General features: G+C 62.6%; 102 protein-coding genes, 1 tRNA gene and 1 pseudogene (2 of these 104 running past the window's edge). 69 read left to right on the forward strand and 35 right to left on the reverse strand.

Annotation, left to right across the window (positions count from 1 at the left end; all coding sequences use genetic code 11):
* Positions 1–1,337 carry the 5' portion of a TonB-dependent receptor domain-containing protein gene (locus ACSMEV_RS12455; protein WP_459205418.1) on the reverse strand. It extends 886 nt beyond the left edge of the window, so 1,337 of the gene's 2,223 nt are visible here — the first part of the coding sequence; it begins with the start codon at positions 1,335–1,337; the stop codon falls past the left edge of the window.
* Between the two features lie 127 nt (positions 1,338–1,464).
* On the opposite strand from ACSMEV_RS12455, the gene ACSMEV_RS12460 reads away from it, so the two are divergent.
* Positions 1,465–2,214: a FadR/GntR family transcriptional regulator gene (locus tag ACSMEV_RS12460; protein ID WP_459205419.1), complete on the forward strand. Its 750-nt coding sequence runs from the start codon at positions 1,465–1,467 to the stop codon at positions 2,212–2,214.
* Positions 2,215–2,296: 82 nt separating this feature from the next.
* Here ACSMEV_RS12460 and ACSMEV_RS12465 read toward each other — a convergent pair whose 3' ends face one another.
* From ACSMEV_RS12465 to kdgD, 4 genes are all read right to left on the reverse strand, one after another.
* On the reverse strand, positions 2,297–3,877 hold the full coding sequence (locus tag ACSMEV_RS12465) for an aldehyde dehydrogenase (NADP(+)) (protein ID WP_459205420.1): 1,581 nt from the start codon (positions 3,875–3,877) through the stop codon (positions 2,297–2,299).
* Between the two features lie 25 nt (positions 3,878–3,902).
* Positions 3,903–5,456, reverse strand: a complete 1,554-nt coding sequence (gene garD, locus ACSMEV_RS12470; protein ID WP_459205421.1) for a galactarate dehydratase — start codon at positions 5,454–5,456, stop codon at positions 3,903–3,905.
* A gap of 77 nt (positions 5,457–5,533) precedes the next feature.
* Positions 5,534–6,898: an MFS transporter gene (locus ACSMEV_RS12475; RefSeq protein WP_459205422.1), complete on the reverse strand. Its 1,365-nt coding sequence runs from the start codon at positions 6,896–6,898 to the stop codon at positions 5,534–5,536.
* Between the two features lie 105 nt (positions 6,899–7,003).
* The gene (gene kdgD, locus ACSMEV_RS12480; RefSeq protein WP_459205423.1) at positions 7,004–7,915 is read right to left on the reverse strand and encodes a 5-dehydro-4-deoxyglucarate dehydratase; all 912 of its coding nucleotides are present in this window, start codon (positions 7,913–7,915) and stop codon (positions 7,004–7,006) included.
* Between the two features lie 376 nt (positions 7,916–8,291).
* Here kdgD and ACSMEV_RS12485 point away from each other — a divergent pair, with 376 nt between their 5' ends.
* Complete coding sequence (locus ACSMEV_RS12485; protein ID WP_459205424.1) at positions 8,292–9,563, forward strand: OprD family porin; 1,272 nt, start codon at positions 8,292–8,294, stop codon at positions 9,561–9,563.
* A gap of 198 nt (positions 9,564–9,761) precedes the next feature.
* Positions 9,762–14,096 carry an NEL-type E3 ubiquitin ligase domain-containing protein gene (locus ACSMEV_RS12490; RefSeq protein WP_459205425.1) on the forward strand — a complete coding sequence of 1,445 codons (4,335 nt, stop codon included), beginning with the start codon at positions 9,762–9,764 and terminating at the stop codon, positions 14,094–14,096.
* Positions 14,097–14,141: 45 nt separating this feature from the next.
* On the opposite strand, the gene ACSMEV_RS12495 is transcribed toward ACSMEV_RS12490, so the two are convergent.
* Positions 14,142–14,636 (reverse strand): DUF934 domain-containing protein, encoded by a 495-nt coding sequence (locus tag ACSMEV_RS12495; protein ID WP_296267626.1) that lies wholly within the window; start codon positions 14,634–14,636, stop codon positions 14,142–14,144.
* Positions 14,620–16,272 carry a nitrite/sulfite reductase gene (locus ACSMEV_RS12500; protein ID WP_459205426.1) on the reverse strand — a complete coding sequence of 551 codons (1,653 nt, stop codon included), beginning with the start codon at positions 16,270–16,272 and terminating at the stop codon, positions 14,620–14,622. Before ACSMEV_RS12500 ends, ACSMEV_RS12495 begins: the two co-directional genes overlap by 17 nt.
* Positions 16,273–16,486: 214 nt before the next feature.
* Between ACSMEV_RS12500 and ACSMEV_RS12505 the strand changes: the two genes are divergently transcribed.
* A complete protein-coding gene (locus ACSMEV_RS12505) occupies positions 16,487–17,554 on the forward strand; it encodes an ABC transporter substrate-binding protein (RefSeq protein ID WP_459205427.1) in 1,068 nt (355 codons plus the stop codon).
* Positions 17,555–17,997: 443 nt separating this feature from the next.
* Here the strand turns inward: ACSMEV_RS12505 and metH are convergent, their stop codons facing one another.
* On the reverse strand, positions 17,998–21,705 hold the full coding sequence (gene metH, locus ACSMEV_RS12510) for a methionine synthase (protein WP_459205428.1): 3,708 nt from the start codon (positions 21,703–21,705) through the stop codon (positions 17,998–18,000).
* A gap of 172 nt (positions 21,706–21,877) precedes the next feature.
* Here metH and ACSMEV_RS12515 point away from each other — a divergent pair, with 172 nt between their 5' ends.
* The 5 genes from ACSMEV_RS12515 (at position 21,878) to ACSMEV_RS12535 (ending at position 27,325) form a co-directional block, all read left to right on the forward strand.
* Positions 21,878–24,190, forward strand: a complete 2,313-nt coding sequence (locus ACSMEV_RS12515) for a fatty acid cis/trans isomerase (RefSeq protein WP_459205429.1) — start codon at positions 21,878–21,880, stop codon at positions 24,188–24,190.
* A 125-nt stretch (positions 24,191–24,315) separates the two neighbouring features.
* Entirely contained in the window at positions 24,316–25,338 is a 1,023-nt protein-coding gene (locus ACSMEV_RS12520; protein WP_459205430.1) for an acyltransferase family protein, read from the forward strand.
* 70 nt (positions 25,339–25,408) lie between these two features.
* Positions 25,409–25,993, forward strand: a complete 585-nt coding sequence (gene nfuA / locus ACSMEV_RS12525; protein WP_296267640.1) for a Fe-S biogenesis protein NfuA — start codon at positions 25,409–25,411, stop codon at positions 25,991–25,993.
* A gap of 235 nt (positions 25,994–26,228) precedes the next feature.
* Positions 26,229–26,837, forward strand: a complete 609-nt coding sequence (locus ACSMEV_RS12530) for an SCO family protein (protein WP_296267642.1) — start codon at positions 26,229–26,231, stop codon at positions 26,835–26,837.
* Positions 26,837–27,325, forward strand: a complete 489-nt coding sequence (locus ACSMEV_RS12535; RefSeq protein WP_459205431.1) for a copper chaperone PCu(A)C — start codon at positions 26,837–26,839, stop codon at positions 27,323–27,325. Before ACSMEV_RS12530 ends, ACSMEV_RS12535 begins: the two co-directional genes overlap by 1 nt.
* A 45-nt stretch (positions 27,326–27,370) precedes the next feature.
* On the opposite strand, the gene ACSMEV_RS12540 is transcribed toward ACSMEV_RS12535, so the two are convergent.
* The 7 genes from ACSMEV_RS12540 to ACSMEV_RS12570 form a co-directional block, all read right to left on the reverse strand.
* Entirely contained in the window at positions 27,371–27,598 is a 228-nt protein-coding gene (locus ACSMEV_RS12540; RefSeq protein WP_459205432.1) for a hypothetical protein, read from the reverse strand.
* 144 nt (positions 27,599–27,742) lie between these two features.
* On the reverse strand, positions 27,743–28,573 hold the full coding sequence (locus ACSMEV_RS12545; RefSeq protein ID WP_459205433.1) for an AraC family transcriptional regulator: 831 nt from the start codon (positions 28,571–28,573) through the stop codon (positions 27,743–27,745).
* Entirely contained in the window at positions 28,570–28,884 is a 315-nt protein-coding gene (locus tag ACSMEV_RS12550) for an AzlD domain-containing protein (RefSeq protein WP_459205434.1), read from the reverse strand. The genes ACSMEV_RS12545 and ACSMEV_RS12550 overlap by 4 nt, the downstream gene beginning before the upstream one ends.
* Complete coding sequence (locus ACSMEV_RS12555) at positions 28,881–29,573, reverse strand: AzlC family ABC transporter permease (RefSeq protein WP_459208337.1); 693 nt, start codon at positions 29,571–29,573, stop codon at positions 28,881–28,883. The genes ACSMEV_RS12550 and ACSMEV_RS12555 overlap by 4 nt, the downstream gene beginning before the upstream one ends.
* 88 nt (positions 29,574–29,661) lie before the next feature.
* Entirely contained in the window at positions 29,662–30,312 is a 651-nt protein-coding gene (locus tag ACSMEV_RS12560) for a sel1 repeat family protein (protein ID WP_459208338.1), read from the reverse strand.
* Positions 30,313–30,588: 276 nt separating this feature from the next.
* The gene (locus ACSMEV_RS12565) at positions 30,589–31,215 is read right to left on the reverse strand and encodes a LysE family translocator (protein ID WP_459205435.1); all 627 of its coding nucleotides are present in this window, start codon (positions 31,213–31,215) and stop codon (positions 30,589–30,591) included.
* Positions 31,212–31,994, reverse strand: a complete 783-nt coding sequence (locus ACSMEV_RS12570) for a YqcI/YcgG family protein (RefSeq protein ID WP_459205436.1) — start codon at positions 31,992–31,994, stop codon at positions 31,212–31,214. Before ACSMEV_RS12570 ends, ACSMEV_RS12565 begins: the two co-directional genes overlap by 4 nt.
* A gap of 328 nt (positions 31,995–32,322) precedes the next feature.
* Between ACSMEV_RS12570 and ACSMEV_RS12575 the strand changes: the two genes are divergently transcribed.
* Positions 32,323–33,243: a LysR substrate-binding domain-containing protein gene (locus tag ACSMEV_RS12575; RefSeq protein WP_459205437.1), complete on the forward strand. Its 921-nt coding sequence runs from the start codon at positions 32,323–32,325 to the stop codon at positions 33,241–33,243.
* A gap of 12 nt (positions 33,244–33,255) precedes the next feature.
* Here ACSMEV_RS12575 and ACSMEV_RS12580 read toward each other — a convergent pair whose 3' ends face one another.
* Positions 33,256–33,942: a GNAT family N-acetyltransferase gene (locus tag ACSMEV_RS12580; RefSeq protein ID WP_459205438.1), complete on the reverse strand. Its 687-nt coding sequence runs from the start codon at positions 33,940–33,942 to the stop codon at positions 33,256–33,258.
* Between the two features lie 87 nt (positions 33,943–34,029).
* Positions 34,030–35,187, reverse strand: coding sequence for a cysteine desulfurase family protein (locus ACSMEV_RS12585; RefSeq protein ID WP_459205439.1), 1,158 nt, complete (start codon positions 35,185–35,187; stop codon positions 34,030–34,032).
* 306 nt (positions 35,188–35,493) lie between these two features.
* Here ACSMEV_RS12585 and ACSMEV_RS12590 point away from each other — a divergent pair, with 306 nt between their 5' ends.
* Complete coding sequence (locus ACSMEV_RS12590) at positions 35,494–36,804, forward strand: MFS transporter (protein ID WP_459205440.1); 1,311 nt, start codon at positions 35,494–35,496, stop codon at positions 36,802–36,804.
* A 106-nt stretch (positions 36,805–36,910) separates the two neighbouring features.
* On the opposite strand, the gene ACSMEV_RS12595 is transcribed toward ACSMEV_RS12590, so the two are convergent.
* On the reverse strand, positions 36,911–37,999 hold the full coding sequence (locus tag ACSMEV_RS12595) for an asparaginase (RefSeq protein ID WP_459205441.1): 1,089 nt from the start codon (positions 37,997–37,999) through the stop codon (positions 36,911–36,913).
* 358 nt (positions 38,000–38,357) lie between these two features.
* The gene (locus tag ACSMEV_RS12600; protein WP_459205442.1) at positions 38,358–38,588 is read right to left on the reverse strand and encodes a hypothetical protein; all 231 of its coding nucleotides are present in this window, start codon (positions 38,586–38,588) and stop codon (positions 38,358–38,360) included.
* Positions 38,589–38,808: 220 nt separating this feature from the next.
* Between ACSMEV_RS12600 and ACSMEV_RS12605 the strand changes: the two genes are divergently transcribed.
* Positions 38,809–39,135, forward strand: a complete 327-nt coding sequence (locus tag ACSMEV_RS12605) for an I78 family peptidase inhibitor (protein WP_459205443.1) — start codon at positions 38,809–38,811, stop codon at positions 39,133–39,135.
* Positions 39,136–39,199: 64 nt separating this feature from the next.
* On the opposite strand, the gene ACSMEV_RS12610 is transcribed toward ACSMEV_RS12605, so the two are convergent.
* Together ACSMEV_RS12610 and ACSMEV_RS12615 are read right to left on the reverse strand one after the other, a co-directional pair.
* Entirely contained in the window at positions 39,200–39,412 is a 213-nt protein-coding gene (locus ACSMEV_RS12610; protein WP_012273095.1) for a cold-shock protein, read from the reverse strand.
* Between the two features lie 157 nt (positions 39,413–39,569).
* Positions 39,570–39,875 (reverse strand): hypothetical protein, encoded by a 306-nt coding sequence (locus ACSMEV_RS12615; RefSeq protein WP_459205444.1) that lies wholly within the window; start codon positions 39,873–39,875, stop codon positions 39,570–39,572.
* Positions 39,876–40,215: 340 nt separating this feature from the next.
* Between ACSMEV_RS12615 and thrS the strand changes: the two genes are divergently transcribed.
* The 12 genes from thrS (at position 40,216) to ACSMEV_RS12675 (ending at position 50,245) form a co-directional block, all read left to right on the forward strand.
* Entirely contained in the window at positions 40,216–42,138 is a 1,923-nt protein-coding gene (gene thrS, locus ACSMEV_RS12620) for a threonine--tRNA ligase (protein WP_459205445.1), read from the forward strand.
* The gene (infC, locus tag ACSMEV_RS12625; RefSeq protein WP_296267683.1) at positions 42,138–42,689 is read left to right on the forward strand and encodes a translation initiation factor IF-3; all 552 of its coding nucleotides are present in this window, start codon (positions 42,138–42,140) and stop codon (positions 42,687–42,689) included. The genes thrS and infC overlap by 1 nt, the downstream gene beginning before the upstream one ends.
* 60 nt (positions 42,690–42,749) lie before the next feature.
* A complete protein-coding gene (gene rpmI, locus ACSMEV_RS12630; protein WP_028696462.1) occupies positions 42,750–42,944 on the forward strand; it encodes a 50S ribosomal protein L35 in 195 nt (64 codons plus the stop codon).
* A 28-nt stretch (positions 42,945–42,972) separates the two neighbouring features.
* Positions 42,973–43,329, forward strand: coding sequence for a 50S ribosomal protein L20 (rplT, locus tag ACSMEV_RS12635; RefSeq protein ID WP_003250671.1), 357 nt, complete (start codon positions 42,973–42,975; stop codon positions 43,327–43,329).
* A 110-nt stretch (positions 43,330–43,439) separates the two neighbouring features.
* Entirely contained in the window at positions 43,440–44,456 is a 1,017-nt protein-coding gene (gene pheS / locus ACSMEV_RS12640) for a phenylalanine--tRNA ligase subunit alpha (protein ID WP_296267688.1), read from the forward strand.
* Positions 44,457–44,488: 32 nt separating this feature from the next.
* Positions 44,489–46,870: a phenylalanine--tRNA ligase subunit beta gene (gene pheT / locus ACSMEV_RS12645; protein WP_459205446.1), complete on the forward strand. Its 2,382-nt coding sequence runs from the start codon at positions 44,489–44,491 to the stop codon at positions 46,868–46,870.
* Positions 46,871–46,873: 3 nt separating this feature from the next.
* Complete coding sequence (gene ihfA, locus ACSMEV_RS12650; RefSeq protein WP_009394049.1) at positions 46,874–47,176, forward strand: integration host factor subunit alpha; 303 nt, start codon at positions 46,874–46,876, stop codon at positions 47,174–47,176.
* A complete protein-coding gene (locus ACSMEV_RS12655; RefSeq protein WP_151926229.1) occupies positions 47,157–47,513 on the forward strand; it encodes a MerR family transcriptional regulator in 357 nt (118 codons plus the stop codon). The genes ihfA and ACSMEV_RS12655 overlap by 20 nt, the downstream gene beginning before the upstream one ends.
* Before the next feature lie 95 nt (positions 47,514–47,608).
* Positions 47,609–47,685, forward strand: a tRNA-Pro gene (locus ACSMEV_RS12660).
* Positions 47,686–48,279: 594 nt separating this feature from the next.
* Positions 48,280–48,483 carry a Com family DNA-binding transcriptional regulator gene (locus ACSMEV_RS12665; protein WP_296267695.1) on the forward strand — a complete coding sequence of 68 codons (204 nt, stop codon included), beginning with the start codon at positions 48,280–48,282 and terminating at the stop codon, positions 48,481–48,483.
* A complete protein-coding gene (locus ACSMEV_RS12670; protein WP_459205447.1) occupies positions 48,476–49,648 on the forward strand; it encodes a cellulase family glycosylhydrolase in 1,173 nt (390 codons plus the stop codon). The genes ACSMEV_RS12665 and ACSMEV_RS12670 overlap by 8 nt, the downstream gene beginning before the upstream one ends.
* Positions 49,649–49,969: 321 nt before the next feature.
* Positions 49,970–50,245: a DUF1654 domain-containing protein gene (locus tag ACSMEV_RS12675; protein ID WP_459208339.1), complete on the forward strand. Its 276-nt coding sequence runs from the start codon at positions 49,970–49,972 to the stop codon at positions 50,243–50,245.
* A gap of 82 nt (positions 50,246–50,327) precedes the next feature.
* Here ACSMEV_RS12675 and ACSMEV_RS12680 read toward each other — a convergent pair whose 3' ends face one another.
* Positions 50,328–51,134 (reverse strand): XRE family transcriptional regulator, encoded by an 807-nt coding sequence (locus ACSMEV_RS12680; protein WP_459205448.1) that lies wholly within the window; start codon positions 51,132–51,134, stop codon positions 50,328–50,330.
* Between the two features lie 361 nt (positions 51,135–51,495).
* Between ACSMEV_RS12680 and ACSMEV_RS12685 the strand changes: the two genes are divergently transcribed.
* The 16 genes from ACSMEV_RS12685 (at position 51,496) to ACSMEV_RS12760 (ending at position 68,639) form a co-directional block, all read left to right on the forward strand.
* The gene (locus tag ACSMEV_RS12685) at positions 51,496–52,086 is read left to right on the forward strand and encodes a hypothetical protein (RefSeq protein ID WP_459205449.1); all 591 of its coding nucleotides are present in this window, start codon (positions 51,496–51,498) and stop codon (positions 52,084–52,086) included.
* A 166-nt stretch (positions 52,087–52,252) separates the two neighbouring features.
* Positions 52,253–52,579 (forward strand): MFS transporter, encoded by a 327-nt coding sequence (locus ACSMEV_RS12690; protein WP_459205450.1) that lies wholly within the window; start codon positions 52,253–52,255, stop codon positions 52,577–52,579.
* Positions 52,576–52,875 carry a hypothetical protein gene (locus tag ACSMEV_RS12695; protein WP_459205451.1) on the forward strand — a complete coding sequence of 100 codons (300 nt, stop codon included), beginning with the start codon at positions 52,576–52,578 and terminating at the stop codon, positions 52,873–52,875. Before ACSMEV_RS12690 ends, ACSMEV_RS12695 begins: the two co-directional genes overlap by 4 nt.
* A 99-nt stretch (positions 52,876–52,974) precedes the next feature.
* Positions 52,975–53,634: a phage tail protein gene (locus tag ACSMEV_RS12700; RefSeq protein WP_459205452.1), complete on the forward strand. Its 660-nt coding sequence runs from the start codon at positions 52,975–52,977 to the stop codon at positions 53,632–53,634.
* Positions 53,635–53,643: 9 nt separating this feature from the next.
* Entirely contained in the window at positions 53,644–54,027 is a 384-nt protein-coding gene (locus tag ACSMEV_RS12705; protein WP_459205453.1) for a phage tail assembly chaperone, read from the forward strand.
* Positions 54,028–54,074: 47 nt separating this feature from the next.
* Positions 54,075–54,341, forward strand: coding sequence for a DUF1799 domain-containing protein (locus ACSMEV_RS12710; RefSeq protein WP_296267709.1), 267 nt, complete (start codon positions 54,075–54,077; stop codon positions 54,339–54,341).
* 3 nt (positions 54,342–54,344) lie between these two features.
* A complete protein-coding gene (locus tag ACSMEV_RS12715) occupies positions 54,345–56,822 on the forward strand; it encodes a phage tail length tape measure family protein (RefSeq protein ID WP_459205454.1) in 2,478 nt (825 codons plus the stop codon).
* Positions 56,822–57,160 (forward strand): phage tail protein, encoded by a 339-nt coding sequence (locus ACSMEV_RS12720; RefSeq protein WP_296267713.1) that lies wholly within the window; start codon positions 56,822–56,824, stop codon positions 57,158–57,160. The genes ACSMEV_RS12715 and ACSMEV_RS12720 overlap by 1 nt, the downstream gene beginning before the upstream one ends.
* A gap of 9 nt (positions 57,161–57,169) precedes the next feature.
* Positions 57,170–57,919, forward strand: coding sequence for a phage minor tail protein L (locus ACSMEV_RS12725; protein WP_459205455.1), 750 nt, complete (start codon positions 57,170–57,172; stop codon positions 57,917–57,919).
* Positions 57,920–57,921: 2 nt separating this feature from the next.
* On the forward strand, positions 57,922–58,677 hold the full coding sequence (locus tag ACSMEV_RS12730) for a C40 family peptidase (protein WP_459205456.1): 756 nt from the start codon (positions 57,922–57,924) through the stop codon (positions 58,675–58,677).
* A gap of 585 nt (positions 58,678–59,262) precedes the next feature.
* On the forward strand, positions 59,263–59,553 hold the full coding sequence (locus ACSMEV_RS12735) for a hypothetical protein (protein ID WP_459205457.1): 291 nt from the start codon (positions 59,263–59,265) through the stop codon (positions 59,551–59,553).
* A 69-nt stretch (positions 59,554–59,622) separates the two neighbouring features.
* Positions 59,623–60,240, forward strand: coding sequence for a tail assembly protein (locus tag ACSMEV_RS12740; protein WP_459205458.1), 618 nt, complete (start codon positions 59,623–59,625; stop codon positions 60,238–60,240).
* Between the two features lie 57 nt (positions 60,241–60,297).
* The gene (gene gpJ / locus ACSMEV_RS12745) at positions 60,298–67,827 is read left to right on the forward strand and encodes a TipJ family phage tail tip protein (RefSeq protein ID WP_459205459.1); all 7,530 of its coding nucleotides are present in this window, start codon (positions 60,298–60,300) and stop codon (positions 67,825–67,827) included.
* Positions 67,824–68,201, forward strand: coding sequence for a hypothetical protein (locus tag ACSMEV_RS12750; RefSeq protein ID WP_459205460.1), 378 nt, complete (start codon positions 67,824–67,826; stop codon positions 68,199–68,201). The genes gpJ and ACSMEV_RS12750 overlap by 4 nt, the downstream gene beginning before the upstream one ends.
* Positions 68,185–68,355 (forward strand): hypothetical protein, encoded by a 171-nt coding sequence (locus ACSMEV_RS12755; protein ID WP_459205461.1) that lies wholly within the window; start codon positions 68,185–68,187, stop codon positions 68,353–68,355. The genes ACSMEV_RS12750 and ACSMEV_RS12755 overlap by 17 nt, the downstream gene beginning before the upstream one ends.
* 56 nt (positions 68,356–68,411) lie before the next feature.
* The gene (locus tag ACSMEV_RS12760; protein WP_459205462.1) at positions 68,412–68,639 is read left to right on the forward strand and encodes a hypothetical protein; all 228 of its coding nucleotides are present in this window, start codon (positions 68,412–68,414) and stop codon (positions 68,637–68,639) included.
* Between the two features lie 113 nt (positions 68,640–68,752).
* On the opposite strand, the gene ACSMEV_RS12765 is transcribed toward ACSMEV_RS12760, so the two are convergent.
* The gene (locus ACSMEV_RS12765; protein WP_459205463.1) at positions 68,753–69,181 is read right to left on the reverse strand and encodes a hypothetical protein; all 429 of its coding nucleotides are present in this window, start codon (positions 69,179–69,181) and stop codon (positions 68,753–68,755) included.
* Positions 69,182–69,489: 308 nt separating this feature from the next.
* On the opposite strand from ACSMEV_RS12765, the gene ACSMEV_RS12770 reads away from it, so the two are divergent.
* The 10 genes and pseudogenes from ACSMEV_RS12770 to ACSMEV_RS12815 all read left to right on the forward strand — a co-directional run bounded on the left by ACSMEV_RS12770 (position 69,490) and on the right by ACSMEV_RS12815 (position 82,033).
* On the forward strand, positions 69,490–69,933 hold the full coding sequence (locus ACSMEV_RS12770) for a structural protein P5 (protein ID WP_459205464.1): 444 nt from the start codon (positions 69,490–69,492) through the stop codon (positions 69,931–69,933).
* Entirely contained in the window at positions 69,930–70,424 is a 495-nt protein-coding gene (locus ACSMEV_RS12775; protein ID WP_459205465.1) for a DUF2514 domain-containing protein, read from the forward strand. Before ACSMEV_RS12770 ends, ACSMEV_RS12775 begins: the two co-directional genes overlap by 4 nt.
* A 254-nt stretch (positions 70,425–70,678) precedes the next feature.
* Positions 70,679–71,653, forward strand: a pseudogene (locus ACSMEV_RS12780) (methyl-accepting chemotaxis protein); the annotation flags it as partial.
* A complete protein-coding gene (locus tag ACSMEV_RS12785) occupies positions 71,648–72,511 on the forward strand; it encodes a methyl-accepting chemotaxis protein (protein ID WP_459208340.1) in 864 nt (287 codons plus the stop codon). The pseudogene ACSMEV_RS12780 and the gene ACSMEV_RS12785, both read left to right, overlap by 6 nt.
* Positions 72,512–72,737: 226 nt before the next feature.
* Complete coding sequence (locus tag ACSMEV_RS12790; RefSeq protein WP_459205466.1) at positions 72,738–76,334, forward strand: AAA domain-containing protein; 3,597 nt, start codon at positions 72,738–72,740, stop codon at positions 76,332–76,334.
* Positions 76,335–76,596: 262 nt separating this feature from the next.
* The gene (locus ACSMEV_RS12795) at positions 76,597–78,852 is read left to right on the forward strand and encodes a TonB-dependent receptor (RefSeq protein ID WP_459205467.1); all 2,256 of its coding nucleotides are present in this window, start codon (positions 76,597–76,599) and stop codon (positions 78,850–78,852) included.
* Between the two features lie 187 nt (positions 78,853–79,039).
* The gene (locus ACSMEV_RS12800; protein ID WP_459205468.1) at positions 79,040–80,638 is read left to right on the forward strand and encodes a histidine kinase famiy protein; all 1,599 of its coding nucleotides are present in this window, start codon (positions 79,040–79,042) and stop codon (positions 80,636–80,638) included.
* Between the two features lie 178 nt (positions 80,639–80,816).
* Positions 80,817–81,326 (forward strand): acyloxyacyl hydrolase, encoded by a 510-nt coding sequence (locus tag ACSMEV_RS12805; protein ID WP_459205469.1) that lies wholly within the window; start codon positions 80,817–80,819, stop codon positions 81,324–81,326.
* A gap of 174 nt (positions 81,327–81,500) precedes the next feature.
* On the forward strand, positions 81,501–81,848 hold the full coding sequence (locus tag ACSMEV_RS12810) for a hypothetical protein (RefSeq protein ID WP_459205470.1): 348 nt from the start codon (positions 81,501–81,503) through the stop codon (positions 81,846–81,848).
* 17 nt (positions 81,849–81,865) lie between these two features.
* Positions 81,866–82,033: a hypothetical protein gene (locus ACSMEV_RS12815; RefSeq protein WP_459205471.1), complete on the forward strand. Its 168-nt coding sequence runs from the start codon at positions 81,866–81,868 to the stop codon at positions 82,031–82,033.
* 42 nt (positions 82,034–82,075) lie between these two features.
* Here ACSMEV_RS12815 and ACSMEV_RS12820 read toward each other — a convergent pair whose 3' ends face one another.
* On the reverse strand, positions 82,076–83,017 hold the full coding sequence (locus ACSMEV_RS12820) for a 5'-nucleotidase (protein WP_459205472.1): 942 nt from the start codon (positions 83,015–83,017) through the stop codon (positions 82,076–82,078).
* A gap of 30 nt (positions 83,018–83,047) precedes the next feature.
* Positions 83,048–83,545 (reverse strand): GNAT family N-acetyltransferase, encoded by a 498-nt coding sequence (locus ACSMEV_RS12825; protein ID WP_459205473.1) that lies wholly within the window; start codon positions 83,543–83,545, stop codon positions 83,048–83,050.
* A gap of 131 nt (positions 83,546–83,676) precedes the next feature.
* Here ACSMEV_RS12825 and ACSMEV_RS12830 point away from each other — a divergent pair, with 131 nt between their 5' ends.
* From ACSMEV_RS12830 to ACSMEV_RS12845, 4 genes are all read left to right on the forward strand, one after another.
* Entirely contained in the window at positions 83,677–84,051 is a 375-nt protein-coding gene (locus ACSMEV_RS12830; RefSeq protein ID WP_459205474.1) for a hypothetical protein, read from the forward strand.
* The gene (locus tag ACSMEV_RS12835) at positions 84,048–84,239 is read left to right on the forward strand and encodes a helix-turn-helix transcriptional regulator (RefSeq protein ID WP_459205475.1); all 192 of its coding nucleotides are present in this window, start codon (positions 84,048–84,050) and stop codon (positions 84,237–84,239) included. The genes ACSMEV_RS12830 and ACSMEV_RS12835 overlap by 4 nt, the downstream gene beginning before the upstream one ends.
* Before the next feature lie 109 nt (positions 84,240–84,348).
* The gene (locus ACSMEV_RS12840) at positions 84,349–84,969 is read left to right on the forward strand and encodes a LysE family translocator (protein ID WP_459205476.1); all 621 of its coding nucleotides are present in this window, start codon (positions 84,349–84,351) and stop codon (positions 84,967–84,969) included.
* Between the two features lie 19 nt (positions 84,970–84,988).
* Complete coding sequence (locus ACSMEV_RS12845; RefSeq protein ID WP_459205477.1) at positions 84,989–85,873, forward strand: alpha/beta fold hydrolase; 885 nt, start codon at positions 84,989–84,991, stop codon at positions 85,871–85,873.
* Between the two features lie 84 nt (positions 85,874–85,957).
* Here the strand turns inward: ACSMEV_RS12845 and ACSMEV_RS12850 are convergent, their stop codons facing one another.
* Complete coding sequence (locus tag ACSMEV_RS12850) at positions 85,958–86,125, reverse strand: hypothetical protein (protein ID WP_459205478.1); 168 nt, start codon at positions 86,123–86,125, stop codon at positions 85,958–85,960.
* Between the two features lie 96 nt (positions 86,126–86,221).
* Positions 86,222–88,288, reverse strand: a complete 2,067-nt coding sequence (gene treS, locus ACSMEV_RS12855) for a maltose alpha-D-glucosyltransferase (protein WP_459205479.1) — start codon at positions 88,286–88,288, stop codon at positions 86,222–86,224.
* Positions 88,289–88,496: 208 nt separating this feature from the next.
* Between treS and ACSMEV_RS12860 the strand changes: the two genes are divergently transcribed.
* The 8 genes from ACSMEV_RS12860 (at position 88,497) to ACSMEV_RS12895 (ending at position 97,570) form a co-directional block, all read left to right on the forward strand.
* The gene (locus ACSMEV_RS12860; RefSeq protein ID WP_459205480.1) at positions 88,497–89,258 is read left to right on the forward strand and encodes a hypothetical protein; all 762 of its coding nucleotides are present in this window, start codon (positions 88,497–88,499) and stop codon (positions 89,256–89,258) included.
* A 197-nt stretch (positions 89,259–89,455) separates the two neighbouring features.
* Positions 89,456–91,786, forward strand: coding sequence for a TonB-dependent siderophore receptor (locus tag ACSMEV_RS12865; protein ID WP_459208341.1), 2,331 nt, complete (start codon positions 89,456–89,458; stop codon positions 91,784–91,786).
* A 369-nt stretch (positions 91,787–92,155) separates the two neighbouring features.
* Complete coding sequence (locus ACSMEV_RS12870; RefSeq protein WP_459205481.1) at positions 92,156–92,998, forward strand: STAS domain-containing protein; 843 nt, start codon at positions 92,156–92,158, stop codon at positions 92,996–92,998.
* Between the two features lie 3 nt (positions 92,999–93,001).
* Entirely contained in the window at positions 93,002–93,364 is a 363-nt protein-coding gene (locus tag ACSMEV_RS12875; protein ID WP_459205482.1) for an STAS domain-containing protein, read from the forward strand.
* Entirely contained in the window at positions 93,361–93,765 is a 405-nt protein-coding gene (locus ACSMEV_RS12880; protein WP_459205483.1) for an anti-sigma regulatory factor, read from the forward strand. Before ACSMEV_RS12875 ends, ACSMEV_RS12880 begins: the two co-directional genes overlap by 4 nt.
* The gene (locus tag ACSMEV_RS12885; protein ID WP_459205484.1) at positions 93,756–94,775 is read left to right on the forward strand and encodes an ATP-binding protein; all 1,020 of its coding nucleotides are present in this window, start codon (positions 93,756–93,758) and stop codon (positions 94,773–94,775) included. Before ACSMEV_RS12880 ends, ACSMEV_RS12885 begins: the two co-directional genes overlap by 10 nt.
* Positions 94,768–95,643: a sensor histidine kinase gene (locus ACSMEV_RS12890; RefSeq protein WP_459205485.1), complete on the forward strand. Its 876-nt coding sequence runs from the start codon at positions 94,768–94,770 to the stop codon at positions 95,641–95,643. The genes ACSMEV_RS12885 and ACSMEV_RS12890 overlap by 8 nt, the downstream gene beginning before the upstream one ends.
* Positions 95,633–97,570 (forward strand): response regulator, encoded by a 1,938-nt coding sequence (locus tag ACSMEV_RS12895; RefSeq protein ID WP_459205486.1) that lies wholly within the window; start codon positions 95,633–95,635, stop codon positions 97,568–97,570. The genes ACSMEV_RS12890 and ACSMEV_RS12895 overlap by 11 nt, the downstream gene beginning before the upstream one ends.
* An 88-nt stretch (positions 97,571–97,658) precedes the next feature.
* Here ACSMEV_RS12895 and ACSMEV_RS12900 read toward each other — a convergent pair whose 3' ends face one another.
* From ACSMEV_RS12900 to ACSMEV_RS12915, 4 genes are all read right to left on the reverse strand, one after another.
* Positions 97,659–99,053 (reverse strand): sensor histidine kinase, encoded by a 1,395-nt coding sequence (locus ACSMEV_RS12900; RefSeq protein ID WP_459205487.1) that lies wholly within the window; start codon positions 99,051–99,053, stop codon positions 97,659–97,661.
* Complete coding sequence (locus ACSMEV_RS12905; RefSeq protein ID WP_459205488.1) at positions 99,031–99,711, reverse strand: response regulator transcription factor; 681 nt, start codon at positions 99,709–99,711, stop codon at positions 99,031–99,033. Before ACSMEV_RS12905 ends, ACSMEV_RS12900 begins: the two co-directional genes overlap by 23 nt.
* A 161-nt stretch (positions 99,712–99,872) precedes the next feature.
* Positions 99,873–100,892 (reverse strand): branched-chain amino acid aminotransferase, encoded by a 1,020-nt coding sequence (locus ACSMEV_RS12910; RefSeq protein WP_459205489.1) that lies wholly within the window; start codon positions 100,890–100,892, stop codon positions 99,873–99,875.
* A 111-nt stretch (positions 100,893–101,003) separates the two neighbouring features.
* On the reverse strand, positions 101,004–101,615 hold the full coding sequence (locus ACSMEV_RS12915; RefSeq protein WP_459205490.1) for a nucleotidyltransferase family protein: 612 nt from the start codon (positions 101,613–101,615) through the stop codon (positions 101,004–101,006).
* 89 nt (positions 101,616–101,704) lie between these two features.
* On the opposite strand from ACSMEV_RS12915, the gene ACSMEV_RS12920 reads away from it, so the two are divergent.
* The 4 genes from ACSMEV_RS12920 to ACSMEV_RS12935 all read left to right on the forward strand — a co-directional run bounded on the left by ACSMEV_RS12920 (position 101,705) and on the right by ACSMEV_RS12935 (position 106,397).
* Complete coding sequence (locus ACSMEV_RS12920) at positions 101,705–102,223, forward strand: (2Fe-2S)-binding protein (protein WP_459205491.1); 519 nt, start codon at positions 101,705–101,707, stop codon at positions 102,221–102,223.
* The gene (locus tag ACSMEV_RS12925) at positions 102,220–103,212 is read left to right on the forward strand and encodes an FAD binding domain-containing protein (RefSeq protein WP_459205492.1); all 993 of its coding nucleotides are present in this window, start codon (positions 102,220–102,222) and stop codon (positions 103,210–103,212) included. The genes ACSMEV_RS12920 and ACSMEV_RS12925 overlap by 4 nt, the downstream gene beginning before the upstream one ends.
* The gene (locus ACSMEV_RS12930) at positions 103,209–105,416 is read left to right on the forward strand and encodes a xanthine dehydrogenase family protein molybdopterin-binding subunit (RefSeq protein ID WP_459205493.1); all 2,208 of its coding nucleotides are present in this window, start codon (positions 103,209–103,211) and stop codon (positions 105,414–105,416) included. The genes ACSMEV_RS12925 and ACSMEV_RS12930 overlap by 4 nt, the downstream gene beginning before the upstream one ends.
* A gap of 477 nt (positions 105,417–105,893) precedes the next feature.
* Positions 105,894–106,397 (forward strand): methylated-DNA--[protein]-cysteine S-methyltransferase, encoded by a 504-nt coding sequence (locus ACSMEV_RS12935; RefSeq protein WP_459205494.1) that lies wholly within the window; start codon positions 105,894–105,896, stop codon positions 106,395–106,397.
* 476 nt (positions 106,398–106,873) lie between these two features.
* On the opposite strand, the gene ACSMEV_RS12940 is transcribed toward ACSMEV_RS12935, so the two are convergent.
* A complete protein-coding gene (locus ACSMEV_RS12940; protein WP_459205495.1) occupies positions 106,874–107,491 on the reverse strand; it encodes a LysE family translocator in 618 nt (205 codons plus the stop codon).
* A 277-nt stretch (positions 107,492–107,768) separates the two neighbouring features.
* A complete protein-coding gene (locus ACSMEV_RS12945) occupies positions 107,769–108,581 on the reverse strand; it encodes an AraC family transcriptional regulator (protein WP_459205496.1) in 813 nt (270 codons plus the stop codon).
* Between the two features lie 349 nt (positions 108,582–108,930).
* Between ACSMEV_RS12945 and ACSMEV_RS12950 the strand changes: the two genes are divergently transcribed.
* Positions 108,931–109,554, forward strand: a complete 624-nt coding sequence (locus ACSMEV_RS12950; protein WP_459205497.1) for a LysE family translocator — start codon at positions 108,931–108,933, stop codon at positions 109,552–109,554.
* Between the two features lie 46 nt (positions 109,555–109,600).
* Here the strand turns inward: ACSMEV_RS12950 and ACSMEV_RS12955 are convergent, their stop codons facing one another.
* Complete coding sequence (locus tag ACSMEV_RS12955) at positions 109,601–109,876, reverse strand: peptidylprolyl isomerase (RefSeq protein WP_296267792.1); 276 nt, start codon at positions 109,874–109,876, stop codon at positions 109,601–109,603.
* Between the two features lie 196 nt (positions 109,877–110,072).
* On the opposite strand from ACSMEV_RS12955, the gene ACSMEV_RS12960 reads away from it, so the two are divergent.
* On the forward strand, positions 110,073–110,873 hold the full coding sequence (locus tag ACSMEV_RS12960) for a substrate-binding periplasmic protein (RefSeq protein ID WP_459205498.1): 801 nt from the start codon (positions 110,073–110,075) through the stop codon (positions 110,871–110,873).
* A gap of 3 nt (positions 110,874–110,876) precedes the next feature.
* Here the strand turns inward: ACSMEV_RS12960 and ACSMEV_RS12965 are convergent, their stop codons facing one another.
* Positions 110,877–111,776, reverse strand: a complete 900-nt coding sequence (locus ACSMEV_RS12965) for an AraC family transcriptional regulator (protein WP_459205499.1) — start codon at positions 111,774–111,776, stop codon at positions 110,877–110,879.
* 209 nt (positions 111,777–111,985) lie between these two features.
* On the opposite strand from ACSMEV_RS12965, the gene ACSMEV_RS12970 reads away from it, so the two are divergent.
* A protein-coding gene (locus tag ACSMEV_RS12970; protein WP_459205500.1) for an NAD(P)-dependent alcohol dehydrogenase crosses the window boundary here: on the forward strand, positions 111,986–112,673 show its 5' portion. The gene runs 365 nt beyond the window's last position; 688 of the gene's 1,053 nt are visible here — the first part of the coding sequence; the start codon lies at positions 111,986–111,988; its stop codon lies off the right edge, out of view.

The raw sequence follows: 112,673 nt of genomic DNA on the forward strand, positions 1-112,673 counted from the left end.
GAACCGGTGACGGGCTTGCCTTCAGGGTCGATGGGGATAGCGCCCAGCGTCCGCGTGTTGGTCAGCGCGTCGCGCTTCCACTGCCCACCCAGAGTCATGCGCTGCTGGAGTATCCATTCGAACGGCACGTTCAAGTGACCATCGATGATTTTCTCTTCGGCGTTGGCTTTTTCCTTGCTGATGCGGTTTTCGAACCGATTCACATAGGCATCGAGCTGGGCGGTGCCGAAACCTAGATCGCCTTGATAGGAGGCGACGTAACCGTCGCGAGTCAGATGCCCGGCACCGAACGCGCTTACCTGCGACCCAGGTACCTTCGAGCCCCATGAGCGTTCCACGCCTTGGACCACTTCCATCGACACGCTGTGCGCGTCGGTGATGCGCCAGTCCAGCAGCGCGTTCACGTGCTGGTCCTTGGCACCTCCGGCGCCATCGTTGCGAAGCGTGGCGCCTTGAGCATCCGCCCGAGGCTGCGCCTCGTCGCTGGCCCGGCGAGTGATGTTGGCGCCCAGGCGCAGGCCGATGGTTTCGGTGAGCGGTCCCGACAGATTGAAACCGGTCTGCTCGGTCTGCCCACGGTCCGAATGCTGCGGCACCGTGGTGTTGACGCTCAGCGAGCCATCCCAGGCTCGCGCGACCTTGCGCGTGATGATGTTGATCACCCCGCCCATGGCGTCCGCGCCGTACCGCGAGGACATAGGCCCGCGCGTCACTTCGATACGCTCGATCATGTTCGGGGAGATCCAGTTCAGGTCCTGGCGCGCCAGGTCGCGCCGGTACTGCGTGTCTGCCGAATTGCCGACACGTTTGCCATCGACCAGGATCACCGTGTACTGGTCGTCCAGGCCGCGCAGCTTGATTTTCGACTGTTCGCCCACCGGGCCGAAGCCGCCGGTGACGCCTGGAAGACGACGCAACAATGTGCCCAGGTCATAGACCGGTTGCCGCTCGATCTCCTCGCGGGTGATGACGCTGACACTAGCAGGCGCGTCGCGCACGTCCGTGCTGGTGCTGCTGGCAGTGACGAACGAGGTCTCCAACTCGGTGGCATTGCCTTGCGAAGGCTCTTCCACCAGCGCGGCGTGTGAGAGGGGGGCGGCAAGCAAAGCTGCCGTAAGCAGGTTCAGAGGAAGGGCAGGGTGCTTCATGGGGAAACCAGTCCTTGATCGAATCGTGAAGTCGGACTGGACATTAATGAAAATGAGAATATTTCGTATGTAGTATCGGTTTGTACTGCTCGTCAGACATTTCGTTGTAATAGGTAACCTTTCCTGATGGACGCCAGCTGCAAAGCCTTGGCCTACCGATCCCCATCTGCTGGCGCTCAGCGAATTCAACGCTGGCTGCTCCGACGATCTACCCCCTGGCCTGTGCCGAATTCGCGCGCACCGTTACGCCAGCGCATGTGATCGTACAACCGCTTGCGCTATCATGATGGCAACTTCTCCAGGTGACACACAGGGCATGACAGAGCAACAGGTACAGGCCAAGACCCGGCGCAAGCCACGCAGTCTGGCGCAGGAACTGGTCACGGTGCTGACCGAGCGCATTCGCAGTGGTCAGCTCAAGCGCGGTGACAAGCTGCCGACCGAATCGCAGATCATGGCCGAGGAGGGTGTCAGCCGCACCGTAGTGCGTGAGGCGATTTCCCGGCTACAGGCGGCCGGGCAGGTGGAAACCCGCCATGGCATCGGCACCTTCGTGCTGAACGCTGGAACGACGGCCGGTTTTCGGATCGACCCCGCGACCGTGGTGACCCTGCGCGAAGTGCTGGCCGTTCTTGAGCTGCGCATCGCCTTGGAAGTCGAATCGGCAGGGCTCGCGGCTCAGCGCCGTAGCGACGAAGCGTTGGCCGGCATGCGCGCGGCACTGGACGAGCTCAACGAAGGCGCCGCGCATGCCACCGACGCGGTATCGGCGGATTTCCAGTTCCACCTGCGCATCGCCCAGGCCAGTGGCAACCACTACTTCGCCGACATCCTCGACCACCTGGGTACCAGCATCATCCCGCGCACGCGGGTGAATTCGGCGCGATTGGCGCAGGATGACCAGGCCCATTACATGAGTCGGCTCAGGCACGAGCATGAAGCGATCTACGAAGCCATTGCCCGGCGCGACGGCGAGGGGGCCAAGATGGCCATGCGCATGCATCTGAGCAACAGCCGCGAGCGCCTGCGCCAGGCGCATGAAGAGGCTGAATCCCAGAAGGGTTGAGGGCGGTTGCGCGTGCAGTGCTTCCAAGGGACACCAATAAAGCAAAGCCCCGCATAGGCGGGGCTTTGTAGTTTCAGGACGCTTAAATCGCGTCTTCGCTCCACTGCCCGTCGACCAAGCGACGCAGCCCCAACGGGTTGCTGTCACGCAACGCCTCCGGCAGCAACGCCTGCGGGTAGTTCTGGTAGCACACCGGGCGCAGGAAGCGGTCGATGGCCAGTGTACCGACCGAGGTGCCGCGTGCATCCGAGGTGGCCGGATAAGGTCCGCCATGGACCATCGCATCGCAGACTTCCACGCCGGTCGGATAGCCGTTGACCAGGATGCGCCCGACCTTTTCCTCCAGCAGCGGCACCAGCCAGGCGAACGCCTCGAAGTCCTCGGGCTCGCCGATCAACGTTGCGGTCAGTTGGCCACGCAGGCCCAGCAGGGCGTCGCGCAACTGTGGCGGGTCCTGCACTTCGACGGCTACGGTGGTAGGGCCGAACACTTCCTCTTGCAACAGGGGGTCAGCGTCCACCAACAGCTGGGCGTCGGCCTTGAACAGCTGGGCGCGGGCCTGAGTGCCCTCCTGGGCCTGACCGGCCAGGTGTTCGATACCGGCGTGGGCATGCAGGTGTTCTACGCCGCCGACATAGCTGCGCAGGCCGCCCGCGTTGAGTAGGGTCTGTCCAGCCTGTTGCTGCAGATGCTGGCCGAGCTCGCTGAGCAACTGGGTGTACTGCGGCGATTGCAAGCCGATCAGCAACCCTGGGTTGGTGCAGAACTGACCGGCACCCAGGCAAACGGAGCCGGCCAGCTCGCGGGCGATGGTTTCGCCGCGTCTGGTCAGGGCGCCAGGCAGCACGATCACCGGGTTGATGCTCGACATCTCGGCGAACACCGGGATCGGCTGCGGCCGTTCGGCGGCCATGCGGCACAGCGCGTCGCCACCTTTGAGCGAGCCGGTGAAGCCGACGGCCTGGATGGCCGGATGCTTGACCAGCGGCTCGCCGACGCCTGCGCCGTAGACCATGTTGAACACGCCCTGCGGCATGCCGGTACGCTCGGCGGCCCGCTGGATCGCACAGCCGACCACGTCTGCCGTCGCCATGTGCCCGCTGTGCGCCTTGAACACCACCGGGCAACCGGCGGCCAGGGCCGCAGCCGTGTCACCGCCGGCGGTGGAGAAGGCGAGGGGGAAGTTGCTGGCGCCGAACACGGCCACGGGGCCAACGCCGATGCGCATCTGGCGCAGGTCCACGCGTGGCAGCGGCTGGCGCTCGGGTAGTGCCTGGTCGATGCGTGCGCCGAGGAAATCGCCGCGGCGCAGCACTTGGGCGAACAGGCGCATCTGGCCGCTGGTACGACCACGCTCACCCTGGATACGCCCAGCCGGCAAGGCGGTCTCGCGGCAGACGATGGCGACGAAGGCGTCGTCCAGTTCGTCCAGCTCGGCGGCGATGGCGTCGAGGAATTCGGCGCGCCGTGCTGGTTTCAGGTTGCGGAATTCGACGAACGCGGCGGCTGCCGCCCTGGCGGCCTGGTCGACTTCGTCGGCGGTGGCCTGGGCGAAGCTGTAGGGCAGGGCCTCGCCGGTGGTGGCGTCCAGGCTTTGCAGACGCTGTGTGCCAGCGGCGCTGCGCTGGCCGGCGATGAAGTTGTGGCCGAGTATCTCTGGCATTTGGAGCTCCTAAAGGCGTGGGTAATCAGGTGATCGGTGCCGGATTGAACAAGGTGATGTCGTTGTGCAAACGGTGCTGTTCGGCCCAGGTCTGCTTGCGGCCGCTGGCGACGTCCAGGTAATAGTGGAACAGCTCCCAGCCCAGCTCTTCGATGCTCGAGCGGCCGCTGGCGATGCGCCCGGCGTCGATGTCGATCAGGTCCGGCCAGCGCTGGGCCAGTTCGGTCCGCGTACAGACCTTGACCACTGGCGCCATGGCCAGGCCGTAGGGCGTGCCGCGCCCGGTGGTGAACACATGCAGGTTCATCCCGGCTGCCAGTTGCAGCGTGCCGCAGACGAAGTCGCTGGCAGGCGTCGCGCAGAAGATCAGGCCCTTGCGCGTGACCCGCTCGCCTGGCCCTAGCACGCCCTGGATGGCGCCGCTGCCGGACTTGACGATCGACCCAAGAGACTTCTCCACGATATTCGACAGGCCGCCTTTCTTGTTGCCCGGCGTGGTGTTGGCGCTACGGTCGGCGGCGCCTTGTTGCAAGTAACGGTCGTACCAGTCCATCTCGCGCACCAGGGCCTCGGCGACGTCCTGGTTCTCGGCGCGGGAGGTGAGCATGTAGATGGCGTCGCGCACTTCGGTGACTTCCGAGAACAGCACGGTGGCGCCGGCGCGTACCAACAGATCGGCGGCATAACCCAGCGCCGGATTGGCGGTGATGCCGGAGAAGGCGTCGCTGCCGCCGCACTGCATGCCCAGAATGAGTTCGCTGGCCGGCACGGTTTCGCGGCGGCGCTGGTCGAGCTTCTTCAGGCGGGTTTCGGCCAGCGCCATGATCTGCTCGATCATTTCCACGAAGCCCAGGCTGGCGTCCTGTAGGCGATAGAGCCATGGCTCGCTGAGGTCCACGGACGGGTCGTCGTCGTGCATGACCTGGCCGGCCTGGAGTTTCTCGCAGCCCAGGCTGATCACCAGCGCTTCGCCGCCCAGGTTGGGGTTGCGCGCCAGATTGCGCACGGTGCGGATCGGGATGTAGGCGTCGCGGGCGTTGATCGCCACGCCGCAACCGTAACTGTGGGTGAGGGCGACCACGTCATCGACGTGGGGGTATTTGGGCAGCAGTTCGCTGCGGATGCGCTTGACCGCATGTTCCAGCACACCGGTCACGCACTGCACCGTGGTGGTGATGCCGAGGATGTTGCGCGTGCCGACGGTGCCGTCGGCGTTGCGGTAGCCTTCGAAGGTGAAGCCCTCCAGCGGCGGCAACGGTTGTGGCACGGCATCGCAGCGCGGCAGGCTGTCCAACTCGGGCGCGGCTGGCATGGCGAGCTGGCTTTCCTGTACCCAGCTGCCTTGGCGCAGGTCTTCCAGTGCATGTCCGATGATTTGCCCATAACGGCGTACCGGTTCGCCCTTGGCGATGGCGACGGTGGCGACCTTATGGCTCTGTGGCACGCTTTCGACCAGGGTCAGACCGTCGGCGAAGCGGGCACCTTCGCCCAGACCGCCGTCGTTGACGACGACCACGACATTGTCGTCCTCGTGCAGGCGGACGTAGTGGGGCGAGTCGGAATGTTCGATCAGCTGCATATCGGGCCTACTTGTCAGGTTCTCAGGCTTTTTTGTACATCCGCCCGCGCCGGATCGACCGGCACGGGCGTGTTCGCTCAGGGACGCGAGCTGGCCAATTCACCGTTGGCGGCAGGCTCGGGCGGTGACTTCGGTGCATCGTCACGCAGTTCGATGCGCTTGATCGGGCCGACGATCACCAAGTAGCTGAACACCGCCACCAGCGCGTTGGCGCCGACGTACACCAATGCCCACTTGAACGAGCCGGTGGCACTGATGATGTAGCCGATGACGATCGGCGTGGTGATCGAGGCGATGTTGCCGAAGGTGTTGAACAGCCCGCCCGAGAGCCCGGCGATCTGCTTCGGCGAGGTGTCGGCCACAACCGCCCAGCCCAGCGCGCCGATGCCTTTGCCGAAGAAGGCCAAGGTCATGAAGCCGACCACCATCCACTCGGCGTCGACGTAGTTGCAGAACACCATGGTGGTCGACAGCAGCAGGCCGCAGACGATCGGCAGTTTGCGCGAGAAGGTCAGCGAGTTGCCGCGACGCAGCAGCCAGTCCGAGATCACCCCACCAAGCACGCCACCGATGAAGCCGCAGATCGCCGGTAAGGAGGCGATGAAGCCGGCCTTGAGGATGGTCATGCCGCGTTCCTGCACCAGGTACACCGGGAACCAGGTCAGGAAGAAGTAGGTGATGGCGTTGATGCAGTACTGGCCCAGGTACACGCCCAGGAGCATGCGGCTGGTTAGTAGTTGCTTGACGTAGCCCCATTTCGGCCCGTCGTTGCCACGTTTCTGGTCCATGTCCACCAGGCCGCCGTTCTGCTCGATGTGTTCGAGCTCGGCTTGGCTGATGCGCGGGTGCTGCTTGGGGTTGTAGATGGTTTTCAGCCACACCAGGGAAAACACGATGCCCAACGCGCCCATGACCACGAACACGTGCTCCCAGCCGAAGCTGAACACGATCCAGCCCATGATCGGGGCGAACAGCGCGGTGGCGAAATACTGTGCGGAGTTGAAGATGGCCGAGGCGGTACCGCGCTCCTGGGTCGGGAACCAGGCCGCGACGATGCGCGCATTGCCGGGGAAGGAAGGCGCTTCGGCAAAGCCCACCAGAAAGCGTAGGGTGAACAGGGTCACCACTGCCCAGGCCACCGGCATGCCGCCGACGAAGCCTTGCAGCAATGTGAACAGCGACCAGGTGAAGATGCTGACGGCATAGACGTTCTTGGAACCGAAACGGTCGAGCAGCCAGCCGCCGGGAATTTGCCCGGCGACGTAGGCCCAGCCGAATGCGGAGAAGATGTAGCCAAGGGTCACGGCATCGATGCCGAGGTCTTTTTGCAGGCTCGAGCCTGCGATGGCGATGGTGGCGCGATCGGCGTAGTTGATCGTGGTCACGAGGAACAGCATGAACAGGATCAGGTAGCGCACATGCGTCTTTTTGCTCGCTTGCATGCTGGTCGTACTCCCACTAGTTATTTTTGTGCGGGCTCATGAGTTGTGGCCGAAGTGGGGCGAACCCACTCCGGCGTGCGGCTTTTGGCAGGCCGCAGGCTGTGCTTACTGCGGACCCATTTTGTCCATCAGTGCGGCGAGCATTTCGTATTCATCGGCAGTAAGGTCGGTGAGCGGCGTGCGCACTGGGCCTGCGTCATAGCCGGCGATCTTGGCACCGGCCTTGACGATGCTCACGGCGTAGCCGGCTTTGCGGTTGCGAATGTCCAGATACGGCAGGAAGAAATCATCGATCAGCTTGCCGACGGTGGCATGGTCGTCACGGGCGATGGCGTTGTAGAAGTCCATGGCCGTTTTCGGCACGAAGTTGAAGACGGCCGAGGAATAGACCGGTACGCCCAGCGCTTTGTAGGCAGCGGCATAGACTTCGGCGGTCGGCAGACCGCCCAGGTAGCTGAAACGATCTCCAAGGCGGCGGCGAATCGACACCATCAGCTCGATGTCACCCAGGCCGTCCTTGTAACCGATCAGGTTGGGGCAGCGCTCGGCCAGCCGCTCCAGCAGATCGGCATTGAGGCGGCAGACGTTGCGGTTGTACACCACCACACCGATCTTCACCGATTTGCACACGGCCTCGACGTGGGCGGCCACACCGTCCTGGCTGGCTTCGGTCAGGTAATGGGGCAACAGCAGCAGGCCCTTAGCACCCAGGCGCTCGGCTTCCTGCGCGTACTCGATGGCCTGGCGCGTGGCGCCGCCGACGCCGGCGAGGATCGGCACCGACGTGGCGCAGGTGTCGACTGCGGTCTTGATCACCTGGCTGTATTCGCTGGCGGCCAGGGAGAAGAACTCACCGGTGCCGCCTGCGGCGAACAGGGCGCTGGCACCGTAGGGGGCCAGCCATTCCAGGCGCTTGATGTAGCCCGCCTGGTGGAAGTCGCCTTGGGCGTCGAAGTCGGTGACCGGGAAAGACAGCAGGCCGTGAGAGAGGATGGATTTCAGTTCTTGTGGATTCATTGTTGTAAGCATCCTGTGGCGCTTGGGGTGAAGGTTGTCGCTGCGATCTGAAGGTAAGTTATCGTACAACCTTTGAGGTGGCTAGGATTTTTTTGCGGTTTTTTGGAAATAATGGCCGCTAAAAATCAAATATATAGAGAGGTCGTACGATGACTTTAACCTTTCGCTCCGTCTGCGCCCCTCGATACGTCGTCTGTGATCCGGTGACTGGGCCCTGGGCGAGCGAGGACTCGCCCGTACTCCCTGCGACCTGACGATCGATTGCCTGGCGCAGGCTAGACACGTTCCGTAAGCTAGCCGGCCAACTTTTCCATCTGTTTTGTTGCAGATACACCATTATCGAGAGTCGAGCATGTTGATTACCGCAAGGAGCCTGATGGCGCTGGCCACTGTAGCCGCCGCCCCGTTGGCCATGGCCCAGGATTCGCAGGAGCAGGGTTTCATCGAAGGCAGTCACTTGAAGGGGCTGACCCGTAATCTCTACTGGGACCACGACACCAAAGGCAAGGGCGGCGATCAACGCGAGTGGGGGCAGGGCTTGCGCTTCGACTACACTTCCGGTTTCACCACAGGAACCGTGGGACTGGGTCTGGACGTCAGTGGTTATTCGGCGTTCAAGCTCGACGGCGGTCGCGGGCGTGCCGGGGCGGGGGTGTTGGTACCGGACGGCGATGGCGCCAAAGACGCTGCCGGCTCGGGCGGCGGGGCCGTCAAGCTGCGGGTGTCTGCCACCGAACTGCGCTATGGCAACAACCTGCGCCCGTACAACCCGGTATTCGCCCCGGCCGATACCCGTCTGCTGCCCGCGACCGCCACAGGTTTCTGGCTGACCAGCGCCGAGTTGGAGGGCCTGAACCTGGAAGCGGCGCACCTGACCGCCGCCAAGGACTTCAACAGCACCAACAGCGACGACGATTTCTACGCCGCTTACGCAGGCGTGGGTACCGGCACCGTCGACTTCCTGGGCGGTACCTACGCGGTCAACGATCGCCTGAGCCTGAGCCTGTACACCTCGCGCTACGAAGACATCTGGCGCCAGACCTACGTGAATTCGCTGTACGCGCTGCTGCTGAGCGATACCCAGAGCCTGAGCTTCGATTTCAACCTGTATCGCACTGATGACGAAGGGCGCCAACTGGCGGGCAAGATCGATGTCACCGCCTGGTCGATGGCAGTGGCCTACACACAAGGCGCGCATACGTTCAAGCTGACCCACCAGCGCATCGACGGCGATCAACCGTTCGACTATCTGGGCATGGGGCCGGGCACCTACCATGACTCGATCTACCTGGCCAACTCCTCGCAACTGGTCGACTTCAACGGCCCTAACGAGCGTTCCTGGGGCGCGTTCTACGACCTCGACATGTCGTTGTATGGCGTACCGGGCTTGACGTTCCAGGCTCGCTACATCCGCGGCACGGGTGTCGATGGCAGCAAGGTCGCCGCCGGCAGCGTCTATGACTACTACGCCGACAGCGAGGACCACTGGGAGCGTGACCTGACGGTGCGCTACGTGGTGCAGAGCGGGCCGGCCAAGGACCTGTCGCTCAAGGTGCGACAGGCCACCCACCGCATCGGCAACGGCAAGTCCAGTGGGTCGGCGGATCAGGTTCGGGTGATCGTCGAATACCCGATCGACGTGTTCTGAAAAAAGGTGCTGCGCCTGAGTGGCGCAGCCCGATTCACTCGCGATGGGATAGCTCCTGGTAACGGTCGTACCTGCACGTTTCGCCAGTTCCCCCAGCGGTAGCCACAGGCAGGTACGTGACTCCCTAGACATAGCTACCGAGTGTGCGAGAAACACGTCGCTCAGACTTGGCTTTTCCCCCACACGAGAGGCCTCGCCATGTCCGACCATCTTGCCCCGACCACCAGCATCGACATGCTGATTGCGCATCGATTGCCCGTTTGGTTTCGAACGGCCTCGCCCGAGCAGCGTGCCGCCCTGCGCAGGCACCTGCTCGAGCAGCAGCATGCCCATGCCCAAGCCCAGCGCGTGCTCGATACCATTCCCGCATTGCCCTTGTTTGGCGAGGCCTTGCTGTCTCCCGTATTGGAGCGTGAACTCGCGTGCCGGCTGGATGTGCGTACCAGCCAACTGGACCTGGTGACGCATCTGCCAGAAGCCAGTGCCAGCCTGGGTATAGCGCAGACCTACAGGCGCCACACCAGTCGACAGAGTCTGTTGGCGGCGGCCCTGCATAACTTCGATCCCAGCGAGACGCAGGCGGCTGCTTTCTCGGCCGCGACGCAAATCGTCGACGCCGCCCACACGCCCATTGCCTTGGCGCCCGAGCGCTTCGCCCAGCTATGTCGAACACTGGACATCGGTGGGCAGTACCAGCGTCGGATCAAGGCGGTGCTAAGACCCGAGGACGGCACGCGCGACACCGTCGAGCATACGCTGCAGGAAGCCTTTCGCACGACGCTCGCCGCAGACGCCTGCCTGGCTCGCCTGCGCGGCGGTCTGGACCAGGACAACTACCGCCGTCTGGCGGCGCTTGCCGCGCCCGAGCACGTGGTACCACCCGATGCGCATGTGTTGAAGGCCCACGAGGTACGCGTATTGGGCAAGCGGGTCAATGGTGTGCTGGCTATCGAAGTACGGGTCGACGCTTCGCCGGATGCCAACCTCGAAACCATCATCTTCTGGATTCCCGGCGATCCGGTCGCCAGGGTCTCCATGCACGCTTCTTGGCGCGCGCTTTCGATCGCCTTGGCCGGGCGTTTCGCGGTGCCTGGGTATGCGGCGTTCTTCACGCAACTGCTGGCCAGGGCCGATCAACTGGCGTTCAGCCAAGCACTGGCGCGCAACTTGAGCGAGGGAAGTGCCAGTACCCCTATAGAAATCGATGGTCGACACACGCCGATCGATGGCGACGTGTTCGCTCATTTGCGCCTGCGCCAAGTCGAAGGTCTCTTGGCTGACGCCAAGGTGTTGGCAGTGCCGACCGACGAGGAAAACCGCAAGGTCCGTGCCGCTCGACTGGAAGGCTATGTCAACGCCGGGCTCGATCTGTTCGGACTGGTCAGCTTTTTCGTACCTGGACTGGGCGTGGCGATGCTGGGCATCGCCGCCCTGCAATTGGCTCAAGAAGTGTATGAGGGTTACGAAGATTGGCAGCTGGGAGACCGTGAAATGGCACTCGCACACCTGTTCAACGTGGCCGAGGACATCGCGGGCAATGCTCTGGTGGCAGGCGCGCCTGTGGCTGTGCTGGGTCTGGCCCAGCGTACGTTGTTCGTGGACGGTCTTGCGCCGGTCGTGGGTTCGTCCGGTACGTTGCGCCTGCTCGACCCGACACTGACGGGCTATACCAGCCGAGCAGGTGCAGAGGAGGCGTCATCGCCCACTGTTCGTCATGTCGACACTCAGGCCGGCAGGCTGCGCCTTGAGCGCGCCCACGAACACGCTCACTGGCGGGTCGTTCATCCAGCGCGCCAAGGGGCCTATGCGCCCATTGTCGAGAGCAACGAAACGGGCGGATGGTGGCATGCGCTGGAGCAACCTCAGTACTGGAACGATGTCGGTGAACTAGTGCGCCGGCTCGACAGCGAAGCCGCCCAGGCCAGCGACGAGGCAGCGCACTTTGCGTTTTGCGCCACTGGCATGACCGAAGACCAACTGCGTGGCCTGCACCTGGAAGTCGCGTCTGCGCCGGCGCGATTGCGTGATGCCCTGCAACGCTACGACGTACACGTTCGATTTCCCGACCTACGAGGCGAGGCGTTCGAGGCACAGGTCGCTACGCTTCAGCCTTCCGTACAGCCTGCTGCGCAGGTGCTCAGGCGCGATTTCCCAGGTCTGACCCCGCTGTGTGCCAACGAACTGGTCGAACGCGCCACCCAGGCCCAGGTGCAACGCATGATTGACGAGCAGCGCGTGCCATTGGCGCTGGCCCAGCAAGCGCGCTGGGTCCTGCACGATGCGCGCCTGGACCGTGCGTGCGCGGGATTGATGCGTGACCAATTGGCCGGGCGCGATACGGAAAAGTTGGCTTTGGGTCTCATCGAAGCGGTGGCGCCTTGGCCGGATAACGTGCGGATAGAGATTCGTCAGGACACCCCGCAGGGCCCTCTGCTGGCCCACTCGACCGCAGCGACGGACGCCGAGGCTAGAGTGATCGTCAACCACCAAGGTAGGTATCGTTGCGTGGACGCCTCAGGTGCCCTCGTGTCAGGCAGTCGTCTGGAGGACACGCTGACCGAAGCGCTCTTGCTCAGACTGGATGGTTTGCAAAAAACATTGCTTGGTCAGGCAGATCTGAGCGCCACGGCGCTGGGCGAGCGTCTCGTCCAGCAGGCGAATCGATCGCGTGGCGACGCGGCACGTATCCTGGGCATGGCGACCGAGCGCCAGGGGTTCAGACCGCCGTCGCGACTCGGTGATGGCCGCGTGGGGTATCCGCTGAGTGGGCGGGGCGAAAGCAGCCAGCAGGCGTTCAGCCGTGGCCTGCTCCAGCTTTATCCGACCTACTCTGCATCGGACATCGAAGCCTTGCTCAGCGACCTGCGCGCGCGCGGCATCGACCCCTGGAACTACCTGCACGAACTGCACCAGCAACTGGCAACCTTGAGGTCCGCTCTCGAAGCCTGGCAGGCGGAGCCAGGCACGCTGCTTCAATCACTTCGACGGCGTGAAGTGGCTTCACGTATTCGGCGCTGCTGGCGCCGCAAGCGTGGAGGCCCCGACAGTGCGCGACTGGTCATCGCAGGCGAACGTATTGGCCAACTGCCTTCGCTGCCGGAAAGTGTCGACTTCGGTCATGTGCAGGAGCTGGTATTGCGCGACATGGCCCTGACCCAGCTACCGGCTTCGTTCCTGAGTCGTTTCCCCAACCTGCGGCTGCTCGATGTGCGCCATAACCAGTTGACGCGCCTGCCCGAGAGCATCGAAACGTTGGTGCACCTGAGACGGCTGCGTCTGGGACACAACCGAATCGTCTGGGATGCCCAGAGCGATCAGCGTCTTGCGGCGCTGGCCCATCTCGACCGGCTCGAACTGGACGGCAATCCGCTGCAGGCCGTGCCCAACCTTGCCGCGTTGCGCGACCTGCGCGACGTGTCACTGCGCGATACCTCGACTGCGCAGGTGCCGGACTGGGTGCGGCAGCGGCCCTTCGTCGAGAGCGTCGATTTGCGAGACAACGCCATCAGGCGGGTGCAACCTTCGTGGTCTGAGTTTTTTCTAAGACGTCTGTTCGTGCACGACAATCCACTCGAAAGCACCAGCGTTGATCAAATCAATCAGGCCACGCAGGCGGAGGAGGCCGCTTCCCAAGCGCGGGACATTACCCACGCCCATATGCGGGTAGACACCGTGGCGCGCGATCATTGGCTGGGCGAACTGAGCGGCGGGGAGCGTGCCGAGCACCAAGCTATCTGGGACAGGTTGGAGGCTGAGCCAGGTAGCGGTGATCTGCTGCGTTTTTTTGCCGATCTGACTCACTCCAACGAGTACCTGCAGCGTCCGAAGCGGTTCCGCGCGCGCATCTGGAGAATCCTGCGCGCCTGCGAGCGCGACAGTCAGGTCAGAGAAGCGTTGTTCCAACAAGCGGCCGGCCCGCGCACCTGTTCTGATCGCGAGTTGCTTGTGCTCAGCCAGCTCGAGGTGGGTGTCTTGGTCGCCGAATGCACCCAGGGTTATACAGGTGCGATGGCCACACGGAGGTTGCTGAAGCTGGGGCGCTCGCTTTATCGACTCGACGAGGTGGACCGATTGGCCGCGGGTCATATCGAAGTCCTCCGCAGTAGGCCCGCGGCGCCTCCGGTGGACGACATCGAAGTCATCATGTCCTATCGCGTTTACTTGTCCGGGCCGCTTGGGCTGCCTGAGCAGCCAGATTACATGTACTTCGGCTCATACAGCCCGGTCACCGCCGCTGATATAAACCTTGCACGCACGACCATTCTGGCTGCCGAAACCCATCAGGCGATCGCGCAATCGCTGGTACAGCGTGATTTCTGGGTAGACCATCTGCGCCAGCGTTTCGGGCATCTGATAGAAGAGATGAACGCACCGTTTCATGTGCGGCTCGAAGGTCTCGAAGGCTGGAACACGCTGTTCGGCGAGCAGGCTTACCTGGACAAGGTCGAGCAACTGGCGGCCGAGCGCCAGCGGGCAGAGCAGGCGCTGCTGTCGAGATTGACGCTCCAAGAGGTTAAGTCGGCACCCTACTGAGTTACAGGCAGGCGTCCTGGGGCCTTTGGCGGCCCCAGGGCGGCATCAACGACGGCGGAACAACGGTAGCGGCTCGTCGGTTGCGGCCTGATAGGTGACCGAGAAGTCCTTCAAGCCCGCGAGGGCGTCCTCTGGATCCTTGTCGGCACGGACCGCGAATGCATCGAAACCACAACGCGCCATATAGAACAGTTGGTCGCGCAGCACATCGCCAATGGCACGCAGCTCGCCCTTGAACTGATAGCGATCGCGCAGCAGGCGCGCGTTGGAATAGTTACGCCCGTCGGTGAACGCCGGGAAATTCAGGGCGATGACCTGGAACTGCGCGACGTCTTCGCCGATTTCCTCGGCTTCTTCGTCGGCATCCAGCCATACGCCCAGACCACCATCGCGGGCCTTGAGGGCATGGCCATGATCGCGCCACATCTGCAGCGGCACGATGTAGTCGTCGCAGTTGGTCAGTTCGTCGAACGAAGTGTCCTTGGGCAGCAGGTGCCAGGTCTCGTCGATGATCTGGCCGTTCTTAATGATTCGCTGCATAGACGCGCTCCTTGAATGGGTCGATGCCGATCCGCTGGTAGGTATCGATGAAGCGCTCGTCTTCGGTGCGTTTTTCCACGTACACGTCGATCAGCTTGCCGATCACTTCCGCCATCTGCTCCTGGGCGAAGGAGGGGCCGAGGATCTTGCCCAGGCTGGCGTCGCGCGAAGCGCTGCCGCCGAGCGAGACCTGATAGAACTCCTCGCCCTTCTTGTCCACGCCGAGAATGCCGATGTGGCCGACGTGGTGGTGACCGCAGGCGTTCATGCAGCCGGAGATGTTCAGATCGAGCTCGCCGATGTCGAACAGGTAGTCCAGGTCGTCGAAGCGGCGCTGGATCGATTCGGCGATCGGGATCGACTTGGCGTTGGCCAGCGAGCAGTAGTCGCCGCCCGGGCAGCAGATGATGTCGGTGAGCAGGCCGATGTTCGGCGTGGCGAAGCCGCCCTCGCGCAGTTCCTGCCACAGCGTGTGCAACTGGCGCTGCTCGACGTCGGCCAGAATGATGTTCTGTTCGTGGGACGTGCGCAGGAAACCGAAGCTGTAGCGCTCGGCCAGGTCCGCCACGGCGTCGAGCTGCTTGTCGGTCAGGTCGCCTGGGGCGACCCCGGTGGGTTTGAGCGAGAGCGTCACCGCGACATAGCCGGGGCGCTTGTGCGCGCGGGTATTGCGCGCGCGCCAGCGGGCGAAACCTGGGAAGTCCTGTTCGAGGCCAGTGAAGTCGACGTTCTCCAGCGCCTTGTAGTCCGGATCGACGAAGTGGCGCGATACGCGTTCGACTTCGGCTTCGGTCAAGGTGCTGCTGCCACCGCGCAGGTGAGCCATTTCCGCCTCGACCTTTTCGGCGAACACCTCTGGGGTCAGGGCTTTGACCAGGATCTTGATCCGCGCCTTGTACTTGTTGTCACGGCGACCGTAACGGTTGTACACGCGCAGGATGGCGTCGAGGTAGCTAATCAGGTCTTGCCAGGGCAGGAATTCGTTGATGAACGAGCCGACCACTGGCGTACGGCCCAAACCGCCGCCGACCAGCACGCGGAAGCCCAGCTCGCCGGCCTCGTTGCGCACCGGCTCCAGGCCGATGTCGTGCACTTCGATGGCGGCGCGGTCGTCCTTCGAGCCATTGATGGCGATCTTGAACTTGCGCGGCAGGTAGGCGAATTCGGGGTGGAACGTGGTCCACTGGCGGACGATTTCACACCAGGGCCGGGGATCGACGAGTTCGTCGGCCGCGACGCCCGCGAATTGGTCGGTGGTGGTGTTGCGCAGGCAGTTGCCGCTGGTCTGGATCGCATGCATCTGCACGGTGGCCAGCTCGGCCAGGATGTCGGGGATGTCTTCGAGCGCCGGCCAGTTGTATTGCACGTTCTGCCGGGTGCTGATGTGGGCGTAGCCCTTGTCGTAGTCTCGCGCGATCTTGGCCAGGGTGCGGACCTGGGTGGCGTTCAGCTGGCCATAGGGCACAGCGACACGCAGCATCGGCGCAAAACGTTGGATGTACAGGCCATTCTGCAAACGCAGAGGGCGGAATTCTTCTTCGCTCAGCTCACCGGCCAGATAACGGCGGGTTTGATCACGGAACTGCTTGACGCGGTCCTCGATGATTCGCTGATCGTACTCGTCATATACGTACATATAAGTCCTGTCTCAGGCTGCAGGCAGCTATTCGCGCGCACGGCCGCGCACTCCGTCTCGGAGCCGGGGGAAGATAGCAGGTTGCGTTTATGCGCTAAAGTGATGTTTTTGCATATGCAAATAACCGCTTGGCCTAATAGCCAAGCCGTGTTCGTTTATGTGCGACATATACCTGTTTATACTCCGACGTTTGCTCCAGCAGGAACCCGTCCCGATGTTCAAGGCCCTTGGCCTGTGGCTTGGCTTGTCGCTATCGTTCGCCGCGCAGGCCACCTCTGTGGTGTTTCTCAACCCAGGCTATCGCCAGGAAGACTTCTGGTCCCGTTATTCCTCGTTCATGCATGCCGCAGCCGACGACCTCGGCATGCAGCTGCGCATCGAATACGGTCAGAGCCAACCCGCGCTCATTCTGGATCAGGCGCGACGAGCGCTGAATGCGTCCGACAAGCCCGATTACCTGGTCATGGTCAACGAACAGTACGTGGCCCCGCAGATCCTGCGCCTGGCCCAGGGCAGTGGGGTCAAGGTGTTCATCGTCAACAACGCCCTCACCCCTGCGCAGACGCACAGTGTCGATACGCAGCCCGAGACCTATGCGCCGGTGCTCGGTACCTTGAGCGTCAACGATGAGCAGACCGGTTTCGAAATGCTGCATGGGTTGCTCGAGCAGTTGCCCAATGAAGACGGCCCGATCGATCTGGTGGCCTTCGCCGCAGTGAAGAACACGCCCGCTTCGCAACTGCGCGAGGAAGGCATGCGTAGAGCCCTGGCGGACTTTCCCCAAGTGAGGCTGCGCCAGGTGGTGTATGGCGGATGGAGCCGTCAGCGCGCTTACGAACAGGCTCAGGTGCTGGTGCAGCGTTACCCAAGACTGCGTCTGGTGTGGTGCGCCAACGAAGAGATGGCCTTCGGCGCGATGCGCGCCTTCCAAGAGGCCGGGCGCGTGCCGGGGCGCGATGTACTGTTCAGCGCCGTCAATGCCTCGCCCGAAGCCTTGCGCGCGCGCGTCGACGGGCGCTTGAGCGTGTTGGCGGGCGGTCACTTTACGGTGGGTGGCTGGGCGATGGTGATGCTGCACGACGACGCCCAAGGTGTTCCCATTGACCGCGACGGGTTGCGCGAACACAAGGTGTCGGTGCTGCACTTGATCGATCGCACCGAGGCGCAGCAGTGGCTACTGAGCCTGCGCCGCAAAGACCTTGGCCTGGACCTGCGGCATTTGAGCGCCAAGGGGCGCCCGGCGGATTACCGCTATCCCTTCCTGCAAGTGCGCTCGCCATAGCCTAGCGTGCCGATGTAGCGCTCGATCACTCGCGTACCCTGGTTTCACCACCCGTGGCGGCTGTTTCGGATACCCGGCGAAAAACCCTGCTTGAGAGAAGGGCTTTGCTGGTCTTTACTCTGAGGACCACGGACATCCCCGTGTGCTAACAAGAGGCCATGCAATGGGTAATCCAACCAAGGTCCGCAAGTCCCACGGCAGTGTCGACACCTGGGCGATCCTGTGTCTGATCGTGCTGGTCGTCATCACGGCGGCGTACTGGGCCAACCACAGCTGATCTACCGTCAACGCCGTCGGTCGAACGCAAACAGCCTGGGCGCGCCAACGTCCAGGCTGTTTGCGTTCGACCGACGAGCATGGAGCGCGCCGCTCGCTTTTGGTATCACCCAACCTGCACAGGGGCGCTTCTGGAGCGTCCCTGTGCACGCGCTGGCTGACCGTTCTCAGTGGTCGTAACCCAGGTTGGGCGCCAGCCAGCGTTCGCTCAGGCTCACGTCCTGACCTTTGCGCGCGCTGTAGCTGTCGATCTGGTCCTTGTCGACCTTGCCCACGGCGAAATACTGCGCCTGCGGGTGGGCGAAGTACCAGCCGCTGACCGCTGCGGCCGGGAACATGGCGAAGTGCTCGGTGAGGAACACCCCGCTCGGACCGGTTTCGCCCAAGGCGGTGCCGTCGAGCAGGCGGAACAGGGTCTCCTTCTCGGTGTGGTCCGGACAGGCGGGGTAGCCCGGGGCAGGGCGGATGCCGCGGTACTGCTCCTTGATCAGCGCCTCGTTGTCCAGGTGCTCGTCGCGGGCATACCCCCAGTGCTCCTTGCGCACCTGCTCGTGCAGCCACTCGGCGCACGCCTCGGCCAGGCGGTCGGCCAGGGCCTTGACCATGATCGAGTTGTAGTCGTCGCCTTTGTCCTGATAGGCCTTCGCCACTTCCTCGGCGCCAATGCCGGCAGTGGTGATGAAACCGCCCACGTAGTCAGTGACGCCGCTACCCTTGGGCGCGACGAAGTCGGCCAGCGACCAGTTTGGCTTACCGTCAGGCTTGATGGTCTGCTGGCGCAGGTGGTGCAGGGTGGCCAGCGGTGCGCCATCGTCGCCGTAGACTTCGATGTCGTCGTCGCGCACCTGGTTGGCCGGCCAGAAGCCGAACACCGCACGCGCGCTGATCAAGCGTTCGTCGATCAGTTTGTCGAGCATTTCGCGGGCATCCTGGTACAGCGCGGTGGCCGCTTCGCCGACCACTTCGTCGGTGAGGATGCGCGGGAACTTGCCGGCCAAGTCCCAGGAAATGAAGAACGGCGTCCAGTCGATGTAGTCGGCCAGGGTGCGCAGATCGATGTCGTCGAGCACTTTCACGCCGGTGAACGACGGCACCGTCGGCTGATAGCCGGCCCAATCGTAGTTAGGCTTGGCAGCGATGGCCTTGGCATAGCTCAGGCGCTCGGTGCGGGCGCTACGGTTGGCCGTGCGCTCGCGGACCTCAACGTACTCCTGGCGGGTCTTGTCGACGAAGGCGGGCTTGAGCTCCTTGGACAGCAGCTGCGTAGCCACGCCTACCGCACGCGAGGCGTCGGTGACGTAGATCACCGCGTCGTTGCTGTACTTGGGCTCGATCTTCACCGCCGTGTGGGCCTTGGACGTGGTCGCACCGCCGATCATCAGCGGCAATTCGAAGCCCTGGCGCTGCATCTCGCGCGCCACGTGGACCATTTCGTCCAGCGACGGCGTAATCAGGCCGGACAGGCCAATGATGTCGCAGCGCTCGTCGCGGGCGGTCTGCAGAATCTTCTCGGCCGGCACCATGACGCCCAGGTCGACGATGTCGTAGCCGTTGCACCCCAGCACCACGCCGACGATGTTCTTGCCGATGTCGTGCACGTCGCCCTTGACCGTGGCCATGAGGATCTTGCCCTTGGCCTCGGGCTTGTCGCCTTTCTCCGCTTCGATGAACGGAATCAGGTGCGCCACCGCCTGTTTCATCACCCGCGCCGACTTGACCACCTGGGGCAGGAACATCTTACCCGCGCCGAACAAGTCGCCGACCACGTTCATGCCGCTCATCAGCGGGCCTTCGATGACCTCGATGGGGCGCGCGCATTGCTGGCGGCACTCCTCGGTGTCTTCGACGATGAACGCGGTGATGCCCTTTACCAGCGCATGCTCGAGGCGCTGATCGACCGGCAGCGAGCGCCAGGCCTCGTTCTCCACTTCCTTGACCGCGCCACCGCCCTTGTAGTCGTCGGCGATCGCCAGCAGGGCGTCGGTGCCTTCCGGAGTGCGGTTGAGCACCACGTCTTCGACTTTCTCGCGCAACTCGGCCGGGATCTCGTCATAGATTTCCAACTGCCCGGCGTTGACGATGCCCATGGTCAGGCCGTTCTGGATGGCGTGGAACAGGAACACTGAGTGGATCGCTTCGCGCACCGGGTTGTTGCCGCGGAAGGAGAACGACACGTTGGACACACCGCCCGAGGTCAACGCATAGGGCAGGTGGTCGCGGATGTATGCGCAGGCTTCGATGAAGTCCACGGCATAGTTGTTGTGCTCTTCGATGCCAGTGGCGACGGCGAAGATGTTCGGGTCGAAGATGATGTCTTCAGGCGGGAAGCCCACCTCATCGACCAGGATGTCGTAGCTGCGCTGGCAGATCTCGCGCTTGCGCGCTGCGGTGTCGGCCTGGCCGACCTCGTCGAAAGCCATCACCACCACGGCCGCGCCATAGCGTTTGCACAGGCGGGCATGGTGTTTGAACTGCTCGACGCCTTCCTTCATGGAGATCGAGTTGACGATGCCCTTGCCCTGGATGCACTTCAGGCCGGCTTCGATCACTTCCCACTTCGAGGAGTCGATCATGATCGGGACGCGGGAAATGTCCGGCTCGCCGGCGATCAGGTTGAGGAAACGGACCATGGCGGCCTGGGAGTCGAGCATCCCTTCGTCCATGTTGATGTCGATCACCTGGGCGCCGGCCTCGACCTGCTGCAGGGCCACTTCCAGCGCTTCGGTGTAGTTCTCTTCGCGGATCAGGCGGGCGAACTTGGCCGAACCCGTGATGTTGGTGCGCTCGCCGACGTTGACGAACAGCGAGCTGCGATCGATGGTGAACGGCTCCAGGCCCGACAGGCGGCAAGCCTTGGGAATTTCTGGAATGGCCCGCGGCGCGTACTTGGCCACGGCCTCGGCGATGGCCTGGATGTGCCCGGGCGTGGTGCCGCAGCAGCCGCCGATGATGTTGAGAAAACCGCTGGCGGCGAACTCTTCAACCACTGCGGCCATTTCCGCCGGGCTTTCGTCGTACTCGCCGAAGGCGTTGGGCAGGCCGGCGTTGGGGTGCGCGGAGACGAAGGTGTCGGCCTTGGTCGACAGCTCTTCCAGATACGGGCGCAGTTCCTTGGCCCCCAGGGCGCAGTTCAGGCCCACCGAGATCGGCTTGGCATGGCGCACCGAGTTCCAGAAGGCCTCGGTGGTCTGACCCGACAGGGTACGGCCGGACGCGTCGGTGATGGTGCCGGAAATCATGATCGGCAGTTCGATGCCGTCGTCCTCGAACACCTGCTGCACGGCGAAGATCGCCGCCTTGGCGTTCAGGGTGTCGAAGATGGTTTCGATCAGGATCAGGTCGGCGCCGCCTTCGATCAGGCCACGGGTCGCTTCCACATAGTTCTCGACCAGTTCGTCGAAGGTGACGTTGCGGTAGCCGGGGTCGTTGACGTCGGGCGAGATCGAGCAGGTGCGGCTGGTCGGGCCGAGCACGCCGGCGACGAAGCGCGGGCGGTTCGGCGTTTCCAGGGTCTTGGCGTCGGCCACCTGGCGGGCGATGCGCGCGCCTTCGACGTTCAGCTCGAAGGCCAGGCGTTGCATACCGTAGTCGGCCTGGGAAATCTGTGTGGCGTTGAAGGTGTTGGTTTCGAGGATGTCGGCACCGGCGTCGAGGTAGGCTTTCTCGATGGCGGCGATGACCTCGGGCTGGCTCAGCAGCAGCAAGTCGTTGTTGCCTTTGACATCGCTTGGCCAATCGGCGAAGCGCGTGCCACGATAGTCGGCTTCCTCCAGACGGTAGCTCTGGATCATGGTGCCCATGCCGCCGTCGAGAATCAGGATGCGCTCTTTGAGTGCCTGCTGAAGAGCGTGAAGACGAGCGATGCGGTCGGACATGGCAAACTACCTGGTCGGGCGATATCAGAAGGTGCGCGATGATAGCAAAGTTGCATGGTTTTTAGACGCCATGCCCTTTTGCATGAATAACACTCATGTTGACGCACCCGAGCCATTTACCTTTTGCAACTGTCCATACCTGATGGCCATTTAGAACCAGGACTTCCCCTACATGATCCACCGTTCATTAGCCGCCTTCGTCGCCTGCGCCGTCGTTGCGCTGTGCGGCACGCCGGCGTTGGCCCAGGGCCTTGCGAGCAGCCCTTCGATTTCCTATACGCGCGACGTCCAGCCGATCTTCACCGAGAAGTGCGTGGCCTGCCACGCCTGCAACGATGCCGCCTGCCAGCTCAACCTCGGCAGTGTCGAGGGTGCCCTGCGCGGCGGCTCGAAGATGCCGGTGTATCAAGGCGAGCGACGTACCGCTGCACCGACCACGCGGCTGTTCTATGACGCCGTCGACGAGGATGGCTGGCGCAAGAAGGGCTTCTATTCGGTGCTCGACAATCAGGGCAGTCAAGCGGCCTTGATGGCGCGCATGCTCGAACTCGGCCATAAAGCGCCGTTGACGCCCAACGCGAAGATCCCTGAGGGCATCGTCCTGGGCCTGAACCGCACCAACATGTGCCCGGCGCCGCAGGAGTTCGAAGCCTATGCCGGTGCGCACCCCAAAGAGGGCATGCCGCTGGCCGTCACGGGCCTCACCGATCAGCAATACCAGACGTTGCAGCGCTGGCTGGCGGCCGGCGCGCCGGTCGATTCCACGGCGCTCGAACCCACCGCCGTCGAGGCACGGCAGATCGCCGACTGGGAGACCTTGCTCAACCGTCCAGGCGCCAGTGAAGCGTTGGCCGGACGCTGGTTGTACGAGCACTTGTTCCTGGCCCATGTGTACTTCGAGGGCGGCAAGGCAGGGCACTTCTTCCAGTGGGTACGCTCACGCACGCCATCGGGCAAGGCAGTGGACATCATCGCCAGCCGTCGTCCGAACGACCCACCGGGCGGCGACTTCTATTACCGCCTGGTCCCGGTCAAGGGCGTGATCGTGCACAAGACCCACATCACCTACCCGCTGAACCCAGCCAAGCTGGCACGGGTCAAGCAGCTGTTCTACGCCGGCGACTGGCAGGTGACGGCGCTGCCCGGCTACGGGCCGCAACGCCGCGCCAACCCGTTCGAAACCTTCGAGGCCATTCCAGCCCGCGCGCGCTATCAATTCATGCTCGACAACGCCGAATACTTCGTGCGCACGTTCATTCGCGGGCCGGTCTGCCGCGGGCAAATCGCCACGGACGTGATCCGCGACCACTTCTGGGCGCTGTTCCAGGACCCCGACCAAGACCTGTACATCACCGATGCCCGCTACCGGGGCGAAGCCACGCCGCTGCTGGCCATGCCCGGACAGATCGATGACGTGGGCAGCGTGCTGAGCCTGTGGCGCGCCTACCGCGACAAGCGCAACGCCTACGAAGGCCTGCGCCGCGACGCGTACGCCGCAGCGCCAGCACCGACCTGGGCCACGCTGTGGACGGGCAACGACAACGCGCTGCTGAGCATCTTCCGCCATTTCGACAGCGCCACGGTGAACAAGGGCCTGATCGGCGATGTGCCGCAGACCACTTGGTTGTTCGACTACCCGCTGCTGGAACGCACCTATTACCAGTTGGCGGTCAACTTCGACGTGTTCGGCAACCTGTCGCACCAGTTGCAGACCCGGTTGTACTTCGACCTGATCCGCAACGGCGCCGAAGTCAACTTCCTGCGCCTGATGCCTGCTGACAAGCGTGGCGCGATCCTGGGCGACTGGTATCAGGACAGCGGCAAGATCAAGATCTGGCTCGACTACGAAGACATCGACACCGATACCCGCAGCGGCCTGGCCTTGAGCGAGCACCACGCTGTGCGCGACTTCGGCCAACAGTTGTTGCAGCGTACCCAGGGCCTGAACGTCGCGCCCGATCCGATCAACCGCTGCACGGGCGCCTACTGCTCGCGGCCAGACCAGGCCGAAGCCTTCCGCAACGCGGAGCAGTCGCTCAGCCGATTGGTCTCGCGCCCGGCTGCGGGGCTGAAGGTCATCGACCAGTTGCCCGAAGCGACCCTGTTGCGAATTCAGGCGCCGGACGGCAAGCGCCAGGTCTACAGCCTGTTGCGCAACCGCGCCCACAGCAACGTCGCTTTCCTGCTTGGCGAGGCCTACCGCTACCAGCCAGGGCTCGATACGTTGACGCTTTATCCGGGTGTGCTCACCAGCTACCCGAACTTCATGTTCAACGTGCCTGCCAGTGAAGTGCCGGCCTTCGTCGATGCCTTGCAGTCTGCAGGCGACGACCAGGCGCAATTCGAGCGCATCGTGCAGCGTTGGGGTATACGCCGTTCCCATCCGCAATTCTGGGACTACTTCCACGATATGAGCCGTTTCATCGAAGAAACCGAGCCTGTGGAGGCCGGCGTGCTCGATATGAATCGCTACGAAAACCTGTGAGAGGGTGGCGGGGAGGGCACTGACCTTTCCCGGTGTACTGCGGTCGTAGGCATGTGGTCGTCTTGCCGGGTCAGCTTTTCCAGCGCTCGGCAGGGCAGTAATGCACTAACGACGTAGGAACACGCATGCTGTATTCCCTCCAAGCACTGCGGGCGTTCGCCGCCTGGGTGGTGGTCTGCCACCACTTCATGCAAATCTTCTTCGACTTCCATGCCTCCAGCCCGCTGGGCCGTTTGTTCACCGAGCGCGGTGCGGTAGGGGTCGATATCTTTTTCGTCATCAGCGGATTGGTGATCTACCTGTCGACCCGCGACAAGGCCATCGCCCCGCGCCAGTTCATGCTCCAGCGCCTACTGCGGATTGTGCCGGCCTACTGGTTCTACACCGGGCTGATGGCCTTGCTGCTGTTTTGCGCCAGCCGCTGGATGCCGCATCAGACGTTCGAATGGCAGCACCTGCTGCTGTCGCTGCTGTTCATCCCTGCGGAAAACCCGGGAGGCTTCGGTTTGTACCCAACCCTCAACGTGGGGTGGACACTGAATTTCGAGATGTTCTTCTATGGCCTGTTCGCCTTGGCCTTCTTCGTGCGCCAGCGCCATCAGCTGATAGTGGTCGCAGTGGCGTTGCTGCTGGCCAGTGAAGTGTTGGGACGCCTGGGCGTGGTGAGCCGTTTCTACAACAACAGCATCATCTACGAATTCCTGCTCGGCATCGGCATTGGCGTGGTCTACCGCCGCGGTCTGTTGCGCGAGGGGCTGTGGCTGCCGCTGGCCGTGCTGGCCGTCGCCGGTTACGCCATCTACCGGTTGGACGCGTCTGACCGCCTGCTGCATTGGGGTTTGCCGAGCGCGCTGGTGGTGATGGCCTTCATCGCGCTGGAACCTTATTTCCGGGGTAATCAGATGCTGAAGACGCTGGGCGACTGCTCCTATTCGGTATACCTGATTCATGTGTTGGTACTGTGGGCCGGTTGGCTGTTGAGCCAGCGCCTGCGACTCGATCCTTACCTGGTCTTCGCTTTGTGCGTGCCGCTCATCGCCCTGGCTTCGTGGGTCAGCTACCAGTGGCTGGAGCGCGGACTGTACCGGCGTGGTCGGGCCTGGCTCGAGGCGCGCAGCCAATCAAAGCAGGCGCCGGCGCTTTCCTGAGTCAAATGCTAGGACTTTGTCCGCCGCACCGGTTTGGCGTACACTGCCGGCAAGTCTGTGAGGAACCTACATGAGCGCTATAACCATTACCGACGCCGCCCATGACTACCTGGCCGATCTGCTGAGCAAGCAGAACACGCCCGGCATTGGCATTCGCGTGTTCATCACCCAGCCAGGCACTCAGTACGCCGAGACGTGCATTGCCTACTGCAAGCCGGGTGAAGAAAAACCTGAAGACACCGCCCTCGGGCTGAAAAGCTTCACGGCCTACATCGACGCCGTCAGCGAGCCGTTCCTCGAGGACGCCTTGGTCGACTACGCCACCGACCGCATGGGCGGCCAGCTCACCATCAAGGCGCCCAACGCCAAAGTGCCGATGGTCAACGACGACAGCCCGCTCAACGAGCGCATCAACTATTACCTGCAGACCGAGATCAATCCGGGTCTGGCCAGCCATGGCGGCCAAGTCAGCCTGATCGAAGTGGTCGAAGACGGCATCGCCGTGCTGCAGTTCGGTGGCGGTTGCCAGGGCTGTGGTCAAGCCGATGTGACCCTCAAGGACGGTATCGAGCGCACGCTGCTCGAGCGCGTGCCTGAGCTCAAAGGTGTACGCGACGTCACCGACCATAGCCAGAAAGAAAACGCCTACTACTGAAAGCAGGCGAGCGCCGGAGCGGAGTAGCCTCCCTCCGGCTTCTTTTTGCCTGCGCTTAGCAACAAACTGTTACTGATTCAAGGGCTGCGACAACGGGTCGCGGCCCGGATCATGGGCCTTTCGGCTTGCTTCTAGCCTTACGGCTGGCCGTGTCCAAGGTGTCGTGCAAGAATGCCCGCGGTTTTCCGGCCGGCCTGCTCGACAGGTCGGCACCTTCCCTGTAAAGGATGGTTCCATGACTGATCTGTTGACCCGGCGCGCCGTGGTGACCGGGATGAGCATCCTGGGTCTGGGCTTGCTGGCAGGCTGCAACCCGGCACGCGGGCTCGATTTCAAGTACGGCAAGAACATGAGCAATGAGATCCTGGGGCGCAAGTTCAGCCTCAAGGATACTCAGGGCAATGTGCGTACGCTGTCGAGCTTCTATGGCAGCATGCCGATGATCTTCTTCGGCTTCACCCAGTGCCCGGCCATCTGCCCGACCACCCTGGCGCGCGCGGCGCAGATCCGCAGCCTGCTGCGCGGCCGCGACCGCGACCTGTTCCAGGTGGTGTTCATTACCCTGGATCCCGAGCGCGATACTCCGCAAGTGCTCGATGCCTACGTCAAAGCCTTCGACCCGTCGTTCGTCGCGCTCACGGGCACCCCGGAAGAAATCGATCAAGTAGCCAGGGAGTTCCGGGTGTTCTACGAGAAGGTCCCGACCGGCGATACTTACACCATCTCTCATTCGTCCACCAGCTACGTCTATGACACACGTGGCACTCTGCGCCTGAGCCTGGGCCACTCCTTGAACGCCAAGGAATGCGCCGAGGACCTGGCCACCCTGATGGAGATTTGCTAATGGCTGTTTCCCTGCAACCGATCAAGCGCGGCCTGGCCGCCGTTGCACTGTTGAGTCTCGCCTTGCCGGCTTTTGCGCAGACCACTGTGAGCGACGCCTGGGTACGCGCCAGCGTGCCGCAGCAGCAGTCGACCGGCGCGTTCATGACCTTGACCGCCGATGCCGACAGCAAACTGGTGGACGTGGCGTCGCCTGTGGCCAAGACCGTGCAGGTGCACGAGATGACCATGAACGGCGATGTCATGGGCATGCGCCAAGTAGAAGCCGTCCCGTTGCCGGCTGGCAAGGCTGTCAGCCTGGATCCGAACGGTTACCACGTGATGCTGATGGGCCTGAACGGGCAGGTGAAGGAGGGCGAATCCGTACCGCTGACCCTGACCATCGAGGATGCCAAGGGCGCCAAGGAAACTGTCCAAGTGCAGGCCGAGGTTCGTCCGCTGGCCGCCGAGGCGGGTGCCGGACACGACCACATGCACATGAAGCACTGAATCGATAAGGGCCGCATCAGCGGCCCTTATTGGTTGCACGCGTGTTCAGCTGCGAAAGCGCGGTAGGGGCCTGTCCAGGCTCAGCGAAGTCAATGCCTTGCGCACCTGCGCTTCGTCGGCCTCCAAGGCCTTGAGGCTGGCGCGGATCTTTCCGGCCGCAGGTACATCGCCTTGCTGGTCGATCCAGTTGGCGATCTCTTTGCAGGCACTACTCAAACAAGCCTGGCGCTGGTTCATCAGCGATAGAAGCGTGGTGATCTGTTTTTCGGACATGGCGAAATCCTCCGATTAGCCCATGAAGTGTAGTAGAGAATTTCCACGGTAATCGCGCACAGAGGATGACGCGCACGGTATTGTCGGCATCTGCCGCTCTGGCAGCGCCGTTACGTCATTGACGTTCTCGCCCATGTCTGCTGCCTACAGGGTGCAGGCTTCGCGGTAAGTCCCAGGTGTAACGCCATACGCCTGCTTGAATTGCCGAGTCAGATGGCTTTGGTCGGCATAGCCCAATGCGAAGGCCACTTCCGAGGCCGACAGTCCACCTTTGAGCAATGCTCGTGCCCGATTCAGGCGCCGTTGCTTGAGCCAGGCGTGGGGCGGCAGACCGGTAGCTTGACGGAACACTCGGGCGAAATGGAACGGCGAAAGGTTGACCGCAGCGGCCAGCGCTTCCAGTGAAGGGGGGTCTGCCAGATGGTTTTCCAGCAGTTCGCGGGCGCGCGCCACGGCAAGCGGCTCACGGCCAGGCGGCGCCAGGTCGGCGCTGTGACCGTGGCGTTGCACCAGTGCCAAGACCGCCTGACGCCAAGCGGTCTGTTGTTGCAACGCGCTGGCGCCTGCTTCGCACAATCGATGCAAGTCGCCGAATGCTTGGGACAATGCCGGGTCCTGGATCACGCTTTGCTTGAACAGCGGCAGGCCATGACGGGTCAGCTCCAGCTCGTCCAGCACCCCGGTGACACGCGCATGGTCTGGGTAGAATCCCCGATAGCGCCAGCCGCTCTCGTGGGCCGTGGCTCCGGTGTGCAGTTCATCGGGGTTGATCAGCACCATGCTGCCCGCGGGCGCCAAGTGCTCGCTGCCACGGTGCCAAAAGCGTTGAGCGCCCGATTCGATCACGGTGAACACGTAGCCCTCGTGTACATGCGGGGCGAAACGCTGCTGAAAATAGCGTGCGTGCAGCATCTCGACATCGCCCAGCGCCGGTGCCTGCCACAAGTGGGTCTGTTCGCGGCCAGGGGTGTTCATGGCAACCAACTGCGCAACGCGAAGAACACCAACATGCTGGCGAGCACGCTCAGTAGAACGCTGCGGGTCACAAGCACCAGCACGACGGCCACCCCCGCTCCCAGCAGGTACGGGTTGAGTAAGCTCATGGACAACCGATGCCCTGGCAGAAATATGATTGGTCCGCAGATCGCAGTGAGCATGCCGGGTACTGCAAAGCCCAGGAACTGTCGGGCGTTGGCGCTCAGGCGCAGTGGTAGGCGCGGTTCCAGAAAGGCGTAGCGGTTGAGGAACACCGCAGCGCCCATGGCGAAGATCAGTAGCCAGATCATGTGCGCTCTCCAGACAGTTTTTGCCAAGTGAAACCTGCGGCCATGCCTAGCAAGCCGGCCGCGACCAGGGCGGTTTCCCAGTGCCAGTGGCTGAACAGCACCGAGCAGAACAGTGAAACGATCACACACACCAAATTCGCTGAGCAGCGTACCCGCGGCGCGATCAACGCGACGAAGGTGGCGACGATGGAGAAATCCAGGCCTAACCGGTCGAGGTGCGGGATATTTTTCCCCAGCACGATACCGGCCAGGGTGAACAGGTTCCAGGCCACATAGAACGTCAGCCCTACGCCCAGCGCGTGCCAGCGGTCGAACTGCTGTCGGTCATGATGGCTGGTGAGCGCGAAGAGTTCGTCGGTGAGTAGAAAGCCCAGGCCTAGACGCCAGCGTAGGGGTTGATCGGACAGCAGCGGGCGCATCGACAAACTGTAGAGCAGATGTTGCGAAGTCAGCAGCAGTGTCGTGAGCAAGATCGACAGCAGGCCTGCGCCGCTCTTGAGCATGCCGATCGCGACCAGTTGCGCCGCTCCGGCGAAGACGATGGCCGATAGGCCCTGTGCCTGCCACCCACTGAGCTCCGCTTCGATCGCCATGGAGCCGGCCAGCAGACCCCAAGGCGCTACCGCGAGCGATAGCGGCAAAATGGCAACGCTGCCTCCAAGGAATGCGGTGCGGGCGCGGGCGGGGATAGGCATGAATGCGGCTCGTCGACAAAGAGATTCAGCATGCGCCTACAAGACCGCCCCTGGCTTGAACGATCTTGCTCATATCGCCCGCTCAACGGTAACTGGTCAGGCGTTGCTGGGCAGTCGCGCAACCATTGATTTCGACGGCTTTCTGCCAGAGCGCCTGGCGGCGGATAGGGTCTAGGTCGCCGAGCAGGCGATAGATCTCGGCCTGGAAGTCGCGTTGTCCGCCCCAGAGCATGGCCAGCCCCTGTGGCTGCTTGCGGCTGCATGCCAGCACGGCGGCCGGTTGCGGGTAGTAGGCGGCATACAGGGTCGCCATGCCGGGCAGAGCATAGAGCGCTTCGCGGTAGGCTGGGCTGCCGTTATAAGGCGGGCACCACGTGGCGATGGCCGAGGCCGGCGGTGCAAAACCCTGGCTCAGGCTTTCTTCGAGTAGCGGGCAAGCCGCATCGGGGATTTCGGCGGCCGGCAGGTAGGTCATGTAGTACAGGGCCAGGCGGTACTTGGCCACAGGGTGGCCCAAGGCCACCGATTTCTTCAGCAATGCCACGGCAGTGGGAAGCGTATGGGCCATGGCCTGACCCTGGCGGCTCAATTCCGGGTCTTGTGCAGCGGTCGGCATTAGCGTGCTGTTGTCGCTCTGCGCATCGGCCTGCTCCAGCAGCGGCAGTGCCTGCCGGTAGAGCAGGTCGGCATGGGCATCGATCTTGACCTCAAGCGCTTGCGCGGCCATCGGCATGCACAGCGCCAACAACCAGGGCAGGGCCAGGCAGCGGGTCACTGGACGGCCTCGGGCAGGCACGGTTGGCCTGAGGTCAATGGAGCGTCGGCGGTAGGAAGGTTCATGAATGACAAGCGTGTGCCTCGGGCCGGACTGAACTGCCGCGTATTCTAGCCACGCTTTGCGTCTCCCCGAAAGATGGGAGCGGTGGAATCGGACGAGCTCAACGGGATGACAGGGTGCGTGGTACGGCCTGCCATTTCCTGATCCTGTCTTGAAGCCTGAGGGCCGCGATCAGGCTAAAAGGGTGCGCAGGTTGTAAACCATTCCGACGAGGGCGATCAGCAACAACATGACGCCTGAGACCAGCGTGATCATGCGGTTGCTACGCGCCGAGGCAATCTTGCCGATGGCGAATATGTACAGACTGAGCACGGCGAAATCGATGGCGATCCACAATAAGGACAGTACCATCATGCTTTTCCCGAACGATTCGGTGATCTGGATGAACTGCGGAAAGAAGGCGATGAAGAAGATGATGTCCTTCGGATTGGAGATGCCCACCATGAAGCCCTGCCAGAGCCCGCCGCGAGCGCTGCGTGGCGGGGCTGGCGCATCGTCGGCCGAGGGCGTATGCAGGGCCTCCTTGAGGGTGCCGTAAGCGATATAGCCGATGAACAGGCAGCCCACCAGGCTCATGGCGCTGAGCCAGGCCGGATCGACGGCGGCGCTGCTCAGGATCACCCAGGCCGCCACCGCGATCAGTATCAGCGACGCCCAGTTGGTACCCAGCGCCGTACACAGCGCCCGGCGCCACCCAGAAGTGGCAGCGGTGTTGACGACCAGAGCCACCACGGGGCCGGGGGTCGCGATCAGCAGTAAAACGGTGAGGGCGTAGGTGGCGGTTAGCGCGGTATTCACGATTCGTTCTCGGTGTCGGGATGTGGGGCAGGAATGGCCCGGAAGGGACAGCGCTGCGGTTCCAAAGCGCCAGGCTCGTGGAGTTGGTACTGCTGCCATTCGAAGTTGTCGGGTTGGCCGAAGAAACCCAGGGTCTGCGGCATTACGCCCTCGTTGTAGTGCGTTACCCGCTGACGGATCTTGGCACGAATGCGCTGGCCACTCGACGTGGTCGCGCTGGCGACTTCGTCGAAGCTTTCCCGTGGGTTGATGACGAACACGATGTGTGGCCCCAGGTGGCGGCTTTTCATCAAGCGATGGCCCGGAAAGCTCATGTTGACGAACAAAGGCATGCCGTTGAAGCAAAAGGCCCACTGCGGATCATGCGGGTCGCGCGCCAGGGAAGCGGGCCAGGGGCGCGGGTCGAGAGCGTGCATACCCTGCAATATCGACCACGCCCAGGCCTGTTGGGCGGCCAGGGTGCTGTGCTCGTCTGTCTCGACGAACGCCAGCAGTGGGCTGCCGATACGCGCTTTAGGGGGGAGGGGGCGTAGCAGATCGATGTACTGCGCCACGCCTCTGGCGATGTCCGCCGTTGCAGTGTACGCACGCGCGAAAAGCACATGGCACGTGCGAGCCGCCATGGCCTTGCGCCCGAACAGGCAGGGAAATTCGGGATCGAGCACTGTGTGGCGGCAGTGCTCGACAGCGTTGCAGGTCCAATGCGTGGGGTCGTCGGCATGGGCGGTAGCCAGTTCCGGTGCATCCAGGCGGTAGCAGATTCCGTAGCCGGTAAACATGAAGTCCCCAGGTGAGGCTTATCGGACGGTTTGGGGCGTGGTCACGCGACCTGCGAACGCAGTGTCTGGGTGGCCCCATCCTTGGTGGCCAAAGCTTGATCGAAACGACAGAGGCCGTATTCGTCAGTGTGTTTCCGAACGCTCGAGGATGCCGAAGCGCCAGTGATCGGCGACCCTTGGCTTTCGTGCCGAGTTGTTCGTTTCCTGTTGGAAGAGTTACACAGGGCTGCACTCAGCAGCCGAAGCATTCTCGGCAAAGCGGGTGAAGTTGTAAAACGCGTGCTACTGTGAGCTACTATTAGTCTCACTCATACTAAAGGCGGTTGCGATGTCTGAGCGGATTCAAGCGCTGCACGCTTTACGCGCGTTCGAAGTGGCTTCGCGCTATGGATCGTTCACCCGTGCAGCGAAAGAGCTGGCGCTCACCCAAGGCGCCGTCAGCCACCATGTCAAAACCCTCGAAGACCTGTTCGGCTGCAGCCTGTTCGATCGCCGCGGCCCGAAGCTGCATCTGACCGAACAAGGCCGCTCCTTGGCGCAGGAGCTCAAGGTCGGCTTCAAAATCATCGAAAACGCCTGCGCCTTGCTCCGCCACGACCGTTACGCGCTACGTCTCAAGGCGCCGTCCACGTTGACCGTGCGTTGGCTGCTCAGGGCGTTGGATGGTTTCAAAAAGGTCGATGACACCTGCGCCGTGCAACTGTCCAGCGTATGGATGGACATCGACTCGGTGGACTTCTACTCAGAACCTTTCGATTGCGCCATCCTGCTGAGCGACGGCCGATTTCCCACCGAGGTCGAAAGCCTCAAGCTCTTCGACGAATGGCTCATTCCGGTGTGCCATCCCGATTATCTGGATCAAGCCAAGCCCGACCTGAGCGTGCTTGCGCGCTGCGAACTGCTGCACCCCTCACCCGATCGGCGCGATTGGCGACGCTGGTTAGCGCGCCTCGATGCCCTGCACGTGAGTATCGACCAGGGGCAAGTGTTCGACACCCTCGATCAGGGCATTTCCGCAGCGCAACAGGGGCTAGGGATTTCGGTGGTCGACCTGGTGTTGGCAAGCGCCGACTTGAAAGCGGAGCGCTTGGTCACCCCGTTCAAACAGGCCGTAGCTACCGGCGACGGCTATTACATGACCTGGCTCAAGAGCAGCCCCAAGGCCTGGCAGATGCAGAAACTGCGCGACTACCTGCTGAGCCAGGTGCCTGCGGCCATGCAGCGCGGTATCCAGTACCTGTACGAATGATCACCAGGACACTCAATGCAAGCGGCGGCGTGCTCGCATGCAGGCTCTGGCCTGCTCGGCAAGGTCATCCATGCGCTCGTCGCGCTGTGCTTCGGCCGCAACCATGGCCTGGTCGCCATGCTGGTTGACCAGGTAGGCATGGATTTGCCCCACTTCGAGTGTCTTGTAGATCGGATCGACTTCCAGCCGCTCGACCAATGCGCTTTTTGGATCGCCGGTCGTGTTCATCAGCACCTGTGGGCCGCAGGCCGCAACCGCTTGCAGCCCCATGGCTTCGAACCAGGCCACCTGATGGGGAAGGGCATGCAGTTCGACGCGTGGAAACTGCTTGCGTACATCGTCCAGCAATCCTGTGCACACGCCTTGGCGACGATGGGTGGACGCTACCGCCAAAAAAGCCAGGGCGCAGGCCTCAAGGTCGTCGACGGCCGGCAAGAACAGCGCGAATCCGAGCACACGCTCCGGCGCTTCGGCGTCCAAAGCCAGGGTAAGTCTGACCTGAAACGGGTCGGCACCGTTCAGCGACTGCAGGTACTGGTGCACTTCCAGTCCCACGCCGTACTGATACAACGGGTACAGCGGATTGTCGGACGACAGGCCCAGGCTGTTCAGCTCGCTCACGTTCTCGATCACCAATTGGCGAATCTGGTCTTGAAAGGATTCGGGAGGCACACCGTCCATACGGCTGAGAATGAACATCGAGGGAAGGCTCCGGATGGGCTGTTGCGGGCCGGCGAGTCTACCCGTTTTCGGCCGGCCACGCAGTTCGCGAGGAGCTGTAGCGGCCTACCACAAGGCCGCGCTGGCTGCGCCCAGCACCCGTGTGAACACGGCCACTGCCGCGTCCACTTGGGTTTCGGAGCTGTAGCGACCCAGGCTGATGCGTACGCTGTTGCGTGCCGCCTGCGGCGCCAGGCCAAGTGCCAGCAACACGTGGGAAGGCGCCTGGCTGGCCGAGTTGCATGCCGAGGTGGAGGAGACCGCCAGTTCACCCGCTAGGGCCGCAGCGTTGAAGCCGGGGACGTCGATGGTCAGGTTCAACGTATGCGGTACGCGTTGCGTAGGGCAGCCATTGAGGCGCACGCCAGGTAGCGCCAGCAGGCCGTCATGCAGCCGCTGGCTGAGTTGCTGGATGCGCAGATACTCGGCGTCGCCCGGTTGTCCGGCCAAGGCGAAGGCCGAACCCATGCCGACGATCTGATGGCTGGGCAGCGTGCCCGAGCGCAGGCCGCGTTCGTGCCCGCCGCCGTGCATCTGCGCGCGCAGCACCGGCAGTGCCCGCTCGCCTACGTACAGCGCGCCGATGCCTTTGGGGCCGTAGGCTTTGTGTGCGGAAAACGACATCAGGTCGACGGCCTGAGTGCGCATGTCCAGTTGCAGCTTGCCGACTGCCTGGGCCCCGTCCACGTGCAGCAATGCCCCCTGCGCGCGCACATGTTCACCGATGGCGGCGAAATCGGTGACGGTGCCCAGCTCGTTGTTGACGGCCATCAACGACACCAGACGCGTTTCCGGCCGCAGCGCAGCGGCCACCTGCGCAGGCGTGATCAACCCGTCACGTTCGGGACGCAGACGGGTCACGTCCCAACCCAGATGCTGCAGTTGATCGGCCGTATCCAATACGGCCTTGTGCTCGATGGCGCTGGTGATCAAGTGACCCGGCTGCGCCCATCCTTGGGCGATGCCTTTGAGCGCCAAGTTGTTCGACTCGGTCGCACCCGACGTCCAGACGATCTGCTCTGCCTGCGCACCGACACGCTGCGCCACCTGCTGGCGGGCCGTTTCGACGGCGTTGCGAGCGGCCTGGCCGAAAGCGTGGCCGCTGGAAGCAGGGTTGCCGAAGTGACTGTCGCGACCCAGGCAGGTCAGCATCATTTCGATGACGCGTTCGTCGACCGGGGTGGTGGCAGCGTAATCGAAGTACAGCGGGGCAGGGCGGGACATGGTGGCGATGGGCTCCGTGCGCGAGGGCGGGTCTGCAAAAGAGAACATGCTAAAGGCTGACATTTGTACAGATTTTTCGTTATCTGACTGGTTTTGCAGAAAATAGAGAAAGCTATTCCAAGAGAACCGATCTGATTAGAAAAAAATGCTATGCCTGATCCGGGATGGGTTGCAAATGGATAACCCAGTGTCGCTTCCACCACAGTTCGGCCAGTTCGAGGGCGCTCTACTGTAGGCACAACAACCATAACGCTGCCCGTTCGCAGCACACCCTCAGGCTGCCTATGGAAATCGGAGAGCATGTGCATGTCCACACCCCATGAGGTATCCCCCGCCACCCTGCGTCGGGTGATCGCAGCGTCGGCCGTTGGCAACTTCGTCGAATGGTTCGACTTCGCGGTCTACGGTTTTCTCGCCACGCTGATCGCTAGCCAGTTTTTCGCCAGTTCCGACCCCGGAGTCGGCCTGCTCAAGACCTTCGCCGTGTTCGCGGTCGCCTTTGCCCTGCGCCCACTGGGCGGGGTGTTCTTTGGCGCGCTGGGCGACCGTTTGGGGCGCAAGCGGGTGCTGTCGATGACGATCTTGCTGATGGCAGGCTCCACGACCCTGATCGGGCTGTTGCCGACCTACGCCAGCATCGGCCTGATGGCCCCGATACTGCTGACCATGGCGCGCTGCGTACAGGGCTTTTCCGCTGGCGGCGAGTATGCCGGGGCCTGTGCCTACCTGATGGAGCATGCGCCCCGCGATAAACGCGCCTTCTATGGCAGCTTCGTACCTGTTTCGACGTTCTCGGCCTTTGCTTGTGCAGCGGTGCTGGCCTATGGGTTGGAGGCGAGTCTATCGGCCGAGGCCATGGGCAGCTGGGGCTGGCGCATTCCATTCCTGATCGCCGCGCCCTTGGGCTTGGTAGGGCTCTATCTGCGCTGGCGCATGGAGGAAACGCCGGCTTTCCAGGCCGCTATGGCCGAAGGCCGCGAACATGCGCATTCGCCGCTCAAGGACACGCTGCGCAACCACGGCCGGTCGATCCTGAGCCTGGGGGCCTTCATTTCGTTAACGGCGCTGTCGTTCTACATGTTCACTACTTACTTCGCCACTTACCTGCAACTGGTCGGCAACCTGTCGCGTGCCGAGTCGTTGCTGGTGACCACCGTGGCACTGCTGTTCGCGGCATTGGGCTGTCCAGTGGCGGGCGCCATGTCCGACCGCATCGGTCGTCGTCGTACGGTGATGTTCACCTGTGGATGGGTGATCGTCTGTGTATTTCCGGCTTATTGGCTGGCCAGTTCCGGCTCTTTGCCCTACGCGTTGATAGGCGTGATCCTGCTAGCGGTCGGCGCTTTGACCAGTGGGGTGGTCACTGCGGCGCTGCTCTCGGAAAGCTTCCCGACGCGCAGCCGCTATACCGCATCGGCCATCACCTATAACGTGGCCTATACCCTGTTCGGCGGTACCGCGCCTTTGGTCGCCACGTGGTTGATCGCTCAGAGTGGCAGCAGCCTGGCGCCTGCATTCTACTTGGTTGTGATCGCCGTGCTGGCGCTGGTGGGGGGCTTGGGATTGGCGGAGACGTCACGCATCTCGTTGCACGATGAGCCGCCGCATGCGGCGTGATCTGCAAGGTTTTGCGTGATGAAGGCACTTAGCACTCGGCCGGCATTGCGCCGGCCGAGTGGTCGATGAGCCTTGCGATTATCTCAGGAGGGCCACTTGCGACCGATCAATATTCCCAGAAGATCCGCTGCAACTCTTTGCTGTCCTGGGTCTTGGTCATGGCGACCATGGCCAGAATCCGCGCTTTCTGCGGGTTCAGGTCGTGAGCCACGACCCAGTCGTTCTTGTCGTCGGGCTGTTCGGCGTTGCGCAGTACGAAACCGCCCTGATTGACGTGGGACGAGCGAATGATCTGCACGCCGTTCTTGCGTAGCTCTTGCAGGGCCGGAACCACGCGCGCGGAAACCGAACCGTTGCCAGTGCCGGCATGGATCAGGGCTTTTGCACCGTTCTGCGCGAGGGCCTTGTAGGCGGTGTCGGAGACGTTGCCATAGCTGTAGGCGATGTCCACGGCCGGCAGGGTGGTGATCTGCTTGATGTCGAACTCGGAGTTGATGGTGTGGCGCTTGGCCGGCAAGCGGAACCAGTACGATTTGCCTTCCACGACCATGCCCATCGGGCCCCAGGCGCTCTTGAACGCTTCGGTCTTGATGTTGACCGATTTGCTGACGTCGCGACCCGATTGGATCTCGTCGTTCATGGTCACCAGTACGCCTTTGCCGCGGGACTGCTGATCACCCGCGACGGCCACGGCGTTGTACAGGTTGAGCATGCCGTCGGCCGACATGGCGGTGCCAGGGCGCATGGAACCGACGACTACGATTGGCTTCTCGGTTTTCTCGACCAGGTTCAGGAAATAAGCGGTTTCTTCCAGCGTATCGGTGCCGTGGGTGATTACGATGCCGTCGACGTCCGCGCTATCGGCCAATTCGGAGACGCGCTTGGCCAGCTTGAGCAGGTCTTCGTTGGTGATGCTTTCCGAAGCGATCTGCATGACCTGCTCGCCGCGTACATTGGCCACGTCGGCCAACTCCGGCACCCCGGCGATGAGTTTGTCGACGCCTACTTTGGCTGCCTGGTAGGTCGCGCTGTTGGCCGCGCTGGCGCCTGCGCCGGCGATGGTGCCGCCCGTGGCCAGGATCACCACATTGGCGAGTTTTTTCTGGGTCTTCGCTTCTTCGGCCGACACGCTGGCCGGAAGAATGAGGAACAGCGCCAGAGCACTGGGAACGAACGTCTTGAGTGCAGCATTCATTATTGTTGTCTCTCTTTTCCGTTGAGAAGCTGTTGGCTGTAACGCGCCGAGGATAAGGCAGGTTTCGTACCATCTCTTGGTAGAAGGAGACTTTTCCTATGGCGCCGGAGTGCAGAGAGTGGATCGCGGCGTCGTTTTCCCAAAACGAGCGGTTTTTGCGGACGGTAATCCGAACGGTGTCATTGAATTTGTTCGGATTGCCGAATGATTTGTCTTGGCCGAGCTCGCGCGTTGACTCTTGCAAAATTCGCAGGTGGGTACCGAAAGGCCGGATGAACTGGTCAGCAGGGGCGAGCGGCCACGAACCTGCTTCGGCTGCCCTGTCCGGACCGAGATCGGCCGGTCTCGTAAGGCTTGCTCAGCTGGGTGTCAGACTGACAACCTGGGATGTGACTGGGGCGGTGCTTACTAAGGGCGCATGCCGTTCCAGCACTTGACCCATGAAGGTGCGCGCGGCTTCGCCGCCCAACTCGCGAACCAGAAGGTCGACCGCGATCAACATGAGCTCCTCTGGCGAAGCGGGACTGTAAGCGCGATGGCCGCCTGCCATCTTGACCTTGATATCGGCGTCCAGGGTGATGTTGCTCATGGTGGAGTCTCGTTGCAGGCCTGAAAGAGGGTTCGTCTGCATCCAAGGGCTTCATTGCGATGGACGAACCGAGACCGAATTTAGCATGCCGTGCAAAATTCAGTCACGATTAGGTTCACTTACCAAAGGCCCTAATCAGGCAGACTCAGGCGTTTTTGCAACGAATCGGCCAAGACCATGGTCGCATTAGGCAGATTCTGTCATTTGATTAGGAGGATTCATGATCCGCACTCGCGCTTCCTTGGCATCGTTGCTGATGATCGCCGCTTTAGCAGGCTGCAGCACTGATGGCCAATCAGACGCGGCGCAAGCGCCCGCAGCTGCCGCCACCCACAGCGACAATGGCCGTTGCCAAGCCAACGGCGCCGACTTCGCCATGGGCAAGCAAGCCACGCCGGCGTTGTTGGAGCAGGCACGTACCGCAAGCGGCTCTCAAATCGCGCGTATCCTCAAGCCGCATGACATGGTCACGCTGGAATATCGTTCCGAGCGTCTCAACTTGAACGTGAACGAGCAGGGGATAGTCAATCGCGTCAGCTGCGGTTGAGGATTGCCTGATTTACAGGAACAAAAAACCCGCCGTGAGGCGGGTTTTTTGTAGAACGGCCGAATTACTCCGGACGTACCTGAGCAGCCTGCATGCCCTTCTGGCCGCGCTCGGCTACGAAGGAAACAGTTTGGCCTTCTTTCAGGCTCTTGAAGCCGTCGGATTCGATGGCTTTGAAGTGAACGAACAGGTCGTCGCCGCCGCCTTGTGGGGTGATGAAGCCGAAGCCTTTTTCATCATTGAACCATTTGACGGTGCCGGTTTGGCGATTGGACATGGGTGGATCTCCAGACATTTAATTTTCGGTGGTGCAATGTTGCCAAGGCGACGCAGCACGGGGACATCATAGTGCATTTCCAGCCGTCTAGCGCCAATTACCTTCGATTAATGTTGATTCAGCTCAACAAAGCCAATGGCAATGGTGCTTTCGCGCCTCAGCTTTTGCCTGCGCAGGCCTGTGTCACCGCCGTACGGGCGCGTTCGGCCAGCTTCGGGTCGACGCCGTTCTTGCTGTCCAGCGCCTCGATTTCAGCGGTGCTGAAATTTTTCTGAATGGCTTGCGCACCGCATTGGCAGTGCGCCTTGGCGGCTTGGGCGTTCAAGCCCTGTCCGGTCGCTACTTGCTCGCACTGGCTCATGTACGCCTCGTGCTTGCCAGCGGGCCACTCGCCAGCAGTGGCGGAGAAGGGCAGTGAAAGCGCGCCGAGCGCCGCGAACGCCAACAGAGACTGAAGTCGCATAACCTGACACTCCTTGAGTTAGGTCTGATCAAGAATAGGATGCTTCACAGGGTCTGATTGGCACCCCTGCGAAGAGTTCAGTGATCACCCAGGCAGTCCAAATATTTCTGCACTGCCCGCAAACCCGCGTGCTAGCATGCTCGGCTCGCAATACGCCCAGCGGGGCATTGCGAATTCTTCTTTATTACCTTCCAGTCACTCTGGTTCGTTTCTGATCAAGCCGAAAGGCTTCTGCCGCCGTGAGGCAGGCTTCACATCGTGAAGGCAGACCGGATCTTGTACTGGCTCATCCCAACCCACGTGACCTTTGGTAGGGGTCACCACTAGGAGAGGAGGCGCCATGCCCACCATTACTCTTCCCGATGGCAGTCAACGTTCGTTCGACAATGCCGTAACCGTTGCCGACGTCGCCGCCTCGATCGGCGCAGGCTTGGCCAAGGCCACCCTGGCCGGCAAGGTCGACGGCAAGCTGGTCGATGCCTGCGAGCTCATCGAGCGCGATGCCACGTTGCAGATCATCACCCCTAAAGACGAAGAGGGACTGGAGATCATCCGCCACTCGTGCGCCCACCTGATCGGCCACGCAGTGAAGCAGCTGTATCCGACCGCGCGCATGGTCATCGGCCCGGTGATCGACGAGGGCTTCTATTACGACATCGCCTACGAGCGGCCTTTCACGCCAGACGATCTGGCGGCGATCGAAAAGCGCATGCAGCAGTTGATCGAAAAGGACTACGACGTCGTCAAGAAGATGACCCCGCGTGCCGAAGTCATCGACGTGTTCACCGCGCGTGGCGAGGAATACAAGCTGCGTTTGGTCGAAGACATGCCTGACGAACAGGCCATGGGTCTGTACTACCACGAAGAATACGTCGACATGTGCCGTGGTCCGCATGTGCCGAATACCCGCTTCCTCAAGGCTTTCAAGTTGACCAAGCTGTCCGGCGCCTACTGGCGCGGCGATGCCAAGAACGAGCAGTTACAGCGCGTGTATGGCACCGCCTGGGCTGACAAGAAGCAGTTGGCAGCTTACATCCAGCGCATCGAAGAAGCCGAAAAGCGCGACCACCGCAAGATCGGCAAGCAGCTCGACCTGTTCCATTTGCAGGAAGAAGCGCCGGGCATGGTGTTCTGGCACCCGGACGGTTGGACTATCTACCAAGTGCTCGAGCAGTACATGCGTACCGTCCAGCGCATCAACGGCTACCTCGAAATCAAGACGCCGCAAGTGGTGGACCGAATTTTGTGGGAGCGTTCCGGGCACTGGTCCAACTACGCGGAAAACATGTTCACCACCTCGTCGGAAAGTCGCGACTACGCGGTCAAGCCGATGAACTGCCCGTGCCACGTGCAGGTGTTCAATCAGGGGCTCAAATCTTACCGCGACCTGCCGCTGCGTCTGGCCGAGTTCGGTGCGTGCCACCGCAACGAGCCTTCCGGTGCGCTGCACGGCATCATGCGGGTGCGTGGCTTCACGCAGGATGACGCGCACATCTTCTGCACCGAAGATCAGGTCAAGAAAGAGGCGGCTGATTTCATTCGTCTGACGTTGGATGTCTACAAGGACTTCGGCTTCACGGACATCGCCATGAAGCTGTCCACGCGCCCCGCCAAGCGTGTGGGTTCTGAGGAGCTGTGGGACCGTGCCGAATCCGCTTTGGCCGATGCGCTCGACGAATCGGGCCTGGAGTGGGAATACCAACCGGGCGAAGGCGCCTTCTATGGGCCGAAGATCGAGTTCACCTTGCGCGATTGCCTGGGCCGTAACTGGCAATGCGGCACGCTGCAATACGATCCGAACCTGCCGGAGCGGCTGGACGCCAGCTACATCGCCGAGGACAACGCCCGCAAGCGTCCGGTGATGCTGCACCGGGCCATTCTGGGTTCCTTCGAGCGCTTCATCGGCATGCTCATCGAGCATTACGCTGGCGTGTTCCCGGCCTGGCTGGCGCCGACCCAGGCAGTGATCATGAATATCACCGACAAACAGGCCGAATTCGCCCTGGATGTGGAAAAAATGTTGGCTTCTGGCGGAATTCGTGCCAAGTCCGACTTGAGAAATGAGAAGATCGGCTTTAAAATCCGCGAGCATACTTTGCTCAAGGTCCCGTACCTTTTGGTTATAGGGGACCGCGAAGTCGAAACGCAAACCGTTGCCGTACGCACCCGCGAAGGCGCTGACCTGGGCTCGATGCCCGTCGCGCAATTTGCCGAGCTACTCTCGCAAGCGGTTTCCCGGCGTGGTCGCCAAGAATCGGAGTAATGACTATTAAGCGTGAAATGAGAAACGATAAACGTGCTGCACCGAAGGCCCCGATCAACGAGAATATCTCGGCTCAAGAGGTTCGGTTAATCGGTGCTGACGGTGAACAGCTGGGCATCGTCTCGATCCACGAAGCACTTCGTATCGCTGAAGAAGCGAAGCTGGATCTGGTAGAAATTTCTGCTGACGCTGTACCGCCTGTGTGCAAAGTCTTGGACTACGGCAAAAGCCTGTTCGAGAAGAAAAAGCAGCAGGCTGCGGCGAAGAAGAACCAGAAGATCATCCAGATCAAAGAAATCAAGTTTCGTCCAGGGACGGAGGATGGAGATTACCAGGTAAAACTACGCAACCTGGTACGTTTCCTTGAAGATGGGGACAAGGCCAAGATCTCGTTGAGATTCCGTGGTCGTGAGATGGCCCACCAGGAGCTGGGCATGGCGCTGTTGAAGCGGGTCGAAGCTGACCTCGCCGAATACGGCACCGTTGAGCAGCATCCTAAGATGGAAGGACGCCAACTTATGATGGTCATCGCCCCCAAGAAAAAGAAATAACCTCCCGGGCACGGCAGGCCTGATGGTTATGTGTAATTTTATCGAATGCGGAGTTCCAACATGCCAAAAATGAAAACCAAGAGCGGTGCTGCGAAGCGTTTCCTGAAAACGGCGACCGGCTTCAAGCACAAGCACGCTTTCAAGAGCCACATCCTGACCAAAATGTCGACCAAGCGTAAGCGTCAATTGCGTGGTAGCAGCATGCTGCACCCGTCCGACGTCGCAAAAGTCGCGCGCATGCTGCGCGTTCGTTAATTCTGGTCAAAGATAGAGGAAGTTACTCATGGCTCGTGTAAAGCGCGGCGTCATCGCTCGCAAGCGTCACAAAAAAATCCTGAAACTGGCTAAAGGCTACTACGGTGCACGTTCGCGCGTATTCCGTGTTGCCAAGCAGGCTGTCATCAAGGCGGGTCAATACGCCTACCGTGACCGCCGCCAGAAGAAGCGTCAGTTCCGCGCACTGTGGATTGCTCGTATCAACGCCGGTGCACGCACCAACGGTCTGTCGTACAGCCGTCTGATTGCTGGCCTGAAAAAAGCGTCGATCGAAATCGACCGCAAAGTTCTGGCTGACCTGGCAGTGAACGAAAAAGCGGCGTTTGCTGCAATTGTCGAGAAAGCTAAAGCCGTTCTGGCTTAAGTACCCACGACAATCATCCGCAGGCGCTTAGCGTCTGCGGGTGTAAAACGTCATCGATAGGGGAAGAGCCTTCAAAGCTCTTCCCCTATTTTTGTATCTGGAGTCTGTACATGGAAAACCTGGATGCGCTGGTCTCCCAAGCCCTTGAGGCCGTGGAGCGCGCTGAAGACATCAATGCCCTGGAACAGATCCGGGTCCAATTTCTTGGCAAGAAGGGCGAATTGACTCAGGTGATGAAGACCCTGGGCAATCTGCCGGCTGATGAGCGGCCCAAGGTCGGCGCGCTGATCAACGATGCCAAGGAACGTGTCACCGTCGTCCTCAACACCCGCAAAGCGGCATTCGAAGAAGCTGAACTCAACGCCCGTCTGGCGGCCGAGTGCATCGACGTTACCTTGCCAGGCCGCGGTCAGACTACCGGTGGGCTGCACCCCGTTACCCGTACCCTCGAGCGCATCGAGCAATTCTTCACCCACATCGGCTACGGCATCGCCGAAGGTCCTGAGGTCGAAGACGACTATCACAACTTCGAAGCGCTCAATATTCCCGGTCATCACCCTGCGCGGGCGATGCACGATACGTTCTACTTCAACGCCAACATGCTGCTGCGCACGCACACTTCGCCGGTACAAGTGCGCACCATGGAGTCGAGCCAGCCGCCGATTCGCATCGTCTGTCCGGGCCGTGTATATCGCTGCGATTCGGATATCACCCACTCGCCGATGTTCCATCAGGTCGAGGGTTTGCTGGTCGATCGCGACATCAACTTCGCCGACCTCAAGGGCACGATCGAAGAATTCCTGCGGGTATTCTTCGAAAAGGAACTGGCCGTACGCTTCCGCCCGTCCTTCTTCCCGTTCACCGAACCGTCCGCAGAAGTCGACATTCAATGCGTGATGTGTTCCGGCAAAGGCTGCCGCGTCTGCAAGCAGACCGGCTGGCTGGAAGTCATGGGTTGCGGCATGGTGCATCCCAATGTGTTGCGCATGTCCGGCATCGATCCCGAAACCTATCAGGGCTTCGCCTTCGGCATGGGTGCCGAGCGGTTGGCGATGTTGCGTTATGGCGTCAACGATTTGCGTCTGTTCTTCGACAACGACTTGCGGTTCCTCGCGCAGTTCCGCTAGCCCGTACTTGACGCATATCTCAGGAGAACAGCATGAAATTCAGTGAACAGTGGCTGCGCGGTTGGGTAAACCCGCACGTCTCTCGCGACGAATTGGTCGCCCGTCTGTCCATGGCCGGTCTGGAGGTGGATAGCGTGACGCCCGCCGCAGGCCAGTTCAGCGGTATCGTGGTAGGCGAAGTGGTCGCCACCGAACAACACCCGGATGCGGACAAGCTCCGCGTTTGCCAGGTCAGCAACGGTCAAGAAACGTTCCAGGTCGTCTGCGGCGCACCCAATGTGCGCCCTGGCCTGAAGATTCCGTTCGCCATGATCGGTGCCGAGCTGCCGGGCGATTTCAAGATCAAGAAGGCCAAGCTGCGCGGTGTCGAATCGTTCGGCATGCTGTGCTCGGCTGCAGAGCTGCAGATCAGTGAAGAGAACGACGGTCTGCTCGAGCTGGCCGCTGACGCTCCCGTCGGCGAAGACATTCGCGCCTATCTCAATCTTAACGATGCCAGCATCGAAGTGGACCTGACCCCAAACCGGGGCGACTGCCTGTCACTGGCAGGTCTGGCCCGCGAAGTAGGCGCACTGTACGGCGTACCCGTCAGCCGCCCGCACGTGCCAGCGATTGCCGCTGTGCATGAAGAGCAGCGCCCGGTGCAGGTGTTGGCGCCGGCGGCATGTCCGCGCTACCTGGGCCGGGTCATCCGCAATGTGGACTTGAGCAAGCCCACGCCGCTGTGGATGGTCGAACGCCTGCGGCGCAGCGACGTGCGCAGCATCGATGCGGCTGTCGACATCACCAACTACGTGATGCTCGAACTGGGTCAGCCGATGCATGCGTTCGACTTGGCCGAGATCAACGGCGGTATCCAAGTGCGCATGGCCGAAGAGGGCGAGAAGTTGGTGTTGCTGGACGGTCAGGAAGTTGCCCTGCGTGGCGACACCCTGGTGATTGCCGACCACGCCCGGGCATTGGCCATCGCAGGCGTCATGGGTGGCGAGCACAGCGGCGTCGACACTCAGAAGACCCGTGATCTGTTCCTGGAAAGCGCATTCTTCGAGCCCATTTCCGTGGCGGGCAAGGCGCGTTCATACGGCTTGCACACCGACGCTTCGCACCGTTTCGAGCGGGGCGTCGATTCCGATCTGGCCCGCGAGGCGATGGAGCGCGCGACGGGTCTGCTGTTGGATATCGTTGGCGGCGAAGCCGGCCCGATCATCGAGTGCGTGAGTGAGCAGCACCTGCCGCACATCGCGCCGATCACGCTGCGCGCCGAGCGTGTCAGCCAGATGCTTGGGATGGAAATGGATGCCGCTCAGATCGAGCGACTGCTCGACGGCCTGGGCTTGGGCGTACAGCCCGCAGGGGCAGGGCAGTGGACTGTAAGTGTGCCATCGCATCGTTTCGATATCAGCCTTGAAGTCGACCTGATCGAAGAGCTGGCGCGTCTGTACGGTTACAACAACCTGCCGGTTCGCTATCCGCAGGCGCGCCTGGCGCCTCAGGCACGTCAGGAAGCACGCAGTGAACTGCCAACCCTGCGTCGTTTGTTGGTCGCCCGTGGTTATCAAGAGGCAATCACCTACAGTTTCATCGATCCAAAACTGTTCGAGCTGTTCAGTCCAGGTATCGAGCCTCTACAACTGGCCAATCCCATCTCTAACGACATGGCGGCCATGCGTGCTTCGCTGTGGCCGGGTCTGGTCAAGGCGCTCCAGCACAACCTCAATCGCCAGCAGGATCGGGTTCGCTTGTTCGAAAGTGGCCTGCGCTTCGTCGGCCAGTTGGGCGATCTCAAGCAAGAGCCCATGCTCGCTGGTGTCGTCACTGGCAGCCGCGTGCCCGAGGGTTGGGCCAATGGCCGCGACGGTATCGACTTCTTCGACGTCAAGGCGGATGTGGAAGCCGTGCTCGGTTATGCGGGCAGCCTGAACAGCTTCACGTTCAAGGCAGCGCAACATCCCGCTTTGCATCCTGGGCAAACCGCTCGTATCGAGCGCGACGGCAAGGAAGTGGGTTTCGTAGGCGCCATCCATCCCGAACTCGCGCGCGCGCTGGATCTGGATCGGCCGGTATTTGTTTTCGAATTGTTATTGAGTGAAGTCGTTGAAGGGTGTCTGCCTGCCTTCAAGGAGCTGTCCAAGTTCCCTGAAACGCGTCGAGATTTGGCGCTGATCGCAGGCCGCGATGTAGCAGCCAGCGACGTTCTGAGCATTATTCGAGACCATGCAGGCGAGTGGTTGACCGACCTCAAGCTGTTTGACGTCTACCAAGGTAAAGGTATTGATCCTGATAGAAAAAGCCTGGCCGTCGGCTTGACCTGGCAGCATCCATCGCGCACTCTTAATGACGATGAGGTGAACGCCACCCTGCAAACTATTCTCACCTCGCTCGAACAGAAGTTGAACACCACGTTAAGGAAATAGCGTATGGGTGCTCTGACGAAAGCTGAGATGGCCGAGAGGCTGTACGAGGAGCTGGGGCTTAACAAGCGCGAGGCCAAAGAGCTGGTCGAGTTGTTTTTCGAAGAAATACGACATGCACTTGAAGACAACGAGCAGGTCAAGTTGTCAGGTTTTGGCAACTTTGATCTTCGCGACAAACGTCAGCGTCCGGGCCGCAACCCCAAAACAGGGGAAGAGATCCCGATCACTGCACGCCGAGTCGTCACCTTTCGTCCAGGGCAGAAACTGAAAGCCCGGGTTGAGGCCTATGCTGGAACCAAGCCATAACGACGAGCTGCCCCCCATTCCGGGCAAACGTTACTTCACCATTGGTGAGGTCAGTGAGCTTTGCGCGGTAAAGCCGCACGTATTGCGGTACTGGGAGCAAGAGTTCCCGCAGCTCAACCCGGTCAAACGACGTGGTAACCGGCGGTATTACCAGCGACAGGATGTGCTGATGATCCGTCAGATTCGGGCGTTGTTGTACGACCAAGGCTTTACCATCGGTGGCGCGCGGTTACGCCTGTCCAGTGATGAAGCGAAGGACGATACGACCCAGTACAAGCAACTGATTCGGCAGATGATTACCGAGCTGGAAGATGTGCTGGTCGTATTGAAGAAGTGAACCAAGGCTAGCTTGGATTTTTTTGAAAAAAAGCTTCCAATTATCAAATGCTTAGGTTACATTTCTTTCCGTTCTCAGCGGTACCGAGAACGTGTCGGGGCGTAGCGCAGCCCGGTAGCGCACTTGCATGGGGTGCAAGGGGTCGAGTGTTCGAATCACTCCGTCCCGACCAAAATACCTCAATGATCTAGGCCATTTCCGTAAGGAGTGGCCTTTTTCATTTGCGTGAATTTTGCGTGGCCTCTCCGTTTCAAGCCCGCCTCCCATCAAGATTGTCGGTCCCGGCCCGCGCGAGCCCTCCGTGGATACCATATTTCCCGAGAATTTGTTCTTTTCTTAACTCCATCTTTCCCTACGGCTTCGACAGCCGTTACGGCCGACCTCTGGCCCACCCCCGGCGGCCAAACCTATCCATATCGTCGCGTGCCGTTCCCGCACACGAAGCGCCCCAAGCTCAACGTTCGCACAAAGCATGCAAAAGGCTGTTGCATTCCCGAACGGGTAGTGGCAAAGTTTCCCCACTCTTGAAGTCATGCCTTGGGCAGCTTCGAAAAAAACCGGCCCAAGCGCCGGTTTTTTTGTGCCCGCAAAAACCTGAAAGCCCCGACACGTTCGGGGCTTTGTCGTTTCTATGGCGGACCAAACACTGAGCGGAGGCAGCGCACGCGCCTCCCTGTCCCCATGGCATACAAGCCAGCCGCCAACCAGGCAAGCCAGCGCTCAACGTCCCTGCAAAAGGGGTGGCAAACACCAAAAGGCCTCGCACATGATGACCGACTGCCGCTGTGGCAAATGCAATCGACTGCTCGCTCGCACAGGCGAATACACCGAGCTTCAGATCAAATGTTCCCGTTGCGGAACGATGAATCACCTTAGGGCCTCGAGCCCAGCGCTAACGCCTCAGAGCGTGGACAGAGCAGCCCGACTGCCCTCAAACCCTACTCAACACGAGGCATCAAACCATGGCTAACTCAAGCACTGGCATCAATACGCTGACCGATATCCCGCTTCTGGGGATCAACCTCGGTTCCCATGCCAACGCTCGTCAGATCGTCCCAGGCGAGGCCGGTACGCATTATTTCTGGCCGTCGCGCGATACGATCACCCTGTGGGTCAAACAGCGCGGCGTCCGGTTGATCCGTTTTCCTTTCGAGGTACAACGCGCGATCGGCCTTACCAACGAAGGGCTGCCAGGGCAGGGCGCAAGCCTCGACGCGACGTTCGTCAGCAAATGGAAGGAAATGCTGGGCTGGATACGAGAGGACTCCAATGGCCAAGCCAAGATCATTCCCGATCCGCACCACTACATGCGCCTGATGCGCTACGAAACGTCGAACGGCAAAATGACCGGTCGGCTGCTGCCCGCCAATCAGGCCGGCAATCAAGGCAACAAATGGAGAGCCACCGAGCCGGTGTTGATCAATGACAACAACAGCATCAGCGGTGCGGCTTGGACTGCCATCCACCTGGCCAACTTCCACCAGAAACTCGTTCAGGCCTGCGACGATCCAATGGTGTTGGGTTGGGGGTTGGGCAACGAACCTTATGAGCAGACCGACAATACGAGCGCGACCGATTACATCACGGAAGAGGGCATGAAAACGCTGTACATCAACACCATGAACACGGTGCTGAAGTACCTACGCAACAGTTCCAGGAAGCCGGTGTTCATCTGCGGGTTGCACTATGCGAGCGCGAGAAGCTGGGAGCGGTACTCGAGCGATCTGCAATCGCGCATCGTCGACCCTGCGAACTCGATCGTGTGGGAAGTGCACGGCTATGGCGACTACAACGGCAGTTCGAGCGGCGCCTACGTGAGCGATAACGATAAAATTGCCGCCAACGTATTCACCGATACGGTGTTCGGCCCGATGTTCACCTATGCGGCCCACAACAAGATGGCCACCTATATCGGTGAAGTGGGTATTCCCAGTACCGATGCAGCGCGCACGGCGCTGAAGAACTTGCTGGATCGCCTGGTGACCGAGAAGGTACCTGCCACCTTGTGGATCACTGGACCGGGTTCGGACGGCGAGAAGATGAGCCTCGACCGAGCCGATCAAGCGGCGACCGTTTCGCTGGTGACGCCGTATTTCGCCAAGCGTTTGAGCCATTGGAACTACTCGGCCTCTTGATCCGGTAATACCTTTCAGCCCTTCAACCCCGGGCTAAGGCCCGGGCTTTTTATCGGTTCTCCCGGCTCATCCGCCACAGGATGAGCGTTTATATTGCAGATTTGCAGGGCTCAAGCAGACGTCGAAAGATGCTCATGGCCTTTTCCAGATCTCCCTAGGATGCCAGCCCATTCTTTAACCTGGTTAGCGAATCAGCTTACAAACCTGGTTCACGTTTCCCACGGCTTAATGTATGCTCGCCAAAACACTGGACGTACATACAGTTATAGGAGATTGGCAGTGACTACCGACGGATCCTCCACGCCCGCTTACCCTGAACGGATGAACGGGTTGGAGCGCTTGAATCTCAGAGCCTCTGCGATGATCAACCACCCGGTCGCGCAGATGCAGCGCTGGGTGACCATCCATCGCCTGCACAGCGATGGCGAAACGGAATGGGCGTCGATGCTGGAAGCCTTGGGCCAAACGCCGGAGCTGGCGCTGACATTCAATGACGATGACAGTGTGACCGTTCGCTGGGGGCGCCGGCCGTCGTCGGAGCAAGATGACTGCATTGCGCAGGTGCGCAACGCCGAGCATGAAGACCCACCATTTTGACCCCACCGTCACCGACGGCCGTGCAAGGACCGTTTGGCGGTGATGCGGAAGAGGCGCGCAACATGTCCCTCGCACAGCGCCGCTACACCAAATGGGCGTTCCACACCAACAACACCCGGGCTTGGATATAGGTTTCATCGACCCTTATATCCTCGGCAGGATGATTGGTGTTGTCGGAAATCATCTTGTAGTGCTGGCGTCCTTTCTTCTGCAAACGTTTGATGTAGAGCATGTCGTCGTGGGAGAAGAGGTAGATGCCGTCACCTACGAACTCGCGAATGCTCACATCGACCAGTAGAGGATCGCGGTGCTTGATGGTCGGCGCCATCGATTGGCCCCAGCCGGTCACCAACTTGAGATGGTGGTGCTCGGTGAAGGTCACGCCCATTTCCCGCAAGCGCTTGGGGCTGACCCGCACGTCCTGGAGCATCTCCGGATAATCGTGGGGGATCTGTCCGCCGCCCATGGCGGCGCGAATATCGTAATGCGCCACCCAGACTTCATCACCAGCAAGGTTTGGGCGAGTGTCCTCGACAATGTGGACTGGCGGCTCGGTCGGTTCTTCGGCGGCGGCCAGCAACCGCTCGCGGGCTTCGGTGGAAAGTGCTGTGCCTTTTTTGGCCAGCATTTCACGGACCATGTCAGCGGCAGACATTGAAGCTGTCGCCGAAGGTGATGACGAGGGTGTGTCTAGCAACAACTCTGCCGAGTCCACACCAAGCGCCGTGGCCATTGCACCGATGTCCGCCAGGGTCGGTTCACGCGTGCCGGCTTCATAATTGCCGACCCGCGATTGCGATTTCCACCCGCAGGCCTCGGCCAGTTGCGCTTGCGACAGGCCGGAGGCTTTACGGAGGCGCTTGATGCGCTGATGGAGGGGTTCGTTCATAGGCGCTATTTCATCACGAAATGAAATGATCGACATACACTTATCGTGTTTACATTAACCACTATTCGTGTTTATCTGTGTCCGTTCGTTGTCGGAGCATGCCTGATCCGCCTTCGACTGTCACGGGTGAGCAAGTGTGGCGATCCAGTCGCTTCCTTCAGCCCTGCGACGCGCTACTCCAGGCTCACTGATGCCGGGACCGTGCCCCGGTGATGCTCCCGAGGCCGATTATGCGTTCATCCATCACACTCAAAGGCTACACATCAACCATCGTCCATACAGGACCACTTCCAGCCCTTTACCGGCAGCGCCGACGCTGCGCCCCCGGCTTCTGCCCGGCGACAAGCGAGGAGGGCATGGCATGCGTCTGAATACCGCCCGCCAAGCTTGGCATGATTGCACCTATAGTTCGACCAGCAGCCAGAGCGTGTTCGCCTCATCGGTCGCGCAGCTAGGCACCAAAGTGCAGACCACTCAGGGCCAGCGCCGTGCCAGCCAGGCTGTACATCAAACCCTGGCCGGCAGCGTGCAGGCGGCCATCGCCGGGCTCAGCCGGCCATTACGCGCGTTCGGCAACTACATGTATGCGCCACGGTTGGATGCCTGCGAGCAGGAGGATGCCGAAGAGACGGTCTTCCTCATGGTCCAACAGCGTGCCGCGCGCATGACGGCCGCCAAACGCGAAAAGCTCCAATACCTGGTCAAAGGCGTGATGGCGCGCTACCGCTACATGCACCAGGGCGGGCAATCGGCCAATGCCGACCCGCTGGCTGCGCCCGAGGCCTTTCGTGCCTGGTTGGATGCGCACTACGGCATTCGCCTGGCGTCGGCGAGTTGGGAGCGTGAATGGGGCGGTCATGTGCGCTCGGCGTTCGAGTGTTGTGAAGACCTGGATCAGCGCGCCTTGGCCGCCGTCGCAGGTAGAATCCATGAAATGAAAAAAATTGCTTAACACGTATTGTGTTCCTGCTCGGTTGGTGGCACTATTTACCCATCGTCACAGCTGTAAACAAATACCGCCTTCCAGGAAACCCGGCCACCGCGCCGGGTTTTTTATTGCCTGCGTTTCGGCTCGCATCGGAAGGCGCTTTCAAGAACCCGCCTCTGGAGCCGAGCGCATGGATTTCTTACACCGGCTGCTCGACAAGTTCGACCTGGCCTTCGCTGGCTTGATGGGCGCCCTGATCGCGACCCGTTGGCACAAGGACGACCTCACCGATCGCAAGGCCTGGTCGCTGTTTCTGCTTACTGGCATGGCCTGCGCGCATTACCTGACCGGCATGGTCAGCAGCTATTTCGCCATTACCGAGCCACGCAGCGTGGCTGGCGTGGGCTTTCTGCTGGGCACTTTCGGCGGCTCGTTGATCGCCGCCATCCTGCGAGCCATCAAAGCGGCCGACCTGTGGGCCATCATCAAGTCGAAGTTCGGAGGGCCCAGCGCATGATCCTCGAGTACTTGAACGCGACCGCGGCAGGAGGCATCGCTTTCTGGGCCAGCTGGGCAGTGCTCAGCGCCAAGGTACGCGACGGTGTGTTCGGCAAACTGCTGTACGCCGTGATCGCCCTGAGCGGCTACGCCTTGCTGGCAGCCGGCGATCACCTGTTCTTCAACCCCAGCACTGCGGCGGTGACCCTGCATGTGGCCTTGGCCCTGGCCGGTATCCGACACATGCTGGTCCTCACCTATTGGCTGCGCTGCAAGCGTTGGCTGATGCGCCAGGCTTGCAAACGAATCGATTGAACCTGATCGGCGCGCTTCGCCGAGCAGACCCCTCGATGTACCGCAACACCCCAACCCGCCTCGGCGGGTTTTTTCATACCTACCTCCAAGGAAAACATCATGACCGAACGCTTCCCACTCCCTAACGGCGCCGTACTGGAAATCGCCGGCACCCTGGGCAAAGCCGTGGCCTTCACCGCGCTGACCAATGCCACCGCGCCTTCGGCCGCTGCGGCCGGCCATAACTTGAAGAACGGCGATACCGTACTGGTCAACTCCGGCTGGTCGCTGATCAACGACCGTGCCGCACGGGTCACCGGCGTCACCGCCGACGCCTTCCGCCTGGACGGCATGGACACCTCCAACCTCAACAAATACACCGCCGGCAGCGGTGTCGGCAGTGTGCTGCCGGCCAGCAACTGGACGCAGATCTCCAAGGTCACCGCCTTCACCGCTACCGGCGGCGAACAGCAGTACCTCACGGTCGGTTACCTGGAAGACGACGACGACCGCCAACTGCCCACCAACCGCAACCCGATCACCCTGGCGATCACCGTCGAAGACCAGCCCGAAGCCGCCTATGTGTCCTTGATCGAAGCCTATGGCGACGCCAAGGACCTGGCCGTGGTGCGTCTGAAGCTGCCTGGCGGCGACCAGATTCTCTACACCGGTTACGTCACCATCTCCAGCTCGCCGACCATGGAGCGCAACAGCCTGATGACCCGTACCGTGAACATCGCCTTGTCCAACCGTCCGCTGCGCTACCTGGCAGCGGTTTAAGGAGGCTACATGGCGAAGATCACCCTTGCCCACAACCCGACCTTCAGCGCCAGCGTGGCGCTGCCGCGGGTCGGCCATGCGCCGCTGGAGGTGCAGTTCGAGTTCCGCTACCTCGACCGCCTGGCCCTGGCCGAGCTGTTCGACGAGTGGGGCGAAGCGCGTGACGCGCTGATCGCCCGCGCCAAGGAGGAGGGCGTCAGCTGGGCAACGATGACTGCCGAGGAGATCCGCTTCCAGGCCGAGCAACTCAAGGCGATCGTACTCGGCTGGGATCTGGACGACCCGTTCGATGACGCTGCCCTGCACACCCTGGTGCAGACTTGCACCGGGGCGCCCCAGGCCGTCATCGACGCCTACCAGAGCGCCTATGCCCCGGCCCGCCTGGGAAACTGAAGGCCGCGGCCAGAGCGCTCTATGCGCCTGGCCCGCGGGCTGAACAGTTGGCCGCGTTCGGGCTGACGGCCGCAGACCTTGCCGAAGACGACCTGCAGGTCTGGCCCGATCTGTGGCCGGCCCTGCGCGTGTTCGAGGCACTGGGCACGCAATGGCGCATCGCGCCGGGCGGGCCGTACGGTTTGGACTATACCGCGCTTCCAGTCGTGGCCTCGATGCTTGGCATCGGGCGCCGCGCCTTGGGGGCGCTTTTCCCCGACCTGCGCGCCATGGAAGCCGAAGCACTGGCCGTCATGGCGCAATCCAGGGAGTAAACCATGGCAACACTTGCCGAATTGAGGGTACGGGTTGACTCCACACAGGCTGCCCAGGCAGCCAGCAACCTCGACAAACTCACCCTCGCTACCCAGCGTAGCGAGCAGGCCGCGACCAAGGCAGACAAGGCTTGGTCGGCCACCTTGACCAACGTGCAGCGCACTACGCAGCAAATTTTGAGTGAGCTACAGGCGCTTAGCGATCTACAGGCCGAAATCGCTCGTCAGCAGGCAGATCTGAGCCGCATGCCGGCCGCGAATATCGGCAAGGACGCCGAGCCCGCCGCTAGCAGTGGCCTGGGCGGTGCGCTTGAGGGCTTCAATACTGCGGTCGATACCGTTGGCAATGCCAAAACCGTGGTCGATGCCATAGACACCCTCATGCCAGGACTGATCAGGGGGGCAGGTGCCCTGACCGTGGGCGCTGGCGCCGCTGCGGCGGCCGTTGGCGCGGTAGTGTATGGCTATGCCGAGGGTAGCAAGGAGGCCGACGCCTACAATCGGGCTTTGATCCTCAGCGGGCAGTACGCTGGCGTCGCAGCCGATGCCTTGGGCGACATGGCGGCGCGTGTCGGGGCTGGCAATGGCACCATCGGGGAGGCTGCCGCGGCACTGGCCGAGCTTGCGAGCAACGGTTCGATCGCTACAGGCAGCTTCGAAACCATCGCCAGCGCCGCTTTGGCCATGGAGGACGCCACCGGCAAATCGGTCTCTACAACCATTTCCGAGTTCGCCCGCATTGCCGAAGATCCTGTCACGGCAGCGAAGGCGCTGAACGATCAGTACCACTTTTTGACTGCGTCTACCTACAGTCAGATCGAAGCACTACAGGCACAGGGCGACCAGACGGCTGCGGCCCAGGTGCTCACTGACGCCTACGCCGAGACCCTAGCCACCCGTGCCCAGCAGATCGACGACAACCTGGGCATCGTCGAGCGTGGCTGGCGAGGCATTCAGAACGCCGCTGCCCATGCGCTCGATGCAATGAAGAACATCGGTCGGGAAACGACGCTGACTCAGCAGATAGCCGAGCTCGAAACCAGGATAAAAACGCCCAGCAACTATGATCGGTATCCCACTGTGTTCGATGAAAACCCGAACATGATGACGGTGGGACGCACCCAGGCGCAGGATGAAGAGGCATTGGCTAAGCTCAAGCTTCAGCTTGAGCAACAGCAGACGGCGACCAAGTTGGCGGCTGTAAGGCAGCGCAGTGAAGAGGCTGCCATCTCGGCTGCAAAGCAGATCGGCCGAGAAGCGAACGCGGCGATGACACAGCTCGAACGCTTGCAGCTTCGAATGGATGATTTGCGGGCGGCCAAAGCTGATGCCCTTGGCGCGCAGGGCGGCTTCGGTCCGGAGCTGGAAGCGAAATACGCACGTGCCGAAAAAGCTTTGCAAGAACAGATAACGGCGCTGCAAACGCCGCACAAGCCTCCAGCCGCACTGATCGCTCCACATGCTCCTGTACGTGCGCGGCAAACGCCCCATGCAAAACAAGCGTCGGTCACCGGTATCGTCCCTTTACCCGCCCAGGGTGTGGAGGCGATGCCGTATCCCACGCCGGCGTTCGAGAAAGATTCGCCAGTCAGCTCAAGGCTTTTGACGACCCCGCTCTTTCCCGTCAAGACCGAGCTCGATAGCGTATCCAGCTTGTTTCCCGAAGACAGCAAATCGGAGAAAGACGAAAAGCCTAAAACAGGTTTTGCGCTCTTTGGCGACGAGGCCAAAGAAGGTGGCATCAAGGCGTTGAAGGGTTATCAGGAGACTGCTACTACGGTCGCCAAGCAGACCGAGGCGCTTTTCACCGATACCTTCAAATCCATGGAAGACTCGGTCGTCAATTTCGCGCTCACCGGCAAGTTTTCCTTTTCCGACTTCACGCGATCGGTGCTGGCCGACATGGCCAGATTGGCGGCGCGTCAGGCGGCATCGAGTCTGTTGTCGAGCCTGGCTGGCGCGGCGATCAGCGCGCTGGGCGGAGCCGCCTCGTCAAGCGCCGCTTCCTCGGGTTCCTCAAGCGCCCTGTCGTTTACACCTGACCTGAGCCAAGCGGCAGCAGGCTTGAAGTACAACGTCGGATTCTCCGACGGCGGCTACACCGGCAACGGCGGCAAATACGAACCCGCCGGCGTCGTGCATGGCGGTGAGTTCGTGCTGCGCCGAGAAATCGTCAGCAAGCCGGGCATGCGCGACTACCTGGAAAACCTCAACACAGGTACTGCCATCGACAGCGGTTCGTCCAGCCCCAGGTCCGGCGCTTTCCAGGCGGCGAGCGGCGGCGGTACGGCGATCCAGGTCAGCACCGTGGTCAACGTCAACGCCAACGCCCAGGAGCGCAGCGGCGAGGGCGGCCAGCTCGACCCGCAGCTATTGCAGCAACGCATGGAGCAACAAATGAAAACCGCCGCCGAGCGCGCCGTGGCCGAGTCCTGGCGGCCGGGCGGCATGAGCTACCGCAGCAGCCAGGGGAGACGCTGATGGCTATCGAAACCTTTCGCTGGAACATCGAGCGCGGCGAAGCCGGCGAGATCCAGTACCGCACCCGCGCCGCACGCTTCGGCAACGGCTACCGCCAGGTGGTCGGCGACGGGCCGAACAACCGTGAGGACCGCTACCCGATCAGCGTCACCGGCTCGCACGAGCAAGCGCGGCGCATCCTGGTCTTTCTCGACCGGCATGCCGGCGCCAAAGCTTTTCTCTGGACGCCACCGTTGGGCGAACTGGGCCTCTACACCTGCGCCGACGTGCGGTCCACGCCGCTCGGTGGCGGCTTGTACCGGCTCAGCGCCACCTTCGAGCGCGCCTTCCATCCCTGAGGCATCGCCATGTCATTGATCAAACAACTGCAGACCTTGGAGCCGGGCAGCGAAGTGCTGCTGTTCGAGCTCGACGGGTCGGACTTCGGCGCCGACACCTTGCGTTTCCACAGCCACGCCATCCCTCACTCGGCGCAAGAGCTGGCCGCCGCGGGCGATGCGGCCAACACCTTGCCGGCCAAGTCGATCTGGTGGCAGGGGCAGGAGTACGGTGCCTGGCCCCTGCAACTGGACGGCATCGCCGCCAACGCCGACGGCACGTCGGTACGGCCGACCCTGACCGTGGGCAACGTCGAAGGGCGCATCACCGCCCTGTGCCTGGCCTTCGACGACCTGCTCGAATTCAAGCTGACCCTGCGCCATACCCTGGCGCGCTACCTGGACGCGAACAACTTCCCGGACGGCAACCCCGAAGCGGACCCGACCGAGGAAGCGATCGAGGTCTGGTATCTAGACCAGAAAATGGCGGAAAACGGCACCACGGTGGCCTGGGAGCTGGCCAGCCCGGGCGACGTCGGTGGCGAAACCATCGGCCGGCAAATGACCCAGCTCTGCCACTGGGCAATGATCGCCGGCTACCGCGGCGCCAACTGCGGCTATACCGGTCCCTACCACGACCTGGACGGCAAACCCACCGACGACCCGGCCAAGGACCAATGCAACGGCTGCCTGGATTCGGGCTGCACCGTGCGCTTTGGCCAAGGCAACCCGTTGCCGTTCGGAGGCTTTCCGGCCGTTTCACTGATCGCACGGAGTTGACCATGCATCCAGACATCCTCAGCGCTGTGCAGGCGCACGCCGCCGCCGAGTACCCGCGGGAGAGCTGCGGCTTGATCGTGGCCGCCGGCCCGGCCCAGTGCTACATCCCTTGTACCAACACCGCGACTGAGCCTGCCGAAGAATTTCGCATCTCGCCCGCGCAATACGCCGCCGCCGAAGACCAGGGCGAGGTCATCGGCATCGTCCACTCGCACCCCGACGCGACCAGTCGGCCTTCGCCACGGGATCTGGCCATGTGCGAGGCCACCGGTCTGCCCTGGCACATCCTGTCGTGGCCCGAAGGCGACTTGCGCAGCATCACGCCCACCGGCCACACTCCTTTGCTCGGACGGCCTTTCGTGCATGGCGCCTGGGATTGCTGGCAGGTGTGCGCGGACTGGTACCGCCGCGCGTGGGGGCTGGAGTTTCCGGCCTATGCACGGGAGGAGGGCTGGTGGGAGCGGGCGGACGGGCCGAGTTTGTACGAACAGGCCTATGAGGCGGCAGGGTTCTACCCGGTGGGCGAGCCGCAGCGCGGCGATATGATCGTCATGGCCGTGGGCCGTACGGCGCATCCGAACCATGCGGGGATTTACCTCGGCAGCGATGCGCAACTGCCGGGTGAGCATGTCGAGGTGTTCGGGCCTGGTCCGTTCATGTTGCACCACCTACTTGGCAGGCCATCGGAGGTCATCGTGTATGGCGGGCCATGGCTTGATCGGACACGCCTTGTATTGCGTCACCTGAACGCCAAGTAATGCGGTGGGGCCGCTGGTAGAGGTGTGCAACTGGAAAGCTGGCATTAGCTTAGACACAACACGTGTCTTGGCTGCACGCTTGTGAAATCCGAACAGTTCAACGTTGCTGTTAGTTAGGCCGGAAGCCGCACAGCCAAGCAAATTATTTGTCCATCATGAGTTATTCACCGTCGTGGGCGATCGGAGATAACGAGTCGACACGCTTTCTGGCCAGATCCGCATTAACTGGATTACCGGTTGGAGCGGGATTGATCAAACTCTGGAAGACCGGTACTCCTGTGCTGTCATAAAGGGTGGTGGTTTGGTCCGCGCGGCCCCAGTAGATTGTTCGGCCTGAGATTGCTTCGTGGATGCTGACCCGATCGCGGCACTGGTAAGTGAGCTTTCCAGCAACGCCCTCAGTCGCGATTCGTTGCGCGTCACAATGCTCCCATCGGGGCTAGTCGGGCCGTTAGCGGCCTTTCACTTGATCTAGATGCTGCCTAGCCAGGCTGCTACAGTCGCCGTTTTCTGGGAGGAAGCAACGTGCGAATTATGATAGCTGGATTGGTGCTGCCATTGCTTGCAGGGTGCATTGCCCCAACCATGAACGAAGCCCGCCAAAAAGGCCCGTACAAGGTATTTCACTCAACAAAATCCGATGAGATCTTGGGCAAGTGCGTGCAATATGAGTGGGAAAATCAGCCTATTTTCGGTGGCACTCCGGGCGCGACCCTTCAAGCGGGTCACTCATCCGGCTACACGGTTCATACAGTGGGGTCGGAATATTTCGCCGATATCAAGCCTCAAGGAACGGGCTCGGAAGTTAAGTATTACGTTGTGTTGGAAAACTGGATTGCCAAGAAACGCCTGTCAGCTCTACAAGGTTGTCTGTAGACAAAAAACAGTGCAAACCTATAGTTGAAGCCGCTTTCGAGCGGCTTTTTTGATTGCCTGGATTCGTGCATGTCAACTACAAATCATTATCATCCAATGACGATCATCAAGTTATCGCGCTCGCTGGCGAAGAAGTTCGGGCGGCTGCATTTTCGAATCCTCGACAGCGGAAGCGTTTACGAGGCTTTCCGGGCACTGAAAGCGACCGTCCCAGGTTTTGAGGAAGAGGTAAAACGTCTACAGCGTTTGGGTATGCGCTTTGCCATTTTCCGCAATGGTATAAATGTGGGCCAGGAAGCGTTATCCCGGGGCGGATGCACGGAGGTTCGAATTGTGCCGGTCGTCGAAGGAAGCAAGCGCGCAGGCCTGCTTCAAACTGTCGTAGGGGCGGTAATAGTCGTTGCAGGTCTGCTTATTACTGGTTTTTCATTTGGGGCCGCCTCACCCTTCGGTTCAGCAATGATCATGATGGGAGCCTCCATGATGGTCGGAGGCGTCATCCAAATGCTCAGCCCTCAAGCCAAAGGCCTGTCCATGAGCGGCGCGCCCGAAAATCTGCCGTCCTACGCCTTCGGCTCCGCCCGCAACACCACCGCCAGCGGCAACCCCGTCCCCATCTGCATCGGCGAGCGCCGCTGGGGTGGGTCGATCATTTCGGCGTCCATCGAAGCGCAAGACAAGGCCTGACGGCCCATCAGCACACGCAACCGCCTCCGGGCGGTTTTTTTATGTTCGGAGGAAAACATGGGTGTGATCAATCACCTGGACATCACCGGTGCCAAGGGCGGCGAAAGCAAGCCCAAGGCCCCGGTCGAGGCACCCGACAGCCTGCAATCGACCAACATCGCCAAAATCCTGCTGGCCGTGGGCGAGGGCGAGTTCGACGGCGTGCCGACCGACCGCGACATCTACCTCGACAACACGCCGATCACCGACGCCAACGGTAACGTCAACTTTCCGGGCGTGAAGTGGGAGTGGCGCCGCGGCAGCATCGAGCAGGACTACATCCAGGGCATCCCCGCCGTGGAGAGCGAAACCTCGGTCGGCGTCGAGCTGCGCAGCGACGCCCCCTTCACCCGCGCCTTGCACGACCCCCAGCTCTCGGCGGTGCGCGTACGCCTGGCCTGGCCGCGCTTGCTCAGGCAGGACGCCAGCGGCAACACCAACGGCTACCGCATCGAGTACGCCATCGACATCGCCAGCGACGGCGGTGCCTATGTCGAAGCTCACCGCGGCGCGGTGGAAGGCAAGACCAGCAACGGTTACCAGCGCTCGGTGCGGCTCAACCTGCCCAAGGCCACTTCGGGCTGGATGCTGCGCGTGCGGCGCCTGACCGCCAATGCCAACACCGGCACCGTCGCCGACACCATGAGCGTGGCCGGCTACACCGAAATCATCGACCAGAAGCTGCGCTACCCCAACACCGCCTTGCTCTATGTGGAGTTCGACGCCCAGCAGTTCCAGAACATCCCGGCCGTGTCGGTCAGGTGCAAGGCCAAGCGCTGGCCGGTGCCGAGCAACTACGACCCGCTGACCCGCACCTACGAGGGCGTCTGGGACGGCGCCTTCAAGCAGGCCTGGACCAACAACCCGGCACTGGTCACCTATGGCCTGTGCGTCGAGGACCGCTTCGGCTTGGGCAAGCGCATCAAGCCGTGGATGGTCGACAAATGGGAGATGTACCGCATCGCCCAGTACTGCGACCAACCGGTACCCGATGGCATCGGCGGGCAGGAGCCGCGTTTCCTCTGCGACCTCAACCTGCAAGGCCGCGCCGATGCCTGGACCTTGCTGCGCGACCTCTCGGCCATCTACCGCGGTATGGTCTATTGGGCCCACGGTGCGCTGTTCATGCAGGCCGACATGCCCCGTGCGCAGGATGTGGACTATGTGTTCACCCGCGCCAACGTCATCGACGGCGACTTCGTCTATGGCGGCGCCGAGCGCAGCAGCCACTACAGCCGTGCGCTTGTCAGCTACGACAACCCGGCCAACAACTACGACACCGATGTGATTCCGGTCACCGACCTGGCGTTGCAGCGCCGCTACCGCGACCGCCCCATCGAAATCTCGGCCATCGGCTGCACCCGCGCCTCCGAAGCCCAGCGCCGTGGCAAATGGGCCCTGTTGAGCAACCACCAGGACCGCACCGTCACCTTCAAGACCGGCATGGAAGGCCGCATCCCCTTGCCAGGCTACGTGATTCCCGTGGCGGACGAACTGGTGGCGGGGCGTCCCAACGGCGGCCGGATCGCGGCGGCCGCCGGTCGTGCGATCACCCTGGACCGCGACACCGAAATCCAGGCCGGCGACCGACTGATCGTCAACCTGCCCAACGGCACTGCCCAAGCGCGCACGGTGCAGGCGGTGCAGGGCCGCGAGGTGACCGTCACCACCGCCTACGACGTCGCTCCAGAGCCGCAACTGCAATGGGCGATCGACCACCAGGACTTGGCCATCCAGCTGTTCCGCGTGCTCAAGACCTCGCGTACCCAGGAAGGGCATTACGAGATCACCGCGCTGGAGTTCAACCCGAGCAAGTTCGCCGCCATCGACACCGGCGCCAAGCTCGACGAGCGCCCGATCAGCGTCATTCCGGTGACCACGGTCCAGGCGCCGGCGAATGTAGTGTTGTCGTCCTCGCACATGGTCGACCAGGGCATCGCGGTCAACACCATGACCATCGCCTGGGACGCCGTTCAAGGCGCAGTGGGGTACGACGCCGAGTGGCGCAAGGACAACGGCAACTGGGTCAGGCTGCAACGCACCGGCACCACCTCCGTGGACGTCATCGGCATCTATGCCGGCGCCTACCTGGCACGCGTGCGTGCCGTGAGTGCGTTCGACGCTTCGTCCGCCTGGAAAAGCTCCGCGCTGACCCCGCTCAACGGCAAGGCGGGCAATCCTCCGGCGATCACCAGCCTGACCACCGAAAGCCTGCTGTTCGGCATCGGCTTGGAATGGACGTTCCCGGCCGGCGCTGAGGATACCCAGCACACCGAGCTGTGGTACGGCGAAGGCACGGACTTGACCAAGGCCACGAAGCTGGCCGATCTGGCGTACCCGCAAGACAAGCACACCCTGCAGGGCTTGCGCGCCGGGCAGCGGTTCTACTTCTGGGCGCGCCTGGTCGATCGTTCCGGCAACCTCGGGCCGTGGTACCCGGTGGACGCTGCGCTGGTCAGCGGCCAGGCCAGCGCCGATGCCGGCCCCATCCTCGAGCAGATCGCCCAACAGATCGGCGAGAGCGAGCTGGGCAAGGAGCTCACCAGCAAGATCGAGAAGATCGCGCTCGTCGATGGCAACGGCCCAGGGTCGGTCAACGAGCGGGTCGGTAGCGCCAAGACCGAGCTGGCCAAGCAGATCGGCGATGTGAACAACGCGCTGTCGGGGGTCAAGAGCACGCTCGATGGGCAGCTCGCGACCGTCAGCAAGAGCGTGACCGACGCTAAGACCGACCTGCAACAGCAGATCGCCAATGTTTCGACCCTGGCCGGTTCGCTGCCGTACCGCAAGGACAAGGCCTACAGCATCAACCAGAACGCCTTGGGTGCCGACGGCAAGCTGTACCAGGCCACCAAGGCCGTGGCGCTGAACACGCCGCCGCCGAATGTCGACTACTGGACCGATGTGGGCCAGTCCATCGTCACGGCGGCCGGTACCGCTACGCGCGTCTCGAAGTTGGAAACCGACGTCTCGACCCTGGACGGCAAGAGCACGGCGCAGGCCTCGCAGCTGAGCGGCCTGCAAACGAGCCTGATCGCTACCAATGGCAACGTCACCGCGGCGCAGACCGCTGCCGACGCAGCCAACGCCTTGGCGGGCGGAAAGGGCAAGGTGCTCATCCAGGCGGCAGCGCCGGCCGCTGCCGATCGACTGGCACAGAATCTGTGGATCGATACCACTGGCAACGCCAATACACCCAAGCGTTGGACGGGTAGCGCCTGGGCGGCGGTGACCGACAAGGCGGCGACCGATGCGGCTGCGGCGGCGGCTGGCGCTTTGGCGCTGGCGCAGACCAAGGCCGATGCTTCGGTGGTTAGCAGTCTGACCACCCGTGTCAGCGATGCCGAGGGCAAGCTGACGTCCCAGGCCACGCGCCTGGACGGCATGCAGACAAGCATTGACGGCAAGGCCAGCTCGCAGGCGCTGCAGCAGGTTTCCAGTCGGGTGACGGCGAGCGAGGACAAGGACAAGGCTCAAGACCAGCTGATCAGTTCGCAAAGCCAGGCGCTGACCTCGCTGACCGACAGCGTGAGCAAGAAGGCCGACGCCTCGGCGGTGCAGTCACTGGGTAACCGGGTGGACAGCGCCGAGGGCGTTTTGACCAGCCAGAGCAGCAGCATCACCGAACTGAAAAACAGCGTCGCCGCCTCCCAGCCATTCGTGGCGGGCAAGGCTTGGGAGTTCACTGGTTCCACGCGAGTGTGGGCGGCCACAGCCTCCGGCTCTACGTTCACCGCCGGGCCACTGTTCGCGACCATGGCCAAGTCGCAGAGCCTACAGTGCAGCTTCACTCCTACGCTGCCTGGCGCGGAAAACCCTTACCTGCGTCTGCGCTTGCGTCGCCGAAACACCACGCGCACCGCGGCCCGGATGTACTGGGCCAACGAAGACGGTGGACTGGCGGAGGCGCGCCGCCTGGACTGGACTCTCAGCGTTACCACCACGGACTGGCAGGACATCGAGTTGGACCTGTCCGGTCACGCTGGATGGAACGGCAAGAGCATGTACGCCATCCGTCTGGACATGATGAACGCCAGCGATACCAGCGGCGAGGTCGATATCGCTTATATCGCTGTGGGCAGGCGCTCGGCGGCCGCTTCGGCAGAGGCTGTTTCCAGCCTGAGCAACACCGTCGCTGAAGCAGAAGGAAAGCTGTCCACCCAGGGCCAGTCGATCGTCAGTCTGCAGGGCGGTCTCACTGCCACCAACAGCAACGTCACCACTGCGCAGCAAGCCGCGCAAGCGGCGGCAACGGCGGCCGGCGCCAAGGGCGAGGTCGTTTACGGGTCTGCTGCGCCGGCGACTGACAAGCGCCAGGCGCAAAACCTCTGGATCGACACCACCAACGGCGCCAACACGCCGAAGCGGTGGAACGGAAGCGCGTGGACGGCGGTGACCGACAAGGTCGCCACCGATGCGGCGGCAGCGGCTGCCAACGCTCTGAGCAAGGTTGAAACCAAAGCCGATGCCTCGACGGTGCAGGCCTTGACCAACACCGTGGAACAGCAAGGGACCGCGATCACTGCCAACGGCCGCGCCCTGACCAGTATCAACGCGAGCATGAGCAACCTGGGCGCCAGCGGCGTCAACTTGGTACCGGCGGAATTCTGCGCTTTCACGAAAGACTTGCCCGCCATGTACTCCAACGGTGGCGTCAACATTGGTACCGTGGCCGATCTTCAGGCCCTCAAGGGTTACGCGCTGAGGGCTGATAGTCGTGCCGTCGACTCGCACACTTTTGGCCTGGCCACGGCGCTCAATGCGTCTGGATGCAACATGGGCTTCAAGCCGGGCAAGTACCTGGTGTCGTTCTATGCCAAGGCTGAAACGGACGGCCACATAGTGGGGGCTTACGCGCGCGTGCTCTTGGCTGACGGTTCGTCGTTCAAGACCTCGAACTCGCCTACGTTCGCCCTTACTACCTCGTGGGCCAGGTATGTAGGCGTCATCAATTTGACCGACCCGTCCTATAACGGCACACAGATGCAACTGGCCATCCAGAGCAACCGCTCCGGGATCGCTAATAGGGTCACCTACTACGACCGCTTCATGTTCGAGGCGGCGGTCAATGATCAGGTCGAGCCGTCTGCCTTCAACATTGGCAACAGCTTCGATCAATCTCAGACCTCCGCCCTGGCCACTACGGCCCTGACGGGCCGGGTCGACAAAGCCGAGAGTGGGGTTACCAGCGTTTCCGGTCAGCTGACCGAGCTGAACAATAGCCTGGGCGATCTCGGCGGCGAAAACCTGCTGTACAACCCAGGCATGACGAAATATGCATCCGTGAAAGGGCCGGCCGATGGTTGGGAGGTGGAGGGGCCCGCGACGTCGACCGAAAGCCTTGTGCAGTCCTGGCTCAATGCAGGCGAAAAAGCCCACCGCATGACTGTGACGGCTGGAATGACAACGTCCTCGGGCTACAAGTCACTCCGCCCGACTGCCACCGGTGATACCCGCAGGCCGAAGGTCGGGCCGAGCCAGACGCTGACGGCTTCGATCTACATCCGGGGGACCAGCGGGTTTTCGATTCGGATTTTCATGCAATGGGTTGACGGGTCAGGGACCGTGATCAATGCACCGGCCTCGCCATTGGTGCCGATCGGGCCAGACAGCCAGCGGATTCAGTTCGCCGCCGTCTCACCGTCGGATGCGGCCGGGTGCAACTTGTACTACCGCGTCTACAGCACCACGGGCGCGGTCACGGCCGGCTATGCAGAGCTTGCTCGACCTCAGTACGAGGTCGGGGCCAAGGCTACGGGCTGGAGGGACAGTGCGCAGGTCAACACCAACGCCATCGGCGCCATGTCTACTGCCGTCGACGGCCTGACCTCAAGCGTCAGCCAGCAGGGCAAGGACATCACCTCGGTGTCGAGCAGAACGACCAGCCTGGAGAACAGCGTCAACAACGGCTCGACTGGCCTGGCCAGTAAGGCATCTTCAGCTGCCTTGACCACCGTGGCCAACCGCGTTACAGCCACCGAGAGCGGGCTTACGGCGCAATCCAGCAGCATCACCAACCTGGAGGCCAAAATCGGCAATGCACTGCCATTCGTGGCGGGGCAGGTCTGGGAATTCACCAACTCGACCGAGGGGTGGAAGGCCAACACCTCTGGAGCTACCCTCACCGCAGGCCCGCAATACGCAACTGTTGCCAAATCCACCAACATCCAAGTGACCAATACTTTTCCGGTCATCGAAGGTGCCGAGAACCCACTGATCCGCATCAGGCTGCGCCGGCGCAACACCGGCCGTACCAATGCGGCGATGTACTGGGCCAACGAAGAGGGCGGGCTTGCCGAGGTTCGGCGGTTCAATTGGCCTATCAACACCTCGAATGGCGATTGGCAGGACATCGAGTTCGATCTGTCGGGGCACGCCGGCTGGAACGGCAAGAAGATCTGGGCCATCCGCCTCGACATGTACAACTCGGGCGATGCCAACGGCGAGGTGGACATCGCCTACATCGCGGCTGGCCGGAGATCGGTCGCAGCGTCGGGCAGAGCGTTCGATTCGCTGAGCGTCAATGTCACCCAGCAAGGCGACAAGCTGGCGGCGGAGACGCAGCGGATTAATGGGCTGCTGACATCGGTGGGCAACGCCAATGCGGCGATTCAGAGTGAGGCGTCTACCCGCTCCACTGGCGATACAGCGCTGGGTCGGAGGATCGACACGGTACAAAGCAGCGTGGGCAGCGCCAACGCTTCGATCCAGAGCGAAGCGCAAGCTCGGGCCAGTGCGGACGCGGCTCTAGGCCAGCGCGTCGACACGGTGCAGAGCAACCTGGGAGACGCCCGCGCCTCGGTACAGCAAGTCGCAACCGCCCAGACGGGCATGAAAAACATGCTTAACGCGCAATACACCATGCGTGTGCAGATCAACAATCAATACGGCGTGCACCACTGGGGCGGGTTTGGCATCGGCATTAACGAGCAGGGCGGTGTTGTCCAGTCGGCTTTCGTCATCTATGCGGACCAGTTCGCACTGCTTAATTCGAACGGTGCAGGACTATCTTCGCCGTTTTCCGTGGTGGGCGGGCAGACATTCATCGCCGATGCCTACATCCGCGATGCGAGTATCGGTGCAGCAAAGATCCAGGATGCAGCTGTCAATAACGCCAAGATCGCAAACGGAGCTATAACCGCAGCCAAGATTGGGACGGCCGAGGTGGACACCCTCCGCATCCGAGGAAACGCGGTAACAGTGCCTACCGTGGCCAACAATCCTAGTCATGCAGCGGGTGCAGGGGTAAATGCCTGGATAGACTTGATCGCGGTTGCCATACAGATGGATGACCCCGGTTACATCATGGCTCAGTTCGGTTGTTACCAAGGCTTTGGCTCAGGAATTCGCCGCTACATGTTTCAGATGCTGATCAACGACAGCGTGGTTGCAGAAGGCGGCGGGGACTGGGCGGACGGCTTCCCTTCCTTGCTCAGCTCGATGTATGCAGGGCCAGGTGCTTATGTAATCAAGGTGCGCTGGTGGGGTGAGAACACTGGTGTCGGCGTGCGCAACATGAACCTTTTTGCCATGGGGTGTAAACGATGAGTTCCAATCATATGCTGGCCTATGACCAGCAGGGGCGCATTGTCTTGGTGGCTAGTGGGCCAGTGGCCTCGGTTGAACAGACAATGCGGCTCAATACCAACTTGCCCTTGCTACAGATACCCGAGCCTGCGAACGCGGCCCTCAGCTATGTCGACAAAGGGCGGCTTTTGGCTCGCCCAATCGGTAGCGCTGCACTGGCAGGAGGCCTCCTTACTGGCGTTACGGCCGGCGCGGTAGTGGCGATTGAAGATGTTGAATACATCGCAGATGGTTCGGATATAGAGCTGGAGTTTTCGCAGCCAGGCGCCTATTCCATCAAGGTAAGTGCTTGGCCCTGCCAAGATCAGGAGTTCATCTTTGAAAATCCAGCATAAATACGATCACGGCGCACGGCGCGCCGCCGAATACCCACCGCTCGAAGAACAGCTCGACATGCTCTGGCATGCCATGGACCAAGGAGCGATACCCAAAGCCGAACCGTTCTATTCCACCCTCCAACGAGTCAAGCAGCAGTACCCCAAGACCTGAAGGTCAAACATCCCAAGCCCGCCCCGCGCGGGTATTTTTTTGCCTGGAGAAAACCCATGCCCTATGTAGCCATCAACCTGACCAACGACTACGACGTCGCCAATAAAACCCGCTACGCCACCCAGGAAGAAGCGATCGCCCGCGCCCGCGAAATCCTGACTCAGTTCCCCGGCGCCCAGGTCTACACCGCACAGGTGCTCAAGGAATACACAGCTGAAGTCTCGATCACGGCCAAGGACCCAGTCGAGCCAACGCCAAGAGATGCATCAGACAATGCCGCCTGAGTGCGTAGAGGCCTCGACAAGGCTAGCGCGAGCGCACCAAGTCCACGCTTAACGACAAGTTAGCCAATAGCCTGTTCCCAAACGAAAAGCCCGCATCGCTGCGGGCTTCGCCTTCAAAGGCTGGAGTACTTTTCGTCGACCTTGCGCTTTTCCAGCGTGTATTTCTCCAGGTCGATCTGTTTACTCGCCAGTCGGGTATCCAGTGCATCCATGTCATGCCGTTTCAGGCTGGCGACACGGGCCCTGGTCGCCTGGTAGTTGATGGACTCTGCCGCGTTGTAACCGCTGACTGGGTCCCACAGTATCGAGAGGGGCCACAGCAGCAGATTGACCACACCATAGCCATAGGAACGGCCATAGAACGAACCACCTCCTGGCAAGATGCCCAGGCCTGCAGCGGCACCCGGGCTTTTTTCCTGAACGGCCATATCGGTGGCCCGGTATTTGGCCAGTTCGGATTCTTGAGCGGAATCAAGTCCTGTGGCGCAGCCCGTCATCATGACGACCATCACAGCTGCGACCGTATTGCGAAGCACGTACATCCCTGACCCCTTGCTGATTTTTCAATTGTGCACTCGCCGAATCGGCGAGGGCGGCGATGGTATCTGAAATAGTGGCAATGTGCTTTCATCTTTTGCTGGCGCGCCCGTGTCCTCTCATGAGGAGAGTTTGGGTAGATGCACAATCCATTCTCCGTAGGCACCGGGCTGAACGCTATTTGGATAAAAAGAGGTCATTGCATCGAACGTTATTCGTATTTCCAGCGACCCATGTATCAAGCGATATCCGTTACCCAACGCATTTTTCCCCAGCCGTCCAAAAGGCGGCCTCTTTTGCATGGAGCATCCCCATGACCCCTCGCGGCATCCGCAACAACAACCCCGGCAATATCGACTACAACGCCCGCAACGCCTGGGTCGGCCAGCTTGGCTTGGAGGAGGGCGTGGCCAACCCGCGCTTCGCCCGTTTCGACTCGCCCGAGAACGGCATCCGCGCCCTGGGCAAGCTGCTCATCAACTACCGCAACAAAGCCGGTCTGCCGGGCGTCGGCGGTAAAGGCATCGACACCGTGCTGGAAATCGTCAACCGCTGGGCGCCGAGCAACGAAAACGACACTCAGGCCTATGCCCAGGCGGTGGCTGAGCGTCTGGGTGTGCAGACCACCGACAGCATCGACATCAAGGACCCGACGCGACTGCGCGGCATCGTGCTCGCCATCATCGCGCACGAGAACGGTGCCAACCCTTATCGGTCGGCGGTGATCGACGAGGGCGTCCGACGGGCGCTGGCATGATAGGGCCGGTGCGGCTGGGGCTGTTGGCTCTGGTGCTGGCGTCCTACTGGGGCGCCTACGAGCACGGTCGTTCGGTGGAGCGTAGTCAGGCCCAGGCTGCATCGGCGCAGCGCGACAGCGCCGATCGGCTGGCCGAAGTCCTGGCCCAGCGCGGTGCCCGCCACGAAGAACAACGACGCGCCCAAGCGCAGGAGGAGGTGAAAGCCCATGCGTACGCACAAACCCAGGTGGCCGCTGCTGACGCTGCTGGCGCCGATGCTGCTGGCGAGCGGTTGCGCCATACCGCCGGCCAGTTCGCGGCCGGCGTCGGTTGCCCCGGCACGGATCCCGCCGCTGTCGCCCGAGGCCAGGCAGCCACCCGCGCCGCCATGGTGCTCTCCGACCTGCTCGCACGGGCTGATGCGCGAGCGGGAGAGCTGGCGAAAGCCTATGACCGCGCCCGAGTGGCCGGCCTTGCCTGCGAGGCCTCCTACAGCGCCTTGACGCCGTGAGTGCGGGAACTTCGAGCACAGGCTCTGCAACGGCGACTGAATACACCAAAGCGATGAAAACGTTCTTCGCGCGGTGAAAAAGATATTCCCCCGCTCAAGCATCAAGCATTGTTCTTTCACGCCGATGAGGACGAGGCGCCAGTAATTTCTCGCGCGTTTAGTCAACCCTCTCACTGGTGTTTCCAATGCGGCAATCATTCAACAACCTGGGTGTGCGTACAAAACTGTCGTTGGGCTTTTCGCTGCTCGTCGCCATGATCCTGCTGGTTGCCTTCACCGGCTGGCGGGCGACCCTTTCCCTGGCGGACCGAGGCGACCGCATGCGCGACATCGCCACCTTCAGTTCGATGGCCCGGGACATGCGCATCGAGCGATTGGTGTACTTCGTCAGCGCCACCGACGAGCAGGCCGGTAAATGGCTGGCTGCGCTGGACAAGACCGAGACCCAGCTGCGTACCGTTTCGCCTAATTTCAAGTCGCCGCAAAACCAAGCGTTCCTGCGCGAAGCCGGTACGTTGTTGCAGCAATACCGCGGCTTCCAGCAACAGGCCGTGACGGCTACGCGCGAACGTGAGGCCGCGCGTGCCACGGCCTTGGCCTCGGCAGAAGCACTCACCCAGTCGCTCCAGCGGCTGTGGGGCGTCGCCAATGCCGACGGGGGGCGTAGCGAAGACCGGCAAACGCTGGTGGCCTTGTCGATGGGCGTACAGCGGATGCACACGGGTTTTCGCAGCTACGTCGCGGCGCCGAGCAAAACCAGCGAAGCCGCTGCGATCAAGGCCGTAGAAGAGGTGCAAAGCAGCCTGGCGGCGCTGAAGGTCAGTGCGTTGCCGTCAGCGATGGTGCAGCAGCTGGCGACCGAGCTTGATGCCTATCGCAGCCACGTGCAGCAAGTGGTCCAGGCGCAAGCCGGCGCCGATGCTGGGCAGACGGGTATCAGCCAAACGATCAACAGTTTGCTCGTGCTAGCCGACAAATTGACGGCACGGCAGGCCGAATTGCAAAGTTCGGACGTCAGCGAGGCGCTCCAGGCGCTGCTGATCTGGCTGCTGCTGGCGATTGCACTTAGCGTCGCGGCCGCCTGGCTCATCACCCGCTCCATCGTGGGCCCGCTCAAGGAAACGGTCGACCTTGCCGAGACCGTCGCGCGCGGCGACTTCACCCAGCGGCAGACCGTGACCCGTACCGACGAGATCGGCGCATTGCAGGCCAGCATGCAGCGCATGACGCTCAACCTGCACGGCCTGGTCAGCCAGCTCAAGGATGGCGTGGTGCAGGTCGCCAGTGCCGCCGAAGAGCTGTCGGCCATCACCGAGCAGACCAGCACGGGCGTGCAGTTGCAAAAAGTGGAAACCGATCAGATCGCCACGGCCATGCAGGAAATGACCGCCACCACCCATGAGGTGGCGCGAAACGCGGGTCAAGCGGCCGCTTCCGCTCGGGGCGCCAGTCGTCAGGCGGTGCAGGGCGACCGAGCCGTGGTCAAGGCGGTTGAGCAGATCGAGCTGCTGGCCCAGGAGATGGCCTCGGCCAAGTCGGTGATGGCGACCCTGCGCGGTCACGCCGACAGCATCGGTGGCGTGCTCGACGTGATCAAGTCGGTGTCCGAGCAGACCAACCTGCTGGCGTTGAACGCGGCCATCGAGGCGGCGCGTGCCGGAGAGGCGGGCCGGGGCTTCGCGGTGGTGGCCGATGAGGTGCGCAACCTGGCCAAGCGCACCCGCACATCCACGGACGAGATCATCGAGCTGATCGCCGGCTTGAACCAGAGCACTGGTCACATGGCCGCCGTGCTGGAGCAGAACGTGCAGTTGACCGGCAACAGCGTCGAGCTGTCGCGCGAAGTGGGACAGATGCTCAAACAGATCGCCCACTCGATCAAGGACATCGAATCGATGAACGATCAGATCGCCTGCGCCGCCGAACAGCAAAGCGCGGCCGGCGAGCAGATCAGCCGCAGCGTGACCAATGTGCGCGACATTTCCGATCAAACCGCAGCCTCCAGCGAGGAAACGGCGAACGCCAGTACGGAGTTGGCGCGCATCAGCGTGCAACTTCAGGACATGTCGGGCCGATTCCGGGTCTGACCTCCTGGGCGTGCCGGACACCGGGTTCGGTACCGCCCGACGTCCCTCGGCCAAACCTCAGCGGCGGCCTGGCTGAACCACCCCGTGTGCCGTCGCGTGCAAGGCGCCTGTCGCACGACCCTAGCGTCGGCTTCGCGGGCGATGTACAGCAGAGGCCAAGGTTAGGCTACTGCTCGCGCATTCCCGTAGAATCGCCCCCACGTTCGCGCAGACTTGGGTCGTTTCAATGCAAGACAGGCAGCAGTACACGGAAGTTTTGCAGGGTTGGCGCGCCTTCGTGGAGGCGGCCGGCATCGCCAAGAGCCGTATCAAGTCCGGGGATGTGCACGAGCACCAGCACATCAGGCTGAGCAGGAACGGCCTGGAGGAAAGCGACCAAGGCTTCAGCTTCGCGCTGTCTCAAGCCCAAGCGGCTACCTTGAGCAGCCGCTTCACCCACGTGGACGAACACGGCAAGCGCCAGCCCGAACCGCTGCAACTGGGCTTTCCTCTGTTGCGTGTCATCGAAGGCCAGAAAGCCTTCTTCGTTCCATTGTTCCGCTATTCGTTGCCCGATACGTGGTGCGGCGCCACGACGCCGTCGTTCATCGTGCCCGTGAAACAGGGAAACGAAGTGGCGCCGAACCTGGAAGCCTTCAGGCAATACTTGAACGTCGATATTCAAGAGCTGGGCGCCGAGCGCCACATGATGAGCATCGCGGCCGCTTGCATGGAGCAGGCCCAGGCGGATTTCGCTGCCCTGTTCGAAGCTTTTCTGCGGTGGATCAAGCAGCGTCTGAACGAGGTGAGCGAAAGCGCCGGCAAGCCGGTGGGCGCTTCACTGGAAACGGCGTTCACAGGCATCGTCTGCCCTCAGGTGAATGCCGATTTCAGTAGCCGCGAGCAGTTGAAGGACTACAGCGAACTCTTGAAAGCCGGCGAACGGCCGGTTTCGGCATTGCTCGAGCGCTACATTTCTTACCGCTGCGACGATCGGGCGTCCAGCCCGACGTCGTCGAGGCGAACGCCTTACGGGCTGTTCGAACGCAAGTATCCGCTGGGCCGCGGGCAGACCTTGGCCTTGGCGCAGATCGCCGGCGGTGCGGCGTTGTCCGCTGTGCAGGGCGCGCCGGGCACGGGCAAGACCACACTGTTCAAGTCGCTGATCGCCAGCCAGCTGGTCGAACGGGCCTTGTGCTGTATCGAGGGCGAGGACCGCAACCTGGGCCTGGTCGTGACCTCGACCGCCAAGAAGGCCGTGGAAAACGTCATCGACGACCTGCGTGGCGATCCCGCCTTGCAAGGGCTCAACTGGCTGTACTTCCAGGGCGGAGACAACGCGCAGGTCACGCAAGAGCTGCAACGTGTCGGGGCCTTGCTGGAGCAGCTCGACAGCCAGGCGCATGATCCGGACAAGCAGGACGCGTTGGCCGCCACGATCGTCGCGACCCGCCGCGCCATCGACACCGAACTCGGTCGCTTCCATGCGCTGCACGCGCAGTACCAGGCAGCCGCCGCGACCTTGGATGGTGTGTCGGCCGAAACCTACGAGTCGCGGTTGAAGGCGCTCGGTCGTGAGGTGAGCGAGCAGTGCGCTGCGCTGGATATCAGCGTCGAGCGCGGTGCGGACATCGCACGACAATGCAGCGACGCACGCGAGCGACTCGCTGCGCGTAGAACCCGGCACAGCCAAGCCGGGCAGTGGCTGGCTACAGGCTATGGCCAACTGCCAAGCGCGCCTTTCTCCCTTGCGCTGTATGCCCGATGGTTGAGCTGCCCGCTGAGCGCAAACGTTCAGCACCATTTCGTTGAGTACCCGATCCGCGGGTTGGCGCGATTGCTGGCCATCTGGTTCGGCGGCCGATACCGCGCCGCCCGAGAGCACCTGCGCCAAGCCCATGCCGAAGACTTCCGGCAGTTCGACCTGGACGCGTCGCAGCCCGCGCAGCTTGCGGTACTGGCGCGTAACCGTCGGGGGATGATGGCGACCGCAGGGGCCGAGCAGTGGCTGGATGCCGCCGCCGACATCGAAACCGATGCCGACAGGGACAGGGCAAAGGCGTTGCAGCGGCTCGCGGCCGACGTGGCGCACCTCACCGCCGGCGTGGACCACCTGCGGCGCTATAAAACCGCCAAGCACGCGCTTGTGCAGGCCTTCCCCGAAGGCGACTGGCTCGACGTCCTGCGTTTGCGCTTCATCGCCGAGCAACGCAGGCTATTCGACTGTGCGATCGACTACCTATGGCAGGAACTGCTCAGGCAGAAAGCCCCGGTAAGCCAGGCGCTTTCACTGTGGACCAGCCTGCTCAGCGGCAAGCAGGACAGCGGTTTCTACCGCTGGAAGGACAAACTCGACGAGTTCTATCGGCTCATCACCCTGGCCTATCCGCTGATGGCGTCGACCTTGGTGTCGATCCACAAGCTGGCGGGCTACAAGCTGGCTGACCTCGATGGCTTCGCCCCTTACCACCTGAGCCTTGTGGACGAAGCCGGAATGATCTCGGTGGAAGCGCTGGTGCCATTACTGGCACGCAGTCAGAGGGCGGTCGTGGTGGGCGACCCCTTGCAGATCGAACCCATCCGCTCGCTGGATAACGCGTCGGCGGAAAGACTCAAGGCCCGCCACTTCCACGACAACACGCGGTACGAAGCGGTCTCGCCGATGCTGGTCACCGCCTATCACCGTGCAGCGGGCACGGCCACCGGCAGCGTCGACGAAGTGGGCGACGGCATCGTCCTGGACGAGCACCGCCGTTGCCAACCGGCCATCGCCGAGCTGTTCATGCGCATCGCCGAGTACCGCGGGGTGCACGTATGCACCGCAGCCCCCGACGCCAGGATCGCCGCCGCTTGTGCCGGCATGGGAGGGTTCAACCTCATGTTCTATGGCGTGCCGGGGCGGCGTGGCACGCTGCCCAATACCAACGAGGACGAAGTGGACGCCATCGGCCTGCTACTGGACAAGCTGGAGGCAGCCGGTTACGACCTGACCCAGGACGTGGGCATCATCACGCCCTATGCCAATCAGAAGAACCTGTTGATCAAGCGCTATGGCGAGCGGCTCAAGCACCGCCAGGCCTTGAAGATCGGCTCGGTCCATCAGTTCCAGGGCGTCGGCTTCGAGGTGATCGTCTATTCGCCGGTCATCTTCCAGCGCACCGACCGCGACGCGTTCCAGAACGGCAAGCCGAACCTGCTCAACGTGGCCGTATCGCGGGCCAAGCAGCAGTTCATTGTGGTGGGCAACCAACAGCGCCTGCTTGCGGCCGGCAAGTCCCTGGCGCGCATGGCCGAGCGATGCGCCGCTTCGTTCTTCGTCGAGATGGAGCATCAGAGCCCTTCCTTCGAAGGGGCCGACAGGCATGGGGTCAAGCACTATTTCGACTGTGACCATATTCCGGCCTTCGAAGCGCTCGCGGCCTCCAGCCAACGCTCGTTCACCGTGGTCGTGCCGTGGATTCGACAAGGCTCGAGCCCCAACCATCCACCGTTGAAGATCCTGCGCGCCACCCAGCAGCGGGGGGTCGCGGTCACGGTCTATTACGGCCATGATCGCGTCGACAAGGCCGACGCGGACGACGGCGACGCCGGGCTGATCGAGGCTTACCGTCGCTACCTGGGGGAGGCCAACGTGGTGCGGATGCCGGAGGGCACCCATGAAAAGATTCTTCTGGTCGACGACTGCGCGGCGACCGTGGGCAGCTGGAACTGGCTGTCCCACGGTTATTACCGCTACTGCGAGTCGCCCGAGTGGCAAAGCTTGGCGTTGCGCCGAGAGACGAGCGTGGAGTTGCGCGATCCCGACTTCATCGCCCGCTTGAAAGAGCGTCTCATGGCAGGGTGAGACGCGTTTTGCGCAGCTGCTGGGGCGTTACTGCGCCCAGCAACGCCAGGGGCGTTGTCACTCTAAGGTCCTGGATACGTTAGATACTGGTTGGGGATCGGTATGTAGAAGAAGCGCTGTATCGCGTTGATGCGAATCAAATACGCACGGTATTAGTAAACAATACACAACAAAGAATCATTCTTGTTTGTTATATTCCGGCCGCTTGTTCATCTGCCTTCTGGCTATTCGTATTTGGCCGTCCCGCTCAACAGGTCCGCTCATGCCCACTCCACACTTTCCCCGCAAGAACGCGTTGACTTCCCTCTGGCTGCCTATGGGTTTGCTCGTCGGTTTCGCCTCACCCCAGGTAGTGGCGCAGACCGCATTGGAACTGCCCGCAGTCGACGGGCCGGCTGCCCGGGCCACTGATGCCCAGGCGCCCGTGCTGGAGCTGGAGGAAACCGCCGTATCGGCCAGCGCCGACGCCTCGCGCGAAGGGCTGGTGCCCGAATACGAAGGCGGGCAAGTGGCCCGCGGAGGGCGGGTCGGTATCTTGGGCAACAAGGACTACATGGAGACGCCGTTCACCTCCACGTCCTACACCAACCAGCTGATCCAGGACCAGCAAGCGCACAGCGTCGCCGACATTCTGCAGAACGATCCTTCGGTGCGCATCGCCCGGGGTTTCGGCAACTTCCAGGAGCTTTACATGGTACGCGGCTTTCCGCTGTACTCCGATGACATCGCCTACAACGGCCTGTACGGGCTGCTGCCCCGGCAGTACGTGGCGTCGGAGTTCATCGAGCGGGTCGAGGTGTTCCGCGGGGCCAGCGCGTTTCTCAACGGAGCGGCGCCGGGTGGTACGGGTATCGGCGGTGCGATCAACATCCTGCCCAAACGTGCGCCGAACGCGCCGCTGACGCGTCTTACCGCCGGTGTCGAAGACCGGGGATTCGGTACGGTGGCGGCCGATGTGGCGCGGCGCTTTGGCGAGGGCGATCAGTTCGGGGTACGGGTGAACGTCGCCAAGCGGGCGGGGGAGACGGCGGTCGAGGACCAAGACCGTAGCTTGAACATGTTCGCTTTGGGGCTGGATTACCAGGGGGAGCGGCTGCGGTTGTCGTCGGATATTGGGCATCAGTATCACTTCATCGACAACCCGTTGCCGAGCGTGAGGTTTGGTAACGAGGTGCCCAGCCCACCGAGCGCAGACAAGAACTTCGGTCAGCCGTGGACCTATGCGAAAGAGAAACAGACGTTTGGTACGTTCCGCGCCGAATATGACCTGACCGATGCCGTGACTACTTGGGCAGCTGTCGGCATGCGTAAAGGCGAGGAAAAGAACGTGTTGGCCAACCCGATCTATAGAGGGGCAGGCGTTATCTCGGCCAGTCGCTTCGACAACTATCGCGAAGAGACTGTCACCACCGGCGAAGTAGGTGCGCGGCTGAATGTGCAGACAGGGCCAGTGTCGCATCAGTGGGTCATATCGGGGGCGATGTTCGATACCAAGGATCGCAATGCGTTTGCCACAGGTGGGGCCTTGAGCAGCGGTCTGTACGACCCTGTCGACGTCGCGAGGCCGGAAGGTCCGAAAGTTACAGGCTCCATGTCCAGTCCGCACATCACAGCGCGCACTCACACGCAAAGCCTGGCAATCGCCGATACGCTGGGGTTCTTCGATGATCAACTACAAGTCATGCTCGGCGCTCGTCGCCAAGGGTTGGACGTCACGGGCTACGACTACACAACCGGCGACAAGACCTCGAAATACAATCGATATGAAACGACGCCCGTTGCTGGGGTGGTGTATCAGCTCAACGAGCAATTTTCGGTATACGCCAACTACATTGAAGGTTTGACCAAAGGCGACACCGCTGGCGCGACTACGACCTTGCCGGATGGGTCGTCTGCGCCGATCATCAATGTCGGCGAATCGTTGGCTCCGTACGTGGCTAAGCAAACCGAACTGGGCGTGAAATACGACGGCGGTGGCCTGGGAGGGAGCGTCGCCATCTTCGAAACACGCAAGCCGGTCGGCATCGTCGAGAACCAGGTCTTCAAGGACGGCGGCGAACAGCGCAATAGAGGCATTGAACTGTCCATGTTCGGCGAGCCCATGCAGGGCGTTCGGCTACTGGGGGGCGTGACACTGCTGGATGCCGAGCTCAGCAAAACCCAAAACGGTACGGACGATGGCAATGACGCCATCGGCGTGCCTAAAACCCAGGCCAACATTGGCGGCGAATGGGATGTGCCCGGGTTGCAGGGCGTCACGCTCACCAGCCGGGTCACCTATACCAGTCGCCAATACGTCAATACGGCCAACACGATGGAAATTCCCTCCTGGACCCGCCTCGACCTCGGCGCCCGCTATGGCTTCAAAGTCGACGACAAGGACGTCACGCTTCGCGCTCGTCTCGACAACGTCGCGGGCCGCGACTATTGGGCATCGACCGGCGGCTATCCCGGCTCGAACTACCTGGTGCTGGGCGCCCCGCGCACCTTCTCGGTTAGCGCTTCGATCGATTTCTGAACCCCCTCCCAAACCTGATCCCGCCAATGGGCTGGCTCAGGTTTGGCCCGGCGACACCGTGCCCGCTTGTACATCTTCTCCAACGATGTACAACGCTCGCGGAACGATTACCCCCGCCGCCACTCCGAACTCTATCTGCGGAGCGATACCGCCACTGCAACGCAGTGAATCAACAGGAGTTTGGGCAGTGTCCAACAGTGATCTTCGTGTCGACAACCGCTTCACTGCCGACGTGCTGGGGCACCCGAAAGACATCTTCTTCGCCGCCGTGGAAAGTACGCGGATGCCGATGATCGTCACCGACCCGAACCGGCCCGACAACCCGATCATTTTTGCCAACCATGCCTTCCTGGAAATGACCGGCTATGACGCTGCGGAAATCATCGGGCGCAATTGCCGTTTTTTACAGGGTGAGGACACCGATCCCGAAGTGATCACGTCGATCCGCCAAGCCGTGGAGCAACGCCACGACTTTTCCACCGAAGTGCTGAACTACAAAAAAGACGGCAGCTCGTTCTGGAATGCGCTGTTCATCTCGCCGATCTACAACGAAGCCGGCAAGCTGACCTACTTCTTCGCCTCGCAATTGGACGTCAGCCGTCGTCGCGACGCGGAAGAGGCCTTGCGCCAATCGCAGAAGATGGAAGCGCTGGGGCAATTGACCGGTGGCATCGCTCATGACTTCAACAACCTGTTGCAGGTCATCGGCGGCTACATCTCCTTGTCCAAAGCCGTGGCCGGCAAGTCGTCACCGGATCTGGCGAAGATCCTTGGCAACCTTACCTATGCCAACGATGCGGTGGAAAAGGCCAATACCCTGACCAAACAACTCCTGGCGTTCTCGCGCAAGCAGAAACTCCAGGGGCGGGTCATCAGCCTCAATCAGTTGGTCAAGGACGCTCAAGTGCTGATGAATCGCACCTTGGGCGAAGGCATCGAGATCAAGCTCGATCTCGATCCGCACCTGGCCAACTGCCGCATCGATCCGGCGCAGGCGGAAATCGCTCTGCTGAACGTTGTGATCAATGCCCGCGATGCCATGGTCGGCAGCGTCCGCCAGGAACTGCACATCGAAACCCGCAATGTGGTCATCACCGAAGAAGTGCGGGCGGCCTATGAAGGTTTACTTCCAGGCACCTACGCTTGCGTGGCGATCACCGACACCGGCGAAGGCATGTCCGAACACGTGTTGGCGCGTGCCATGGACCCGTTCTTCACCACCAAAGAAGAAGGCAAAGGTACTGGCCTGGGATTGTCGATGGTCTACGGCTTCGCCAAACAGTCCCGGGGCAGTGCACGTATCTATTCCGAGCACGGTGTCGGTACCACATTGCGTTTGTATTTCCCGTCCGATGAAAGCGACGTGCAGGCCGTCGACAAACGTCATGCGCATTTGCCCAAGTCTGGCGATGAGCGCGTGCTGGTCGTGGAGGACCGCGACGATGTTGCGCAACTGGCCTGCACCATTCTTGAAGAGTACGGCTATGTCACGACGGTCGCGGCGGATGCCCGACAAGCGCTGGCGCTGATCGATAACGGGCATGAATTCGATTTGCTGTTCACGGATTTGATCATGCCCGGCGGCATGAACGGCGTCACGCTCGCGCGCAAGGTGCAGGCGCTCAAGTCCGAGACCAAAGTGTTACTGACGACAGGCTATGCGGAAAACTCCATCGAGCGTACCGATGTAGGCGGCTCGGAGTTCGACGTCATTTCCAAACCCTACCTGCCCCATGATCTGGCGCGCAAAGTGCGCCAAGTGCTGGACTCGCCAGGCGGTGTTTAATGCCGACGCTTTCACATTCCATACGGCTAAAGCCCGTTTGGACTGGAAAATGGCCGGATAGCCGTTAACCTGATCACGAATTTTACGCGCCTTCGAGCATCTACTTGCATTGACCGACCAGTGTGATATCACTGTGCTCAGATAGCTTGCTAAGTAATAACTCAGGAAAACCGTGATCATGAAAACAGTCATCGCTGCTGCGGTGCTTTCGCTCTTTGCCGTCTCCGCTCAGGCGACCGAATTGTCAGGCGCCATCGGCGCTACCAGCCAGGGCGGCCTGACCGCGCGCGTCGGTGTGGGCTTCGCTTGGGACAAGTCGTGGCTGGAGTCCGACGTGGGTCGTCTGACCGGCTATTGGGACGCAGGCTACACCTACTGGGAAGCCGGTAAAGCCGCAGGCGGTGCGCATTCGCTATCGTTCGCGCCCGTATTCGTCTATGAATTCGGCAATGGCGACATCAAGCCCTTCATCGAGGCCGGTATCGGTGTTGCGGTGTTCTCGGGTACTTCGGCCGGCGACCAGGAGTTCGGTAGCGCCTTCAACTTCGAAGACCGTATTGGCGCGGGTCTGAAGTTCGGCGACAACCAGCGCGTGGGCATCCGCGCCACGCACTATTCCAACGCCAGCATCAAACAACCCAACGACGGCATCGAATCCTACGCGCTGTTCTACAGCCATCCGATTTGATCGAGTCATATGAAACGAGCCCGCGCATGCGGGCTTTTTTATGGTGGGCACCAGAACAGGACGGCCGCATTTCGAACGCCGTGTCACTACTCGCTTGTACTGGCGGGGGGCGCTCGGGATAAAATGCTGCCTTTTCCCACGTTCGAGATGGATCTTATGCGGCAAGTTCTTGCGATGACTTTTGGTGGTCTGACCCCCAGCTACTATGCACGGCAGCTGTTCTTTGGCGTATTGTTCGCCGCGTTCTTCATCTACATGAAGGCCAATGCGCCTAGCGGAATCGGCGTAGGCAGCATCGTCATGGCCATCGCTTGTGCCTTGCTCTATCCCTACTCGCGTTTCGTCTATGAGCGCATCATCGGTTTCATCATGGGCAACAATGTGTTCTTCGTGAACGCGTTGCTGATGTTGTTCGTGAAGCTCATGACCATGTTGATGTGTTGGTTCCTGGCGATTTTCATCGCGCCGTTGGGCTTGGCCTACCTGTATTGGTACAACAGTCGGCAGCTGACCGGTCGGTAATCACTACGCCCGTTGCAATGCATGGGTTACGCCGTTCGAGCCCCGGTCATTCACCTGCCGGGGCTTCGATCTTTTCGGTATCTGGACTGTGGCTGGTTGACGCAGGTTCGCCTTCGCTGGACGCTGCCGAGCACTTCGACACCTTGGCACAGCTGGCCGCCGCCGTCGCCCGCGAACACGACTGAACGGCGCGGCGCTCAACGCGTCTTCCCCTAGAAGGCGCCCTCCTAGGTAGACGGCAAGGCTCGGTTGGCTATACCAAAGGGCACATGCACCATGGGCAGGTCCCTGGCGGCCGAGTCCAAGTGGCTGCGCTGGTCGTCGAAGAACATGTGCGGCTTAAGGATCGACAAGACCCGCCGTTTTTCCATCCCCCCGAGAAAGAACGATTCGTCTGGCGACACGCCCCAGTCCTTCAGCGTGGTCACCACCCGCTCGTGGGACGGCGCATTGCGCGCCGTGACGATGGCGATGCGCAGGATGCGTTGGTAGTCCGGGCACTCGGCCAGCCTCTGATCTTCCAAGGTGCGAATCGACGACAGTTTGCGAAACAGATCGGCCAGCGGCCCAGGCCGGTGCGGGATCGCCTTGCGGTTCGATTCGTAGGCCTGGAAGGCATTGAGGTCCAGCGCCTGCTTGTAGACGCTTTCGGCTTCGTCGTCGGCGATCACGCCGTCGAAGTCGAAGGCCACGCGCAGTTCGTTGTCGATCTCGTCGTCGTAGACCTTGCTTGGCAGCACCAACCCGGCTGGGTAGTTGGCGTCGATGGCCCGCTGCACGTCGCTTTCGTTGGCGCTGAGAAACAGGGAAGCGTTGAAGGCCGGGATGTACTCATACGGCGAGCGACCCGACATGAAGGCGGCGCGGCTGATGTCCAGCCCGTAGTGCTCGATGGAGCGAAACACCCGCAGGCCGGTTTCCGGCGAATTGCGCGACAGCAGCACCACTTCCACCGGCAGTTGCTCGGGAAAGGCCTGGTTGATGCGCAGGAAACGCCGGATGAAGGGAAAAGCCACGCCGCGGGCGAAGGGCTGGTCGATGTTGCGCTCGTGATGCGAGCGGTAGGCCTCGACGCCTTCGCTTTCGTAGATATGGTCCGACTCGGTGAGGTCGAACAGCGCACTGGAGGCAACGCCCACTACCAGCTTGTCATCGATGGGGAAGGGCATGGCCTGCCTCCTGAGCAACGAATGGGGGGATCAGCGGGCCTGAGTCACACGGCCTTCGGCGAAGTGTTGCAGCCGCTCGCCTTCGAGCCGGTACTTGATCCACTCGTCCTGGGCCTGGGCGCCCACTGCTTCGTAGAAGCCGATGGCCGGGGTGTTCCAGTCCAGCACGCTCCACTCCAGACGACCGCAGCCGGTACGCACCGCCTCGCGGGCAATGTGTTGCAGCAACGCCCGACCGGCCCCGCCGCCGCGCTGCTCGGGGGTGATGTACAGGTCTTCGAGGTAGATGCCGTGCCGGCCCAGCCAGGTGGAATAGCTGGTGAAGTACACGGCAAAGCCGATGGCCACCCCGTCGCGCTCGCAGATCAGGCTGCTGACGCTGCCGGGTGCGTCGAACAGGCTGCGTTCGATGTCGACGATGCAGGCGATGACTTCATGCCGGGCGCGCTCGTACTCGGCCAGTTCGGTGATGAAGGCGAGGATCTGTGGTGCGTCGCTGCGCTGGGCGGGACGGATGGAAAGGGACATGGCAGGGCTTCCTTGATGGCGGGGTGCGTATTCTAGCCGCAGGCTCACCCCTCAAGGCAATGTAAAGCCTGCTTGACATCAGCGAGGCGGTGCGGGCAATGTAAAGCCTCCTTTACATGGGGGTCACAGATATGTCGTTCACCCGTTTTGCCCCAGCATTCGCGCTGACCATGGTGCTGTACGCCCTGGCCGTGCTGGTCAGCAGCCATTACCTGCCGCTGTTGTCGACGCCTTTGATCAAAGCTGCGGTGGCCCTGGCACCGGTTCCGGCGCTGGTCGCCATGGCCTGGGTCGTGATCCGCCAACTGCGCAGCCTCGACGAATTGCACCGGCGCATCCAGCTCGAAGCCTTGGGCATGGCGTTCGTGGCCACGGTACTGATCACGTTCAGTTATGGATTCCTGGAAACCGCAGGCTTGCCGCGATTGTCGATGTTCATGGTCTGGCCGTTGATGGGCGCACTGTGGGCGCTAGGTACGGTGTTCGGTGTCAGGCGTTATCGATGAACAACCGTGTGCGCGAGCTACGCGCCGAAAGGGGGTGGTCGCAAGCGGAGCTGGCGACGCGCTTGGGCGTGTCGCGGCAAACCGTCAATGCCATCGAGACCGGACGTTACGACCCCAGCCTGCCCCTGGCATTCAACTTGGCACGCCTGTTCGAGCAGCCGATCGAGGCGATCTTTCAACCAGATTGAGCGTTACAGTCAGGTGTATTGGTTAAATATAACGTAACTGTACATGTCTGCCACAGCCGGCCTTTCGCTACCTTAGATCGGCCTTGCCACCTCATTCGGACACCAGACCATGCTCGGTTCCTACGATCTGCTCACCGCCTTCGTACTGTTCGCTTTCGTCTCCTCCATCACCCCAGGCCCCAACAACACCATGCTGCTCGCCTCGGGCGTGAATTTCGGCGTGCGCCGCAGCCTGCCCCATGCGCTGGGCGTGAGCATCGGCTTCATGGTGATGGTGATCGCAGTCGGGCTGGGGCTGGGCAAGGTGTTCGAAACCTGGCCGATGCTCTACACCTTGCTGCGTTACGCCGGCGCTGCGTACTTGCTGTACCTGGCCTGGAAGATCGCCACTTCAGGCCCGATGGCCGAAGGCACCGACGGCGAGCGCAAGCCGCTGACCTTTCTGGGTGCGGCGGCGTTCCAGTGGGTCAACCCCAAGGCCTGGGTCATGGCGGTGGGGGCGATCACCACCTACGCCCCGGCCCAGGGCTATCTGTACAACGTCCTGGTGATCGGCCTGGTCTTCGCGCTGGTGAACCTGCCCAGTGTCGGGATCTGGATCATGTTCGGCAGCGCCCTGCGCAACCTGTTGCGCAATCCGCGCTGGTTGATGCTGTTCAATGTCCTGATGGCCCTGCTTTTGGTGATTTCCCTGTACCCGCTGCTGTTCGTAGAATCGGCGTTCTCCTGACGGCGGTAGCGAGTCGACGATGCACCTGATCCCATGGTCTTACCCCACTGTCGAAGGTTTCACCTTACGGGGCTGGCGCTCGCCGCCCAGCGGCAAGCCACTGTTGCATGTGCTGCATGGCAACGGTTTTTGCGCCTTGGTCTATCGGCCCATGCTGCTCATATTGAGCGAGCGCTTCGATCTATGGCTCAGCGATGTGCAGGGGCATGGCGAGAGTGACCACGGTGGGGTGTTCCGCGGCTGGAACCGCAGCGCGGAACTGGCGCTCGAGGCTTTCGAGGCCGGTCGTACCGTCTATGGCCAGGTGCCGCGCTATGCAGTCGGGCACAGCTTCGGCGGGGTGCTCACGGCCCTGATCCTGGCACAGCGCCCTGCGCTGTTCGAACGCGCGGTGCTGCTCGACCCGGTTCTGTTCAGTCCGCGCATGATCGCAACGTTCTGGGTGGCGCGCCGGCTGGGCCTGCACACGCGCCATGGCCTGGCGCGCAAGGCGGCGGGCCGGCGCAGCCAGTGGCCGGATCGTCAAAGCGCCCAGGCGGCTCTGCAGGGAAGAGGGATTTTCAAGGGATGGACGCCGCAGGCGCTGGAGGCTTATTTGAAGCATGCGTTGATGGCATGTCCCGAAGGGATTCAGCTAAGGTGTCGACCTGCGCGCGAGGCCGAAATATTCAGTTCGATGCCTCGGAGTCTGTGGCCGAGCCTGAAGCGGATCAGGGTGCCGACGCTGATCTTGCATGGGGATGGCAGCTACCCATTCGTAGGGCCGTCGGCGCGGCGGGCGGCGGGAGTCAATCGAGCGATCGCGCAAGAACAGGTATCGGGCGGCCACTGTTTCATGCAGGAGAAACCTGACATGGCGGCAGAACGGGTGATCGCCTATCTTGGCGCAGCCCCGGTGGGCTGACAGCGTGGCGCAATGGCCTGAAGAGGCGGGCGGACGCATTCATCGACAGCGGTCCCGGCACTCCAGGCCATGCCGTGGCCGCCTTCAGGCAGCCACATTGCTCAATACCAGCTTATGGTGACGCATCGGTTTGGGCCGTACGCTCGCTTCCCCATGGTGACGACGCGCAACGCGCAGCACCCCCCACAAGAACGCCAACGCCACCACTGCCCAAGCACTCATCAAGCTAAAAAGGGTCATCGCCAGGTTCATAGAAAGCTCCTTTGCTTTGCGGTCCTCTCTAGATAAATGACTGCCTGGATAGCGGGTCATTCCAATGGATCGGTCAAAGCCCCCGACCAACGGCCATCACATATGGCTGCTGCTGTTGACGATACGCAGGCAGAGCGCCTCGTAGGGGTCGAGGTTGATCGTCAGGCGGCCGTCTTCGGTCAGATCGCCCTCCACTGTTTCGTTGATCATGTCCACCACGGTGCCTGGAGTGAAGCCGGTCAATTGCAGCTCCTCGGCGATCACCGTCTGGCCGAAGTTCAGCGCGCTGATCTGGATGCCGCGTCCGGCCGGCAACTCATGCACCATCACCAACAGTCCAGGGCTGGTCACATCGGGCACCAGGATCTGGCGGGCGGTGGCGATGCCATAGGCCTGGCGTACGGCCAGCAGCTTCTTCACCTTGCAGGCGAACGAGTCGCCGCGTTCCAGTTGGGCATCGAGGCTGCCATACAGGGCGCGTGCGCGTGGCATGCCGCGTACCGACGTCTCGTTATTGGGTGCCAGCCCGGCCAGATCGTAGCCGCCGCGGTGGATCCAGCGCGTGTCGCCATCGAGCATGCGCTCGGCCACCGCTTCGGCCGGCAGCGGCAGGGCGCCCACCATGTCCCAACCCGAAAGCGCCACCACGCCCGGTTGCATGGCGTTGTACATGACCAGCAGCAGGTGCACCTTCTGGATCTGCTCGATGTCGGCTTCGCTGATCTCGGCCAGATCGCGGATGCCCAGCGCTGCGGTGATCAGACTGGCCGTGGTGCAGGAGATGCCGTTGGTGACGAAGCGCAGGTTGTACGGCGCATGCTCGCCCGACAGACGCTCGTAGATCTCTTCGCGAATGTGCTCGCGCAGGATGTTGCCGGGCAACGTCTGACCCTTGTAGTGGTACATGTCGTGGGCGTGCAGGGTCCAGAAATGCACCAGCTCCACCGTCAGTTCGTCGTGGTTCTGCAGCGCATGGATGAGCGAGGCAGGGTCGATCTCGAAGGCCTGCATCTCTTTGAACATCAAGCGCAGGAACTCGGTGTCGCCGGTCAACAGCGCATGCTGGTAGGCCGGACGGGTGATGAAGTCGTAGGACAGGTCAGCGCCGCCCTTGGACATCCCGGCGATGTCGTCCAGGGTCAGGTTCAGCTCTTGGAAGCTGAAACCGCCGGCCTTGCGGATCATGCCGCCGATGATCTGGTTGCCCACCAGCGATAGCGGGTGGCTTTCCGACCAGGCGGTGCCTTCGGCGCGGGTTTCCACGCCGAGGAAGCCGTTGGCGTCCAGGCGCAGGCCACGCGCGCCCAGGCAGTCGAGCGCGTGCAGGGCGTCGCCGATGATCATCTGCTGGGCGGTGAAACTCGGGTCGAGCCAGTTCAGCGACGGCTGGCCTTCCTTGAAGTAGTGCAGGTAGACCCAGCGGCGGGTCACGCCATCCACGCCAGTGATGGGCGGGGTAGCGCTCCAGTCGGTTTCCTTGACGCCGGGCTCGAAGAAGATCACCCGCTGCAACTGGCCGACGATGTAGTGACGCGCCTTGAGCTCGTCGCACTGCGCCGGCAGCAGGTTCACCGCGTCGCGGCCTGCCGGTACGTCAGGCAGCAGGTTCCAGTCCTCTTCGCGGATCTCGACCATGTGGTAGAGCCCTGGATAGGCGCCGTGGCCCATCTCGGCCAGACGGAAGTCGGCGCCTTTACCAGTGTGGGAGGGGATCAGGTCGTCGATGGTCACCGCATTGTGCGCCGCGGCCAGGCGGCTCATCTGCACCAGTTCCTGCTCGGTGCCGTACAGCGGGTCGATGTCGAAGCTGATGCGGTCGAAGTTGCCGTCCACGCTAGGCGTGAAATCGCGCTCGCGCACGCCACCGGATCGCTTGATCGGGCCGGTGTGGATGCCCTGCACGCCCATGTCGGACAGGCGTTTCCATAGGGCCTCATGGCCCAGCGCGCCCAGTACCGAGCACCCCTCTGGAGCGATGATGGCGTCGGGGTAGACCGTCAGCCACACCGAAGCGATCTGCGTGGCGCGACGCGGCTGGGCTTCGGCGAAGGGGTTGAGCCACAGGCGCGATTGGCCGGAATAGAGCCGTGCCCGGTCCTGGGAGGCTTTGAGCATCGACTGGTCTTCGAGCCATTTCACATACGACGGGTCGGGGTGCGACATCGGGCGTCCTCTTTGTGCGCAGTTCCTGGGTATGTGTGTATGACGATGCCGCGCGCGGTACGTTCGTCCGGGATCGCCAGTCGGCCGATCGCGCACGTGCGTGTTGCACCGGCCCACCGAAGTTGGCACGCTTGCTCGCGCTTTGGCACGCAAGCGGGTGTGCCATCGACCATGCCACATCCATGCTAAGACACAAGGAACCACCAGGTTGAACTGGGAAAAAGTCGGTAAGTCCCTTGCGGGCGTCTTGGTTGCGCTGGTCTGCGTGGCTGCGCTGTACCTGGCGTTCAGGCACGATCCGCGGCTCGAGGCCGAGCTGACCTACCAGTCTTTGACCTATCCCAGCCAGTTCAGCGAGCGCATCAGCCAGACCAACGATGCGCTCAAGTACGAGCAGTTGTACGACCATGCCCGCAGCATAGCTGGCACGGCGCTCAGCCACGATCAGCTCGACAAGTTCGTCGACCTGGCCCAGGCGCCGTATCGCACATTGTTCGCCAAGCCTTTCGAGGCCGGCTTGGTGGACCACCGCACAGGCCTGTTCATCACCTTGCGCAACACCGGCGAAACGCCGATCCGCAACGTGCGCATTCGCCTGCCGGTCAAGGGGCTGGTGCAGGTGCGCGACGAGGCGGGCAACGACAACCTGCTGGAAACCGCGACCAGCACGGTGGAAATTCCGGCCATCGGTGCCGACGCGCAGGCCCGGGTGTGGATCTATTTCGACGGCGACTACTCGCAGATCGCCCAGGCCGGGGTGCGCATCAACCACGATGGCGGCGAAGCGCGGGTCAGGGTGTTCGAATCGTTCGCCGGCATTCAGGCCAGCGTGGCGCGCTATGCCACCGAGCTGGTCGTGGCGCTGGCCTGGTTGCTGCTGACTTTGCTGGGCTTGGGCTATATCTGCCTGCTGCAACACCGTGCGTTGGCGGTCAAGGCCAAGCCTGGGCATGGATCGACCGACCGCTGAGCATCGCTCGGCCAGCCAAGCGTCTGGCCTAGTGAAAAATAGTCGCGGCGGCCTGTCCCCTTTTTTCGCCTGGGCTGTCATCTAGGGCAAATGAGCCCTACGAGAGCCGTACCATGCCCGCATTTCCACGCCAACGCCCGCGCCTGGCGTCTTCCATATCGGCGCCCACCCTGTGTCTGGTCCTGGGGTGGGGCGCCATGCCCGCGCAGGCTTTAGCCGAGACCGCGCCACGCAGCTTCCAGATTCCGGCGGGTAGCCTGGGCGCCGCATTGACTCGTTTCGCCGGGCAGGCCGGCGTCAGCCTGGCGCTGGAGCCGGCCCTGGTGGCTGGCCGGCAAAGCCCGGCGCTGTCAGGACGCTACAGTGTGCAGGAGGGCTTTGCCCGCCTATTGCAAGGCAGCGGCCTGCAACTGCAAGCGGTGGGCACCGACAGCTACACCCTGGTGCCCAGCCCTGGCTCGGCCGACGTGCTGGAAATTGCCCCGACGACCATTCAAGGCGCGCAGAACAGCGGTGCGGTGGATGCCGAGCGCTACGCCGGCGGTCAGGTCACCCGCCGCGGTTCCCAGGGCCTGCTGGGCGCACGCGACTTCATGGACACGCCCTTCAGCATGACCACCTACAGCAGCGAAGGCATTCAGGCCCAGCAAGCGCGCACCTTGGGCGACATGGTCGCCAGCGACCCCTCGGTGCGGGTCACCAATCCGGCAGGCGGGCGCTTCGAGCAGTTCACCGTGCGCGGCCTGAGCCTGTTCAACAGCGACGTGTCCTACGGCGGCTTGTACGGGATCTTGCCGACCTACAGCATCGACATGGAAATGGCCGACCGCGTCGACATCATCAAAGGCCCCAGCCAGCTGATCAACGGCATTTCCCCGCGCGGCAGCGTCGGCGGCGGCATCAACGTCGTGCCCAAGCATGCCGGTGACGACCCGCTGACCGCGTTCACCGCCAGCTACGCCTCCGACAGCCAACTGGGCGGCGCGGTGGACGTGGCGCGGCGTTTCGGCGAAGGCGATCAGTTCGGTGTGCGCTTCAACGGCGTCAAGCAATCGGGCGATACGCCTTGGGACCACCAGAGCGTCGATCGGCAAATGGCCGTGCTCGGCCTGGACTTTCGTGGCGAACGCCTGCGCTTGTCGGCCGACATGGGCCACACCGAACGCGATACCGATGCACCGCAGGAACGGGTGATCGTCGGCGCGCGGGCCAAGGTGCCCGATGCCGACAAGGTCCGCGACAACTACGCGCAACCTTGGAGCAAGGCCCGCACCAACGACACCTTCGGCATGTTCAACGCCGAATACGACATCAGCGACTCGCTGCTGGCCTATGGCGCGGTCGGGGCGCGCAAAAGCGACCACGACTTCCTGCGCCACAACGTGCCGGTGTCCAACGATGCCGGCGACTTCAGCGTGCAGCCGCGCGATTTCACCCGTGACGAGAACGTGCGCACGGGCCTGGCCGGCTTGCGCAACTGGTTCCACTCCGGCCCGGTCAGCCATGAGCTGAACCTGGCGGCCAGCTATTTCTACATGGACTTCGAAAACGGCGGCGGGCGCTACGCCGCCGCACCCAGCAACCTCTACGACCCGGTACCGACGCCCACGCCAGGCCGGCCTACGCGCCTGGACGACAAGGTCTACACGGAAAACCGTTTCACCGGCGTCGCACTGTCCGACACCCTGGGCTTTTTCGAGGACCGCCTGTTGCTGACCCTGGGCGCCCGCTGGCAACGCGTGCAGGTCGACGACTGGAGCAACGGCATCAAGGGCGACACGGCCTACGACGAAGAAAAGCTCTCGCCTTCGGCCGGTGTGGTGTTCAAGGCCACCGAGCAGTTGTCGCTGTATGCCAACTACATGGAAGGCCTGAGCCAGGGCAAGATCGCCCCCAGCACGTCGATCAACGAAGACGAGATCTTCCCGCCGTTCATCAGTCGCCAGGTAGAGGTCGGCGCCAAGTACGATTTCGGCCGTTACGCCGTCACCGCCAGTGCCTTCCGCATCAAGCAGCCGGCCTATGAAACCAACGCCGGCACCCGCGTGTTCGGCCCCAACGGCAAACGCGAGAACACGGGGCTTGAGGTGAACCTGTTCGGTGAGCCGCTGGAGGGCGTGCGCCTGCTGGGAGGAGTGATGTACATCCACAGCGAGCTGCGCGACACCCTCGATGGGCAGTTCGATGGCAACCGTGCGCCGGCGACGCCGCGCTACAACGTCAACCTGGGGGCCGAGTGGGACGTGCCACATCTGAGCGGGCTGACCCTGACCGCCCGTGGCATCCATTCCAGTTCGCAGTACCTGGACCAGTCCAACAGCAAGCAGATCGACGGCTGGGAACGCTTCGACCTGGGCGCGCGCTACGCCTTCAAGGTCGAAGGGCGCGACGTAACCCTGCGCGCCAATGTCGAGAACGTGCTGAACGACCGCTACTGGGCTTCGGCAGGGGCCTCGGACGACAGTGAAGCCGGCTTGACGCTGTCTTCGCCACGCACCTGGCTGCTGTCCACGACCGTAGCGTTCTAAGGCGAACGCCGGCCTGGATTGGCCGATCCAGACCGGGGTCCCTTCACCCCCAAGCATCGCTATCGGGCCATCCTTCGCCAACTTTCCGGCGCCGTGTTCATGGCGCCCATGGGCCTATGGCCCTCTACTTTGCCGTACGCGCCGACCTCCTCTTGGCAGGCGCGCCGGAACGCTGCACACTCCGCGCGCGCCACGGCCGGTCTGGCCTCAAGCCCAGGCAGCGACCTGCCGATACGTTTGAGTCGCCAGTTTGGCGCGATAGCACAATGCGATCTTCTCACGCACCCGACACAAACTATTCAGGCCCGCCACGGTCAGTCACAGCAGGCCGGCCATTTCGGCTTTCTTCCCTTTTGGAGCACACGGCACATGGCAGCATTGCAGGGCAGTACGTTGGACGCGATCAACAGCAACCAGAGCCAACTACTGGATGGCTGGATCGCCAGCCTCGAAGCCAATGGCGCCACGCGCAACCTCAAGGAGCAGGAGCTGCGCCAACAGACCAGCGGCTTCCTCGACCTGCTGCTGGCGAGCTTGAAAGAAGGCGCCGTCTCCGGCGCGGGCTCCGACGAACTGCGTCGTTTCCTGGAAAGACTGTCCGCATCCCGCGCACAGCTCGGCCACGATTCGCACCAGACCGCGTTCTTCATCTTTGCCCTCAAAGGCCCGCTGTTCCAGCTGCTGCAACAGCACTACCACGACCAGCCCGCGGTGCTGGCCGAACAACTGCTGGTGGTCTCCGAGCTGCTCGACGGCCTGGGCATGCACACCGTACGCGCGTACCAGACCACCCGTGAAGCGGTGATCCGTCGCCAGCAGGACGAACTGCTCGAACTGTCCACCCCGGTGGTCAAGCTGTGGGACGGTGTCCTGGCGCTGCCGCTGATCGGCACCCTCGATTCGCAACGCAGCCAGACCGTGATGGAATCGCTGCTGCAACGCATCGTCGACACCGGTTCTGAAATCGCCATCATCGACATCACCGGCGTGCCCACCGTCGACACCCTGGTCGCCCAGCACCTGCTCAAGACCGTCACCGCCATCCGCCTGATGGGCGCCGACTGCATCATCAGCGGCATTCGCCCGCAGATCGCCCAGACCATCGTCCACCTGGGCCTGGACCTGAGCACCATCACCACCAAGGCCAACCTGGCCGATGCGCTGAAGCTGGCGATCAAGCGCCTGGACACCGGCGCAGACCAGCGGGGTTGAGGCATGGAGCGTATTCCGATCCTGCAGATGGGCGAATTTCTGTTGGTCACCATTCAGGTGGACATGCATGACCGACTCGCACTGAACCTGCAGGAAGACCTCACCGAGCGCATCAGTTGCACATCGGCACGCGGCGTGCTGATCGACATCTCGGCACTGGACATGGTCGACTCCTTCATTGGCCGCATGATCGCCAGCATTTCCGGCCTGTCGCGGATCATGGACGCGCAGACCATGCTGGTCGGCATGCAGCCGGCCGTGGCCATCACCTTGGTCGAGTTGGGCCTGACCCTACCGGGTGTGAGCACTGCGCTCAACGTCGAGCGCGGCATGCAGATCCTGCGGCAACGGGTGGCGCAGCGATGAACGTCCTGCAAAGCGGTAGCCTGTCGGTACGCATCGAACAGGACGTGGTGCTGGCGCGACAGTTCGTGCGCAAGCTGGCCGCCGACCATGGCATGCGGCTGGTCGACCTGACGAAGCTGGTCACGGCCGTCAGCGAGCTGGCGCGCAACACCGTGGTCTATGGCGGCGGCGGCGACATGGACTGGTCGGTGCTCGACCGCATGGGCCGCGTGGGGTTGAGCATGCTGTTCCGCGACGAAGGTCCCGGCATCGCCGACACACGCCTGGCCCTCACCGACGGCTGGACCTCCGGCAGCGGCATGGGCCTGGGGCTGACCGGCGCACGCCGCCTGGTCGACGAGTTCGAGCTGGACACCGCTCCTGGGGAAGGCACACGGATCACGATCACACGATGGATATGACGCTTACCGCCAGCCTCACCACGGTACTGGCCATCGACGATCCCAGCCAGGTCGGCCATGCCCGGCGCACGGCGCAGAAACTGGCGCAGACGCTGGGTTTCGATGAAAACGACACGGGCCGTGTGGCCCTGGTGGCCACGGAACTGGCGAGCAACCTGCTCAAGCATGCGGGGCAGGGCGTGCTGCACCTGCGCCGCTTGGTGAGCGCGCAGGGCAGGGCGGGCGTGGAGCTGCTCAGCATCGACCATGGCCAAGGGTTCGATCCCGTGCACTGCATGACCGACGGCTTCTCCTCGAGCGGCACCCAAGGTATCGGGCTGGGCAGCGTAGTGCGCGGTGCCCAGGTGTTCGACGTGCACACCGACAGCCATGGCTCGGTGGTGCTTGCGCGTTTGTATGCGGGAGACGGTGTCGACGATGACTTGCGCATTGGCGTCAGCCAGCATTCCTTGCACGACGATCCGGCCTGTGGCGACACCTGGCAAGTGGCTCTGCGCGAAGGCGATTTGAGCGCGCTGGTGATCGACGGCCTCGGCCATGGCGAGGAAGCCGAGCGCGCCGCCAAGGCCGGCGCGCAGGCGTTCGGCCAAGTGCCGTTCGAAGCGCCGCTGCACGTCCTGGAACGGATGCACGTGGCCATGTACGGCAGCCGCGGTGGCGCAGTGGGCATGGCCCAGTACGACGCCGGCGCACGCACGTTGCGTTATCTGGGCGTCGGCAACATCGGCGCTACCTTGGTCAAAGGCGACGGCAGCCGTGGCCTGGCGTCGCTGTCCGGCATCGTCGGTGGGCAGTACCGCAAGGCGCAGGTGTTCGAACAGTCCGCTATCGACGGTCACCTGCTGATCCTCTTCAGCGACGGCTTGCAGTCGCGCTGGAGCCTGAACAACTACCCTGGCCTGGTCTATCGTCATCCGGCAGTGATCGCTGCCGTGCTGCACCGCGACTTCTGCCGCGGCCGCGACGACGTAACGGTGCTGGTCATCGATCTGGAACTGAGCCATGCCTGATTCGACCTCCCTTGACGCTGCCCAGCAGGCAGCGCTGATTACCCGTTTGCAGGCCGAGACCCTGGCCTTGCGCGCCGAGCTGGACGAGACCAACCAGGGCGTGCTTGCGCTGTATGCCGAGCTTGACAACCAAGCTGAGCAACTGCGCCAGGCCTCGGAGCTCAAGAGCCGCTTTCTGGCCTACATGAGCCACGAGTTCCGCACGCCTTTGGGGTCGATTCTCAGCATCACGGGGCTGCTGGCCGACGAACTGGACGGCCCGCTGTCGAGCGAACAGCACAAGCAGGTGGCCTTCGTCAGCGCCGCCACCCGCGAGCTGTCGGACATGGTCGACGACCTGCTGGACCTGGCCAAGATCGAGGCCGGGCGCATCACCATCTCGCCGGGCTGGTTCGACATGTTCGATCTGTTCTCGGCCTTGCGCGGCATGTTCCGCCCCATCGTCGACAGCAGCTCCGTGGACCTGATCTTCGAAGAGTCCCAGGGTTTGCCACGGCTCTACACCGACGACAAGAAACTCACGCAGATCCTGCGCAACTTCATCTCCAACGCCTTGAAGTTCACCACCCGTGGCGAAGTGCGGGTGTCGGCGCAGCTGCTGGGCGACGACCGCGTGCGCTTCGCCGTCAGCGATACGGGTATCGGCATCGCGCCGGAACTGCTCGGTGCCTTGTTCGAAGACTTCAGCCAGGTCGACTCGCCGCTGCAAAAGCGCCTGCGCGGTACCGGCTTGGGCCTGTCGCTGTGCAAGCGCTTCGCCGAGCTGCTGGGCGGTGAGGTCGGTGTGCTCAGCGAGCCGAGCCAGGGCTCGACGTTCTACGTGGTGATTCCCCTGGCGCTGACCCGGGAGCGTGCCGATGCGCAATGACGAACGCCTGCTGATCGTCGATGACAACCTGGTGACCCGCTACGCTCTGCGGCGGCGCCTGGCCATGCACGGCTTCGAAGTGCTCGAGGCCGGCACCGGCGGCGAAGGCCTGGCCCTGCTGGGCGAGACGACGGTCGATGCGTTGATCCTCGACGTCAACCTGCCGGACATGAGCGGCTTCGACGTGGTGCGGCGGCTTCGCCAGGACAGCCGCACCGCGCTGTTGCCGATCATCCATGTGTCGGCGGCGGCGATCCAGACCGGTGACATCATCACCGGCCTGGACAACGGCGCCGACGCTTACCTGATCCACCCGGTCGATCCGGACGTGCTGCTGGCGACCCTGCGCACCTTGCTGCGGGTGCGCGACACCGAACGTGCCCTGCGCGAAAGCGAGGCACGCTTCCGCGAAATCTTCAACAACGTTTCGGCGCCGATCGCCGTGCTCGATGCCGAGCTCAAGGTGCACGAATGCAACCATGCCTTCGCCACCCTGATGCAGGACAACCGTACCCCTGGCTACCTGTGCGAGTGCTTCGCCGAAGGCCAGGACGCGGTGCTGCAAGCACTGCGTCTGCACTTGGCAGAGGGTACGCGCTGGCGTGGCATGCTGGGCATGAACCAGCACGGCCAGTTGCGCGAAACCGAATGGCAGTTGTCGCCGTACCGCTCGCCCGGCTTGTGCCTGGTGTTCGTCGAAGACGTCACCGAGCACCGCCATCGCGAGCGTTCGCACCTGGCGCGCCTGGACGATGCCAACAGCCAGCTCGCCATAGAAGTGGCCGAACGCGCGCGTACCGAGGCGCAGCTGCTGCAGATGCAGAAGATGGACGGCCTGGGCCGCCTGACCGGGGGCATCGCCCACGATTTCAACAACCTGCTGACCGGCATCATCACCAGCCTGGAGCTGATGCGTAAGCGCATCGGCGAGGGCCGTCTGGAGCGCATCCCGACCTATGCCGACGCCGCGTTGAGCTCGGCCATGAGCGCCGCCTCGCTGACCCATCGCCTGCTTGCGTTCGCGCGTCAGCAGCCGCTGGACACGCGCCCGGTGGATGTGAACCGCAACGTGCTGTCGCTGCAAGACTTGCTCACCCGCACCATCGGCGAGCGCATCCGTCTGGTGCTGTCGCTGTCGAACCGCCCGGCCATCGCGTCGGTGGACCCGGTGCAGCTGGAAAGCGCCGTGCTCAACCTGATCATCAATGCCCGGGACGCCTTGCCCAAAGGCGGCACCATCGAAGTCACCACCTCGCCGGTATGGTCCAGTGGTGATCCCAACCTCAAGGATGGGCCGTACGTCTCGCTGACGGTACGCGACGACGGCGCCGGCATCGAGCCAGCCGTGCTGGACAAGGTTTTCGACCCGTTCTTCACCACCAAGCCTCTGGGGCAGGGCACGGGGCTGGGCCTGTCGACCATCTATGGTTTCGCCCGCCAGTCCGGCGGCAACGTGCTGCTGCGCAGTGGCGTGGGGCATGGCACCGAAGTGACGCTGATGCTGCCTGCCAGTGGCGAGGCCGCGGACATCGCCACGCCACCGCCGCGGCTGGAACAGCCGGGCAAGGGCGAGCACGTGTTGGTGGTCGAGGATATGGCGTCAGTGCGTACGTCGGTGGTCGAAGTGTTGCTCGACGCTGGCTACCGCTGCAGCCAGGCCGATTCTGTGGAACAGGCCCTCGACTGCATTCGTCACGACGCCAGCGTCGATCTGCTGCTCAGCGATGTCGGCCTGCCGGCGATGAGCGGGCGTGAACTGGTGGACATGGCGCGCACCTACCGCCCCGGCCTACCGGCGCTGCTCATGACCGGCTATGCCGAGACGGCCTTGGACAAACAGGCGTTTCTGGGGGAAGACATGGACATGCTGACCAAGCCGTTCCATATCGCGGACTTGCTGGAAAAAGTGCGTCAGGCCTTGGGTTGAGGAACGGCTAGGGTGCTGTGGGAGCGGCCGGTTCGGCGCCCCGATCCTCTGCGATGACCGGCATCCCAGCTTGGATCTCTGCAGGGCTTCAAGCCGAGCGCGCGCCCTGAGCAGGACACTTCAACACCAACTTGGCACCGCCCAGATCGCTTTCCCCTATCTCCAGCTCATAACCATGCAGGTCGACGATGGCCGCCACGATCGACAGCCCCAACCCAAACCCCGCATGGCGATGGCCTTCCTCGCTGCGGTAGAAGCGCTTGAGCACGGCCTGGCGCTCATCGATGGGGATGCCTGGCCCGCTGTCCTCCACCGCCACCCGCAGCGCCTTGTCGTCGACGCTGGCGACGATGCGTACCTGGCCGCCTTCGGGGGTGAACTTGATGGCATTGCCCACCAGATTGGCCAGCGCTTCGAACAGCAGCTCGCGGTCGCCATTGAGAGGGGGCAGCTGCGGTGGCTGCTGCAGGCTCAAGCGAATGGTGCCGTCTTCGGCCAGGGGTAGGTAAAAATCGTGCAATTCCAGCAACAAGCCATGGGGGTCGAGTTCGAGAAAGCCAGCACGGCGATGGCGGTCTTCCAGTTCGCTGATGCGCAGCAGCCCGCGGAAGCGCGCCATCAGCGTATCGGTTTCGCCGATGGCTTGGTCCAGGGCCTCGGCCAGCGGATCGTGCTCGGCGCTTTGCTGGCGGATGCGGTACAGCTGGGCGCGCAGCCGGGTCAGTGGCGTGCGCAGGTCGTGGGCGATGTTGTCGCACACGCCCTTGACCTCATGCATCAGCCGCTCGATGCGGTCGAGCATGGCGTTGACGATGGCCGCCAGCATGTCCAGTTCGTCGCGCCGCGACGACAGCGGCAAACGATGGGTCAGATCGCCCGCCACGATCAGCTCGGCGCTGGCCTGCACCGCACGGATACGCTTGAGCGGGCGCCGGCGCAACCAATACCAGCCGGCGAAACCTGGAATCAGGGTCAGGGAAATACCCCAGAGCAAAGCATCGAGAATGATCCGCGTGACCACGAACAACGAGCCGTTGTCGCGCAGCAGCACCAGCCAGCGGCCATCCTTGATCTGGATGGCGACGGCATCGCAGCTGTCCTGCGGCAAATGCGGATTGCCCACGTCCAGGCACTGCTTGAGCTCGTGAATGGTGCCGTCGAGCGCCAAACCTGGCGGGAACGCGCGAACACGCCCACCCAGGGGGTTGAGCTTGGCGTCGAACAGCCCGTAGGCATCGAAGGCACGCTGCTCGAAGGCTTCACTCGCGACCAGGGCATCGTCGAGCTGCTTGCCGCTCATGTGCGCGAACAGGTGCTGGCGTTGCAGCATGGAATGGCGGGTGAGCTTGTTCAGATAGCTCGACACCTCGAAGTACAGCACCCCCATGAGGATGCTGCTCCAGGCGACGAACAGAAAGCTGTACAGCGCCAGCAGACGGCTGGTGGACGAACTCCAGCCCTTAGACGGGTTCGGCAATGGCATAGCCCGAGCCCCGTACCGTCCGGATCAGTGGCGCTTGGCCGGGCGAGTCGATCTTCTTGCGCAGGCGGCCAATGTGCACGTCGATCAGGTTGGTGCCTGGGTCGAAGTGATAGCCCCACACTTCCTCGAAGATCATCATCCGCGTGATCACCTGGCCGGCGTGGCGCATCAGGTATTCGAGCAGCTTGTACTCGGTGGGCAGCAGGTTGAGGGTGTGCTCGCCGCGCCGGGCCTCGTGGCTGATCAGGTCGAGCTCCAGGTCGCAGACCTGCAGGCGGGTCTGGGTCACCGGCACGCTGTTGCGGCGCAGCAGCACTTCCACGCGCGCGGCCATTTCGTCGGAGGCGAATGGCTTGGTCAGATAGTCGTCGCCTCCGGCGCGCAAGCCACGGACACGTTCGTCGACGTCCGACAGCGCGCTGATCATCAGGATCGGCGTGGCGATCTTGAGGTTGCGCAGGGTGGTGACGATGGTCAGGCCGTCGACCTCGGGCAGCATGCGATCGAGGGTGATCAGGTCGTAGCCGCCGCCGATGGCCTTGGACAACCCCTCGCGACCATTGTCCGCCCAGTCCACCTCGAGGCCATGGCTGGTCAGCTCGGCGACGATTTCCTGGGCGGTGACGGCGTCATCTTCGATGGTCAGTACGCGGGGCATGCTTATACCTGGGCAGCGGGTTGAGTCCGGATTGTGCCAAAGAATAGCCGTTGGCCGATTTAAGAAAAATTCATCTGCCGCAAATGCGCGCGGGGTGCGCCCGCCGACGCCTACGTCGGGTAGGTCGCCGCGGGCGCACCCCGCGTTGCAAGCCGGAAAAGTCAGTCGACCTTGACGATCCAGCCGGCCGGCGCTTCGACGTCACCGCTCTGGATGCCGGTCAGTTCGGCATAGAGCTTCTGGGTGACCGGGCCGACTTTTTCCAGGTCGTGGAAGACGTGCAGCTTGCCGTTGTATTCGATGCCGCCAATGGGCGTGATCACCGCAGCGGTACCGCAGGCGCCGGCTTCGATGAAGCGGTCCAGCGCGTTGATCTCGACATCGCCCTCGACCACTTTCAAGCCCAGACGCGAGGCGGCCAGTTCCATCAGCGAGAGGCGGGTGATGCCCGGAAGCACCGAGGCCGACTTGGGCGTGACGAATTCGTCGTTGGCGGTGATGCCGAAGAAGTTCGCCGAGCCGACTTCCTCGATCTTGGTGTGGGTCAGCGGGTCGAGGTAGATGGCGTCGGCGAAGTTGGCCTTCTTCGCTTCGGCGCCCGGCTGCAGGCTGGCGGCGTAGTTGCCGCCGACCTTGGCCGCGCCGGTGCCTTGCGGGGCGGCGCGGTCGAAGCTGGAGATCTGGAAGTTGTGCGGCTTCATGCCACCTTTGAAGTACGAACCTACCGGAATGGCGAAGACCGAGAAGATGAACTCCGGCGCGGTGCGCACGCCGATGTTGTCACCGGTGCCGATCACGAAGGGGCGCAGGTACAGTGCACCTTTGCCGTGCGGCGGCACGAATTTTTCGTTGGCCTTGACCACTTGCTTGCAGGCGTCGATGAAGACCTCGGCCGGCACCTGCGGCATCAACAGGCGGGCGCAGCTGCGGGCCATGCGCGCGGCGTTCTGGTCGGGGCGGAACAGGTTGATCGAGCCGTCCTTGCAACGGTACGCCTTGAGGCCTTCGAAGCACTGCTGGCCGTAGTGCAGGGCGGTGGAGCCTTCGCTGATGTGCAGGACGTTGTCGTCGGTCAGGGTGCCGTTGTCCCACTCGCCGTCGCGCCACACGGACAGGTAGCGCTTGTCGGTCTTGATGTAGTCAAAGCCCAGCTTGTCCCAGTTAATGCTTTCGTTGCTCATGACACCCTCGATTGTCTTGTCCGTGCTGTTGATGCGCACACGCCACGATAATACAAACCGCGTCGGTTCGGAAACGCTCACCCGGCAAATGCGCGCTGGTCGAGGTGCCGCCTAGCGGCCTGCCAAGTCGCCAGGGGTGTCGATGTCGAGCCAGATACCGGGGTCGGCCACCTCGACGTCGAGACAGGCCTGGGGATGGTCTTGCAACACGGCGCGGCCGCCTTGATCGCCACCGACCTGTTCCAGCTCGGGCCAGAATCGCCGGCCGAACAGGACCGGATGGCCGCGGCGGCCATCGCGGCAGGGCAGGACGATGCAGTCGGCCGTCGCCGCTTCGCGCAAGCGCAGTGGGGTGTCGTCCGCCAGCCAAGGCATGTCGCCCAACAACACCGCAAGCACGCAGGCCTGGCTCTCCCGCATCGCCACGACGCCTGCCGCCAGGCTCGCGCCCATGCCTTGGTCGGCGTTCTGCGCGCGCACTATCCGCACGTTTTCGGGCAACCCCAGTGCCTGCGCGTCGTCGTGCCCGGCGATGACCACCCAGACCTCGTCGAATTGCACCTGTGCGCGGCGCACGATGGTCGCCAGCACGGTCTGCCCGTCGGCCAGCCGCGCCAGGCGCTTGTCGCTGCCGAAACGGCGCCCGCGGCCCGCCGCCAGCACCAAGGCGGCGCAGGGCGCAGCGCCTTCCGGGCGGACGGTACTCAGTTGCTTTGAACGCATGCCAGTGGCTCCCGGTCGGACTTTGATAAGCAGAATAAGCAGCCTGCGGCTGCACATAACGACAGCATACCGACCGTGAGGCTTGAGAGATGAGCGATTCCGACTGTATTACGGCCAGCCAGCCGCTTGAGCTGACCATCAACGGCAAGCGCCAGACCCTGCAGGTGCAGCCCTGGCTGACCCTGCTCGACCTGCTGCGCGAGCGCCTGGACCTGACCGGCAGCAAGAAAGGCTGCGACCACGGCCAGTGCGGCGCCTGCACCGTGCTGCGCAACGGCCAGCGGGTCAACGCCTGCCTGACCCTGGCGATCATGTGCCAGGGCGACAGCATCACCACCATCGAAGGCCTGGCCGAAGACGGCCGCCTGCACCCCTTGCAGGAAGCCTTCATCCGCCACGACGCCTTCCAGTGCGGCTACTGCACGCCAGGGCAGATCTGCTCGGCCGTGGCCCTGGCCAGCGAAGGCAAGGCCCTGAGTCGCGCCGAGATCCAGGAAGGCATGAGCGGCAACCTGTGCCGCTGCGGTGCCTACGGCAACATCGTCGCAGCCGTGGAAGAAGCGCTGCCGCAGATGATCGCCAGCGACCAGGGAGGGGCACGGCCATGATCCCGTTCGCCTACAGCAAGCCCAGCGACATCGCCAGCGCTGTGCGCCTGGCCGGCCCCAATGCGCGCTTCATCGCCGGCGGCACCAACCTGCTCGACCTGATGAAGGAGAACGTCGCCCAGCCCGAACAACTGATCGACATCACCGGTCTGCCATTGCGCGAGGTCAGCGCCAGCGCCACCGGCGGCCTGCTCATCGGTGCCCTGGTGGGCAATGCCGAGCTGGCCCGGCACCCCCGTGTGCAAGCCGACTACCCGCTGCTCGCCGAGGCCATCCTCGCCGGCGCTTCGCCGCAGCTGCGCAACATGGCCAGCACCGGTGGCAACCTGCTGCAACGCACCCGCTGCCCGTATTTCTACGATACCGGCACGCCGTGCAACAAACGCGAGCCCGGCAGCGGCTGTCCGGCACGCACCGGGCTCAACCGCAACCACGCGATCCTGGGCGCCAGCGATCAGTGCGTCGCCACCCATCCCTCGGACATGTGCGTGGCACTGGCAGCGCTGGAAGCCACCGTGCATGTACAGGGCAAGCAGGGCACCCGGCAGATTCCATTCGCCGAGTTCCATCGCCTGCCGGGCGACCAGCCCCAGCACGACAACTGCCTGGCCGAGGACGAGCTGATCACCGCCGTCGAGCTGCCGGCCCCGCGCTTCGCCGAGCACGCGCGCTACCTGAAGATCCGTGACCGTGCGTCCTACGCCTTCGCCCTGGTATCGGTGGCTGCGGCGCTGACTCTGGACGGCGACCGCATCGGTGAGTTGCGCCTGGCCCTGGGCGGCGTGGCGCACAAACCCTGGCGCGACGCCGAACTTGAGGCGCGCTTCAAGGGCCAGCCGGCCACCGCCGCGACCTACGGTGAAATTGCCAAAGCCATGCTGCAAGGCGCGCAACCTCTGGAGCACAACGCCTTCAAGGTCACGCTCGCGCACAACGCCATCATCCGTGCCCTGGGCCAGGCCCAGCAGCGCCAAGGAGCCACCTCATGAATGCGCATGTAAAGCCCGTCAGTGGGCAGCCGCTGGACCGCACCGACGGTCCGGCCAAGGTTACGGGCGAGGCTCGCTACGCCGGTGAGTACCCGGACGAAGGCTTGCTGTACGGCAGCGTGGTCTGCGGCAACGTCGCCAAGGGGCGCATCCGTTCCATCGATTGCAGCGCAGCCTTGGCGCTGGAAGGCGTGGTCGAGGTCATCCACCACCAGAACCGCCCACCCATGGCGGGCGACGACGAGCCGTACCAGGATGACGATGCCGCCGATGGCCATCCGTTCCGGCCGTTGTTCAACGAGCGCGTGCTGTACAGCGGTCAACCCTTGGCACTGGTGATCGCCGAAAACCTGGAGCTGGCGCGCTACGCCGGCAGCCTGGTGCGCTTCGAGTTCGACACCGAAACCTACGAGACCGACCTGCGCGCCGCGCTCGATGAGGCTTACGACGCCCCGGCCGAACTGCCCAAGCCCCGTGGCGACTTCGCCAAGGCGTATGCGGCCGCACCCTTTACGATCGACGCCGAATACAGCACGCCCAACGAACACCACAACCCCATGGAGCCGCATGCCTCCACGGCGATCTACCAGGACGACGGCAGCCTGCTGATCCATGACAAGACCCAAGGCACGCAGAACAGCCAGGACTACGTGACCAGTGTGTTCGAGCTGCCCAAGGAAAAGGTACGCATCTGCGCCGCGTTCGTCGGTGGGGCCTTCGGCTCGGGCCTGCGTCCGCAGTACCAGTTGGCCTTGGCGGTCATGGGCGCGCTCAAGCTCAAGCGCTCGGTGCGCGTCACCCTGACCCGGCAGCAGATGTTCACCTTCGGTTACCGTCCGCGCACGTTGCAGAAACTGGAGCTGGGCGCCGACAGTGAAGGGCGCCTGTTGGCCATCCACCACACCGCGACCGGCCAGACCTCGCGCTTCGAAGACTTCAGCGAGCACGTGGTGGAATGGAGCGGCATGCTCTACCGCTGCGACAACGTCGCCATGACCTACAAACTGGCGGCCTTGGACGTGTACACCCCGCTGGACATGCGCGCGCCCGGCGCGGCGCTCGGCCTGATCGGCCTGGAGTGCGCCATGGACGAGCTGGCGGAAAAAGTCGGTATCGACCCCGTGGCCCTGCGCCGCATCAATTTCGCCGACAGCAACGGTAACGAAGGCAAGCCTTATTCGAGCAAGGCCCTGCTGGCCTGTTACGAAGAGGGCGCCCGCCGCTTCGGCTGGGAGCAGCGCAACCCTGCGCCGCGCAGCCAGCAAGAGGGCGACGAGCTGATCGGCTGGGGCATGGCCGGTGGCGTTTGGGAATCGATGCAGATGAAAGCCAGCGCCAAGGCACGCCTCGATGCCGACGGCAAACTGTGGGTCAGCAGCGCCACCACCGACATCGGTACCGGCACCTATACCGTCATGACCCAGATCGCAGCCGACGCCGCCGGTATGGCCATGCAGGATGTGACCTTCCAGCTCGGCGACAGCTCGTTGCCCACAGCGCCTCTGCAAGGCGGCTCATTCACCGTGTCGTCTGTGGGCTCGGCCGTGCGCCAGGCCTGTCAGTTGCTGCGCGGCAAACTGGTGGAACTTGCCAAATCGCGCTTCCCCGAGCTGGCCAAGGCGGCGGCGGAGGACTTCCAGGTGCATGGAGGTCGGCTGCACGTGGGCGAGCAGGCGTTCGATCTCGACGCGCTGCTCCAAGGCGCTGACGACGACGCTCTGGAAGTGCAGATCACCGCCGAACCTGGCTCCAAGCGTCAGGGCTTCGCCTGCGCCACTCACTCGGCGGTGTTCGTCGAGGTGCGTGTCGACGAGGCGCTGGGCACCGTGCGCGTGAGCCGAGTGGTCAGCGCCGTGGCGGCAGGCCGGGTCATCAACCCAAAGACCGCGCGCAGCCAGATTCTTGGTGGCGTGGTGTGGGGCGTGGGCATGGCGCTGCATGAGCAGGCCGAGGTCGACCACAATTTGGGCCGCACCATGAACCACAACCTGGCCGAGTATCACATTCCGGTGAACGCCGACATGGGCGAGGTGGAGGTGATCTTCGTCGACGAGCCGGACGACATCGTCAACGAACTCGGCTCCAAAGGCGTGGGCGAGATCGGTGTGGTGGGGGTGGCGGCCGCTGTCTCCAATGCGCTGTATCACGCGACCGGGCGCCGGATTCGTGATTATCCGCTGACTGTGGACAAGGTGCTGGGTTAAGCGATTGGGGCCTTGCGCTGCACTGGCGAGGGCCGCACTGCGGCCCTCGTTCGAACGCTTGATTGAAACTTCGATGGGCCGCAGCGCGGCCCTCGCTTACACCCTAGAGCGTAACTGCAACAGTCATACTACGGCTTTTGTTCTAACGCTTGATCGAGCTACGCGCCTCGTTTGAACCTTCGTTGGCAACTGCAAATGGACCGTACTGCAGCCTTGGCCCTCAAGGCTTGATCGACACCACGTTGGTTGCATTCGGCCTCTCCTAGGTGCTTGGCAAGTGAACGGAAGCGCCGCGCCGGTTAGCCCTTTTTGCATACGTCTCCAGTTAGGTCGGGGTGGCTCCAGAACGCGCAAGCGCTCGCTGCCCGTTAGTCGCAAACCTCACGCCGACCTGATAGCTTGGTGCACCCTTCGAGAAACGGGCCGCCTGCAGCGGCTGCCTTTGCTCTGGTATGTGTCCAACTGGCGGAGTCTCCCATGTCCTGCATCTACACCCTGATGGCCTCGCCCGTAGGCGTGCTCACGCTAGTGGCGCGCAACGAACACCTCGCTGCCGTGCTCTGGGAGAACGAGCGTGAGAACCGCGTGCGTCTGGGCGCCCTGCAGCGCGACGACGAGCACCCGCTGTTGCAGGAAACGGCCCGCCAGCTGGGTGAATATTTCGCAGGCTCGCGCCAGCGTTTCGACCTGCCGCTGGACTTCACCGGCACCGACTTCCAGCGCGAGGTCTGGTCGGCTTTGCTGACCATCCCGTTCGGCGAAACCCGCAGCTACGGCGAAATCGCCCGCCAGATCGGCAAACCCCAAGCCGTGCGCGCCGTCGGTGCCGCCAACGGTCGAAACCCCATTTCCATCGTCGCGCCGTGCCACCGCGTGATCGGTGCTTCCGGGCGCCTGACCGGCTTCGCCGGCGGCCTGCCGGCCAAGCAGTTGCTGCTCAAGCTCGAAGGCGGCCAAGCTGGGCAGAGCGGGGCGCTCTGATCCAGTCGGAAACTGCGGACGGTACCCGTAATGCCCATGACACAAGCACTGCAGTCGACATTTGCAGGCATGTAGGCGCCAGCTGTCCTGCAGCCATCGTCTACCAGCGGGTCCTCTTCAGGCGATGCGTTGATGCCAGGTCGATGGTGTCATGGCCGTTGGGCCGGCGGCGCCGGCCATCGCGGCTGAAGCCGCTCCCACAGGAGCTCGGTGCCATGTTGCAGCGGCCTCAGCCGCAGGAGTTTGGTGCCATGTGGGAGCGGCTTCAGCCGCAGGAGATCGGTGCCATATGGGAGCGGTCTCAGCCGCAGGAGGTCTGTGCCATGTGGGAGCGGCTTCAGCCGCGATGGGCGGCATCGCCGCCCTAGTCCATGCGCCGCGCAGGACCCAGCAAACACGCTTACAGGCTTAGAGCCGCTTTGCGGCCCACCGCGGCTGATCGGAGCGCCCAACCAACAGCCCCCGCACATTTGCGCTCAAGCCGCAATCACATGTGCCAGTACCCCCAGCGCTAGCGCGATCAGCATCGCCCCTGACACCCGTTGCAAGGTCGGCAAAGCGCGGTCGAAACGTCTGCGTACCGCGTCACGGCCAAACGCCGCCGCCACCAGCAAATCCCACAGCAGCACGATGCTGAACATCCATCCCGCATAGACCAGCTTCCAACCCATACTGCTGGCGCTGACCATGCTCGCCAGGCTGGCATAGAACAACGCATTCTTCGGATTGAGGATGGCGCAGACGAAGCCCGCTCCCAGATTGCGCCACCAGCCGCGCCGCGTGCCTGTCGTCGTGTCGGCTGCCAACAGCGATTGCTTGCCGGCGTGGCGCAGGAACAGGCCACCGATGTACAGCAGATAGGCGCAGCCGACCAGTTGCAGGGCGACGAACAACGCGCTGCCCTCACGCAGCAGCGACAGCCCGGCGAAGGCCATGCCGATGAACACGCCATTGGCCAGGGCGATCCCCAAACAAGCGCCGCTGGCGACGCGCCAGCCGGACGTTGCGGCGTTGCGCACCACCAGGAAGAAATCCGGGCCGGGGGACAGCAGGGCGAGGAAGTGGGCGAGGGCGATGAGCAGGAACTGTTCCATAGGGCGGACTCGTGAACGGGTGAGGCCGCAGGGTGGCGCAGGGCGGGAGGGGTTGTATTGAACAATTGTGCGAGCGGGATGACCCCCGGATGGCGCAGCCCAACCCGAAGCGCAAGCTAGCAGTCCAGCGGCTCGACCGTGCAAGCCCGCGCGTCCAGGCAAAGCGCCAACCCACCACCGTGGGGGACCGCAGGGCTTATCGTACTCGTCGGTAACTGCCACGCTGGGCATCGATCCCGCGCACCGGCTTTTGAGCCCGACGCCCTACCGAAACCGTTCAGCGCCCGGCGCGATATGCCCCCGGTGTGGTCCCGGCATGAGCCTTGAACACCCGCTGAAAGTGGCTCTGGTCGGCAAACCCCAAGCGGTAGGCGACCTCCGCCAGATCGCCGCCTTGGCGCAGCAGCACCCGTGCCCGGTTGATACGCGCGTTCAAGAGCCAGGCATGGGGTGTCATTCCGGTTGCCCGGCGACAGGCGCGGATCAAGGCATAGCGATCCAGCCCAGCCCAGCGCGCCAGATCTTCCAGGTTCAAATGCGCCAATCGCTCGTCGGCCAAGCCCTGCAAGCCCTCTTCCAGGTTCAGCGCGGCGGTATCTTCAGCGGGTGCCATGGGCAGGGGGGCGAAAGCCTGTTCGTCATGCTCGCCAATGAAACCGACTAGAGCGGTTTCCTTCTCCAAGGTACTGGCTTCGGAAAACAGCAGAGTGGTCAATCGACAGAACTGCCGGTACAGGCCGGCATCCCGCGTGACCAGCGCCGCCGTGCCGGCCCCTTGCACGGCAATGCCACGCTCGTGCCGCAGTCGCATCAGCCACTCGGCGTCCAGATGCAGCATCTGGTAACTCCACGCGCCGCCCGGCTCGGGATTGCAGGCATGCACCCGCTGCGCCGGCACCAGCACCAGCGTGCCAGCCGTCAGGCGCTGGCTGCCGGGCCCTGCACCACGAAAATGGCTGACCCCGGCATCCACTGCGCCGATCGAGAAGGTCGGATGGCTGTGCGCTTTGTAGCAGGCGCGGCTATCGCAGGCGCGACGGGCCTCGACGAAGGGCAGGGTGGGGTCGTGCCAGTGTTGGCTGTTGGGCATGGTAGCGCTGGGCGTGTCGAAAGAAGAAAAGTCTACTCGCTGAACACTGCTTGGGTCACTCGCGCGACGCCAAGTCTTGATCGAGACCGCTGTTGTCGAAGGTGATCGCTGGCGTCCACTACGCCGCTGGGAAAAAGAGAACTGCCGGCCACACCCAACATGCCCGACCCTCCGAAGACGGGTTTCGTCCACCAGCCGCCTTGCCCTCTTACCGCTGGACTCCGTGTGCTTGCGCGCGTGCTACCAGTGACACAAGGTCGACGACTGTACCGCCCATCTCTCGCGCAGCTGTCATTGACCCTGCTGGGATGCACCCTCGAGACTGTCTTCTTGCCCGAGGAGAAGAACAATGGATCTGTCCATCCTGCTGCTGTTCCTGCCTGCTTGTTTTGCCCTGAACATGGCCCCTGGCCCGAATAATCTGCTCTCGCTGCACAATGCCAGTCGCTATGGCCTGCACCACGCGTGCCTGGCCGGCACTGGTCGACTGCTCGCGTTCGGTGGGATGATCGCCCTGTCAGCCATGGGTCTGGCCGTGGTGCTACATACCAGCGAGTCCCTGTTCACGCTGGTCAAGCTGGCAGGTGCGGCGTACCTCTTCTATCTGGCTTGGCAGCTCTGGCGAGCTCCTGTCGGGGTAGATCGTCAAGGTACGGAGCTGACCCTCAACAGTTGGCAACTCGCGCGTCAGGAGTTCTTCGTGGCGGCGGGCAACCCAAAGGCCATTCTGATCTTCACGGCCTTTCTCCCGCAGTTCGTCAGCCTCAGCAGCCCTATGCCTGTGGCCGAGCAGTTACTGAAGCTAGGATTGTTGTTTTTGCTACTGGAAGGCGTGGCCATCGTTTTTTATGCAGCGCTCGGAGCCTATCTGCGACGCTGGTTCGAACAACCTCGTCCCCGGCGCTTGTTCAACCGGATCAGCGCTGGCCTGCTGGGATGTGCGGGGCTTGGATTGCTGTTGTCGCGACGGTAGAGACCGTCCTGCAGCGCCGCCATAGAGCGCTTCGCGCGCCCCTGCTTCAATCCCGGTAGAACACCTGCACCAAGTGATACCCGAACTTGCTCTTGATCGGCCCATGCACCACCCGCAGCGGCTTCTTGAAGATCACCTGGTCGATGGCCCCGACCATCTGCCCCGGCCGGATCTCGCCCAGATCGCCTCCGCGCTTGCCCGAAGGGCAGGTCGAGAACTTGCGGGCCAGCACGTCGAAGGCTTCGCCCTTGTCGATGCGCTGCTTGAGCTGTTCGGCCTCGGCGGCGGTCTTGACCAGGATGTGGCGGGCTTGGGCTTTCATGGATATCCTGCGCGGCGTACGGAAAATGGCGGCCATTATGCCCAATGTGGCCTGAGCGTGCCTGGCCGGCTGTCCCGACAGCGAGCGCCAGGCAAATGAGACATCGCTCACAGCCTGATTTCGACGCGACCTATGGGCATAGTCACTCTGTACTAGCATCAAGGCTGTCTGCAGACCTATGCCAAGGAAGTCGTCGATGTTCGAACGCCGCGCGTGCTGGTTGGTGATTTGGCTGATGGGCTTGTCGTGCGCGCAGGCACAGGAGAACTGCACCGAACTCGTCGTGACCGGCAACCCGGAATACCCACCTTATCTGTGGCGCGACCCTGGCGCACCCGGGCACCTGATCGGCGCCAACGCCGACCTCATGCACCATCTGGGCGGCAAGCTGGGGTTGACCGTACAGGTACGCGATGCGGGGCCCTGGCCACGGGCTCAGGAAGAGGTGCGATTAGGCCGTATCGATGGCATCGTCGGTTACTTCCGCACCGACGAGCGCGAGCAGGACGTGGACTTCATCCAGCCAGCCTTTCTCTCCACACCGAGCATGGTCTGGGTGCGCCGTGACGAGGTCTTCGCCTACCGGGAGTGGTCCGACCTCAAAGGCCATACCGGGGGCACCTTGGTCGCCAACAGCTATGGGCAGGCTTTCGACGAGTATGCCCAGGCCAATCTCGACCTGGAGCCCGTCCCCAGCGCCAACCAGGCCTTCGAGAAGCTCCTGCACAAGCGCAACGATTACCTGATCTACGAACGTCATCCCGGCGCGGCGCTGGCCCAACGCTTGGGGATCGATCAGGCGTTGCGTGTGCTGGAGCCGCCGATTTCCAGCGAAGGTCTGTATCTGGCTTTGTCCAAGGCCTCGCCGTGCAACACCCAGGTCTTGCGCGAAAAATTGTCGGCATTGATGCAAGGGCTGGTGGACGGCGGACTGGCCGAACGTTGGGTCACGCACAACCTCGAACGCTGGAACAGCCAGCCACCCGCCCAACCCTGAGGCTCACACCGGCAGGCTCTGATAGGGTTGCTCTTCGCCGGGGCTGCGGGCGAACTGCCGTTTGTACTCGCGGCTGAACTGCGACGTGCTCTGGTAGCCCACCCGATGTGCTGCCTGGGCCACGCCCACCCCTTCGCCCAGCAGCATCTGCTGCGCCTTGAGCAGGCGCAGGCGCTTGAGGTATTGCATCGGCGCCAGCTCCGTGCAGCGTTTGAAGTGTTCGTGGAAGGTCGACACGCTCATGTTGGCGCGCTCGGCCAGGGCTTCGACGCCGAGGGGTTCCGGGTAGTGCTCACGCAAAAAGCTCAACGCGGCGCCGATCCTGGCGAAGTGCCCTTGTTGCTCCACCAGCGCACGCAGCACCCCTGCCTGGGGGCCGCGCAGGGCGGTGTAGAGCACTTCGCGCACCCGGCCTGGGCCGAGTACCTGGGCGTCCAACGGGTCTTGCAGGCAGGTCAGTAGCCGTTCGACGCTGGCGCGCATCGGTGCGTCCAGGGCCGCCGAGGTCATCGACTGCGGCGTCTGCGCCTGCACGCGATCGGTGGGCGGCAGTTGCTGCACCAGTTCGGCCAGCACGTTGCGGTCGATGTCCACCGCCACGCCCAACAGCGGCGCTTCAGGGGTGGCGAAGGTCTCGCACATGAAAGGCACCGACAGCGCTTGCACCAGGTAATGCCCGGCACCGTACTCCAGGGTGCGCGGCCCCAGACGCGCCAGCTTGCTGCCCTGGGCGAGGATCATCAGGCTCGGCTCGTAGATCTGCGGACTGCTGGCCACATAGTGGTCCCAGCTCAGTACCTGCACTTGCGGCAGGTGCGTGGGCACGAAGCCGGGCCGTGTGGTGAGGGCGCCGATCAGTTTGCACAGTCGGGCGTTGGCATCGACATGACGGGTGAGCTGCATGGAAAACCCAGGTAGAGAATCAGACAGGCGGATCATCGCAGATTGAACCTATTGCGCCAGTGCCCGCAGAAAATTTTCGGAGAATCAGGCAAGCCTCCCGGAGAATCTGCAATGGGCTGGCGTGGTCTGAATGGGCACAATGCTTCACCTGAAACGATTTACTTCGTTTGTAACGATTTCCGTCTGCCACTTTGTCCGCGAGGTCCCGCATGTACACCGCCATCGGTTACGCCGCCCAAACCCCCACCAGTCCCCTGGCACCCATGAAGTTCGAGCGTCGCAGCCCACGCCCGGACGATGTCGCCCTGGACATCCTCTACTGCGGCGTGTGCCACTCCGACATCCACCAGGCCCGCAACGAGTGGGGCATCGCCGTCTACCCCCTGATGCCCGGCCACGAAATCATCGGCCGCGTGACCGCCGTCGGTAGCGACGTCACCGCCTACCAGGTCGGCGATCTGGTAGGCGTTGGCTGCATGGTCGACTCGTGCCGCACATGCAAAGCCTGCGAAGCGGACCTGGAGCAGTATTGCCAGGAAGGCCCGACCATGACCTATGCCACCCCCGACCGCGTCGACGGTAGCAACACCATGGGTGGCTACTCCAGCAGCATCGTGGTCAGCGAGCACTTCGTGGTGCGTATCCCCGAAGGCCTGGACCCCGCCGCTGCCGCGCCGATCCTGTGCGCCGGTATCACCACCTACTCGCCGCTCAAGCACCACGGCGTCGGCCCTGGGCACAAGGTCGGCATCCTCGGCATGGGCGGTCTGGGCCACATGGGCATCAAGCTGGCCAAGGCCCTGGGCGCCGAAGTGACCTTGTTCACCCGTTCCCAGGCCAAGGCTGCGGAAGCCTTCCGCCAGGGTGCCGACCATGTGATCGTGTCCACCGACGAGG

The sequence above is a fragment of the Pseudomonas sp. MLB6B genome (assembly GCF_054508135.1).

Bases quoted from the DNA above. Each gene is read 5' to 3' on its own strand.
- ACSMEV_RS12945 (WP_459205496.1), bottom strand. From the start codon at position 108,581: ATGCCCAACAGCCAACACTGGCACGACCCCACCCTGCCCTTCGTCGAG.
- ACSMEV_RS12495 (WP_296267626.1), bottom strand. From the start codon at position 14,636: ATGCAGCGAATCATTAAGAACGGCCAGATCATCGACGAGACCTGGCAC.
- ACSMEV_RS12505 (WP_459205427.1), top strand. From the start codon at position 16,487: ATGTTCAAGGCCCTTGGCCTGTGGCTTGGCTTGTCGCTATCGTTCGCC.
- ACSMEV_RS12950 (WP_459205497.1), top strand. From the start codon at position 108,931: ATGGATCTGTCCATCCTGCTGCTGTTCCTGCCTGCTTGTTTTGCCCTG.
- ACSMEV_RS12655 (WP_151926229.1), top strand. From the start codon at position 47,157: ATGCTGGAACCAAGCCATAACGACGAGCTGCCCCCCATTCCGGGCAAA.
- ACSMEV_RS12740 (WP_459205458.1), top strand. From the start codon at position 59,623: ATGTCAACTACAAATCATTATCATCCAATGACGATCATCAAGTTATCG.
- ACSMEV_RS12875 (WP_459205482.1), top strand. From the start codon at position 93,002: ATGGAGCGTATTCCGATCCTGCAGATGGGCGAATTTCTGTTGGTCACC.
- ACSMEV_RS12810 (WP_459205470.1), top strand. From the start codon at position 81,501: ATGACTTTTGGTGGTCTGACCCCCAGCTACTATGCACGGCAGCTGTTC.
- ACSMEV_RS12595 (WP_459205441.1), bottom strand. From the start codon at position 37,999: ATGAATGCTGCACTCAAGACGTTCGTTCCCAGTGCTCTGGCGCTGTTC.
- ACSMEV_RS12725 (WP_459205455.1), top strand. From the start codon at position 57,170: ATGTCATTGATCAAACAACTGCAGACCTTGGAGCCGGGCAGCGAAGTG.
- ACSMEV_RS12915 (WP_459205490.1), bottom strand. From the start codon at position 101,615: ATGCGTTCAAAGCAACTGAGTACCGTCCGCCCGGAAGGCGCTGCGCCC.
- ACSMEV_RS12490 (WP_459205425.1), top strand. From the start codon at position 9,762: ATGTCCGACCATCTTGCCCCGACCACCAGCATCGACATGCTGATTGCG.
- ACSMEV_RS12775 (WP_459205465.1), top strand. From the start codon at position 69,930: ATGATAGGGCCGGTGCGGCTGGGGCTGTTGGCTCTGGTGCTGGCGTCC.
- ACSMEV_RS12715 (WP_459205454.1), top strand. From the start codon at position 54,345: ATGGCAACACTTGCCGAATTGAGGGTACGGGTTGACTCCACACAGGCT.
- pheS (WP_296267688.1), top strand. From the start codon at position 43,440: ATGGAAAACCTGGATGCGCTGGTCTCCCAAGCCCTTGAGGCCGTGGAG.
- ACSMEV_RS12670 (WP_459205447.1), top strand. From the start codon at position 48,476: ATGGCTAACTCAAGCACTGGCATCAATACGCTGACCGATATCCCGCTT.
- ACSMEV_RS12955 (WP_296267792.1), bottom strand. From the start codon at position 109,876: ATGAAAGCCCAAGCCCGCCACATCCTGGTCAAGACCGCCGCCGAGGCC.
- ACSMEV_RS12580 (WP_459205438.1), bottom strand. From the start codon at position 33,942: ATGTTCATTCTCAGCCGTATGGACGGTGTGCCTCCCGAATCCTTTCAA.
- ACSMEV_RS12765 (WP_459205463.1), bottom strand. From the start codon at position 69,181: ATGTACGTGCTTCGCAATACGGTCGCAGCTGTGATGGTCGTCATGATG.
- ACSMEV_RS12485 (WP_459205424.1), top strand. From the start codon at position 8,292: ATGGCGCTGGCCACTGTAGCCGCCGCCCCGTTGGCCATGGCCCAGGAT.
- ACSMEV_RS12770 (WP_459205464.1), top strand. From the start codon at position 69,490: ATGACCCCTCGCGGCATCCGCAACAACAACCCCGGCAATATCGACTAC.
- ACSMEV_RS12940 (WP_459205495.1), bottom strand. From the start codon at position 107,491: ATGGAACAGTTCCTGCTCATCGCCCTCGCCCACTTCCTCGCCCTGCTG.
- ACSMEV_RS12465 (WP_459205420.1), bottom strand. From the start codon at position 3,877: ATGCCAGAGATACTCGGCCACAACTTCATCGCCGGCCAGCGCAGCGCC.
- ACSMEV_RS12805 (WP_459205469.1), top strand. From the start codon at position 80,817: ATGAAAACAGTCATCGCTGCTGCGGTGCTTTCGCTCTTTGCCGTCTCC.
- ACSMEV_RS12920 (WP_459205491.1), top strand. From the start codon at position 101,705: ATGAGCGATTCCGACTGTATTACGGCCAGCCAGCCGCTTGAGCTGACC.
- ACSMEV_RS12500 (WP_459205426.1), bottom strand. From the start codon at position 16,272: ATGTACGTATATGACGAGTACGATCAGCGAATCATCGAGGACCGCGTC.
- ACSMEV_RS12785 (WP_459208340.1), top strand. From the start codon at position 71,648: ATGACGCTCAACCTGCACGGCCTGGTCAGCCAGCTCAAGGATGGCGTG.
- ACSMEV_RS12705 (WP_459205453.1), top strand. From the start codon at position 53,644: ATGGCGAAGATCACCCTTGCCCACAACCCGACCTTCAGCGCCAGCGTG.
- ACSMEV_RS12865 (WP_459208341.1), top strand. From the start codon at position 89,456: ATGCCCGCGCAGGCTTTAGCCGAGACCGCGCCACGCAGCTTCCAGATT.
- ACSMEV_RS12590 (WP_459205440.1), top strand. From the start codon at position 35,494: ATGTCCACACCCCATGAGGTATCCCCCGCCACCCTGCGTCGGGTGATC.
- ACSMEV_RS12615 (WP_459205444.1), bottom strand. From the start codon at position 39,875: ATGCGACTTCAGTCTCTGTTGGCGTTCGCGGCGCTCGGCGCGCTTTCA.
- metH (WP_459205428.1), bottom strand. From the start codon at position 21,705: ATGTCCGACCGCATCGCTCGTCTTCACGCTCTTCAGCAGGCACTCAAA.
- ACSMEV_RS12965 (WP_459205499.1), bottom strand. From the start codon at position 111,776: ATGCAGCTCACCCGTCATGTCGATGCCAACGCCCGACTGTGCAAACTG.
- ACSMEV_RS12835 (WP_459205475.1), top strand. From the start codon at position 84,048: ATGAACAACCGTGTGCGCGAGCTACGCGCCGAAAGGGGGTGGTCGCAA.
- ACSMEV_RS12605 (WP_459205443.1), top strand. From the start codon at position 38,809: ATGATCCGCACTCGCGCTTCCTTGGCATCGTTGCTGATGATCGCCGCT.
- ACSMEV_RS12885 (WP_459205484.1), top strand. From the start codon at position 93,756: ATGGATATGACGCTTACCGCCAGCCTCACCACGGTACTGGCCATCGAC.
- infC (WP_296267683.1), top strand. From the start codon at position 42,138: ATGACTATTAAGCGTGAAATGAGAAACGATAAACGTGCTGCACCGAAG.
- ACSMEV_RS12825 (WP_459205473.1), bottom strand. From the start codon at position 83,545: ATGTCCCTTTCCATCCGTCCCGCCCAGCGCAGCGACGCACCACAGATC.
- ACSMEV_RS12930 (WP_459205493.1), top strand. From the start codon at position 103,209: ATGAATGCGCATGTAAAGCCCGTCAGTGGGCAGCCGCTGGACCGCACC.
- ACSMEV_RS12530 (WP_296267642.1), top strand. From the start codon at position 26,229: ATGACTGATCTGTTGACCCGGCGCGCCGTGGTGACCGGGATGAGCATC.
- ACSMEV_RS12840 (WP_459205476.1), top strand. From the start codon at position 84,349: ATGCTCGGTTCCTACGATCTGCTCACCGCCTTCGTACTGTTCGCTTTC.
- ACSMEV_RS12750 (WP_459205460.1), top strand. From the start codon at position 67,824: ATGAGTTCCAATCATATGCTGGCCTATGACCAGCAGGGGCGCATTGTC.
- ACSMEV_RS12540 (WP_459205432.1), bottom strand. From the start codon at position 27,598: ATGTCCGAAAAACAGATCACCACGCTTCTATCGCTGATGAACCAGCGC.
- ACSMEV_RS12900 (WP_459205487.1), bottom strand. From the start codon at position 99,053: ATGCCATTGCCGAACCCGTCTAAGGGCTGGAGTTCGTCCACCAGCCGT.
- ACSMEV_RS12695 (WP_459205451.1), top strand. From the start codon at position 52,576: ATGATCCTCGAGTACTTGAACGCGACCGCGGCAGGAGGCATCGCTTTC.
- ACSMEV_RS12545 (WP_459205433.1), bottom strand. From the start codon at position 28,573: ATGAACACCCCTGGCCGCGAACAGACCCACTTGTGGCAGGCACCGGCG.
- ACSMEV_RS12560 (WP_459208338.1), bottom strand. From the start codon at position 30,312: ATGCCGATGGCCGCGCAAGCGCTTGAGGTCAAGATCGATGCCCATGCC.
- ACSMEV_RS12895 (WP_459205486.1), top strand. From the start codon at position 95,633: ATGCGCAATGACGAACGCCTGCTGATCGTCGATGACAACCTGGTGACC.
- ACSMEV_RS12730 (WP_459205456.1), top strand. From the start codon at position 57,922: ATGCATCCAGACATCCTCAGCGCTGTGCAGGCGCACGCCGCCGCCGAG.
- ACSMEV_RS12870 (WP_459205481.1), top strand. From the start codon at position 92,156: ATGGCAGCATTGCAGGGCAGTACGTTGGACGCGATCAACAGCAACCAG.
- ACSMEV_RS12520 (WP_459205430.1), top strand. From the start codon at position 24,316: ATGCTGTATTCCCTCCAAGCACTGCGGGCGTTCGCCGCCTGGGTGGTG.
- ACSMEV_RS12830 (WP_459205474.1), top strand. From the start codon at position 83,677: ATGTCGTTCACCCGTTTTGCCCCAGCATTCGCGCTGACCATGGTGCTG.
- ACSMEV_RS12610 (WP_012273095.1), bottom strand. From the start codon at position 39,412: ATGTCCAATCGCCAAACCGGCACCGTCAAATGGTTCAATGATGAAAAA.
- ACSMEV_RS12515 (WP_459205429.1), top strand. From the start codon at position 21,878: ATGATCCACCGTTCATTAGCCGCCTTCGTCGCCTGCGCCGTCGTTGCG.
- ACSMEV_RS12820 (WP_459205472.1), bottom strand. From the start codon at position 83,017: ATGCCCTTCCCCATCGATGACAAGCTGGTAGTGGGCGTTGCCTCCAGT.
- ACSMEV_RS12570 (WP_459205436.1), bottom strand. From the start codon at position 31,994: ATGTTTACCGGCTACGGAATCTGCTACCGCCTGGATGCACCGGAACTG.
- ACSMEV_RS12935 (WP_459205494.1), top strand. From the start codon at position 105,894: ATGTCCTGCATCTACACCCTGATGGCCTCGCCCGTAGGCGTGCTCACG.
- ACSMEV_RS12880 (WP_459205483.1), top strand. From the start codon at position 93,361: ATGAACGTCCTGCAAAGCGGTAGCCTGTCGGTACGCATCGAACAGGAC.
- ACSMEV_RS12460 (WP_459205419.1), top strand. From the start codon at position 1,465: ATGACAGAGCAACAGGTACAGGCCAAGACCCGGCGCAAGCCACGCAGT.
- ACSMEV_RS12585 (WP_459205439.1), bottom strand. From the start codon at position 35,187: ATGTCCCGCCCTGCCCCGCTGTACTTCGATTACGCTGCCACCACCCCG.
- ACSMEV_RS12790 (WP_459205466.1), top strand. From the start codon at position 72,738: ATGCAAGACAGGCAGCAGTACACGGAAGTTTTGCAGGGTTGGCGCGCC.
- ACSMEV_RS12575 (WP_459205437.1), top strand. From the start codon at position 32,323: ATGTCTGAGCGGATTCAAGCGCTGCACGCTTTACGCGCGTTCGAAGTG.
- ACSMEV_RS12535 (WP_459205431.1), top strand. From the start codon at position 26,837: ATGGCTGTTTCCCTGCAACCGATCAAGCGCGGCCTGGCCGCCGTTGCA.
- garD (WP_459205421.1), bottom strand. From the start codon at position 5,456: ATGCAGCTGATCGAACATTCCGACTCGCCCCACTACGTCCGCCTGCAC.
- rplT (WP_003250671.1), top strand. From the start codon at position 42,973: ATGGCTCGTGTAAAGCGCGGCGTCATCGCTCGCAAGCGTCACAAAAAA.
- ACSMEV_RS12760 (WP_459205462.1), top strand. From the start codon at position 68,412: ATGCCCTATGTAGCCATCAACCTGACCAACGACTACGACGTCGCCAAT.
- ACSMEV_RS12850 (WP_459205478.1), bottom strand. From the start codon at position 86,125: ATGAACCTGGCGATGACCCTTTTTAGCTTGATGAGTGCTTGGGCAGTG.
- ACSMEV_RS12845 (WP_459205477.1), top strand. From the start codon at position 84,989: ATGCACCTGATCCCATGGTCTTACCCCACTGTCGAAGGTTTCACCTTA.
- pheT (WP_459205446.1), top strand. From the start codon at position 44,489: ATGAAATTCAGTGAACAGTGGCTGCGCGGTTGGGTAAACCCGCACGTC.
- ACSMEV_RS12735 (WP_459205457.1), top strand. From the start codon at position 59,263: ATGAACGAAGCCCGCCAAAAAGGCCCGTACAAGGTATTTCACTCAACA.
- ACSMEV_RS12925 (WP_459205492.1), top strand. From the start codon at position 102,220: ATGATCCCGTTCGCCTACAGCAAGCCCAGCGACATCGCCAGCGCTGTG.
- kdgD (WP_459205423.1), bottom strand. From the start codon at position 7,915: ATGAATCCACAAGAACTGAAATCCATCCTCTCTCACGGCCTGCTGTCT.
- nfuA (WP_296267640.1), top strand. From the start codon at position 25,409: ATGAGCGCTATAACCATTACCGACGCCGCCCATGACTACCTGGCCGAT.
- ACSMEV_RS12795 (WP_459205467.1), top strand. From the start codon at position 76,597: ATGCCCACTCCACACTTTCCCCGCAAGAACGCGTTGACTTCCCTCTGG.
- ACSMEV_RS12680 (WP_459205448.1), bottom strand. From the start codon at position 51,134: ATGAACGAACCCCTCCATCAGCGCATCAAGCGCCTCCGTAAAGCCTCC.
- ACSMEV_RS12550 (WP_459205434.1), bottom strand. From the start codon at position 28,884: ATGATCTGGCTACTGATCTTCGCCATGGGCGCTGCGGTGTTCCTCAAC.
- rpmI (WP_028696462.1), top strand. From the start codon at position 42,750: ATGCCAAAAATGAAAACCAAGAGCGGTGCTGCGAAGCGTTTCCTGAAA.
- treS (WP_459205479.1), bottom strand. From the start codon at position 88,288: ATGTCGCACCCCGACCCGTCGTATGTGAAATGGCTCGAAGACCAGTCG.
- ACSMEV_RS12700 (WP_459205452.1), top strand. From the start codon at position 52,975: ATGACCGAACGCTTCCCACTCCCTAACGGCGCCGTACTGGAAATCGCC.
- ACSMEV_RS12905 (WP_459205488.1), bottom strand. From the start codon at position 99,711: ATGCCCCGCGTACTGACCATCGAAGATGACGCCGTCACCGCCCAGGAA.
- gpJ (WP_459205459.1), top strand. From the start codon at position 60,298: ATGGGTGTGATCAATCACCTGGACATCACCGGTGCCAAGGGCGGCGAA.
- ACSMEV_RS12475 (WP_459205422.1), bottom strand. From the start codon at position 6,898: ATGCAAGCGAGCAAAAAGACGCATGTGCGCTACCTGATCCTGTTCATG.
- ACSMEV_RS12685 (WP_459205449.1), top strand. From the start codon at position 51,496: ATGCGTCTGAATACCGCCCGCCAAGCTTGGCATGATTGCACCTATAGT.
- ACSMEV_RS12815 (WP_459205471.1), top strand. From the start codon at position 81,866: ATGCATGGGTTACGCCGTTCGAGCCCCGGTCATTCACCTGCCGGGGCT.
- ACSMEV_RS12665 (WP_296267695.1), top strand. From the start codon at position 48,280: ATGATGACCGACTGCCGCTGTGGCAAATGCAATCGACTGCTCGCTCGC.
- ACSMEV_RS12600 (WP_459205442.1), bottom strand. From the start codon at position 38,588: ATGAGCAACATCACCCTGGACGCCGATATCAAGGTCAAGATGGCAGGC.
- ACSMEV_RS12910 (WP_459205489.1), bottom strand. From the start codon at position 100,892: ATGAGCAACGAAAGCATTAACTGGGACAAGCTGGGCTTTGACTACATC.
- ACSMEV_RS12690 (WP_459205450.1), top strand. From the start codon at position 52,253: ATGGATTTCTTACACCGGCTGCTCGACAAGTTCGACCTGGCCTTCGCT.
- ACSMEV_RS12890 (WP_459205485.1), top strand. From the start codon at position 94,768: ATGCCTGATTCGACCTCCCTTGACGCTGCCCAGCAGGCAGCGCTGATT.
- ACSMEV_RS12675 (WP_459208339.1), top strand. From the start codon at position 49,970: ATGAACGGGTTGGAGCGCTTGAATCTCAGAGCCTCTGCGATGATCAAC.
- thrS (WP_459205445.1), top strand. From the start codon at position 40,216: ATGCCCACCATTACTCTTCCCGATGGCAGTCAACGTTCGTTCGACAAT.
- ACSMEV_RS12960 (WP_459205498.1), top strand. From the start codon at position 110,073: ATGTTCGAACGCCGCGCGTGCTGGTTGGTGATTTGGCTGATGGGCTTG.
- ihfA (WP_009394049.1), top strand. From the start codon at position 46,874: ATGGGTGCTCTGACGAAAGCTGAGATGGCCGAGAGGCTGTACGAGGAG.
- ACSMEV_RS12720 (WP_296267713.1), top strand. From the start codon at position 56,822: ATGGCTATCGAAACCTTTCGCTGGAACATCGAGCGCGGCGAAGCCGGC.